The sequence below is a fragment of the Hymenobacter canadensis genome (assembly GCF_027359925.1).
Lineage (GTDB): Bacteria > Bacteroidota > Bacteroidia > Cytophagales > Hymenobacteraceae > Hymenobacter > Hymenobacter canadensis.
This window is the reverse complement of sequence record NZ_CP114768.1, coordinates 115,344-226,387: the sequence shown is the minus strand read 5'-3', so window position 1 is coordinate 226,387 and position 111,044 is coordinate 115,344. Positions and strand designations below refer to the sequence as shown.

Here is a 111,044-nt window from a genome sequence, read left to right as displayed (position 1 = left end):
CTTTCCTGTTCATCGGCATCCACCAACAGCACGTCATGGCCTTGGCGGGAAAGCCAGACAGCAAGGTTAGTGGAAATGGTAGACTTACCAGTACCTCCTTTTATTCCTCCTACAGTGATTACCATGCAATTACAAGAGTTTTTTAGGTGTTAAAAAGGGTGCGATAACAGGTGCTATTGCTTGTAAGAACAACACCTTACTTCAGGTGCAATAACACACCTGAAATAAGGTGTTATTGTTTGTAAGAACAACACCTTGCTTCAGGTGTATTATTGCACCTGAAATAAGGTGTTATTGTTTGTAAGAACAACACCTTGCTTCAGGTGTATTATTGCACCTGAAATAAGGTGTTATTGCTTGTAAGATTAACACCTTGCTTCAGGTGCATTATTGCACCTGAAATTACACCTCTTTGATAACTCAAAAATGGGTGCAAAATTCCTGGTATCCTAGAGTGCAAAACAAACCTTTTTTAAGGTGTGATAACAGGTGTGCTTTACAATGAGCTTACAGGTGCTTTTCGGGCAGCAAAACCGAAACGCTTTGCCTGATCTATGAGGATTAAACAAGGTTCAGAACAGGGTGTAGAAAAAGGTTGAAAACAAGGTGCAATAACACACCTTTTTTCGCACTCATAGCAAGGTGCGTGTAAGGACCATATTTGCTGAATAGAATCGGTTTCTGACGGTCAGTCAGTAGGGGAGGTGGCACCGAGGGGTGCAAGCTATGACGGCCGCGCTGCGGCTCAGCCAAGCTTTGTCCAGGCCTGTGCATTGTTATCCTGCGCGTTCGAATCCCAGGCGCAACTCCGGCTGACTTCGAAGCGGACACTGCCTCCCTCGCAGCCAACAACGAAGCCCAGGACCCGCAGGCAGCAGTGCAGGTGGCAGTACCCAACCGGGAGGGGAGGGGAGGGGAGGGGAGGGGAGGGGAGGGGAGGGGCTGACGAGTCACCTGTTTCAGGTCCCACTGTCGGCAATGGCCCGTGTGGAGGCCGGGCGGGTGCAGCACTCCGGCACGTATGCCGGCCGCAGCTGTCCGGCTGGCTCATGAGGATTGAATCTGCTCAACGGCCGTGTGCACCAACACCAGCATTTCTTCGGCTCCACAGGCACCGACCTGCCCGTGGATGAGCCCCGCAGCCCAGGCCCGGCGCTATTCCCCATGCTACTTCGGGCCCCGCTGTTACCTGCCGAAAACTACGCATTGGCACCGAGGAAGAAGTGATGCTTTGGCAGCTGACTTTGCGGTAGCATCTGCTGCTATCCTTGATTGAGCAGCGCCGGGCAATCCTCAAGCCCGGGCCCGGCCCGCCACTACGGCCACCATGGCGCCCCTATGGCAGGCCTGCGAGCTGCTGCTGGCCGATACTGCCGGCACCGTGGCGGCCGGGGGAGATGAGCGGGCCCCAGCCCGTACGAAGCTCAGAACGGAGGCGCCAGCGGCCCTATGTGGTTGGCAGGCGGCGCTGAAAGTGCAGCTGCAGAATCTGGTCGATTTTCTCCTGGGTGAGGGGCTTGCTGACCAGGCCGGCAATGTTGAGCTCTTCGAGGCGGCTCAGGTCGCTGGCGTCCATGGTGGTGGTGAGCATGATGATGACCGTAGCCCCACGCTGCGCAGCTGGCAGCTGGCGGTAAGCTTCGAGAAAGGCAATGCCCCCCATACCGGGCATATTCACGTCGAGCAGGATGAGGGCAGGCTCGTCGGAGCCGGCCGTGCGGGCGATGATTTCTAGGGCTTTGGCCCCGTCCTCGGCCGTAAGCAGGTGGTCGGTCACATCGAGCTGTTTGAAGAGCAGCTCGTTTAGGAAATTATTGATCGAATCGTCGTCGACCAGCAGCACGCTGGAAAGCTTTTCCATGAAATGGATAATGGTGAAGCCGGCCTAAGCGGGCAGTGAAACCGTGAACGTGGAGCCAACCCCAGGCTGGCTTTCCACAATGATGGTGCCGCCGGCATTGTCGACCAGGCGCTTGACGGTAAACAGGCCCACGCCCGAGCCATCGACGTGGGTGTGCAGGCGGCGGAACATGCCGAACAGCTCGCCCTGCTGCGCCTCGGTGAGGCCCAGGCCGTTGTCCTGCACGGCCAGCACGAGGTGGCCGGGAGTGCAGTGGGCACGCAGCTGCACCTGGGCTGGGCGGTCATAGTCGCGGTACTTGACGGCGTTGCTAAGCAGGTTGTACACCACCGAGCGCAGGGTTTTGGGGGCCACGCGCACGGCGCGGCAGCCATCCACATCCACGGCGAGAACAACGGGGGCAGTGTCGAGAAGCGGAGCCAGGTCGAGGCGCACCCCGTTGATGAGGACGGGCAGGTCAACGGTTTCGGGGTCTTCGGTCTGTTGCAGCTGAGAGATGTCGGTGAGGTGGCCGATGGTCTGCTGGAAGCGCGCTACCGAGTCCTCCATCATCTCAAGCAGCCGCGGCACCAGATCGGCTTGCAGGGTTGCGGGGGGCAGCTGCTGGCGCAGCGCCAGCAGCAGGCCTTCGATGTTGGAAATCGGGGCTTTGAGGTCGTGCGAGGCCGTGTAAACGAAGGTATCGAGGTCGGTGTTGGTGCGGGTGAGGCGGCGGTTGGTGTCAGCCAGCTCCAGGTTGGTGGCCTGCATCTCCTCGTTCAGAATTTGCACCTGCTGGCGGGCCAGCACCTGGTCGGTGACTTCGATGCCAATGGCAATCACCCCGGACACGCGCGCCTGTTCATCGTAGAGGGGCTGAAACTCAAAATTGACGTAGCCCAGCGCGGGCCGGCCGGTATCAGCACGGTCCAGCGTTAGCGGCGTTTCGGTGACGGTAAAGCCTTCCCCCGTTTGCAGCACCCTCGCCAGAATGGCCTCAAAACCCTGGCCGGCGGAATCGGGCAAGGCCTCGAAATAGGGTCGGCCCAGCACCTGCGCGGGGTGCCGGCCCCAGATGTCACCCACGGCCGCATTAGCCAGCTCGATAACCAGGTCGGGGCCGCGCAGGATGGCAATAGCCACCGGAGCCTGCTCGAAAATCCGCTGCAATTCCTGCTGCCGGGCCTCGCGCTCCTGGCGGGCCAGCACCTGCTCGCTCACGTCGTACACGAAGGCGGCCACACCCACGATGCGGTCGTCCTCGCGGTAGGCCTGGTAGGCAAAAGTGACGTAGCGCGGGCTGCCGGGCTGCAGCTCGGCCAGCGCCATTTCGAGGACCACCTGCGGCTCGCCGGTTTCAAACACGCGGTCAATCAGGTTTACCAGCCCGGCCATTTTAAGGCGCGGGTACACTTCGGCCAGGGTGCGGCCGTGCAGCGAGCCGGTCCACTCCTCGGGCGGAAACAGCTCTTCAAAGGCGGGATTGAAGTAGTCGATGCGGTGGTCGGGCTCACGCAGCAGCACAATGGCGGCCGGCGTCTGCTCAAATATCTGGTAGAGGTCCTGCCGCTGCCGGGCCTGGCGCTGCATGGCGGCCAGCAGGCCGGCCTGCAGGGTTTCGGCCTGTTTGCGGGCCAGCACCTGCTCGGTTACATCCACGGCGAAGGCCAGCAGCCCCTGGCACTGGCCCTGCGCATCGTTAAGCGGCTGGTAGGTGAAGTTGAGGTATTGCTGGATGGCGGAGCCGGTGGGCTGCGCCAGCATAATGGCAATTTCAGTGCCGTGGTACGGCTGCCCGGTGGCATACACCTGGTCGAGCAGGGCCACATACCCTTGTTCAATCGTTTCGGGCAGCACTTCGCCCAGGGATTTGCCCAGCACCGCCCGGCCGCCGACAAGCTGCTGATAGGCGGTATTGAAAAAGGAAAGCCGGTGCGCTGGCCCGCTGAAGGTGGCAATGCAGGCCGGCACCTGGCCCAGAATCTGGCCCAGCAGGGCTTGCTGCGCCCACAGCTGTTCGCGCTGGCTTTCGGCATCGTGCAGGGCGGCCCGGGCTTCGGCCGAGCGGGCCGTGACCCGCATTTCCAACTCTTCGTTGAGCTGCTGCACCTGCTGGCGGGCCAGCACCTGCTCCGTCACTTCGTTGGCCACCACCATCGCACCCGTAATGCGACCGTCGGCCTCGCGCATGGGCACATACACGAAATCCCAGTACACGGTTTCGCGGCTGCCGTTGCGGTCGTGCTGGGCCGCCATGGCCTGGGCCACATGGGGCACGCCGGTGGCCATCACGCCATCGAGCAGCTCCTCATAGCCCATGCCGGCCACTTCGGGCAGCGCCTCAAACAGGCCTTTGCCGACGATTTGCTCCGGCGTGCGGCCCCACAGCCGGCACACGGTGGAGTTGGCCAGCTCAATGACGTAGTTCGGTCCCCGGTATACGGCAATGGCCAAAGGAGCCTGCTCGAATACGCGCTCCAGCTCGCCGCGCTGCCGCTCGGCCTCGGTGCGGGCAACCTGCTCCCGGGCCTGGCTCGCGCGCAGGGCTTCTTCTACCGTCGTGCGAGGCAGATTATCGTCGCTGGTGAAGCTCACCAGCAGGCCGTCGTCCAGCCGGGTGGCCTGAATGCTGATCAGGATGTCGTACTCATCGGCCTGGTAAAACTGGTCGCGCTGGGCTGGTACACCGGCCAGATACGTGTCTCGATGGAAGGCAAACACGCCGCTTTCCACGGTGTCCGGCCACTGCTGCAGGTAGCTGGCAATAGGCCGGGCGGGCAGAGCCAGCAGCCGCTGGGCGGCGGCATTGAGGTAGGCAAACTGAAAATCAACAACCTCGCCGGCCTTATTGAGCACCGGAGTGTAGTACAAGATGCCGTTGGGCAGCAGGTCCAGCAAAACCGGGAGCGTGGTGGCGGGCAGGCCCGGAATCGAAGCGAGGGTCATAGGGGGGATAGAAGCAGCTAAAGGTACTTTGCGCATACCCCCGTACGCAAATCAGCATCATCCGGGACATAATGTCCAACAATCAGCGTGGCAGCGGCTCCGGCCCGGCCTCTTACTCAGGCTGGAGGAAGGGGCCGGGCCGGAGCAGCGCGCAGGAAACTGCCTACCTGATCAGCAACCAAAACAACGACGGCATACCGTTCTGCCATCAGCGGCCGTTACCGAACATCAAACCCGCTACGCCCTTGCTCAACCGCCGCTGGCGGATGACGGGAGCCACGGCGGATATTGCGGGCCGGCAGCCCGGTTACCGGCAGGCGCCGCCGCGCACCGGCCTGCGGATCATTCAACCAACGTATCGCCAAACAAGATGAGAAATGTATCCCGGCGTGGGTTCGTCGAGCAGCTCGGGGTAGGGCTGGGGGTCTCGCTGCTGTTGCCCTCCTTTGCCGCACCTGCGCAGCCGCAAAACCCGAGATATGCCGGCAAAAAGCTTCAGGTGGCGCTTTGCGGCCTGGGCCGGTATGCCAATCTGGTCCGCGAGGGCCTGGCCGAATCGCAGTATTGCCAGTTGGCGGGCATCGTAACCGGTACGCCGGCCAAGGCCGCCCGGTGGAAAGCTGATTACCACATCCCCGAAAAGAACTGCTACTCTTACCAGGATTTCGATAAGATCCTCACCAACAAGAGCATCGATCTGGTGTACATCACCCTGCCCAACGGCCTGCACAAGGAGTTTACGCTGCGGGCGGCCAAAGCCGGCAAGCACGTGATTGTGGAGAAGCCCATGGCCCTGACGGAGCAGGATTGCCAGGAAATGATAGCGGCCTGCCGGCAGGCCGGCGTGCAGCTGGCCGTGGGCTACCGGCTGCACTACGAGCCGCACCACCTCGAGCTTCAGCGGCTGGGCCAGCAAAAAGTGTTCGGGCAGGTGCGCCTGATTGAGGCTTCGCTCGGCTACCGGCTGGCCGACATCGACCCCCAGGACTGGCACCTGAGCAAGGCGCTGGCCGGGGGCGGGCCGCTGATGAATCTGGGCGTGTACTGCATCCAGAGCGGCCGCTACGTGCTGGGCGAAGAGCCGGTGGCCGTGACGGCCCAGTTCGGCCCCGTCACCATGCCCGGCCTGTTCACAGAGGTGGAAGAGTCCGTCAGCTGGCAGCTGCATTTTCCCAGTGGCGCCGTGTGCACCTCCACTGCCACCGCTTCCTGCAACATCGACCGGTTCTTCGCCTCGGCCGACTCGGGCTCGTTCGAGCTCAGCCCGGGCCTGAGCTACGGGCCGTTCAGGGGCAAAAGCAGCCGGGGCGCATTCAACTTCCCGGTCATCAACCAGCAGGCTGCTCAGCTCGACGGCATTGCGCCTTACATTCTGGACAGCAAACCGCTGCCCGCCCATATTTCCGGGGAAGAAGGCCGCAAGGATCTGCGGGTGCTGGTCGGCATTTACAAGGCGGCAAAAACCGGGAAGCGAGTAGCGCTACGCAGCAACTGAGCACTGCTTGCCGCCGGCTCTTTCGCACCAATAACCATTTGCAAACCAAGTTTTAGGCCATACGGCGCCACCGCTGGGCCAGCACTACTTGAGGGTGGCGTACAGGCCGGTGAACTCCGACTTCAGCAGGTTGACAGTGGCGCCGCCCAGGTTGTCAAAGACCTTGTTGCCCGCCTCAAAGTCACGGAGCAAAGGATGGGTGGCCTTCATCAGCTTGGCCATCAGGTTTTCATCATCGCCGATGAAGCCCATTACGTGCTGAATCTGGGGGCCGGTGAGTTTAAGCTTTTGCAGGCGCGTGACGATGCGCTGCTGCAGTGTGGGCAGCTCCGCATCCAGCGAGAGGCTCATCTGCTCCTGAGGGGCCCTGGAACGCGCGACAGGGCCGGCCTTGGCCGGGGGCAGGCCTTCCTTCGTGAGCTTGGTCAGCGCCTGCGGGATGGTGAAGCGGATGGCCTGCACCTTTTTTCCCTCCTTAACCGGCTCATACACCACAATCCAGCCCAGCGAGTGCAGCTCACGCAGGGCCGGCTCCAGCACGTAGCGCTTGAAGTCGTAGAAGAGCGTGTAGGTCACGTCGTTGTCGTCGCCGAGCACCTGCTTGCGCAGCACATCAAACTCCACCTCCCAGATGCCCACGTCGTCCCAGGACTTGAGCAGCCAGAACAGCCGGTGCGCGTGGGCTGATTTCAGCGTCAGCAGGCTTTCAATTTCCACGTGGGTGTACTGCTCGGCCAGCTGCAGCAGAAACGGCTTGATTTCCGGGGCAAAATTGCCGGTCAGAAAGCCGGTTCCCTCGTTCAGGTCGATGTAGCTGATGATGGAGTAGGCCGTGAAGCGCTTCTTGTTACCCGTCTGGGTTTCAATGCTTACCACCTTCGACATCAGACTCCGGCAGGCGTCGCGAATGGTTTCGTAGACGCTTCCGCCTTTTTTCTGGGTCATCACGCGGCCCAGCGGAATGCTAATTCCCGGCAGCTCCGTCTGGTCCTGGTGAATGCAGCTCAGGGCCAGCGCAAAGATGCGCGCCTCAATGTGCGTCAGCTTGAGCGGGGCCCTGACCAGCGCATTGGCCTGGTAGGCCCGGGGATACTGGGGCGGAACGGGAATAGCAGGCAGCATAGGCGATAGGACGCATAAGGCAAATACGTCACGAATATAGCCGGATCTGCGTGAAAACCTACCGCGGTTCACGCAAGGAATTCAGAGTGCCATTTTTCACGTAGATGCGTTCTGCTTGCCGGTCACACTGTAGCGGTGCCATTTTTCACGTAGATGCCCGGGGCTGGTTAGCAGCTCAGTCCACGAAAGGGGCCGAGTGCCATTTTTCACGTAGATGGTGCCATTTTTCACGCAGCAGAGTGCCGTTTTTCACGTAGATGGTGCCATTTTTCACGTAGATGGTGCCATTTTTCACGCAGCAGAGTGCCGTTTTTCACGTAGATAATCGTTGTAATAAATTATCAATCAATGTGTTACGCCTCCCTGAATATAGAATAGTATTAGAATAGCTTAGAATACAGAAGAGGGCTCTGCTTTTTTTTTTGAAAAAATGAGTTTTCCCGGTACCTCAAAAAAGGCCGTTGGAAGGGCTGATTCAGGCCTTTTAGGGGTGTTCTGCCGGTCACGGCAGGAATCAGGCGAGGCGTACGGCGCTGATTGTATGATCTCTCCGGGCAACTACGTGAAAAATGGCACCCTGCATTCCTTCGCTCCCAAAACAGCCCGTGGGGAAGACAGAATTCTTCTGCGTGAAAAATGGCACTTCCGGCCCGGCTCATCGGCCGCCAGGGTGGTCCGGATGCCGGATGTGCGAACCGGCAGACATTTCCTCTCTGCTCCGGCCCCTACCCCTAAGCCTTCACCGACGCCACACAAGCCGCCCAACCGGAGGGCAATACTGGCTTCCGGTGGCACGGCCTCGGCAGCAGTGGCGGTGGGTGTCTCCGGTACGGGTTTGTTGGTGCTGGCCATCGTCGGTATCACCGTATCAGACGCAAAGGCCGGTGGGGCAGGAGGGAGCCCAGGCTCAGGTTGTTTCGTGGCGATACGCGGTGAATGCCGTTGTAAATCAATACCTGCTTTTACACGCGCATTTAGGTGTAAAAACAGGTGCGTATCTAGTTGTTAATGCGGGTGGGTTTATTGTGGTTTTATGCCTTATTAACAGCTGATTAATCTTAGTAGACGACTGTCAGGAATTGTCATGACTTCCAACTGTAACGGTCCGTAAGCTGCCAGCAGATACCTCGTAGCAGTGCCGAGGCGGAGCTGTGGCACTGCTACGAGGTATCTGCTGGCAGCTTACGGGCACTCTATCATCTGCGGCACAGCATTGCTACAAGCAGGCGGCACGGGCGTAGTTTGTCAGGCGGCCAGGAAGGTAGTCAGGGCTCCGGAATACGTCAGCGTGAGCTGGTGCATGGCCCGGGTGCAGGCCACGTAAAGCATGCTTCTGTCAACCTCCGTTTTGTACGAATGCGCGGAGGCAAACGGCACAATCACCGCATCGAACTCCAGGCCCTTCGCCAAGTGGGCCGTGGTGATGATAATGCCTTCCTTGAACTTCGTCGACTCATCCGTGAGCAAGTAGATGCCCGGGGCCTGCAGGGCCTCATACGCCTGCTCTGCCTGCCGCAGGGTTTTGCAGATGAGGCCCAGCGAGTGGCTGCCAGAGCTTTTAAAGTTCAGGAGCATTTGCCGGATGGCATCCAGCTCCTCGGCTTGGCTGCCGAAGGGCACTACGGTGGGCTCCGGCCCGTGCCGTTCCAGCGGAATGATGTTAGGATTGGGCATGAGCCGCTGCGCGAAGGCCGTAATCTCGACGGTGGAGCGGTAGCTGCGCTGCAGCCTGACCACGTCGGCCTGCGGGAAAACCCGTTCGATGGCTTCGGCGGAAGAAGCGCTGTACGGATTCACCGTCTGGCTTACATCGCCCAGAATGGTCTTGCGGCACGGAAACAGCCTAGACAACACGGCGTATTGCACCGGAGTATAATCCTGCATTTCGTCCACCAGCAGGTGCTTGACCTGGTCGTAGGCCGTGGCGCCTTCCAGCCGGATGCGCAGATAGATCAGGGCAAACACGTCGGCGTATTCCAGCCGCAGGGAGTGGCCCACCTGCAGCAGCTCGGGCCGGCCGATCCAGCGGTAAAAATCCCGGTACAGGTCCAGCACGTTGTGGAACCTGAACAGCCGGGCCGTGGCCTCGCCAATGGCGCCCTTCTCCTGCCCGGTCAGCTTGCGGCCGGTGGCGTCGCGCACGTAGGTCCGGATGTCGTTGGCGACCAGCGCAAACCGCTTCAGAAGCGGCACCCGATGATAGGCCCGGAACTTCTGTTGCACGAACGCCACCGGCACTACGGTCCGGCCGACCCGCAGCTCAGTCCAGGTGATGTAGTTGTTCTCGATGTGGAGCAGGTACTGGTTCAGCCGGCTAAGAAATTCAAACGAGGACTTGAACCGGATGCGCTCGATGAACGCCGGGTTGTGCTGCTCCAGCAGGGCCGACACCTGCTCAAAGAAGGTCTGGAACGGGTAGCGGTTTTCGAGCAGGTCGGCGGCCAGCTCGTCCATCCCCAGCTCGGGAATGTGCTCCTCCCCCAGCTCGGGCAGCACGTTGGAGATGTAGTCAGCAAAGACCTTGTTGGGCGAGATAATGAGGATATCCTTGGCCGAGATAGTTTCCCGGTAGCGATACAGCAGGAAGGCAATGCGGTGCAGGGCAATGGAGGTTTTGCCCGAGCCGGCCACCCCCTGGATAATCATCACCGGGGCGGTTTCGTTGCGGATTACGGCATTCTGGTCGCGCTGAATCGTGGCGACGATGTTCTTCATCTTATCGTCGGAAGACTTGGCCAGCTCCTGCTGCAGCACGTCGTCGTGGATGTTCACGTCGCTGTCGAGCATGAATTCCAGGCGGCCGTCGCGGATCTTGTACTGCCGTTTTAGCTCGATTGTGCCGCGCACTGTGCCGGAGGGCGTGGCGTAGGAGGCCGGCCCCAGCTCGAAATCGTAGAACAAAGAGGAGATGGGCGCGCGCCAGTCGTAGATCAGATTCCGGCGCTGCTGCTCATCAAAGAAGGAATACACGCCAATGTAAACCGGCGCGCTGGCCTGGTTGGGGGCGGCAAAATCGATGCGGCCGAAGTACGGGGATTGGCCCAGCTTGAGCAAACGGCGCTTGCGCCCCACGGCCCCTTCGCCCGTCAGGGCCATGCGGTTGATGGACTGGTCGGCCGCCACCATGTCGGCTTCGTCCATACCGGACTGGTGCTCATGGATATACTGCTTTTTCTGCCGCAGCTCCTCGGAAGACTGCCTGACGGCCTCATCAACCCGCCGCACGGCCAGCGTCAGCTGCTCTTTGATTACTTCCAGGTATTCTTTCTCTTCCTGCTGCGTGGCGTTCATGGCGGGCTGTACTTGACAATCGGGCCGCAAAGGTCAGCTTAACTACTGGCCTGCCGAAGCGTTTCACGGAATTTCTGCTCAAGGGCTTTACGCGTGAGGTACCAGGCAGGCAGATGCGGAGACTACAGCCTTGCATTCATCAGCTGCCCAACTGGCACACTTTCACCTGGCAACCGGGAGGGGGCATTAGGAACGGCCTTCTTAGCTGCATAGTCCCAGATTGATCTGGCCGGGTTGCTGAACCAGGCAGATTGCCGCCGGCCGGCCCGGAACGGCAGAGCGCCGCATCGACGCCACCGGCGCCCGCCGCATTACCGTATGCGGCAAAGGCTACACGTATAGTGTGCTGCTGTTATTTATTTTATACAATTTTTTAAGAATGCATTTTCTTCCTGACCGGATTCGATAGAGTGTCCTGCCTTTATCCAGTAAAAACGTGTGCTTATCTGGTTGAGGGCGGTTTTCAGCGAAAGCTAGGAACTTCCGTAGCTTGCTTTGTTTAAGTTTGTATTACAAAAACATGAACAAAAATATGCGAATTTACTTTACCCTGTTACGCTGGCTACTGGGTATTGTACTAGGTGGTAGTTTCAGCGGCTGTTCTACTTCTTCACCGAATTTGGGTAAGCCGGTTAATCACGAACGCCTCCGGGAGTTGGGGAAAACGTTGTTTTTTGAGCCGGCGCTTGCCATTAATGGCAAGCGCAGCTGTGCTTCCTGCCACCGGCCCGAGAAGGCCTTCACAGACCACCGCATTACGTCCCGGGCGCTTCGTTTTACTGCCAACCTCACCCATAACGCGCCAACGCTGCTCAATGCCGCCGGCCAGCGGCACTATTTCCACGACGGACGGGCAGCCACCATGGGCGAAGTTATCGGGCAGGTCATCACCAGCCCGGCGGAAATGGGTAGCAGCTACGCCTTGATTACCGATCGGCTGAACCAGAGTGAAGTGTACCGCCGCTGGTTTGATCAGGCACTGCAGGCGCCCATTGGCGAGGCCTCCATCAACGCGGCCCTCACGGCGTATGTTGAAAGCCTGCGCAGCCGCAATGCGCCCTACGATGTGGCGCGGCGCGGCGCCGGCAGGTTGCCCGGCCCGGCCTTAGCCGGCCAGCGGCTGTTTGCCCGCGCTCAGCTGGGCTGCGCCAGCTGCCACAGCGGCCCGGTCTTCCGCGACGGGCAGCGCCATGAAATTCAACCCGGAGAATGGGTAAAAACGCCCACCCTGCGCAATGTGGCCCTCACGCCTCCCTACGGCTCCACTGGCCAGGCGGCCACGCTGGCCCAGGCCCTGAACACGCCATTTCATCAGCGGCAACTTGTCCGGCCTCTGACTGAGCAGCAGCAGGAGCACCTGGTTGCCTTCCTGCAGACCCTCACCGACACGACCTCTTACGAGCACCGACCACCCACCTCTTTGCCGGACCTGCCCAGCCAGCCGGAACGCCGCGTGGGAGGATTGTACTGACTTTTTCGCCCTTTACCACCACACCTTTTTGCCGCTTTTAGTATGTCCCTCACCTTTTACCCTTCCCTGCTGCGCACCGCCCTGGGCGTAGCCCTTTGCTGCAGCACCGGCGCTTACGCCCAGACGACGGCACCGGCTTCCGCGACCAGCACCTGGCTGCAGGCCGACATCAAGACCAAGGCTGCCCTGTTAGGCGTTGATTACAGCCCCGATGGCAAGCGCCTGGTCACCTGTGGCCTGGGCCGCGACATTGTTGTCTACGACGTGGCTACCCGGCAGCCGGTCCTGACGCTGAAAGGCCACACGGACGACGTGGTAAGCGTCAAGTTCAGCCCCAACGGGCGCTACATTGCTTCCGGTGGCGTCGACCATGCCCTGATCTTATGGGATGCCATCACGGGAGAGCTTATCCGCAAAAACACGGACCACACCGATTACGTGCGTGATGTGGCCTTCAGCCCTGATAGCAAGCGGCTGGCCAGCGCCGGCTGGGATGGCCAGGCCTTGGTTTTCGAAACCTTCAGCGGCCAGCGCCTGGCCTCTCTGAAAGGCCCCGCACCAGCGGATGCGCCCCCCGTACCGGCCGCCTACGACCGGGCCAAAACCACGAAGGGACGTATGGGCAATGTCACGTCGGTCGCGTTCAGCCCCGACGGCACGGAGATTCTCACGGCCAGCGGCGACCATGCCCTGCGCATCTGGGATACGACTACCTGGGAACCGAAAATGGTTCTGGCGGGCCATACCGACGAGGTGTGGGATGCCCGCTACGCCCCCAATGGCAAGTATGTGGTGAGTGGCGCCTGGGATAATACAGCCCGGATCTGGGATGTGAAGACGCAGCGGACCGTACGCGTTTTGCCCGCGCACGTATCCGACGTGTGGGCGACCTCCTTCAGCCCCGACGGGCAGTTGGTTGCCACGGGCGGCGGCGACCGAAAAGTGCGGATCTGGGACATGGTCACCGGAATGCTGGTGCAGGACCTGTCGGGCGAGCTGCACACAGCCGAAGTGGAAAACCTGGTCTTCAGCCCCGATGGCAGCAGCCTGGCCAGTGTCAGCCGCGACGGGACGCTGAAGATCTGGCAGGTACCGGGCACCGCCATCCGGATTGGGGCGTATGCCCAATACAACTTCGACAAATGGAGCCGCAAGGGCGAATTTGAGAAGACCGTTGATTTCGACGCCCGCATGGCTCGTAAAGCCGATCAGCTCAAGGCATTCCAACAGGAGGGGCTAACCCTGCTTCTGAAAGGATACAGCAACGCGGCCGACTGGTCGAATTTTACGCTGAAAGAGTATAATGCAGACACGGAATACTATGCGCTGGGCTCGGCCCTGTTCCCGACCATCAGCTACCGCATCAAGGTAGCGCCGCGCGATGCCGAACAGTTCCGCAACAGCTTCATGCGGGTGACGTACGGAGTACCAGCCTTTGAGTACACGGGCTCAACCATCCAGCTCGACAACGTCAACGCCACGGTGGTCGGCAGCACCGGGCCCGCCCGGCAGTACACGATTGTGCATTAGCAGTAGCTGATGCGCGCCGGGGCATGGTGTCCCGGCAAGCGCCGGCAGATTTACGGCCCCACATTTTTTGTGCCCTCCACAGTGGCGGGCTACAAAAAGTGTGGGGCCGTCGGGTTTTGCGGTTGGTTTGGATGCAGGCGCGGGGCCCGGCCTGCGGCCCTGCACACCCGGAAACGACGGCCAGGGGCAGGGGGGCAGTTGCTGCAGACCCCTTGCGCAGCCCACTCAAACTAGCCGGCATTGGTCGGGGCGTGCTGAGTGGTCCACTGCAGCGTATCGGCCAGCCACTCGGCGTAGAACCGGGCGCTTCCCTGATCCAGGTTTCCGGGCAGCTCCTGCAGGGCCAGGTGCGCCTTGGCACGCGCCAGGGGGGCGTCGCCGGCCAGCCGGGCCAGGGCGGCATCTACCCGGGCCGGCACATCTGCCTGGATATGAGAGCTGAGTTGGGCCTGCGCCTGAAACGCCCGGGCGGCAGTCAGGTCGTGCTGAAAAGCCGCCGCAAAAAAGGCCGATTCCAGCCAGACGTTGCCTTGTAGCGCCGCCGGCATCAGCGCCAACCGCTCCCGATACGCGCGCAGGTGCTGGTCGGCCACCGAAACCTGCCCGGCGTCAAGCGCTATGAGGTAGAGATAGTGAAACACGTACAGCTTGAACGGCAGCTCCTCCGGCAGCCCGGCAGCCCGGCAGCCCGGTCCAGTAGCTGCCGGCTCAGCTCGCGCGGCCGCGTGCTGGCCATCAACGGGACCATGGCCGACAGCACTGCCACTTCCAGCTGCCCGGCGGGCCCATTGCGCCAGAGGTTGCGCACCCGGGCCCCGTCGCTGTAGAAGCCGCCGACGTGCATGGGCAGCAGGGTGACGAGGGCGAGCAGCCCGGATATGCCCCCGCTCATGAGCATGGCCGCCCGCCCTACCTGGCCACCAGCCGACGTAGCGCCGGGCACCAGCGCATACAGCCCCAGGGCCACGCCGCAAAACAGCACACTAGCCAAGGGCCCACGGCCTTCTTATAGCCGCGGGGGGGATAAAATTACGCTAAGCCCTTTGGGCAGTCGTATTATCGGCCTTGGTTAAAAATTTAGTCCAAAGGTCAATCGATGAACGTGTTAGCCACCTCTTTTTACATCAACGTAGACACTAACCGTGCGTTCTTATCGCAGGGAATATGTATTAAGCGCATTCAGGGCACTATTTACGAGGGCGAGTGCCGTTTTCCCATCGCGCGGACAAGATTATTTGTACTTTGTTTGCTGAATAACTCATCTGTACCAAATGGTCCTGTTTTCCGGCCGACTTACCAGATGCTGAGCTCTCGGCCAAGTTGTACATTTATAAAGAGCTTACTTAAACAAACAGCCTTTAAAACCGCTGAACGCGGAATTTAAGTGTGTAAGACTCCTATGTGGAAGCGATATACTTAACTTCTTTGCCAAGCTTTCAACTAAGGCCAAGATTCAGGGGGGGCTCAAAGAAGTGCCTGCGTACGTCCACTACGAGTACGGGCAAGCCTGAACCTCTGAAACACGGTTTCGCTGGCTTCTGGTCGCGCCGCATTAGTGGGGAGCACTGGCTGATTTACCGCTTTGAGGCCGATTTAGTGTAGGTGTTGCAATACCGCTTCCATCATATCGCTAGACAGAGCTGCTAGAGACTAAAAATGTATTCTAAAGTATGCGCCCAATTCTACCCGCTATCCTGCTGCTGTTCGCACTTAGTGCCAGCACCCTGTTGACCAACTGTTCCCAGCAGCCAATCCCTGCCCCCAAGTTAGACTATGATCAGGCGAGTCGGGAACTGATGCAAACAGTCGCCCCGCAACTCGTCGGGACTTGGACGTTACGTCAGGTGCAGGTCTCCTTTCAGCCTTACAACGCTTACCAGGCTATGCTCCCTTTGCGGGGCGATACCCTGTTCCAGAACCTAGCTACGCTCACGCTGGCAGCCGCGAAAACACCGCGCAGTGCCCGGGCGGATGCGCGCTATCCCGAATTTGAGGGACATCTGCATTTTCGGGGGCAGGACTATCCCATCTACCTGCAACTGCTGGCCCAGCCCGAGCAGGTAATTAACCACCAGGGCCCCCAGGCCTCCTTCCTATTCGAAACCAATTATCCCGTCGGCACCCGGCAGCGCGACGCGGGCGAAGAATGGCTATTCAATCTGGGGTTACTGGGTGACAACTATACGCTAGAGCTAGTGGCGGGGCAGCCGCTGATGCGCTGGCGCGGCCTTAACCGCGGTGTGAGCCGCATCGACTTGGTGAAATAAGGTATAAGAATAAGATTTATGAAGCAGTAGGAAGGGCATTATTTCCCCGTTTTGTTCTGGCTTCTGTCCCCCAGTATAATGGTGCTTATAAACCCGTCCCCTTTAAAAAGGGGGGCGAGGTAACCAGTCTAGTTGATAAGGCTGGTGTAGTATTTTTATAATAAGCCTGCATGAAAACCTTTACGTTTAGCGCCCTTCCCCCCATACAGGATTTTCAATTTCTAACGGATTCTTCCGGCTATATATTAACTAAGACAGGGCAGTTATATCGTTTCACTGGGCAGCATACCGCGCTCGTCGCTACCCCTTCGGAATTTACCATTTCGCACTTCTACTTCCGTGACCAGAACCATGGCGCCCTGGTGGGGATTTCGAGGGTAGCAGAACTGCCCGTCCAAAAAGGGGCCATGGGGGCGGCGTTTATTCCGTTGGTTTTACTCCTATGGCTGATTGGCAAGGGCCACCAACAAGGCGGTATTCGGCTGGCTTCCTGTTTAGGGGGACTACTCCTCGCCAGTGGGCTACTACTCTCTTGTAGTTCGGCCTGGCAGTGCTACCGTACCCCGGACCCTGCCTCGCCCTATGGCCATGTGCTGACCCATACACCCCTGATTCGCGCTGGTTCTCACCAGTATTTTGCCAATAAAGGGCAAAAATCCTTCCTTGCGCTCACTACCAATCAAGGCAACAGCTGGGAGACGCATTCTTTACTAACGAACTTCTTTCCGACTGCGCTGGCTGCTGTAGGCCGCAATTTTGTGGTCGGTACGTATGCCCGTCAGGAGGCGGGCACTGTGCCATTGCACGGAGACGGCGACCTGTGGCTGTATGGAACCGATGCAACACGCACCCCCCAGCTTGCCACGAACTCCACCCAACACCCTTATTGCATTAAATTGAGCCGGGGGGTGACCGGCTTGCTGGTTTCTGCTTCAGATACCGCCCTTTACGTGTTTGGCAGTGACCGTATGCCTACGCTCCCGAGTACGGTGATGAGTGCTACTGCGGGCAATATTTATATCCTGCCGGGTAGCTTACAATCCCCTACCCGGCTGCTCGACACCCCGGATACCGTCGATGTGCAGTCCCTTTCGCTCGCGCAGACGGGCGAGCTGTGGGTGACGATGGCCGGCCGCAAACCGCACCTGAACCACGGCAACTTAGGCTACGCGGCACTACCTGCGAAACGATTGCTACGCTTCACAGCCGGGCAATGGCAACCGGTCGTCATCCCTTCCTTCACCAGCTTCAACCAGATTGCGTTTGTGCCCGGCACGTCGGCTGGTTATCTGCTGACCGCAACCGGCGAAGTGCTGGAAACCCGCACCAACGGCGAAACGTGGCATCCGCTGGCCAGGCCGGTGGTGCACAAATTGCACCCTGTACCGCAGGGCATCACGTGGCTGCAGGGAGAAAACCAACTGGTCTTTTATCCAGCACCCGGAAAACAGTAAGGTGCCTTCTTACAGCAGCAGGGAGATTAAATTTCTCAAGCCTACTGCCTGTTGAAATAGGTGTCAACCAATCTTGGTCCTCACACTACTGAGTACTAGTCGCCAGGTTCAGAAACTGCGTTCGTAGCTGAGGGCTGGCAGGATGGGAAACAAACTCAGCTGATAAAGCCGCCGCTGCCCCTTCGTGAAGTAGCTGTCGTTCTCGCCCGAGCTGTAATAGATATAGTATGGATTGTGGCGGCTGTAGGCATTGTAGGCCCCCACCCGCCAGGTTCGCTCCCCGTGCTTGACGGACTTGGTGAAGGTGGCGCCCAGGTCCAGGCGGTGGTAGGCGCGCAGCCGGTAGCTGTTTTTGTCGCCGTACACTTCGGCTTCAGGGTAGAGGTAACGGTCCGATGGGGCTCCGGCGATGAGGCCGTAGCTCTGGTCGATGACCTGGTAGTTGCCCTGGGCCAGGGTCAGGGCATTGCCGGTGCCATAGGTCCACGTTGCCGAGAGCGTGATATGGGGCCGCACCTGGTAGATGACCACCACGGACGCGTCGTGGCGGCGGTCGTACTTGTAAGGGTACCACCGGCCCTGATTGAGCTGGTCGAACTGCCGCTCGTTGCGGGCCAGCGTGTAGCCCACCCAGCCGGTGAAGCGGCCCGTCTTGCGCTGCACCAGCACTTCCAGCCCCCGCACCTGGCCCCGGCCCCCGGTCACAACTTTGTCCTGCCAGTTCTGGGAGCTGTTGTAGAAGGTCGCGCCCTCCCGAAACTCGATCAGCTCGCGCATTGACTTCTGGAAGGCTTCCACGCTGACTTCCAGCCCCCACTCGGGGAGCGTATGGGCCACGCCCAGCGCCAGCTGCTGCGCCCGCTGCGGCGCCACGCGCCGGGTGGCGGGCACCCACAAGTCCGTCGGCAGGCCCGCCCCGTTGTTGGAGAGCAGGTGCAGGTACTGCTGCATGCTGGCGTAGGAGGCCTTCACGGCGGTGTGCTCGCCCACCAGGTACGTGGCCAGCACCCGGGGCTGCACCCCGCCGAGCCCCTGCCCCTGCACCCAGTAGCGGACGACCCGCAAACCCAGGTTGGCCGACAGGCGGGCGGTCAGCCGGATTTCATCTTCGCCGTAGAGGGCCACTTCCCGGGCTCCCACGCGCTGGGACCCGAACGTCGTATCGAGCGCCGCCACCGGGGTGCGGCTCGTGAAGAAGTTGCTGCCGGGGGTGAAGGCGTGCTGCACGGCAGTCGCTCCGAACCGTATCTGATGGGCGGGGCTGGGGTAATACTCAAAGTCCGCCTTTACCAGCACGTCCTGCACGCCGGAGCTGAAACTTGCCCGGCTGTCCTCACTCAGCTTGCCGGCCGGCGAGCGGTCCTCCAGCTCGAAGGTCTGCTCGTTGGCGTAGCGAAAACGGGTGGCGGCCAGCGTCGCGTTGCCGAACAGCTGAGGGGTCAGGGTTCGGTTCCAGCGCAGCGAAGCCAGGGCGTTGCCGTAGCGCAGGTTGCTGGCGTTCTGGTAGCGCAGCTCGCCCTGCGGGCCGGCGATGGTTTGGGGCTTTTGCGTCACAAACAGCCGGTCGCCGCCCAGGTAAACGGCGGCAAAGAGCTGGTCGCGGGGCGTGAGCTGGTGGCTGAGCTTGGCACTGGCATCGTAGAAAGAGTAGCCGACGACGCTGTTGCCGCCGGAGGAGAGCCGGCTGGCCACCCGGGAAAACAGGTCCAGGTTGCCCCGCCGGGCCGAGACGAGGAAGGTGGTTTTGCCATTCTTCAGCGGCCCTTCCAGTGAGAAATGAGTGGCCAGCACGCCCACGCCCGCGTTGCCGCTCAGCTTTTCTTTGTTGCCTTCCTTCAGGCGCACGTCCAGCACCGACGAGAGCCGCCCCCCGTAGCGGGCCGGGAAGCCGCCCTTGAGCAGGCGCACGTCGCTGATGGCGTTGGCATCGAACACGGACAGAAAGCCGCCGACGTGGCTCACGTAGTAGATGGGCACGTCGTCGAGCAGGGTCAGGTTTTGGTCCGGGGAGCCCCCGCGCACGTAGAGCGCGCCGCTGCCCTCGCGGCCGGCCTGCACGCCGGGCATGAGCTGGAAGGCGCGCAGCACGTCGGGCTCGCCCAGCAACGCCGGCAGTTTGCGCAGCTGCGCGACCGGAATCTGGAGGGTGCTCATCTCCACGCGGCGCTCCAGCGGCACATCGGATGCGCCACTTACCCGCACCTCGCCCAGCTCGTTGCGGGTGACCAGGGAAAAACCGTGGGTCGTCGTCTGCCGGCCGGCCAGCACCACGGTGACGCGCCCGTAGCCCAGGTAGCCGGCCGTCAGGCGCACCGAGTCCTGCGCCGGCAGGGTCAGCGAGTAAAAGCCGGCGGCATTGGTCGTCGTGCCGACCTGGCCCCCGGCCGTGTACACGGCGGCTCCCGGCAGCTTCTCGCCGGTGCGGGCGTCCCGCACGGTGCCGCTAAACGTGACGCGGCCACTGGGGGCCTGGGCTTGAACCGTTGGCGGGCCCGCCAGCCACAGCAACGCCACGGCGCCAAAAAACGCCGGGTAAATACGCGTATAAATCATCTGTATATCTCGGTAAATCAGCGAACCGGCAATACTCTCACCTCCTGCGCGCGGCCCACCACCACGCCGTACCCTGGATTCACGTTGGAGTACATCCGGGTGGGGTCGCCGAGGAACAGCAGCTGGTTCAGGTCGCCGCCCGGACCTTTGGTGCCCTGGTTATAGAAGTGCCGGGTCCAGCTCTTGCGGTACTGGTAGTAGGCGCGGCTTACGGAGCGCAGCACCACGTACACGTCGCCCGATACTCGGGGCCCTACGTACTGCCCGTTGATGGTGCCCCCCCCCATACGGCCAAACGGCGCAAACGAGGCCCGCAGCTCAAATGCCTGGCCGTTGAAGAGCCGGTCCGAGAAGACCAGCGACCCGGGGTCAAACTCCGCGTCGCCTTCGGCGGCCAGCGCGGCGTTCCCGCGCGCATCCAGCACAAAGTCCTGACTCCGGTTATACCCTGGGCTTTGCCCCCGGGACTGTTGCTGGTACGCGGTGATTTCGTAGAAATTAGCGATCTGCGCAGGGTCATCGAAACGCACGACGATGGTGCCCAGCAGCTCATTGTCCCGGTTCGTACCCGTGGGGTACGAATGCCACCCCTCCCGAATCGGCACTGCGGCGGGCACCGTGTCCGTGGCGCTGGCGTCCGGGTAGCCGTCGGCTTCGGCCCGCAGGGTGTAGGGCACCCCACTGGTGGGTCTGTTGGCGCTGGCATAAAGACCCCGCCCCTGATTGCGCAGCAACTCTTCCCCCCGGCCGGGAGTCAGCAGGTACACCCGGGCCGAGGACAACAGGCGCGAAGACGAGTCCACCGTACTGGTGACACGGCTGACCTGCACCCGGAACACGCTGTCCGGTGTGAGAATGGAATTCACCACCAGCACGTTGGGGGGAGCGGGCAAATCAGCACTAATCTCGTCAACACAGCTGGGCAAAACGAGGGCTAAGCTGGCAAGAACCGATAAACGAACGGTCGTATAGCGTACGGGCATAAGGTGGGATAACTAGTGCAGCAGCAAACGACGGCCAAACGGCAATCGTATGACGCCCCCTCGTGATAAGCTGCTTTTCACAAAGGGCTCGGTGGCAAACCACCAGTTCATCGATAGGTTAGCGCAGCACAACCTGCGAGAGCCACCGGAAGCAGCCCCGATTGGCACTTAGAGTAATTTTAGCCCCTCGCTGCTGTGAGAAGGCCAGTTCGTGCTAAGTGTATACGGTTTAGCGACGAGTCACCAAATAGGTGAGTTGAAACTGGAAGGCACTGTTATGCGAGCGTGTAAGCGGCACTGTAACCGATTCTTGAAGTATCCGGGTGAAACCACCATTGTAGCGAACGCCGATTCCCAGACCGTTTTTGAGTTCGTAGCCGATACCTGCAACATACCCTAACTCCCACCGCCGGTACGGAGCGAGGCGATTGGGGCGATTGTCAGGACTAGGATCGACGGTAGGATTGCGGTCTTTGACGTCGAGCAGGTATCCGACTTGCGGGCCGGCCTCGGCGAGCCAGCCGCCGACCTTTACTTTGGCCAGCAACGGGGCGTTGAGATAATGTAAGAAGAGTCGTGCCCCTGAGGAAATCCCAGGAGCGGCCAGCCTGTTATAACCTTTGCGCGCATAGCCTACTTCCGGCTGAAAAGAGAAAAAACCATCAGAGGTAAGAGGAATATTCACCACGAGCCCCCCGGCTGGGCCCCATAAACCTTCTAGATTCTTAGTGTCTGATCCCGTTGCCGTAGAGTAATTAGCGCCAGCACGCAGACCAACCCGAATGCCTTGTGCTTGTGCACCCCACAGGCTGCCAACGATGAACACACTAGTACAGAAAAGCTGTTTCATACGTAATAGAAAAGGAGTTATATAGAAGATTTTCAATAGGAAAAACGAGTGTGTAGCCTGAAATTGTATACAGGCTTGATAAGAATTACAAAGGCCTCTTAGTACTTAAAAGTACCACGCCGGGCGCAGCGGCCAGCAAAGGCCGAAACCTACCACTATTCCGAGGTGGAGGCTATACCGTATGTTATGTAAAGAAACAAAACCGCGACAGGGGAGGGGAGGAGCGAGCGGGCCCAGGCCCGGAAAAGTCTTGTTTTCTCCCAGTCACCGGCCTTTACTCCAACCGTTTTCTTGAACGAAATACCTAGTGCTTTGCCCGCATAGTTTTTAGCCGGTCTGGAGTGGCGGTTCGGGCTTGTTGACCGGGTTGACTTTTTCGTACCAGTGCTGCAGTTTGTCTTCGGCTTTGGCAACGGTAAAGCTCCAGTTGACCTTAACGGCCCGCCGGTTGCGCTCCGTGGCCCAGGCCTGTACCTGCTGCGTCAGCTCGTACAAGGAGGCGATGCGCCGGTCGAGGCACTGGCGGGCCAGGGCCGAAAACTCCAGCTCGGCCATGTTCAGCCACGAGCCGTGCTTGGGCGTGAAATGAAAACCCACCTGCCGGCTCAGCGCCCGCGCCTGCGCCGCCGGCAGGTGCGCATAAAACGAGCCGTAGGCGTGCGTATTCAAATTATCCTGCACCAGGTCCACCCGCGGCACGTCGGCGTAGTGCGTGGTGAGCACGTGGTGCACAAAGTCGGCGTAATCAGCCTTGGTGCGCCGGGCGCGTACCTGCGCGTAGCGCTGGCCCGTGTCCAGGTCGTAGGCCAGCAGCACCACGGCCGTGCCGTGGCGCACGTACTCGTGGTCCTGCTTGGCCACCTGCCCCGGCCGGGCGGGCAAGGCGGCGAGCTTGTCGCCCAGCAGCTGGCAGGGCCGCTCATCGAAGCACAAACGTGCCCGCCCCGGGTGGGCCGGTTGCGCGTACAGCTCGAGCACGTCTTCCAACTTGGCCAGGTACTCACCGTCGAGCTGGCTCAGGCACCACTGCTTTTTCAGCCAGGGTTTGAGCTGGCTTTTTTTAAAACCTGCCGCACCGATTCCTCGCCCACGGCCACGCCCAGCTCGATCAGGCGTCCGCGCAGCAACCGAATGCTCCAGCGCGAGGCGCCGTCCGGGGCATCGGTGCAGGCCAGCGACGTGATGGTGGCCTCGACGGCGGGCGTCACCTTGCGGGGCTGGCCGCTGCGGGGCTTCTCGTGCAGGGCCGCGGCCAGCCCCTGCTGGCGGTAGCGGCGGCGTATGTTGTACACCGTGGCCCGGCTCACGCCCAGCAAGATGACAATGGCATCGGGCGCGTGTCCCTGGTGGCTGAATTGCAGGATGCGTGCCCGGTTCAGTTGCCGGGCCGGGGCCGTGCCTTTGCGCACCAGCCGCTGCAGCTGCGCTTGCTCGGTGACTGACAGTTCGATAGCAGGGGAAGTGCTCATGCCCCTCTATACGAAACTGTTCTAAAAACTATACGGGTAAAGCACTAGTGCTATCGACTCCACAGCCCGACGATTTGCGGTTATCATTGCCGCATGAGAATACAGGAACTTGTTAGGGCCGCATGGTGGAGCGTCTCACTACTACTGCCGGCTTGCAAAAGCGCGAGCCCAGCCGATCAGGTTGGGCTGGAGCATACGCTAGCCACCCCCAGGGAGAAGCCCTCGATTCTGGGTGTGTGGTATTTGCAAACTGTTTATATCGAAGGCCAGCTCAGCAATGACAGCACGCCCTTTAGCAACGTCGTAGAGGTAAAGCCAGGGGCTAACGGCCATATGTATACGAAGGACCATAAAGCGTTCCATCTCATCTATGGGAACATACTCGACGAAAATTCTTACCGGGCATTCGGAGATAGTTTGATCGTCTTCGATAGCGCCAATGTCTACCGCGAACGCATACTGGATCTCACGCCGACGCGCTTAGTCAAGGTCCTGGTCACGGATAAACCCGAAGGCCACTTCAAAACCACCACCACGTTTAAACGAACTTCTTTAAAAGAGTTAAAAAACTTAAGGCAGCAATTTCTAAGCAGCGAGTAGTAATCGCGTCCAGACGTTGAGTTTGAAAAAGTAGCTCCACTACTCGAATCACCGTTTCGCTGAACTGAAAGGTGGAGTAGGCGGCTACTTTTACCAGCTTGGAAGCATTTAAAATCGCCTTGTTTGAACAGGAGCACGCCGGCACCTTTCCTGCGTATCGCTCCTTGCCACCCGCAGAGAGCCGGGCGCTACAGGCCTGCCTAGCCAGACAATTTGGGCTGACGGCCTCAGGGACGGCCGATGAGTTCGAACGCGCCCTTGCCTCGCGCCAGACCTACTACCAGGAGGCAAACGCCGAGCAGGACTTTGCTCTGCTGCCGACGCTTACCGCCCTGGGCATTGTGCCCCTGCCCGAACTCTTCGTCAATTGGGCCCGATTCGAGGAAGTGGACGCTTTTCAAACTGCCGACGTGGCCCGCTACTTCGATGCCCTTTGGTACCCGGTCGCCGATGACATTGATTTGTTCGATGCCAGCTTCAACTGGCTCGTTTCCATTCGGCACGACGGGGTAGTAAGTGTTATCCACTAAACGCTCCTATTTTTGAACGAGCCGTGTTCACCGACCCACTGTCTAGTTGAACGAGGCACTTCTTGCGTAGGTGCGCGGGAGCTGAGGTCCAAAAGCAGGAACCAGTCGCTACTGCCATTGCTGTCCGGTACAGGGGATGGTCTTGAGAGACCGTTACAGCGGTAGCCTGTTCTTACGCAGCCTAAGCAACGCTCCATCCGGCTGGTGATTATAACGGCAGCAGTGCCTTCCACGCTTGCGGAACGGACAGGTGACCACATGTATCGCTATCCATTCGACTGCAGAAGCGGGACGAGTTGAGCGGCCGCAAACTGCTGGAACGTCGTGGGCGTGTAGGCCTCGGCCGTGCGCGGGGTTGCATACGCCCCATCCGGGTCCCCCAAAGCTTGAAACAAGGCCATCATTTCGCGTTGGGCGGGCGGCATCAAACCCCACCCCACCAGACTCTGATGCAACTCCGCGGCGGATTGGCGGCGGTAGCGCACGGGGTGGCCCCAGGTCTGGGCCAGCAGCGCGGCGCAGGCGGGCAGGGTCAGGTTGGCCGGCCCCATGAGGTTGCGTGTCCATTGGCCCGCCCACTGCGGGTGCAGCAGGTAATCGGCCGCGACGGCCGCAATGTCCACGACGCTGACGAAGGGGATGTCGTGGTCCTCGGCGTAAGGGTAGGTGAGGGTCCCCTGCGTGCGAATGATGGGGGCCTGGGCCAGGAAGTTTTCCAGGAAGTAGCCCGGCCGTAAGGCCACGACGTTCGCCCCGGTGGCGTTCAGCTGCCGCTCTAATTCGCCCGCGTAGGTAATCGTGCCCAAGCCGGGTGCCATGCCCGCGCCCAAGCTGGACACCAGCACAGCATGCGGAATCCCGTGCGCCCGCACCGCGGCCGCTCCGGCCGCCCCCACGGCCCGGTACCACCCGGCCCAGTCGGACACCTGGGCGGAGGCGGGCGGCACCAACCAGCACAAGCCGTCGGCGCCCTGGGCGGCGGCCGTAACGGCGGCCTCGTCGCTTAAATCGAGGGTGACCACCCGGGCCTGGGCGTGCGTGGCCAGTTGAGCCGGCAGCGAGGCGGGGTTGCGAACGAGCAGGACGGCTTCGTGGCCTGCGCGGAGCACGTGCTCCGCTACCCGGCGGCCGATATTGCCGGCCGCCGCACCAATGACAATGCGCATAATCAAGGACGGTTAAGAAGCGGTGGGAGTTGTCTCGTCCGGCTATAGCTATACATCCTCCAACTGATGTATGACTGCACTCGAACAAGCCCCACGTAGGGGCAAAAATGATCATTATGCCATTTCTGTTCGCCAAGAAGCCGTCCGGTTGGTCGAGTCGGGTTTGTCGCAACAGGCTGTCCGGCAGCAGTTCGGTGTGGGCCACATGACGCTGCTGGCGTGGCTCAAGCGCTACGGCACCGCCGTATACGCGCAGATGCGCCGTAAACAATTCACCGCCGCCCAGAAGCAGCAGATTGCCCGGGAGTTACTCGATGGCCGCCTGAGCGAAGACGAGGCTCTGCTCAAATACGAGTTGCACCTAAAAAAGACCTTGCGCCAGTGGGTAGCTGCTTACCGAGCCAGCGAGTCGGGGCGACTCACGACTGAGCCAGATCCGCCTGCCGACGCCGGCACCCCACTGGCGGCACAGCTGCGGCAGGCGCAGTGGCAAATCGAAGCCCTGCACACGCTCATCGACCAAGCAGAGGCAACTTATAAGATTGACATCCGAAAAAAGGCTGGTGCCAAGCCGTCGAAATAATGCGCCGGAAGTACCCGCACGTAGGCGTGGGTACGCTCTGTGGGCTGTTTGGCAAGACGCGAAACGCATTCTACGACCACCAACGCCGGGCTACGGCGCAGGCCTTGCTCGACGGCTTGGTGCTGGCCCTGGTGGCCGACATCCGCACGGACCTACCCCGGTTGGGCACACGCAAGCTCCAGTTCCTGCTGCAGCCGCGGCTAGGTGAGCACGCGCCCCGCGTGGGCCGGGACTACCTGTTTGCCTTGCTGGCCGGCCACGGCCTGCTCATCCGCCGCCGCAAGCGGCGCGTGGTGACCACGCAAACCTGCTTGCCCTTGTTTCGGCGGCCAAATCTGATTGAAAACCTGACGGTGCACCACGCCGAACAGGTCTGGGTCAGCGACATCACTTACGTGCGCCTGCTCAGCGGCTGGAGCTACCTGAGCCTGATTACCGACTTGTATTCGCACAAAATCGTAGGCGCCTGCCTGCACCCCGATCTGTCGGTGCGCGGTACTCTTGCCGCGCTGCAGCAGGCCCTGGCGACCCGCGTGCAGCCGCACCGCCCGCTGATTCACCACTCCGACCGGGGCTTACAGTATGCGGCGCGCGAGTACGTGGGCCTGCTGGAAAGTCACGGCGTGGCCCTAAGCATGACCCAGCACGGGGACCCGTACGAAAACGCCGTGGCCGAACGGGTCAACGGCATCCTGAAGGACGAATTCGGCCTGGGCAACACGCTGCCCGGTTTTGCCCAGGCCGATGCGCTGGTGGCACAGGCGGTGCGAACCTACAACGAGCTGCGCCCACACGGCAGCTGCGACTTCCTGACCCCAAATCAAGCCCATGAGCAGGAAGGACTGCTCGTGCGGCGCTGGAAAAATTACTATCAGGCGGCGGCTATCGCAGCCCCAACGTGATACCCGACCTAAGCGGTGGCAAAAAACGGCTGACTATCTTGTCTACCTGTAAAGTTCAATCCGGATTACCAGCCCAGCCTGTAAAGCGCAGGACGGATTATCAATTTCATCTGTATAGCTATAGCCGGACGAGACAAGTGGCGGTAAATAGCTGACGGGCTGCGGCTTCGCCGCCGAAGGCCTCGCGGGCCGCGAGTTGGTTCCAGTACTCGCGGTAATGCAGGAATTGCTCGCCGCGCAGCTCAAAGCGCATCACGTAATCCTGCCGGTACGTGCGGTCGGTGCCCGCAACCGGGGCTTCGCAGTGAACCTCCGCCCAGTGCACGCCCAGTGCCAGGTCGTGGTTAAGACGCAGCTGACTGAACACGAGCGGGGGCATTCCCTGCAAAGCATGGCGCAGGTACTGGCCAATGGCCGCCTGGCCCTCGAGCCGGACGGCGGTGCCCATTTGTGGCGCGTAGGGATACTCAATAACGGCATCCTCGGCAAAGCAGCCGAGGACGGTTGGCAGGTCAGCTGTCTGAAAGCCGTGCAATAGTTGTTGCAATACCCGTTGCGCCGTTTGCGCCGCAGGCGACGTGGGTGCTGGGGTAACCGGCGTCAGCCGGGAAGTTGGAGTTGTCATGCCACAAAATTGCGGCCTATACTACCGAAAAGAAAGTAGGCACCATAAAGTATGGTAGTTACCTTGCGGTAACAAATGAGTCCAATGAGCGCAAACAAAGAAAAAAAAGTAGAAGCCCAGCAAAAATTGCGGGATTGGCTCGAAGCCAAGTCCAATCTGGATGCGAGCTGCGTGGTCCATCAGGCCCTGAACCTGCTGGCCAGCAAATGGCTGCTGCTGATCTTGCTGGCTTTGATGCAGCGCCCAAAGCGCAACAGCGAGCTGCAGCGCCAAATCAGCGGGGTATCGCCCAAGATGCTGGCCCAGAGCCTGCGGCAGCTCGAAGCCAACGGGCTGGTGCACCGGCAGGTCTTTGCCGAAGTACCGCCCCGGGTGGAGTACTCGCTGACGACCTTTGGCGAGAGCGTTGCGCCGCTCCTGGCCGAGCTTTGCGAATGGTCGGTGACGTGGGAAGCACGGGTCAATACGTTTCAAGCACCCGCCTAACGACCGTGGCTGTTGCAGAACTCGGGTTAAGCGATTCCGTTTCTGCTTCGCACCTGGGCGATTGCCAGAGTTGGCGCTCCGGCGCTCCGACTTAGCCACACAGCGCGCTTAGTAGGGGGCGCACTATACTAGGAACGGAAAACAACGCTAAAGAATGCTGAGCTAGCGGTTTATCTCAGAAAGTGTAGTTTTGCCGACACCGGAAGAAGAATGCGCCGGTCTTGACTAACCACTTTATGCTCTGCACATTGCGCCCCCTTCTGGCCCTGAGTTGTACGCTGGCGGCCCTGACGGCGGCGGGCCAGTCGGCCCCCCTGCCTGCGCCCCCGGAGTCGCTCCGGTCTTCGCCCGCGAACTGGACGTGCCGAGGCCGGGTGCTGGACGCCGCCCGCCGGCCCCTGGCCGGCGCGAGCGTCTGGGCTAAGGGAACCCCATTCGCCGCGACGACCAACTCCGAAGGACTCTTCCGCCTGGAGCTGCCCACCGGAAGCTACCTGCTGCTGGTCGACTACCCGGGGCATCTGGCGCGCCCTACCCCCGTCAGCCCGGCAGACTCCGTGTTCACGATCCGGGTGTACTCCACCCAGCCACGGGCTACGCGGCGGTAGCTTCATGCGCTGGCAGCTGCTGCCCCCCCCCTTAACAGTCCCGCCCCAACTTGCAGATTGGGGCGGGGCACATAACCGGTAAATGTATAAACTGACGGGACACGCGGCTCACCTCATCCTATAACAACTAGTGCCCGCCTGAGCTGGCTCACCAGGATCAAGCGGGGCTTAGTAGCATTTGCGACTCAAAAGTACAGCCCCTGGTTGCTCCCTGGAAGCGGAATAGGCAACCGTAATGGAATAGTAACCGTGGCCGGGTGTGCACCGCAGCATTCGCCGGCCAAGGCCATGGTATATTCTGAAAATCTGTTATTCAATATCCTGGCCACCTTCACGGCTGGCAACGCCACCGCCGAATACCGCTACGTGGCCGGCCTGGAAACGGAAAACCCCGTTACCACCACGGGCCGCACGGTGGTGGAAGCGTAGCCGGAACGCCGCCTTCAGCCCGCCGGCCTCCCGGCTAGGCAGCGTGGGTGAACCAGGCCACCGGCCGGCGCAAGGATACGGGCGCGGGGTACGCTTTCAGGTAGCCGATGCGGAGCAAGAACTGCACTTCCCCGGGCAGGCCCAGCGTCTGGCGCAAGGCCCGGCGGGTGGCCGGCTCTTCCAGCACCTGGGTCATGGGATGAACCGCGAGGCCCCGCCGGCGGATCTGCAGCAGCAGGTGTTGCAGGCGCTGCCCGGTATCGAGCAGGGAGGCTACGGTGGTGTCGCGGCTGGTGAGCAGCAGCCAGCCGGCCGACTGCCCTACCTGCGCCCGCACCTGATCCAGGGTTTGCTGGCCGAAACCGGCGCTGAGCACCCGGGCCCGGGCGTAGAAATTGCGCACCACCCAGCCTGACACACCCGTAATCTCCATCCCGGCCGTCGTCAGCCCGTCACGGTGCGCCGCCACGTCGCGATTGGAAAACCGTATCCAGTCGGCCAGCTCCTGCCGGGCCACCGGGCGGGCGGCCTGCAGGCGGTTCGCTTCGATGGTTTGCTCGTTGAGTTGGTGCCATTCCGGCGCCGTGTTGGGAATATAGTGAAACCCCTCAGCGGTGGCCGGGAACAGGGCAGCCTGGTCTGCCTGCCGGAGGGCCGTGGTCAGCAAACCGGAGCGCACGGTGCGGCGGTCCCGGATGTGCTGCACATCGAAGGCAGACACGGCGGCCGCCTTACTACACACCACGGCCACCACCGCTTCGTCCTGGTTGGTCTGGGCCAGCTGGGTGAACTGGCAGCGGTAGCCGAGGCTGTTGGCCGCGTACTCTAGATTATGCAGAAACGCCCCAATGGAAAGCAGCTTCTCCCGTTGCGTGGGATCCACGCCGGGCAGCCAGCGGGTCGGGTCGTTGCACACCACCCAGCGGTAGGGCGCCACGTACCGCACGGCCCAGGGCTGGGTGTTGTGGCCGCTCGGGGCCAGCGCCGCCAGCTCAAGAATCAGCTGCTCATCGGGCTGCCACTTGATGAGGCCCGCCCAGCCCGAAGCCGCGGCGGTGGGCCGTAGGTCGGCCCGCGAGAAGCTGCTTCGGTCGCTGAGCAGGTAGGCCCCGGTGCCGGCCAGGGCAACGGAACCGCCGGCCAGGCCGATAAAATGACGTCTGTTCAAACAGGGTGGGGCGGCGAGCCGCTGAAAAAACGAAGTGTTCCGGGGTGGCTGGCCTTGCGCAGCAAGAGCCTCAGCCGAAGTGGCCCCGCAGGTAGTGTTGGGTCTGCTCCTGCTGCGGCTGCTCGAACAGGGCCGGCGTGTCGCCGTATTCGATCAGCCGGCCGAAGTTGAAGAAGGCGGTTTTGTCGCTCACGCGCCGGGCCTGCTGCATGTTGTGGGTCACGATGAGGATGGTGTAGTCCTGTTTCAGCTCCTGCACCAGCTCCTCGATTTTGGCCGTGGCAATGGGGTCGAGGGCGGAGGCGGGCTCATCCATGAGCAGGGTATGGGGCGAGATGGCCAGGGCGCGGGCAATGCACAGGCGCTGCTGCTGCCCGCCCGAGAGGGCCAGCGCCGACTTACGCAGGTGGTCCTTCACCTCATCCCAGAGCGCGGCCTGGCGCAGGGCCTTTTCCACGGCCGCGTCAAGCACGGCTTTCGCGCGCTGCCCCTGCAGCACCAGCCCGTACGTCACGTTGTCGTACACGCTTTTCGGAAACGGGTTGGGCTGCTGAAACACCATGCCCACCTGCTTGCGCAGCTCCTCCACATCGGTGTGGGGGGCGTAGATGTTCTGGTCGTGCAGCCGGATTTCGCCCTCCAGGCGGAAGTCGGGGAGGAAATCGTTCATGCGGTTGAAGAGCCGCAGAAACGTGGACTTGCCGCAGCCCGACGGCCCGATAAAGGCGGTAACCGTGTGCTCGGCAACGGTCAGGGAAACATCTTCCAGCACGCGGTTTGTGCCGTAGTACACCGTTGCGTGCCGGGCCTCTAGTTCAGGCATGATATAGGGAAGAAGTGAAAGCGCAGCTATCGCCCGTGCCGCCGCCAGCGGTTGCGCAGGTAGATGGCTCCGCCATTGAGGGCGAAGGTGATGCCCAGCAGCACGAGGATCGCCGCCGCCGCGTTGGGGCCGAAGGCTTTTTGCGGGCGGTCTATCCAGTTGAAAATCTGCACCGGCAGGGCCGAAAACTCGTCGAGCGGGCCCGCCGGGGTGAAGGGCACGTAGGCCAGCACCCCAATGACGACCAGCGGCGCGGTTTCACCCACCGCCCGCGCCAGGGCCAGGATCAGGCCCGTGAGGATGCCGCCGGCCGCGGCGGGCAGCACCTGGTGCCAGGTGGTTTGCCAGCGCGTGGCCCCGAGGGCGTAGGAGGCTTCGCGCAGGGGGCGGGGCACGGCCCGCAGCGCCTCGCGGGTGGTGACGATGAGCAGGGGCAGAATCAGCAAAGCCAGGGTGCAGCCGGCGGCCAGCACGCTGGGTCCCAGGTGCGCAAACCGCACGAATACCTCCAGCCCCAGCAGGCCGTAGATGATGGAGGGCACCCCGGCCAGGTTGGTGATGTTGATTTCGATCAGCGCCGCCCAGCGGCTTTTGGCCCCGTACTCTTCCAGGTACACGCCCGCCGCAATGCCCACCGGCACGGCCACCAGCGCGGTGATGGCCCCAATCCAGACCGTGCCCAGCAGGGCGGTGTAGATCCCGGCCCGCGCCGGGAAGCGCGAGGGCAGCCCGCCCAGAAACGCCCAGCTGAGCCGGCCCAGCCCCGCGTGCAGAATATCGACCAGGAACCCGGCCAGCAGCAGCAGGCTAACCAGCGTGGCCAGCAGCCCCAGCACCCGAAAGGCGCGGTCGAAGAGGCGGTTGCGGGCCGCGCTACTCATGCTGCTGCTGGTGACGGCGCCGGAACCAGTAGCCGAGGTTGTTGAGCAGCAAGGTGAGCACGAACAGGGTGCTGCCGGCCGCGAAAATGGTGTTGTATTCCAGCGTGCCGTAGGCCACGTCGCCGGAGCTGACCTGCACGATGTAGGTGGTCAGCGTCTCGATAGGCACCAGCGGGTTGGCCGTCAGGCGGGGCTCCTGGCCGGCCGCAATGGCCACAATCATCGTCTCGCCCACGGCTCGCGACACGGCCAGAATGACGGCCACCGTGATGCCCGAGGCCGCCGCCGGCACCAGCACCCGGAAGGCGGTCTGCAGGCGCGTCGCGCCCAGGGCGTAGGAGGCTTCGCGCAGGCGTTGGGGCACGGCCGCCAGCGCGTCCTGGCTAAGCGAGGAGATGATGGGCAGAATCATCACGCCCATCACCAGGCCCGCCGAGAGGGCACTGAAGCCCGCCAGCCCCGGAATAAGGGCCTGCAGCCCGGGCGTAACCACCGTCAGGGCAAAGAAGCCATACACCACCGTGGGCACGGAGGCCAGGATTTCCAGCAGCGGCTGCACGGCGCGGCGGAACCGGCCGGAGGCATACTCGGTGAAGTACACCGCAATGGTCAGGCCCAGCGGCAGCGCCAGGGCCACGGCCACGGCCGTAGTGAGCAGCGTGCCCGCCACCAGCGGCCAGATGCCAAAGTGCTTTTCGGCAAACAGCGGCGTCCACTGCGTATCGGTCAGAAAAGCCCGTAGCGGCACCTGCCCGAAGAAATGACCGGTTTCCAGGGCCAGAATCCACAGGATGCCGCCGGTGGTGAGTACCGTGAGGCCGGCGCTCAGGGCCAGCAGGACTTCGATGAGTCGTTCGCGCGGCTTTTTCATGGCGTGGGCGGCGTAGTGGCTGCCGCTGGCGCCGGCAGCCCTGCCAGGGCCACGAACTGCGCCAGCCGCCGCTGCTGGCGGCGGACCTCGGCGGCCGGCAGCGGAAAATAGCCCACCTCGCGAGCCAGGCGGGGGGCCTGCGCCAGGTAGAAGCGTAGGAAGGCCTGCACCACCGGCCGGCGGGCCGCCGGGCCGCTCACGTACAGCAACAGGGGCCGCGACAGTGGGGCGTAGGTTTTGTTTTCGACCGTGGCCAGGGACGGCGCCACCGGCCCGGCCCCGTTGTCGGCCCGCTCGTCGTCGATGGCTACCAGGCGCAGGGCAGCCCGATTGGCCGCGTAGTAGGCAAAGCCGAAAAAGCCCAGCGCCAGGCGGTCGGTGGCAACGCCCTGCACCAGCACGTTGTCGTCCTCGCTGGCGGTATAGTCGCCCCGGCTGGCATGGGCGGTACCCACGATGGCCTGGGTGAAGTAGTCGTAGGTGCCGGAGGCCGTACCTGCCCCAAAGAGGTGGATTTCGGCGTCGGGCCATTCCGGCCGCACCTGGTTCCAGCGGGTGAGCCGGTGCTGGGCCGCCGGCTCCCAGATCCGTTTCAGCTCGGCTACGGTCAGGGTGCGCGCCCAGGTGTTAGCCGGGTTGACCACCACTGCCAGCCCATCGTAGGCCACCACCAGCCCGGCGTAGCGGGCCTGCCGGCAGGCCCGCTGCTCCGAAGCCGAGATAGGGCGGGAGGCATTGGCCAGGTCGATTTCCTGCCGGCTGAACTTCTGGAAGCCGCCGCCCGTGCCCGATACGCCCACCGTGATGCGGGCTGCGGGCTGCACGCGGGCATACTCTTCCACCACGGCTTCGGTGATGGGATACACCGTGCTGGAGCCGTCCAGCCGAATACGCATGGAGTCGGCCCGCTGGCCGCAGCCGGCCAGCAGCGCCAGCCCGACCAGTCCGCCAAACCACGTTTGTCCGACCCGGCACTTTGCGTTGCTCACGGGCATACAGGCGGCAGGTAGAGAAACGGGAGCCTGTTTCGGTGGCGGCCGGCAACTGCCAGCTACCGGGTTGTACGGGACGGGCAAGGCATTCATTCACAAGGCGTTATTATCATACTGTTAAGCCTGGCCGGCGCGGCGGTTGCGGGCGCCGGCCCTGCGTACTACCGGCTGTCGCTCATCGTCTCTGGTGCCCGCCGTCCCTGTCCCATGACTGAGCCTGTCACTGCCGTTTCTTTTGCCTGCCGGCACGCTGCCGAGCTCTCCGCGCTGCTGGCCGAACTTACCGCCCTGCGCACCGGGATGCTGGCCCGGGCCGACCAGGCGGCGGGCCAGCTGCGGGACGTACACCCCGGCTTCCAAGTCAGCGCCCACAACCTGCTGCACTACCTGGCCCTGCGCCAGCACGACCGCCGCGACCTGCAGCTGCGCTTGGCAGCACTGGGGCTCTCGTCGCTGGGCCGGGCCGAGGCGCATGCGCTGGCCACCGTCGAATCGGTGCGGGCCGTGCTGCACGCCTTGTTGAACCCCGATGCTCCCGGCCCGCAGCCCAACCCGGCCATCGCCCCGGATTTCGAAAGCGGTCCGGGCCTGCTTGCCGAGCACAGCACCACCTGCCTCGGCCCGGCCCCGGCGGCGCACGGCGTGCGCATTATGGTGACCATGCCCGGCGAGGCCGCCACCCGCTACGAGCTGGTGCGCGACCTGCTGCGGGCAGGCATGGACTGCATGCGCATCAACTGCGCCCACGACGACGCGGCCGCCTGGGGCCGGATGATTGCCCACCTGCGGCGCGCCGAGCAGGAATTAGGCCTGGCCTGCCGGGTGAGCATGGATGTGGCCGGCCCCAAGCTGCGCACCCACGGCCTGCCGCCCGCGCCGGCTGTGCTGCACCTCAAGCCCACCCGCGACGCCAGCGGCCGGGTGCTGAGCCCCGCCCGGCTCTGGCTCACCTCCCGGGAGCAGCCCCACCCGGCCCCGGCCGTGGCGGCCGCCATCCTCCTCTTCCCCGCTGAGTGGCTGCACGGCCTGCGCCCCGGCAAGGACGTGTCGTTCAGCGATGCGCGCGGCGCCCGGCGGAAGCTGCGCGTGGTCAGCACCGGGGCGGAAGGCAGCTGGGCGGAGCTGCACAAAACGGCCTATCTCACGCCCCTTACCCGCTTTCGGGGGCCAGGCGGCGCGGAAGCAACCCTGCCGGAGCTGCCCACCGGCTCCTCGTCGCTGCGGCTGCGCCCCGGCGACACGCTGCACCTCACGCGCCAGCCCCTGCCCCCCTTGTCAGCCGGTCCCGAAGCCAGTCCTGAAGCCGGGCCGGCGCTCATCGGCTGCACCCTGCCCGAAGTTCTCGACCGCGTTAAAGCGGGGGAGCACATCTGGTTTGACGACGGCAAAATCGGCGGCGTGGTCGAGCACGTAGCCGACGGTACCGTGCAGGTGCGCATCACTCGGGCCCGCGCCGAAGGGGAGAAGCTGCGCAACGACAAAGGCATCAACCTGCCCGATACCGAGCTGGCGCTGCCGGCCCTGACGGACAAGGACCTGCAGGACCTGGTGTTTATCGCCCAGTACGCGGATATGGTGGAGCTCTCCTTCGTGAACAGCCCGGCAGATATCACGCGGCTGCAAGAGCATTTGCGCCAGCTCACGGACCGGCCGCTGCCCATCGTGCTCAAGATTGAAACCCGGCGGGGGTTCGAGCAGCTGCCGGACCTGCTGCTGCGGGCCATGCAGGCCGGGAGCTGCGGCGTAATGATTGCCCGTGGCGATTTGGCCGTGGAATGCGGCTTCGAGCGCCTGGCAGAGGTGCAGGAAGAAGTGCTCTGGCTTTGCGAGGCCGCGCACGTGCCCGTCATCTGGGCCACTCAGGTGCTGGAAAGCCTGGCCAGCGGCGGCGTGCCGTCGCGGGCCGAGATTACGGACGCCGCCATGGGCAGCCGGGCCGAGTGCGTGATGCTCAACAAAGGCCCCCACATCGTGGAGGCCGTGCAGAGCCTGGGCAACATCCTCTCCCGCATGCAGGACCATCAGACCAAGAAAAGCGCTCAGCTGCGCAGTCTGCACGTTGCCGGGCAGTGGCAACCCGCAGAAGGCGGGAGCTGAAGTGTTGCGTGGCTGCTCAGCAGCCCGCCACTACCCGGCAGGCAGCTACAGGCAGCGCACCTGCCAAGTATAGTACTTCCTCGCGGTAGTTGAACTTTGGCAATGGCCGGCTGATGCGCGAAACGCCTATCTTTGCCGTCATCCCCCCATTCCGCCCAATTATATGCACCAGCTAGTTGTCCTGGGTACGCAGCCTGCCCTGCGCAGCTATGCGGTTTCCCTGGCGGAAACCCTCGCGGCAAGGGTGAAGCAGGTGCCTTTCGACGACTCCACGGCATCGGCCGACAACATCGGGGAGTTAGTGCACCAGCACCGCGCCACCCTGCTGCTGGCTACCGCGCCTACGCTCTCGTCGCTCTACGAAAGCGTCTGGGTGCGGGCGCTGTGGCAGGCGCCCTGTCCCATCCTATTCCTGCCGGCCACCTACACCATGGGGCCGCCCCCGGCCCGGTGCTGCGTCCTTTCCGACGGGGAGCCGCTGCGGCCCGGCTGGGCGGCTGCGGCCGCCCGCTCACTCTTCCAGCACTGGCAGCTACAGAGCACCCTGCTGATGATAGGCGCCACCGAGTTCGAGATGCGCCACAGTCGGCAAGCCGTGCTCACCCAATGGGCTTCGCTGGTGCCGAACCCCTACGTGGCGGTGGAAGCGTTGGTAGCTGAGCCGTTTTCCGCCCTCCACGATGTCGAAAACTGGTTGGCGCATCAGCCCCCTCACATCGTAGTCTGCGTGGCCCGTCGGCTCAACCTGCCCCACGTGAGCTGGACACGGCGGGCCCTGCTGCTGTTTCTGGCCCAGGCTGCCGGTCCGGTCCTGGTGGTGCCGGAATAGGCTCCAGGCGCGTTTTCACTTATCTGGGGCCACAAAAAAGTGCGCCGGGACCCTTGGGTCCCGGCGCGCTGACAGGCGGATGGCCGTAGGGGTTAACCGGCCGCCACTGGCTCCGTTGCCGGCGCGGCAGCCGCTACCGGCCGGCGCTTGGTGGCAGCACTGGCCCGTACGGTGCGCTTGGGCGGGGATACCGCTGCGGGCTTGCTGCCCTTGGCGGCCGGGGTGCTCTTGGGCTTGGCTGATTTAGGAGTTGCGGCTTTCGCGGCTTTTGGGGCTTTCTGCGCTTTGCTCTGTTGCTTGCGCTGCTGATCGAGCAGCTGCTCGGCCAGTTGCTGCACTGTTTTCGTCAGCGACCGGGACGGTGCGGCTTCTGCCGCGGCCGTGCTGCCTAAATGAGGCGCCAGCGTCTGCAGCAGTTGGGCTGTCAGCGCTTGCCGTGCGGCTTTGGTCGCGGCTTTTTCCGCCTTTTTTGCGTCCTGTCGCTGCTGCTTCACTACCTGCTTGGCCAGCTTATCCAGCGTGCTGGTCATACTCTTCGACGGCTGCTCGCCGGGGACGTGCGGCTGCAGGCTTTCGGTCAGGGCAGCGGCTACTTCTTTGCGGTGGGTTTTGCTTTTCATAAGGCGGATCGGACAGGCGGGCAAATCAACCGACAACTCAAATGAATGCCGCGTCCCGTTCCGCAAGAATACGCAAAATGCACTATATGAGCCGATGCATCAGGCTAGGTAGCCATCAGATGCAACACCTCCCCCAAAGTACCCTGCCCGTTACAAGCCCTGCGGCGGGCATCAGGTGCCGAGCGGGGCTTCCAGCGTTGGTAAAATAGCCTGCAGGGTGGTCCTGCCCGTAACGTAGCGGGCCAGCAGGATCAGGCGGGCCGCGTCCGGGGTCGGCGCGCCACTAAGCTGTAGCGCCAGGCGAATGCTGAACAATCGGCGGGCCATAGTAGCCGAGTCCATGTTGCTGGCAAGAGAAGGTGAGGGGTACATTGCAGAAGAGTAGTGAATACATCAAAGTAATAAACTATGGCATAAGAGGCAGTCTGTCAGACGTTACGATTTAGTTACATCCTGGTATTCTAAGTGCAGCGTAACTTTGACGGCCGCACCTTCACTATAGTCATCACCCACGTCGAAACCGGCCTCACCGTCAAAATCCGCCCGGATTTGCTCGTAGTAACGCCCCGACTTGGCCGCAAGGTGCTGGTCGATTTCAAAACCACCAGCTGCCGCAACTATGCCCAATTCGTGGCCACCATCGAGCAGTACGATTACGACCGTCAGGCCGCCTTCTACACCGACGTGCTGCAGGCCGACCGCTTCCTGATCATCGGCGTGCAGAAGAAAGCCCCGCACGGTACGGGGGGACTGCCTATTTTTGGCGCGATGGGGCAGGCGCAGATAACGCTGTGCTGTTGGAAACGCCGCCCGAAGCCGACAAAAGCACCCGTTCCGCCGGGTCAACGTGCTCCCTTAACCGCCTTCCCATAGCTTGTTACCTAGCCACGATGCCAGCTTCTCTTTTTCGCGTGGATTTAGCCACCGCCGCCGACATTCCCACCCTGTTGCCCCTGATGGAGGGATTGGCCGACTTTGAGCACTACCGCGACACGTTCGCCGTCACCGCCGACGTGCTTTACCGGCAGGGTTTTGCCCAGCAGCCGCCCGATTTCTATTGCCTGGTGGCCCGGCACGCCGAGGGACACCTGGGGGGCCTGCTGGTGTATTACTTCCTCCCGTTCACTGCCAGCGCTACGCCAACGCTCTTCATCAAAGAACTGTTCGTAACCGAAGCCTACCGGGGGCATCACCTGGGCGAGGCGTTGATGCGCGCCGCGGCGCAGGCCGCGGTGGCCCACGGTTGCGGCGCGGTGCGCTGGGCAGTGGCCGATTGGAACACAGCCGGCCGCCGCTTCTACGAGCGCCTGGGCGCGCAGGCGAACCCCGTTTGGGTGGATTATAGTCTGAGTGGGCCGGCCCTGCTGGCCCTCGCCGACACGCCCGCGCCTATTAGCCAAAAACGCAACGAGTTGCAATGAGTCGTTGCCGCTGGCCTTTTCGACGCGCTTTCTAAACAGGCGGGTTAGGCGAACCGATTCCGGGAAGGGCTCCAGTAGGCGAGAGCTTCGCGTCATTTTTCGCCCTATTGGATACTGTTGGCGAATTGATTTTGGGATAAAAAGGCTATTTTCGGAGGCACCTGAACCGCCTTTGCTCATGAGCCTGCACATCCAACCCAGCACGCCTGTTGTCAGTGCAGATGTCATCGACGCGTTGGGCCGACCATTGCGGGCGCTGGCCGCAGCGCAGGTGCAGGGCGCGGGGCTGCACACGCTAGCTGTGCCTACGGTGGGCTTGCTCGCGGGCCTTCATACGGTACGTCTATTGCATGACGGGGCAACGGCCTACCGTAAGCTGCTGGTGGAGTAACGGCTCGTTTTGGCGAATCCGACCGTTTGGGTGAACGTCTTGGCTATAGTTGGGAGGCTTAAAACTTGACAACACCCTATACACCCTTGCCAGTATGTTGCAAGAACAGCGCATTAACCGAACCTTACGCAGAACTGCCCTCTTGCTGGCCATATTGCTTGTACTGCTTGCGGGGAGCATATTCTTAACGGACGGATCACCTCACTCCAATACGGAAAGCATACTGAGTTATTATAGTCCGATTCTGGTCGCAATTGCCATTGCTTCTTTAATGTGGATAATCCCCTGTGTCGCTGCCTTTTTTCTGTTCCTGTTACTCGTAAAGGGATACTATTTACTTCAAAACCGCAATAATTAGTATGAATCAAGCAACGACTGGGTACTAACAAGCAAATGCTCGTTTTGGCGAATCAGACCGTTTTCTTGGACCACATCGTCCTAAGCATGGCATGCCGCCCGGTTATGGATCGGGCCCGAGCAAAAACGAATAGCTTTGCCAGCGTACCCTTTACCGCTTCCCCGATGGACCAGTCAGATGAGTTGTTGTGGGCGCAGCAGCAATGGCAACAAGGCGGCACCATTGCCTTACAAACGGCTTCCGAAGCCGAATTGACTCGTTTTGCCCAGAGGTACCACGTCCAGCTGCCCGCGGAGTTGGTCCGCTACTTCACCTTGGTCAACGGCACCGCACATGCGTACGATGAGCGCTTCTTTCGCTTTTACTCGCTGGCCGAAGTTCAGTCGGTGGCCGAGCGGTTTGACGACTACCATGGGCTGCCCAAGTACAGCGACTTGATGCGCACGTGGCCCGAGCACAAGCAGTTCTATGTAGTTGCCGACTACATGATTCACCTCTTGGCCTATGCCATTCGGCTAGACGCGCAGGCCTTTTCGGCTAATCCTGTGTTCGTACTCTGTGGTGACAAGTATCAGCAAGTAGCCACTAGTTTCACCGAATTCTTAACGCTTTACAAAAGGGATGCTGCCGAGCTATATATGAGCGAGGAGGAAGTGGTCGAGTAGTTCTGTTAACTGCTTTCTCCCCACAGAACGCGTTTACGGCAGTACCCTTTCACTGAACACTCCGATTTCCTGCTGTTCTTGTTGCCATGCCGCCTTGCCTGGACATTTACGTCGCCACCGCCGACCGCAGCACCGCGTGCCTTGAGCGGTTCCTGGCGCACTACGCCGACCTTTCCACCGACCGACTGCGGCAGGACTACGAAGTGTTTGTCACGGACGTGGGCGACACGGTGGCCACCGGGAGCTTGTCCGCCACGCTGGTCTATGGGCTGGCGGACCCGAATCGAAACTTTGCGCTGTACTTTACCAGCCAGCAACCCCTCTACACCCACGTGATGGTGTATTTCGGCCACCAAGGACGCCTTTTGCTCGGCTTGTCCGTTGAGGACGAAACAGCGGCTGGCAAATCCAATCAAGCCCTAGCCGAAGCCGTGATGGACCGCCTCTGCGCGGAGTACCATACCGAAATGGGCGTCTACGGCTTTGAATTGGCCCCCGCCGACGCCGAGGAACGCCTGTATCCGCTGCTGCAATAATCCCTCCTAATTTTGAACGGGCTGCGTTTAGCTTGCCACCTTATCTGAAGACGATAGTTACTTTAATCGCCCTCTACCAGAATAAGCCGTGAGCCTGGCTACATTGGGTGTATTCGCTCATTGCCTACTGTAGCTTTATCGCTCATCCACAACCTACTTCAGTCAAGTTAGCATGCCCCTCAGCACTTTACTGCTCGATCCCGACTACTCTGGCTTCTTTCAATTTATTGTTATCGCCCCCTGCCTTGTCCTAGCGGCCCTTGAACTGTTGTTTACCCTGCTCTATTTCAACAAAAGGAAGCCCGTATTTTTATTCCTGTTCCTGCTCCCCACGGCGGCTACCGTTCTGCTTTCCTTCATGCTGTTCGAGTCACATGAAGCGTACGACCACTCCGTGGGTGTTTGCTCGTTCGTTTTCGCATTGCTACTGCTGGCGGCCAATGTGAGAGAAATGTTCAGAAAGTAGGCTCCTTTCCCTGAACCACCGTTTTCTTGTACTTGACCTTCGCGTAAACACGCTGTCCTAGCTTTGATTCATGAACCAGCGAACCACGGGCCTGCTGTTGCTTTTCTTGCTCCTGCCCACATGGGCCTTTGCGCACGGGGAAGAAGTGCTGACAACCGTCTTTCTCCTGGCAGGGTCGCTGTTACTCTTCTTGGTGGGGGTGCTGGCTGTGCCGGTGCCGTATGCCGAAAAGGCGGTCTTGGTGGCCGTTTACCTGGTTACCTTGGCGGTGGCCACTTACTGGGCGAATGGGTTGCCTTATCGCATGAACATGGTCTTGGTAAATTGGGTCATCGGGCTAGCACCCTTCTTAACTACGGTTTCCGCCGCGCTCCTCATGTGGGCTAGACGAAAGAAACCAAACGTTTAAGAGTGACCTCCTTACTTTGAACGTAGCGCGTCTACCTTGGCCCCCTTTGGCTGAATAGCTAATCAAGCTCGTTCAGGGTTCTTATGAGATACATTTCATTCACCTGGTTCACGCTAACGCTGCTGCTTACTGGGCTCACATATATATTTTTAGGTCACAACCACGAGCAGTCCATCCATCGGGCAGCAGTAGTTTTTTTTACTTCCGTGGCAGCTTTTGCTGTTGTTATTCTGATCTACTGGCATTTGAAGCGAAAGAGAAGCATTTAACCCTTGGTTTCGCTTTTTGGACCGTTTGAGTGAACTCCTGAACTCCAAGTAGTTCAACGTTACGGTGCCGCAGGCATGACCGGGCGGGGCATCTGACGAAAAAAGCCCTACACCATTTCAGCTTTACGCCCTATTGCTTAGCTCCTGTGCCTGTTGCGCTGTTGATTTTGCTGGCTCAATCAATATAAACGGGCACGGTAAACTCGACGCTCACAGGCTGCCCACTCTGCTTGCCGGGAACGAGGCGGGGGAGTTGCCGCGCCGCCGCGAGCACGGCCGAATCGGTTGCGGCGTCCAAGCTCTTTTTGATGCGCAGGTGGCGTACGTCCCCCGCTTTGCCCACCACCAAATGCAGCTGCACGACCCCTTTTTTGGCCTCGCGGGGCAGCACCAGCCGACGCCCAATGGCGGGGCCGAGCGTTGCAGGGCCTGCTTGCCTGCTTTCGCCCCCACGCTCGCCCGGGAGAACCGGCATTTCTTCCACGTAGGTGTAGGACTTGTCTTCCACGTAAGCGTAGGTCTCGTCTTCTACTGGCGGGGCCTCGGGAGACGTTGCCTGCGGAGTGGAAGGCTGGTTCAAAGCGCTTACATCCAACATATTGTGGTGATTAATGTCTCCCTCCAATTGTAACGTCCCGACATTAATGACCAGAGGTGGGGCTTCAAAGGGGCGGCGGTCTTCGCAGGTGTTGCGGATAAGTACCCGTTGCGTGCCCTGCCACTCCGCGGCTAAGTGGAGGTCGTGAAAAAACGGCTCAGTAGCCCTTATGGTATAGCGCCCAATCAGTTGACAGTTATCTCCGGAAAATAGCCCCTGGGGAGAACAATAGGTGACATCGATTTGCTGCGTCGGCCTCGTCCACCCGACGTTCCGTAGTTCTAAATCAATATAAGCCCCTGATGATTCCCCAGGCACGTACGTCCGGAATGTCGGCGAGGAGTTGCAGGAAACGATTCCTGGAAACACAACTATCATGAATACCAAGCGCTCCCATCTCTTCATTGCTGCTGCCATCATTAGACGTATCCCATTAACGAAAATATAAGCCATGTAGTGGATAGTAGATCCCTCCTTACTTCAAACAAAGCTCGTTCAGGCCAGTACCGTTTTGCTGAACGGGACATGTAGCACCGTCTCTATTTTTCCCAGCCCACGATGAGCCAACTCAACATACAGACGTTGGGGAGTGAATTGCACACAATCCTGCCCGAGTTCACCGCGTACAGCGCAGAGTTCCGCGACTACTTAGCCGACCCCGTCGACCATTCCTTGTATGGCGTGTTTAACGAGTTTGCCTATCGGATACGGAAACTGATGGACGAGGGCAACCAAGACGAACTGACCCGGTACTTTTCATTTGTCAACTGGCTCATTGAGTCTCCTGACGAATACCTCGAGCAGGTAACGTACGATTGCATCATCGAGTCCTTGGCCCACAACGGCAAGTACTATTACCGGGAGGCAACCAAATACCTAAGCCCAGCAGGTATTGAAACGCTTAACTGGTGCAAAAACAATCCTCCCTTAGGGCTAGCTACTCCCCCTTATTGACAGCCCCCCCCAGTCCCGGAACCTGGCTGACCAATTCAACTATTTTAACGCTCTATTTGCCATTAGGACCGTTTCTGTATATTAAGTAACAAGACCAACTTATCTTATCAATACACGCCTAATGATTCATACAGCAGGATTTCGATGGTTACTCTTTCTAAGCATTCTGATGGGGGCCACTAGTTGTAAAAAAAACACGGCTGTGACCGAGTGCCCCCAACTCACTCAAGCTCCCCCTGCCTTTCTCGACTATTGGTATTTTCCACAGGGCAGCCAGTGGGTGTACCGATTACGCGGGTCTTCGCCTCTCGTCTATGATACGGTGCGGGTCACGTTAGCTGAAGAAGGCCACGTAACCCAAAGTCAAGCAGGAGATCCCCGCGCAGCGTGCGTACAGGGGTATTCCGCCACCTTAACGCATTCCAACCGGATCTACTTTCCAGGAACGGGTCAGCCAGGCACAAATCCGTTTGGCAATGAGTTCTTGTCTTCCCATCCTGCATTTTATCGGGAGGACTGGGTACTTAGTCAAACAGACGATATCCGCACGATTTACCCACTAGAGGTCGGATTTGGCTATCCTATTCGGGTGGGGCAAAAGTTGCTGAATGTCCTTCAGGTTGTGGATACGGTTGCCGTTACAACGCCGGCCGGCACCTTCCGGCAGTCAGTCCACCTGGTGCCCGATTATGGCCCCCGCGTCGATTCCACCCAATTCAACTGGGTACGCCACGTCTACCGTAGCCGCCGAATCGGCCTCACCAAGATTGTGTATACCAACAACCAGACGTGGGAGCTGATACAATTCGCTATTAACCGCTGAGGTAGTTAAACAACGCTGTCGTACACCCAGAACGCTCCTTTCCCTGAACACCTAGCAGCAGGCCAGCACCAGGTGCCAGCATGCCGCTGCAGTGCCTGGTGAGTTTAAGAAACTCGTCTACGATTCAAAGTTTACGAAATGCCCTGAAGAGATGAGTTTCGTAAACTCGAAACAGACGCCTTTCCCGGGCCTAAGCAAACAGAGCTTTCCTGCAGCTAGGCAGCTCTAGAAAGTCCGCTCTTTACCTGGCTTTTGTTCCTTTACATAAGTCTATTTATACACACTACCTCAGAATAGTGGTAGTTTCCGGCTGGTTGCGCTGCGTCGCCCAGCGCGGTACTTTTCCGCACTTGTGGACACGTAGTGGCCTTTATTCAATCTATCGATGCGCGTGACTTTTCTCTCTACCCAAAAGATTCGCGGGGCTTTTTGCGGGGCAGCCCTTGGGCTCGCCGCTTGCCAATCGCCTGCTCTGCCCACCTCCCCGCCGGAGAAAATCTTCCGCAAAGGCCGCCAACTAACCTATACAGTCGCGCATGACGTCCATCAGACGGGCGGCTTGGATAGTCTTATGCTGACGAGCTTTGGCGATTTCAAACCGGGGGAATATGACCCCGTTACTACGCAAATCAAGATTGGGTTTAGCTACGATGGGCATTCGGTCCCAGGCAACTTTGCCGGCGTCATTGAGAATGACACCATGCTCTGGGCTCACCCGCCCCGCGAGGGTTCGTACGCGATCTTGCAACTCAGCCCCTATCCTTACATCAAATTGCCGGTGACAGAAGGGCAGAGGTGGACGTGGAATCTAACGGTGGGCAGTCAGTGGGGCCATCCGAACTGGGGCACATGGCCAGGTGACATCGTCGTGCAAAGCTACTACCACGTGGTAGGGCAGCAAACCGTTCATACCCCAATGGGCCAGCTACGCTGCTGGCTTGTGCGGGCTCAAGCGCATTCGGCGGCCGGTAGCTCTAACGTAGATTTCTTGTATCATCCTACTTATGGCTTTGTTGAGTTGAACTACCACACCATCGATGGGCACCACACGAACTTGAGCTTAGCCAAGGTGAGCATGCAGTACAAAATGGACTATTTAGGCGCCTCGTCATATCAAGTACTCGTTCCCTAATAGGGTTGAGTACTGTTGAATTCCAGCTTGTAAAGCAGCCATTCACCCGCTTATAGTATTCCTATAGAAGAGGTAACAGAACTCCGTAGCATTACTTGAACGGTCGAGAGGTAAACGAGCGTTTAGGCGTTGGATGGCGAAGGGATGCCGTTTTCTATCAGGTTGCGAAACACACGCAAAATGACTTCCAGCTTTGCCGGGTCGCCGGAGCCGACAAACAAGGCGTCTTCCAGGAAGTAGCCGTACCAATCACTCTCCGACCGGTCGAACTTAGTCAAGGGAAGGTATGCGTCCTCTAAAGGGGTATCCGACACGTTGATTTCCACGCTCCAGCCCGGGTTGCTCGTGGAAAGCAGCTTGATGCCTTCACGGAATTCCCATTCCCCATCGCACCGGGCCCGGTACCAGTCTTGCAGCCAAGTCAGCGTTTCCATCCTTGCCGGAGTATGGGGTAAGCAAAGCGGGGTATTCCGCTTATTTGTGCGAGCAAGCTACGAAATAGACCAATCCAAGCACTAGTGATGTGTTCACGGAAACGGTCGGATTCGCCAAAACGAGCCTATTTTGTGGCCCCTTACATGATTTGAATGGACGACCTGCGCCCCTTACTCTTGCCGTTACCCCTCACGCACCAGGCGGTGTTCGCTGCCTTGACCTGTGCGCGCTTGCTCCCGTCGGTAGAGCGGTTTGACCAAGCGGAAACGGAGAAAGGAGCGCCCATCTTTCGCACGGTCATCGCGGCCCTGTGCGCGTTTGGGGTGCAGCAAGCCATTGCGCCGGACCAATGGGCGTACTTGCAGGCGCAGTTGGAGGTGTTTTGGCCGGATTTGGACGAGAGCACCAACCCGTTTGCCTCCTATGCCTTTGACGCCTGCGTGGCCTTGGGCGAAGCCTTGGCGCTGGTGCAGGATGGAGAGGCAGAACACGCCTTGCAGTGCGCCACAGCGGCCCGGGACACAGTGGATATGTACGTGCAGGACGTAACGGGCGTGGAACTACCCTTGGAAGCATTGAATGCCTTTGTTGGCGCCACGCCAGAAATGCAACGCGAAGTCGCGCGGCAGCTCGCCCTAGCCCAGGCCTTGGCGACAGAGCGCCCGCTAACGGCCGCCGCGGTCGAGCAGCTGCGTGCCCAAGGTGGGAACGAGCCGTTAATAGACTTGACTCTACTATAGCCTAATCGTCTACAAAAACGGTGATTATTTCCACTTGATTATCCTGCTGGAGCAAGAGGAGACGTTCTATGTGATGAACTAATTTCTAGAAACCGTAATTACATATTTCAGGATAAAATTATCAATTCCGGAATTCTACTTCGTACCTTTGGGTATGGTCATCATTTCCCAGAAGCCGCTACGGGAGTTTTGGGAAAAGCACCCCGATGCGAAGGAAGCGCTGAGTGCTTGGTACGCCTTCGTGCAGGAAAGCGACTGGGCCCGGCACGCGGACGTGATCCGGGACTACAACACGGCCGAGTACACCCGCGACGGGCGCTACGTGTTCAACATCCGGGGTAACCGCTACCGCCTGGTGGCCCGGCTACACTTCGCCACCCGCACCGTGTTCGTCCGCTTTGTGGGCACGCACCAGCAGTACGACAACATCGACGCCGACACCGTTTGAGCACCCGCGTTGAGCACCCGTTGTTTCTCTTCCATTTTATACGCATCTAACTCATGGACATTCGCACCGAAGCCGACTACCAACAGGCCCTGGACCAGTTCACAGCCTGGATGGACCACGAACCCGCAGACCTGGCTCCCATGCGGGCGCTGCGCGACGCCATCAGTGCCTACGAAAAGGAGCAGGGCTACGAATTGCCCGAGCCCCGGACGCTGGTGGGCCGGCTGGAGCTGGAGATGTACCGGCGCAAGCTCAACAAGAAAAACCTGGCCGCGCTGCTGGGCATCCCGGCCTCGCGCCTGAGCGACGTGCTGCAGGGCCGCCGCATCAACCTGGACCTGGCCAAGCGCCTCTACCAGCGCCTGGGCATTCCCGCCGACTTCATTTTAGAGGCCGCTTAACGGGCCTGATCAGGCACAGGGCGCGTTCAATTAAAGGAGCGAATTGCTGACCTTCGCGGGCATGAAGCTTACTCGCTACTTGTTAATGTTGCCGCTGCTTGCCTGTACAGCCACCGACACCTGGCAGTCCTTCGCAGTAGATAAACGACTCACCGTAGAGCTACCCGCTCAGGCCACAGCGCTAAATTTGGCCCAGGTGCTGCCCGCTGGCCAAGTTCCCACACGCACCCAGACATGGGTGGCGCGGGCGTCGGAAGGACTATGCGTAGTAATGCGAATTCCTTTCGTGAATGCCGAAGTAATTAGACAAGGGGACACAACGCAGCATCGGCTTTTTTATGATAGTGTAGTCAAGGGGACATTGGCAGATGAAAACCAGACTCACCTACTCAAGCGCACTTCCTTCCAAATAGCTGGTGGCATTGGCATCGAGATTAAGTATACAGCATTAGATGCGCGCACAGGCCATCGTAGAGTGCGTTACATGCGCAGTCTGATTTTAGATTCGATCGGCTATAATCTTATTTTCCGGCCTGCTAACCTCTCCGACAGTTTAGGCTTAGTTGACCACGCCCAGCGCCGACGCTTCTTCAATTCCATTACGATAAATCCATAGCCTTTTTACTCGCTCCTCTGTTGATGCGGAAGTGAGAATGGCCCTTAATAGACCTGACCGTACACCCTAACAAACGTTCAGTGAAAGGGTCTGAGTAGCACAACGAGGGTTTGCTAAAGCTACTTTTACGCGGACCACGCAGGCAGTCGAGTCCGCTGCCATGACGGCTCTTTTCTTTTACCCCTGTCCCCTTCCGACCGTGTTCCCACCTGTTGTGACTCGCTGTGCCGTGCTCCTGGCCTTCCTGACCGGTTGCCAGGCGGCTCAACCCCCGGGGGTAGCTGTTGCCCGAGTCGACGAGCGGCACTACGTCGTGACCCGAACCGTCGTTCCGGCGCAGCGGTCGAAAGCCGACCTCTTGGCCCACAAGCCGCCGCACCTGCCGGCGCACGCGCACCTGTGGGAAAGCAACCAGGACCATTTTATGCTCTACGGGTGGGTGGACTACGACGGACCCGTGGATGGGGCCTCGAACGTGCACCACCTGCGGGTGTTCGACGCGGACGGGGCCCTGATGTCGCCAGGCCATTACGTCGTCGTGCCCGCGCAGACCCCGCTGGTGGTAGACTTCGCCGATTACCGGGTGGAGTACCCGCTGGGCAAGATCGTGGGGCTCGTCACGGGCGGGGTGCAGCGCAAGCTGCTGCACTTCAACTACAACGACCGCGAGTACGCGCCCATGTTCCGGCCAACGCAGAACGCGGGGCCGCGGCCCCAGCTCGTGACCGGCTACACCGTGGCCACCGGCAGCCCCGAAGCGGACGTGTACGTGGCGCTGGTCCCGGGCCCAGCCGGCGCGCAGGTCACGGTCGAAGACGAGTTCCACGACGTGCACACGGCGGCTTACACCTGGCAGCCCTTGACGGCCCACGCCGGCCCGCCTCCGACCCCGCCCTTTCGCTTCAAGTACTATGACCCTACTGCCCACGCCCTGTACCTAGTGGACCCCCACTGGGCTTTGGTGGAGCAGCGGCCGGGCCAAAAGAATACGCCGCAATAGACGGGCGGAGTATCGTTCAGCGAAACGGTCGGAATCGCCAAAACGAGCGTTACTTTAAAACCATGAGCAATGATGGTCAAATACTCGTTCGAGATTATTTAGACGCTGCCTTGGCATTTCGGGCCGCTCACGATTTGATGTGGGAGCCTGCTATTTTCGTGGATGCCGCCATGCTAGACCCATCGCGACCGTTAAAAGCGGGCTGGGGAGGCGACTGGGCGTCCTGGAAGCCCATTGCCAGTACTGTCACCGAGGCAGATATCCACGAGTTGGAAGCTGCCATCGGCCACTCTTTCCCGGCGCTGTATGTCAAATTTCTACGCTACCGCCACTTCTTAGACTTGGATGACGTCGCGGGCGTCTCGTTTATCCTGCACGACCCCAAAGAGTGGAAGGCCGGCTTACTGGACCATTACTTCTTTTTACAGGAACCAGGCACCCTCCGGCAGCAGGGCTATATTCAATTCGCGTACGACCTCAAATTGAAGCCGATTTGCTTTGATTTTAACCACTGCACCCCGGACGGGCAGGATTGCGCCGTGGTTCGCGTATTAGATGTGTATCAAGACCCGGCACCTACGGAGTTGCTATATGGCTCTTTTTTAGACCTTATGCTGGCCTTGCGCGCCGCACAAGAGCAACGTGACGCACTCGCTGGTTAAGCCAATCCATTAACAAAGTGAGTTTACGAAAAGGGTCTGATTCGCCAAAACGAGCCGATTAGTGCTACGGTATTGACGCTTATCATTCCCACTTTCCGGAGCCCGCAACTTCAAAATGATAAATGGTAGTCATTTTAACCGCAACCGATTTACCGGCCCTTTGAGCAGGCACAACGCGCGGAATGGCCTTCATAAGGCGTAGGAGTTCCTGTTTACATAACGAACAAACCTGTGGATGCTCAAGGACGCGCAGGTTCGTTACCTGCCCCTTGGCGCCAACTACATAAGAGAACACTATTTTTTCCCCTTCGTCCATGCCTCGTTTCCAGTGAAAAGCCGTGCGGAGGTAGGCATTGATGCTCAACACTTTCTTTTCATAGATAACCTGGGGCAGTCGCTCTACTTCGGTTATCAGGTATACGCGCTTTTCGTCTTGCCGCTCGACGTGTGGCAAGAACATAGTGGCCAGTAAGAAGCTGAAAATGCCTTTCATATTTACTGCTTAGGGTGTCCAGCGAAACGGTCGGCGAGTGAACGCAGGAAAACCCATTCTCAATCGATGAGCAAGCGCCCCGTGACGCCCGCCACGCGCACCACGTACGCCCCGGGGAGCAACCCGGCCGTGTGCAGAACCAGCGCCTGACTCCCGGCCGGGAGCGTCTGCCGGCGCACCACCTGCCCCAGGCCGTTTAGCACTTCGACCTCCTGGGGCGTGCGCCGCGGGGGGGCCAGCAGCTGCGGGGCATCCTCGCCTCGGGCCGGATTGGGGTACACGCCGAGCACCGCCGTGCGCGCCAGGCCGTCTGCTGTGCGCGTGGCCAAGACACTGCCCAGCCGGGCCACGAAGGCATCGCCGTCCCCCCGCCCGACAAACGCTTGGCCCGCCAGCGAACTGCGCTGAAAATAAAAATCCCCCGCCACGAACGGCTCGCCGGTCCCGCGTACGGCCAGCGAGCGGCAATACTCCGCTTCCGGTCCGCCGTCGCGCAGGGCCCACTGCGGGGTGCCTTGCGGGGTGAACTTGGCCACAAACACATCCGAAGAGCCCGCCGTGGGGAGGGCCGTGCCGCCGAAGACCAACGTGCCCCTAAAATCGCCGCTGACGTAGGGGTTGCCCCCCGCGTCGAGCGCCACGGCGCCGCTCACGTCGTGGTATTCACTCCCCACGCTGCGCGCCCACAGCACCGCCCCGAGCGGGTCGTATTTCACCAGGAAGGTGTCCTGGTCGTTCCCGCCGCCCTGGCTGGCGAGGCCCACCCCGCCAAACGTGGCTTGGGCGAGGAAATAACCGGCCAGATAGGCGTTGCCGCTCGCGTCCACGGCGAGGCTGCCGGCCCCGTCGCGGCCCGGGCCGCCCCCGGACCGCGCCCACACCAGGGCCCCGAGCGGGGAGTACTTGTGCAGGAACACGTCCGTGGCCCGGTTCCCCGCGACGAAGACGTTGCCCGTGGCGTCCAGGGCCACGGCGGTGGTCGCGCGGACTTCGGAATTGCCCGCGGCGGTTTGACGCCACACCAGCCCGCCCTGTGCATCGTATTGGTGCACAAAGACCGCGGCCCCGGCCGGGGAAGCGGCAAAGACGCCCGCCACGCACACGTCCCCGGTGGGGCTGACCGCCACCCCCTCACCGATGCCCCCTGGGCGGTCCGCCTGCTGCAGCCATTGGGCCGTGCCCTGGTTGTCGAACTTGACCAGGAAGGCATCGCTGCCGTTCGCCGACTGGCGGGTACTCAACAAGCCGAACGCCAGGGGCCCGGTAAAGCGGCCCGTCACGTAAACATTGCCGGCCCCGTCGACCGCAACGCTGCCGCCACCACTCGAACTCAACCCGTTGCCGAGGGCTTGCCGCGCCCAGACCAACGCGCCCTGGGCATCAAACTTGGCCACGTAGGCATTGTCGTACGGGCCGCCCGGACTGGACAGCGTAACCGAGCCAATTTGCGCCGTGTACTGCAAGCTGCCCGTCACGTAGACATTGCCCGCGTCATCGACCGCCACGTCGGCACCCAAATCGCTGCCGCTGCCGCCGAGCTGTTGCGCCCAGCGGCCACTGGGCATCTGGGCGTACCCCGGCAAGCTAACCAGCAAGCAGAAGGCCAGGAAGCGCGTGAAAACCAGATGAAAGATTCGGGGCATAAGCAGCGTACAGCAGGTGGGAGCGGCCACAAACCTACTAGAATCCTACGCAACGGAGAGCTAACTCCGGGGTAACCTCAAACCTGTAGCGAGAGGCCAACCAAGTTCAATCAAAGGGTTATTCAGGTAACCAGTCTTCGGTGTGGCGGTGTTGGCGTAGACCTACCGCCTCAAAGGCGTCCTGGTGCCCCCGTGTGGTTACGGCGCCTAGTTGTGCGAGTAGGGCATTAATGGCGCCCTGGCTTGGCCCCCATACCTGCCGCTGCCCATTCTGCCAGCACAGCGCCGCTTGCTGGCCGTGGCCACCGAAATAGTCGGCTTCGACATAGAGCCTGTTATGGACTAGTGGCGCGAAAAACGCCTTTTGCCAGCAAGAGTGTCGCGAAGGCCAGGAAATGAAACTGTTGCATGGTCAGGGCCAGGCGTTCGTAGTCGCGGGCCAAGCGTCGGAAGCGAGCGGCCCAGCCGAAGCTGCGCTCGACGACCCAGCGGCGGGGCAACAGCACAAAGCCGGTTTGTCCGGCTGGCTTGGCAATAACCCGTAAGTCAATATCGTGCACGGCAGCGGCGTATTCGGCTGCCTCGCCCGTGTAGCCCTGATCCACATACGCCACCTGTACCTTTTGGCCCGTGACCTGCTGCACTCGCTGGCAGAGCGCCTCCACCTGCCCGCGGTCGGATTCGTTGGCCGGCGTGACGACGGCGGCCAGCAGGTGGCCCAGCGTGTCGACGGCCACGTGCACCTTGCTGCCCTTGCGCCGCTTGGCCCCGTCGTAACCGGCGCGGGCCCCGCTTTCGGGTGTGCTCTGCACCGTGCGCGAGTCCAGAATCACGGCCGTGGGCTCGGCCTCGCGGCCGGCCAGCACCCGTGCCAGTTCGCGCAAATCGGCCATCATGTGCTCAAAACAGCGGTTATCCCGCCATCGGGCCCATTGTTGATACACGGCGGCCCAGGGCGGCAAGTCGTGGGGCAGGTAACGCCAGCCGCAGCCAGTTTTGACCAGGTAACGCAGGGCGTTGAACACATCGCGCAGCGCATGCTCGCGTTGCGGCGCCTCTTCCCGCACCAGGGCCAAATAGGGTGCTACAAACATCCATTCTGTATCCGATACGTCGCTGGGGTATCCGCTTTGCTGTGCCATACCCCAAATTACGCTACCAGTGCATAACAGGCTCTAGCCGACGGCCGCGAGACCGATGTGCGAGCGCACCTGCTGCTCCAGCTGTGTAGGCATGAAGGAGAAGGGCGCGATGTGTGCCGAACTCACCCCGTTCACGATGCCATCGTAGAGCTCGCCCGTAAGCGGAATCAGGCAAAGACCCTGGGTGAGCGGCACGCGCACCGCTTCTGGGTAAGCAGCGGCCAACGGGAGTAAGGCATCGGTTGAACCAATGAAGGCGCGCAGACTATAGCCCATAGAATAGTATAAAAAAAACGGTGATTCGGCGAAACGAGGGTAATTACTTGGCAGGAGTAAGAGGGAAGACAGTGAATACCGCCAACGTAGAATCTACGCGGCCCATTGGCCCGACCTGCCAAATCCCTTGTCCTGTTTCGGTGAAGGGGGAAAGGCGAACCAGCAGCGTGTTGCGTTTCAACATTCCGGTTTTCGGCAGCCGATCTAATCGGATGAGACTGTCGATTCGCGTATAGCGACCGGTGACTACGTCTGACCCGCCAAAACCCAAGTTCTCGTACTGAAAGGTGCTATCAAGCCGGAACTTCAGCAGCGTGCCGTTGACGCCGGACTCATACGAAGCAAATAAGAGTACGGGGCTGGCAGGCGCTTCGGGCACTGGGTAGCGGAAGAGGGCGTAGCCGAACAACGCCAGCGCAGCCACGCCAATCAGCAGCACGGAAACCAAGAAGAACTTGTTCATGACGTGAAATAGGGCAGCAAGGAGCGCAGATTAGACTCAGTAGCGAGAGCGGTTTAGCCAAACGGTCGGAATCGCTTAAACGAGGCTTATCGGATACGCGATGCTGGTATTCGTACAGCAGGCAATAGAAGCGCAGAAGCGGACGTTCAGGCCGCGCAAACCTACACCAATCAGTTTTTTATGCACCGTATTTTCCTCTCCATCCTCCTCACAACGACTGCTTCCGTAGCCGCAGCCCAAACGGTACGTTTTGGCGTTAAAGCGGGTCCTTCCTACACCAAATTCAGGGGAGTGGACCCCGCACAGCTTAGCTCCGCGAGCAATGCTTACCGCTTGGGTTTTCATGCCGGCGTGCTGGCCGAGGTGAAAGTGACCGATAAGTTCTCCGTGCAGCCGGAATTGTTGTATTCGCAGAAAGGGGCCAAGAATAAGTTGGTGAACGAGATATATACTGTATTCTCCTACCTGGATTTGCCTATTATGGTCAAAGCGCGGCTGGGCGAAACCGGGGTTTTCCTCGAAGGCGGTCCTCAGTTTGGCTATTTGTTCCGGGCTACCTCCACCTTTATGGATAACTCCTATAAGGTGCGTGACAGCTACGAAAAAGTTGATGTGGGGTACGCCGCCGGCCTGGGCTATCAGTTGGCCAGTGGCCCACTCCTCGGCTTTCGCTTCAATGGCGGCCTTACTCGCCTCAATCAACCAATTATTTCCGGTGGCCAAATAAGGGCCACGGAAAACATGTGGAACAATGCGTTTCAACTGTATGCTGGCTACATGTTGGGAAGCAAGTAGGGTACGCTAGCCTACTGGATGGTCTTCCACCGGTTGCTGCAGAAACCTACAGCGGAGCACTAGACAGGGTATCAAAGAAAGACTTTCTGCTAGCTTCTGTGTTTACGCAAACGGTCGGATTCGCCAAAACGAGCGTTCAAATTCAACACATATTATGTGCGAAGTAGCCATTAACATTAGCACGCAGCAAGAGTACTCCGAAATCGATATTTCGGGCAACGAAGCTGATTTTGCCAGTGCTGCGAAGCAGTTGGCTGAACGTTCAATAGGCATATTCGCCCTCAAGCTCAAGCCCAATATTCATTTCCCATTGCCAATGAGGCATTTGTCAATGGAGACGGTAAGCCACTCGAGTGGAGTAATCACGGCCCTGATACAGGGTGCCGAGTTCAAGCTCGTTGGAGACTCACAAGCGTTCCGAAAGTTGACTGATTTCGTGGAAAGCCTAGGCAATGTGCCCCCTGGTGGGCATTTTCATCTGGATTGGTTTGCCAATGCAGACTTGCTAGCACCAGCCACGGCTAATATGTCCTTCATATTTTCCATAAAAACATAAGCTTGATTAAGCTTTGCTAATGGATAAGTAGCGTCTACTCGTTCACTTTAACGGTGATTCGGCGAAACGAGGGTTACATTCGTGTAGCATTATGCCTTCTACTTACAGATGAATATACTCACCCCGGGTCTTATACTTCTGCTTATCGCGAGGGGATTAGAGTGTCGGACAGCACCACTAGCCTCAGCGTACTCAATACAAGATGACTGTCGGCGAGAATGGGTTTATCGTGCCTTCAGCACCCCCGTCAGGGGGCAGGTAATATTCCATGCGCAAACCGATGACCTATGCGGACTTGTCGCTAATGCTTCTGCGACGTTGGTGAAGACTAGCACACAAGACACTATCCGAGTGCTAAACCTGTGTTACTTCGGAAAGCCTTTCCCGATAGGAGTCACCGTAACGGTTCAGCCCGTCAAGGCTCCAGAATTTGAGGTGACCGTCCCCAAGGACCCTTTCGGCTGTTCCCTCAAGTCAACTTGCTTTGGAACAGTGAATACAACCCCATAGCGAGGATAAGTTTGGTACAATGAGCAAATCCTACCCTCCTGCTTCGCCCCGCTTATCCCCGGAAGTCCTTCCCGCCATTCATCGGCAGGGTTACCCGGCGCTGAAGCAGCACGTGACGGCGGCCACGGTCAACTTGCCGGACAGCAGCGGCCGGACCGTGCTTTCGTTAGTGGTGAACTATGGTGACGCGACGATGCTGCAGTGGGTGCTATCCAAAGGGCCTGCTCTGGACCAGCCAGACCGTAACGGCTGGACGGCGCTGCACTTTGCTGCCCAAGCCCATGCCGTGGAAATGGCGGCGTTGCTGCTCGCGGCCGGGGCCACGGTGGACGCGCCGGATGCCTACGGGAACACCCCGTTGTGGCGTGCCGCGTTTGAATCGCGCGGGCGGGGCGCCATGCTGCAGCTCCTACTCGCGCACGGAGCGAACCCAGACCAGGCCAACGACAGCGGCGTAAGCCCGGGCAAACTGGCCGAAACCATTGCCAATTTCAACGTCAAGCAGTTCTTTACAGCGTAGTCTACAACTGCACTGGCGTTCAGCGAAAGGGTCGAAATCGCTTAAACGAGGGTTCCCCTTCTATTCCACTTCAAACTTTTGCTTCAAGGACGCCGCTTCCTGCTGTAGCATCGCTTTGTAGTCCTTGGTCTTAACGCCGTCGATGGCATCAAAGCCATGGGACAAGCAATCGAAGTACAGCCCAACCCGGTCAAAGAGTGGGATTTCGTCGCAGTGGGCTTCGATGAAGGTCTCCAGGGCTTGGTACAGCTGTTCATCACCGACGTAAAAAAATTCTGGTCCTTTCACCGAAAAGACCTCCCACTCGTGGTCGTGCCGCAGCGCTTCCGCTAAAGCCGGTAGGTAGTAGGCAAAAAACGTACGGTGGTCCATCGGCTCAAAAATACAGGGCAAACCAGTCCAGCGGACGTTTACTGAAACGGTCCGAATCGCACAAGAAGCATTTTGATGAGGCGCGTCTGGTTCAGCATCCCCACGGGGTTTAGTTGCACCAGTTAATATCAAAATCCGAGAGGAACGCTTTCTCCCTTTCTGTGGCCCTGATGGTGTTTTGTGGGTAGATACTCGCCCCCATGTACACGTTGTAATGGAGCACATATTCCCCGCCTTTGTAGAAAAACGGCCAGTACAGGGTATCAAGATCACCTACCCGTTCCAAAAAGAAAACTTTAAACTCGTTGTGGAGCTGCTCGGCTATTCGGTAAAAGGCGGCAAAGTCACAGTCCTCCCGGATAACCCATTCGACAGACCCGTTTTCATTAATTTTCTTCATCGTTTTGGAGTAAAACGTTCCGCCGAAACGGTCAAGAAGTAAACGAGCGTTAAATGCCCTCGCCTTATCCGATTAAGCGGTTACATCGCGAGCAAAATTAGTCCATACAATTTCCCGCTTGACCATGGTGAATCGCAGAAAATGATTGTAGACGGTCTCCACGTCGAACTCTGGCTCCAGCACTAACCACCACGAAGTGTTGTCGCTTTTGAGCGTAACGGATGACAAGAAGTACATCGCCCTGATGTCAGCCAGCGGTTTTGCCCACTGCGTGCCCTGGTACTTGTGGTAGGCCAACTGATGGAGTTGCTCCAGGACGTCATCGAGGTCGGCAGCTAGTTCGCGCACCAGCGTCAGTTTGGTGGCAAGCCCTTCTGGGGCTTGGTCTCCCTCCACGGTTAATTCTACCCCGCGACCTGGATAAAGGTCGTTCACTAGACCGAACCACTGGTGGTCTTTGGAATGATACCGAAGGTCTTCGACTCGCATGGTTTACAGTTCAAAAAACCGGTTCGATTAGCGAAAGGAACGGTACTTTGCTCATCTGATGAAAAAACTATTCATTGGTTTCCTTCTGCTGGCTGCGCTCGGGTACGGGCTGTATACGTTGGTCTTCGATCGAGCCAACCACATATACTCCAAACTTCCCCAGATCAAGGTGGGCATGTCACGCGTCGAAGTAACCGCACTGCTTGGGGTGCCGGACACGACCTATGCTTGGCCGGAGGCGCCTTATCCACCAGTACTGCATTACGAGATGGGGCTGGGTGCTCCCGATGCTCTGCGCGTGTTTCTGGACCACGACACCGTCACCGCGTGGAGCTACAATCAGTAGAAAGCCTTCACCTTGTCGTTTAGCGAAACGGTCCTGGCTTGAACGCGGCAATTCAGTTTAAGGAGCGTCTTAGCCGCCTCCGCTTTGAACTTTCTTGCTGAGGTTCGGCGGGTGACCTCCATGCCAGCCCGCTCCTGCGGCGCCTGCAAGCCGGGAAAAATAAAGTACGGTAATTAATTACAAATACTTCGGTGTGATATTCGTATGCCTAATTTTTAGTTGCTTTTGCTCTTTGTCAAGATCAATCAGCAGATAATTGTATCTGGCGTCAGGGATAATATGAAGCAGCCCATACCCGTCAATTTTTACTTCTATTGCGGTTATTCCTTTTTTTGCTAAGGTCACGGTAGTAGCCAAACTCACGGCCTCATCCGTGGTAGCCAGAAAAACGTGTTTTTTCTTCTCGTTGGCAAATACCGCAATAGCATCTTCTTTGAAACCCTGCCGGAAGTGAAGTGCATAGTAGGGATCGGCTATTTTGTTTACAATGTCTTTGGATACTAGATGCTTGTCATAGATCTCTAGTACCGTCAAAGAGTGGTTGCCTTGCTGTTGACAAGACAGGAGTACTGCCCAACAAGCGCTGGCAATTAGTTTCCGTATACACATAAGGCTTATAGAAAGGAACTACCGATAAGGGAAAGGGGAGCAAGCTAAGCAAAAGTCAACTTTACCACTTTTACCAGTCGCTTCAGCGCTATACCCATCACTCTAAGTTGCTGCTAGGATTCTGCGAGGTTAGAAGTGAGGTGGTCTAGCTGAAACGGACAGTTTATTGTTGTTGATTCGCTGGCACCCCATCGCCTTGAATACGGTCCCGACTCACAGCCATAGCCTTTAATAGCGTCGAGTTGAAGATGCAGTTATTGATCTTGGGTGGAAACCCGGGCGTACCCTCGGATCATCAGAAAAGTCTACGAAATGACGTGAAATCAAAGATCCTGAACCATTGATAAATGGTGCAGTTTTCTTAGAAAGTTATCCCGTCAGTTTTCTAGTTTCCCATTGAGTTTCGGCTGGTCCGTCTTTGTCTATAGAAATGGTCGGGACAGTAGAAGGGCGCTACAACTCTGGAAGCGGGATCTGCGGATCAGTTGGGTAGCTCCCGTTCAGCAGAAAGTAGCAGTAGCGGCGCAGGTCCGCCTCGGCATCTCCCCGCAGGTAATCCCCGTACCGCTGCACTTGCCCGTCGTTCATCGCCGCCACGCCCTCGTCGGCCAGGTGGCGCAGCAACGTGTCGCGGTTGGCCCACCACGCGCGGCACGCCGCATAGGTCCAGCGCTCGTGCCCATTGGAAGAATAACTATCGAACACCTCCACGGCCGCGGCGTTGAGCACGGCGTCGAGCTCGTGGAAGGTGACGGGCTGCCGGAACACAAATTCGCAGCAGTCCGCGTCGTTCATCACGTTGGCCGGGGCCTCGCCCACCCCCGTGCCGCACGTGTCGGAAGAGCCCGTGTAAAAAGGCCCCGGGAAATTGAAGGGGTGAATTTCCGGCCAATGATCCTCGTCCAGAAAGCCGAGGTGGACACTATCGGGCTCGCGGAAGGGCAGCACCTGCGTGCGCAAAAACCGGTCGAAGTCCGGGCGGTAGAGGAAGGCCGCGAAGTCGCCGTAGTGCGCCGCGAGCTGCAGTCCGTCCGCAGCCGCGGCAAAGGGAGTTGCCGGCGCAGACACCGACGCGTGGCCGGTAATAAACGCCGTAACCCATTGCAGAAACCCCATGCCTTAAAGGTAATGGCATAACCCAATAATAGGCCCTTCGTGTAGTTGAAAGAGCGTATGGGTATTATTTGGGCGCGTTGGTGCCAAAAGCCGTGTAGCGTCGAGTGGACAAATTGAGTTGGACCCGGTAGAAACAGTCCCCGCCCCCCTTGGCAGCGACGGTACGTGTAGTCCACGACGCAGACGGCGCGCACATCCCCTGTACCCACACATGCGTGACCCCGCGGCCGTCCACTGCCGGCAGGTACTGGTAGCGGTATCGGTAGTAGGCCGGGAGCTGCTGGGCCCGTTCCACCGCCTGCACCAAGCTGTCGGTGAGCCGCCGCTCGTTCGGCGAGAGCGTGGCTGGACCGACCGGGCTGAGCAAGCGCGGCGCGAAGGCGAGCGTGTCGTCGGGGTGAAAAGGGAAGACCACGACGGTGCTGTCGGACCGCTGGGCGTCAGGCCGCACACCGCCGAAGCGCGCGTAGCTTGCCTCTGCTGCGGCCGATAAAGGAGCCTGCGGATAGGCCGACGGGCGAACGCACCCGCTTGCCCCCAGCAAGGCCAAATACACGAGACGGGTCATGCCCAAAAGTAGGGTGGATTAGTTGCAAGCATTGCGTTCAAGAAAACGGTGGTAGTTTAAATGCGCTCAGTTCAAAGTAAAGAGCATTTCTTTGCTTCTTCACTACTTCCTCCACCAGCTATGGCACCTGGCGTCTTACTTGGCCCTACCCACCTACAAGAGCGTACGGTTCCCCTTGAAGCGCCTCAGGGCGTAGAGCCGTTCGAATGGCGCAGGAAGCTCCAAGGGGTGACGGGCAACCGCTGGTTTCGCATCCGGTATGCCGGCCAGCGACACCAGGAGCACGGCGCGCTTATCGTGGGCGTCAACGGCAGCCCGGCTATTGTGGTGGCGGTGGATGCCGAAACACAGGAAGAAATTGTCTTGTTCGACGGCAGCCAGCACGGGTACGACGCCTTGTTTGGGGACGCCGGCACCAGTGCCCAGCGGCCGGCTCTTGGGGCGTGGGACTACTACCAAGACCAGGACGGGGAAGATACCTTCGGCGTAGGCTTGTCGGCCTATTACCAGATTGATTACGAGGACGAGGAAGAAGGCTACTTGGACGAAGTAGACGAGCAGGGGGGCATTACCCTGCCCAATGGGCGGCAGATGCCGTTTGCAGAGGCGCAGCAGAACGGGTTTGACTGCTTCCAGATTGCTATTACCAACCAACGGGGCCGTACCACCGAAATCGTTTCGGAGGAACTGGCTTGAGTTTAAAAAAAGGGTCCGAATCGCTTAAAAGAGCGTTATTCTGCCTCAAGCAGCACGGCAAGTAGCAGCCCGTGCCCGACGATGCGCCCGGGGTGCCCAAAGGAAAAAGCGCGGCCCACCAGGTCTTTCGACACCCGACCCGCCGGGTCGAGGGCCAGCACGCGCACCTCGACCCGGGCTGGCCCGTCCGTGACTTGTTGAAACTCGCACGGCATACAGTAGGCGGGGACGTCCTCCTCGGCCCACACCGACATGCGGAGCCCGGGGCGAAGTGTAACTTCTGGCAAGAGCGAGGTGTACGCAAACACCAACTCTTTCGTGTCGGGGTCGTTCATGGCACAAGCAGGGAGCAGGGAAAGTCAACAAAGGAACTACGGGCCGCGCATGCGCAGTGCTAGTTTAAGCAAAGGGTCGGAAAGGCAAGACGAGGGTAGCTGCAGACCCTGGTGACCTGCGTCGAAACTCAGAAAAACCTCAGCTGCTGGGCCTAGAAGAATCCAGGGTTTCGGGTGATTACTTTCTTCAACTTAACGTGGTAGAGCTTGGTACGAGTAGAATCGAATCGTACCCTTGCCCCTAAATAGTTTCTTCCATAACTCTCCTTCCAATACCTAGCCCAAATGTTATGGGCCAAGCCAACCTCCCGTTTGGGCAGCAACAACTGAAAATGGCCCCGGGCATCCGTACTATCGCCACTGCCCCTCATGTTCACCCACGCGCCGGCTCTGGGGATACCTAACCAGTTCGTTACCACCCCCTGAACAAGAAACAAGCTGTCGGGAATGGTCGCGTGTGTGGGCTTGGTCGCCGTCGCCCTTGACTTCGCCCCTTGGGCCCGCGCCTTCAGCCCACACACCGACCACAGGAGCAACACGATCGTCACCGCCCACCGCCGCCACCCGATCAGGGGCTGCGCCGCCGCTAGGAGGGACCGGTCCACTTGATCTTCCCGAAACAGGCCGCATCTGCGTTCAGGGTGATACTGACTCAAGAAGGCGACTACTTCCCCATCACTCATCTGGGTAAAGTCGACGACCTGCGTTTGGCAGCTGGCGCAATGCCGGCCCACGTTGGTGGGGGCCATGGCATCCCAGCTTTCGGCGCAGGTGACAGGCTGATGGATGGTGGTAGAGCGCATCGCATAAAGGTATCGGGCGGCGCCCTAAACTCTCCTTTATGGGGTTCTTGTTGGAAAATAGATTTTCCCGGCACTACTTCCCATTCACGAAAACGGTCCGACGGTAATCATGCTCCATTTAGCAAAAGGAGTCTTTCCTTGGGGCAGCCTTGGCTGGAGCGCTGCTGCTTTTCGCACTTACCGACGACTTTTCCGGAATGCCTGTTGGAGGCTGTCGAGGCGGTCGGTCGAAACCTCTTTGAAGTGCTCCAACTCGTTGTATGTGCCCACGGATAGCTCCAGGAACACTCTGCGGCGGGAATCCTGTGCATCGCCAAATGTCCCCATGGTCCCCGGATTAAAGACCGCCAGGCTGTCCCGGGGCGGCTCGTTGGCGTTCTTGACCGTGGTCCACTCCTCGTTAAAACTTCTCGTGTTCAACACCCCCAACCGCTGACGCTGCCCCGTGGGGGTGCGATAGTAGTATTGCTGGTCTATAAACCCTTGTTCATCGGCGAACTGGGTGAAGAGTACGCCCGACGAGGGGATGTGGTAAATCCTGCGGCCCCGTTCCAATTCGGGCTTTTGGCCGTCCAGCTGATTGAAAATCACGAGCACCCGTCCGCGGTAGCCGGACGGAATCAAGTACGTTTCGGGGGTAGTAAACGAACGGGTCCAAGAATAGCCCACAAACGCGAGCAGAATGCCCACGACCACTATTTTAAACGGCCAGCGTCGATTTGTCGCTAAGACTAGGACTGAGCCGAGCAATAAGGACGCAAACCCGTACATGAAAAAGTAAAACGTCAGATACAAAAAGACGCCAACGACTACCAGCACGAGGCCTATTGCTAAGAATATGGGAGAGCGTTGAAGCCGCATGGAACGCGTTGGGTTTTCGAAAGCTGAGGCCTTCGAGGCACAAGTTTGTCAAGTTTAAGAGAAGGGTACTAAGCTAGAATTGCTTTGATGGATTCCATTTGCTGTCGGTGCGTTCGCGACGCGGCAGTGGCCAGTTCATCGGCTAGCCACTGCCGGGCTTGCTCCTTGTAGCCACACGCAAACACCGTGGAAATTGCTTGCGCGGAAGCCGGTTGACGTTTCGCCAACAGGTGTTGAATGATGGCATCGGCCGAAACCATCCGGTCCAAGTAGGGCAGCACATACGTCACCACGTCCCGTTCTACCTGCTGGTAGAGTACTTCGGGCACGGTCTGTTCCGTGAACTCGTACCACACGTCTTGGCCGGAACCGCTTAGTTGGCCGACCCGGGCGCGAATCAAACAATCGGGTTCCAGGAACCGGTCGGCGGCGATGCGACCAGTCCACTGGCGGTCGGCTTCCGCTAAATATAGCCCCGTGTTCACCGTAAAACGGATGTCGTGCCGGTCCCCAAACGCACTCTTCTGAATATTGACAATCTTGCCCCAGCCCAGCGGGTCGTAGTAGCGGAAGTTGTTGCCCGTCTTTTTGTAGCCCCGGGCCTTGAAAACGGGCCACAGCACCTTCGTCACGAGTTGGTCAAAGCGAAGCTGAACGTCTGTTTTGAGCATAGTTTACTGAAACGGTCGTGGCTGTTGCAGAAGTGCTAGCCGGCAAGTTGCTGAATTCGTAGCAAGAGGATGCAAGGCAGGAAAGATTTCACCGACAAGGTCGTGACTCGTTTTCGGCTCTCCGAACGGGTTCCGACTCATAACCTGTACCGGCGGCTGGCCGAGCTGGTCGACTGGCGTTTTCTTTACGAAGAGACCAAAGCGCTCTACAGTCACACGGGCCAGCCCTCGCTCGACCCGGTGGTGTTTTTCAAGCTCGTGCTCGTGGGCCGGCTGGAAAACCTGATCAGTGACCGGCGCTTGGTCGAGCACTGTGCCCTGCGGCTCGATATCCTCTTTTTCCTGGGCTACGAAGTGGATGAGGAGTTGCCTTGGCACTCGACCGTGAGCCGCACCCGCCAGCTATTTCCAGCCGCCGTATTTGAGCGCCTGTTTGACCACGTCTTTGCCCAGTGCGTAGCCCAGGGGCTAGTGGCCGGCGACACGCAAGCCGTCGACTCCGCCCCGGTCAAGGCCAATGCCTCGCTGGAAGCGGTGCTGGAAAAGGGGCAGGTGAGCGCCCGCGGCCCGTTGCTGGTCACAGGTGAGCTGGTGGCCACGGCGCCTGCGGCTCACCTGGTAACGGCCCCGGCGCACCAGCTGCGGAATCTGGCCACGGCCCAGGCTCGGCGACAGGGCACGCAATCGGGCGCCTTGGGCGCACAGCATGACAAAGCCCGATTGCTGAGCAACAAGACCCATTATAGCCCCACCGACCCGGATGCGCGCATTTCCATTAAGCCCGGCAAAGCCCGGGCGCTCAATTACCTCTGCAGCCTAGCCGTGGACACGGCCCACGGCGTGATCAGCCACGTGCAGGCTGATTTCGCCGATAGCCGCGATAGCCTGCACTTACCCCGCCTGCTCACTGGGCTGCAGCAGCGGTTACGAGCGCAGCAGCTGCGCATGCATGAGCTGCTGGCCGACGCGGGCTACGCCAACGGCTTGAATTACGCCCTGCTCGAAGCCCAGCAGGTCACGGCCTGGATTCCGGTCTTTGGCCAATACAAGGCCACTATCGAAGGCTTTACCTACGATGCTGAGCAGGACGTTTACCACTGCCGGGCGGGCAAGGCGCTGCCGTTTCGCAAGTGCGATATGACGGCCGACGGCACCGGGCTAAAAATCTACTGGGCCACCTGCTCGGACTGCCAGCAGTGCCCGCTCAAGTCTACCTGCATACCCGGGGCCAAGCGCAAGCAGCTCACCCGCACGCTCTACGACGCACCCTACCGCCGGGCTTGGCAGCGCCAGCAAAGCCGACAGGGACAGCGCATGCGCCGGGTGCGCCAAGGCACCGTCGAGCCCGTCTTCGGCAATCTGATCCAGCACTACGGCCTGCGCCGGATGAACGTGCGTGGCCAGGCCGGGGCCCACAAAACCATGCTGCTCACAGCCGTGGCCTACAACCTGAAAAAGCTGCTCAAGCACCGTGTCAACCGGCAAGTGAGCCTGGCCATGGCCCTGCCACAGCCGATATTAGCCCTTATTAGGCGCTCGCAGGGCCCAACTGGCCGACCTTGACGCACAGATGAGACCTCGGACAGCAGCTGGCAGGAAAAAGAGGGTAACGAAACGAGTTCTGCAACAGCCACGGTCGAAAATCGAAACGAAGATTTTGGTGTGTCTTAGGGTTGCAGATAGTAGTATACCCCAGCCCCGACGGTTGCGACGACGAGCAACGCCACCAACCACGCCGGCCCTTCGGGGGCGTCGACATTCATCTCAAACCGCGTCGGTTGGGCCGGGTCGTAACAGACCACTACAGCCTGCCCCACCAAAAAAGCGGCCGGATACTGCCCTATATCATAGCGTACCACCAGGGTGGGATGGTCTAGGGGCTGGAATTGCACCACTGGAAACAAGGCGGCAGACTCGTAATCGTTAGGGTCCGTTTCGAGTCGCAAGATGCGGCCGGGGGTGCGCACGCCGTGTTGCTGCAGCCATTGTCGCTTGCGGAAGTGGGCCACGAGTGCGGCCACAACCAAGCCTGCCATAGCAAGAGAAACCACGGTGATAATGGCTTCAGCAGTCGAAGCAAGGGTAGCAGCCATTGGACAACAGGTTATCGCTGCAAAATTACAGTTAGCAAGGGAGACGCCTTCTATTCGAGGCTACTAGTTCAGTAAAACGGTCCTGCCCTAAACTTAGGCCCGTTCAAAGTAAGGAGGGTCAGGTTACTATTGGGGAAAAGCTACGGTTATGTCCCATACGGCGGTTACCGGCTTGCGCTCCCGGTTTAGAGCGGGAGAAGAAAATGGTGGCAAGCGCCGAATGACCCGTACGGCCTCCTCGTCATACCCTGGCCCTAAACCTTCCACCACATGGGGGAGGAGAATCTTGCCGGTGGTATCGACAATGAATTTTACTCTGACGTAGCTCTTCACGGGGGGGCGGGGCGCCGAGCGGCGCAGGAGTTCCGCCCTCATCTCGTGCTCCAACATGGCCTCTCCGCCGGGAAACTGTGGCCTGGTGACCGAGTAATCGTCCACGATAGGGTAGCCCTGTGATTGTACTCGAAACGAGTCCGCCGCAGCGCGTTGCCAGCCCGTATTCCGATTCATTTCGGCCGCTACGCGCATTTGCTGCACTTGATAAGCCGGATACTCCGTCTGGTACCATTGCACGCCTAGCCCGCACATAACCAGAAAGACCCCTGTCGCGAAGCACATACCCGCTAGGCGCTGGGCGGGCCTCCGCACCAAAAGAAACGTGACAACGGCGCCAGCAAGCAGCATGACCATCGTGGAGTGCTCGGAGCCCCATCGCCACGCGCTCCGCCCAGAGGTTTTGAACGTGGGTATCGGAGTGGAGTAGAGTACAACGAAACAGTAAAAGCCAAAGGCGATTCCACTGGCCATCAGGACTAACCAGCCTAGCCGCGCCGTCCGTGCCCGCCCCGTTAATCCTTCCAAGTCGCTCAATTTGTAGAAGCGCCTACTCAGGAGAATTAAGGGCAGCCCCAGAACAAAAAAGAGTAAACCAAAAATAATCACGGGTATAAACTAGTGGTGAACCGGGTATAAACTAGTGGTGAACGAAGATTACACCGATTACCCACAGCGTAAGGAATGGTATGCTAAAACGGTCGGAAGGCAAACGCGCCGTTCAGCAAAAGAAGCCTGTTTGGATTACTTCTTCTTTTGTGATCCCCAAGCGAAAAAATACGTGAACCCTGCAATTACCAACGGGGCACAAAGCATAGGGGTAAATATGTAAAATATTGGGTTATGTGTATAATATTCATTTGACTCTGGCCAATTGTATATTCCAATTATAGCCAGTAAGAAAGCTAAGACTGCCCCAACTGGCTTGAAGCGGGACGCAGGGCGTTTTGAAAACAGAATATTTAGGCAGCATACGTAAGCTATGATGACAGGTACACCTATTAAAACTACCGGTATGACCGCAAAAGGGCCCGCCCCAAGAAACAAGGTTACATACATTGCAGTAGGATAACAGGAGTAAAAAGAGATAGGGTCAAAGTATGTCGGGTGGAGAGCGCAGAGGCCGCGGAAGGTTTAGCAAAACGGTAGTGACGCAAACGCGCGCTGTTCAAAGTAAGGAGCGTTAAACCTGTTTTTGCTACCGTGTAACCCCTACTTTTGCTGCTGATGCCCCCGCTAACCTTACCCATAGACGTCCTTCCACTCTTTTCCGTGCTGGACCACAAGCTGCAGAACTTACTGCGTTCGCTCTCGCCCGATGACTGGCAGCACCCCACGTTGGCCCGGCAATGGACGGTAAAAGATGTGGCCGCGCACCTGCTTGCTGGCAACCTGCAAACCCTCTCCATGTTGCGCGACGGCTACTTCGGTGAAGCGCCCGATGTTCCGAGCTATGCCGGCATTGTGGCCTACCTCAACCGGCTGAATGCGGACTGGGTGCGCGCGGCGCGCCGGCTGAGCCCAGCGGTGCTCGTCGAGTTATTGGTCCAGTCGGGCGCCGAGTACACGGCCTACCTCCACACGCTGGACCCGTGGGCGCCGGCGGTGTTTTCGGTGGCGTGGGCGGGCGAAGCCGAGTCAAAGAACTGGTTTCATGTTGCCCGCGACTACACCGAGAAATGGCACCACCAGCAGCAAATACGGGAGGCCGTCGGCCAAACCACCGAGCTACTGACCCCTGCCCTCTACCGGCCGTTCCTGGACACGTTGCTGTGTGGCTTACCCCATGCGTTGCGGGACGTGCCAGCGCCGGCCGGGGCGGTGGTACAAGTATGCGTTACCTCGGCTAGTGGCGGCGTTTGGGAGACAGAAAAAACTGCCGAAGGGTGGCAGTTGCGTGCCACGCCGGTGCCCGGCACCCGGCCCACGGCGGAAGTGGAGTTGGCCCCCGAAATGGCTTGGAAGGTGTTCACCAAAGGGATAAACCCCGCCGATGCCGCCGCGCAGATGCGCGGCGATACGGACTTGAGCGCGGCCGTGCTCCGGTTGGTAGCCGTCATGGCCTAAACTACCCTTGTTAGTTGGCCCCGCGCAACCGATGCAAGCTCAGCAAACAACATGCAGCCGAGCGTTCACGAAAACGGTCCGAAGCTAAACGCGCTTTGTTAAGAATTACGAACGTAATTATGCTCTTTCACTAATTTCCTTCCGATGAGCTACGCCTTGCCGGTGTTGTTCCTTTGTTTTGACGATGATGACCTTTGCTGACGTGGTGAGCAACAGCAGTGATTCCGTGCTGGAGTCCTATACCTACGCCGAGGGCCGCCTGCAACTGGTGCTCGTCCTGGGCGAAAACGACCAGAAAGTCGCCGTGTCCCTGCTCACGGACTGCCTCGCCTTTGCCGGCTCCGTCCTAGCCAGTAGTGAGCGTGCCTACCGTACCTGCTTTCTTGCCCTTGAAGACTTATCGCAGGTACTTGCCGTGGAAAACGGGGTTTATGTGCCCGCTCCCGACTTTGGCAAGCTCATGCAGCAGGCCCGGGCCAACTATCACCTGGCGTATGGTAAGAAGGCAGCCGAATGGACGCATCTCCTTTCCTTGGTCGGGTATAGCCGTTTGGCATCTTGCTTAGTGGCTGATGTAGGGGCAATCTCTGTCACGGAAATAGCAGCTTAAGCACCCCTATAGTTCACGCCGCTAAGTTCAGCGAAACGGTCGGAATCTCTAAAACGAGCGTTACTTGAACGCGTTTTCAACGCGTTCGCATCAGGATGGAGGACCTTCATTTTCGTTTGCTTTTGCTTACCTACATCCAGGAACACGATGGGGAGTGGTACTGGTACCAATTGGACCGCGCGGTGAGCACCACGGAAGGCTTGAACGGTCGGTCTTTGCGGCGAGAACTCGACGCGTTACACACTGCGGGATTGATGGGGAGCCAGGAAGTAGAGGGTCGACTACGTTACTTTATTACCGACAACGGCAGACAGTTTGTGGCGACAGGTGGCAACAGCCAGCAGCTGTAATAAGGGCGCTTTAATGTCTACTCAAACGGTGCTGCCGTGAACAAGAGGCTAGTAAGTAGACCATCTTGCTGGCCATTTGACATCAATAATGAGTTTTTTCGATTTCTTTAAATCCCCTCCGCTCTTGGAAGACCCTTTCTTTGGCCCGCTGCGGTTTATGAAAGGCACCACGGCCAACTACTACTATGAGGGATCGGGAGTGTTTGCCCCCACGGGCCAGACCATTGAGTATTTTATCGACTCGGATGAGAATGGCCCCTCTGAGGCGCAACGCGAATTCTACCGCCACCTTCAGATGGAGTTCAACACTTATGTTACGCAGATCAAGCCCCTGATCATCGACGAGTTTCGCAACTGACGACCGGACTTTGCCATCCAGGATTTTGGGCAAGAGTTCACCCTGTTGTGCGTCACGATTCCACAGCTTGATACCGCTCCGGTAGAATGGAATTTGTCCTTCAGCACCATCCATGACCTAGATCATGACATCACTATTTCCTTCCAGGATGAGCACGCGGTCCACATCCTAATTGATGGGTAAAGGCTAGTTCAAGAAAAGGGTCCGAAGGTAAACGCGTTCTGTGGGGAGAAAGCAGTTAACAGAACTACTCGACCACTTCCTCCTCGCTCATATATAGCTCGGCAGCATCCCTTTTGTAAAGCGTTAAGAATTCGGTGAAACTAGTGGCTACTTGCTGATACTTGTCACCACAGAGTACGAACACAGGATTAGCCGAAAAGGCCTGCGCGTCTAGCCGAATGGCATAGGCCAAGAGGTGAATCATGTAGTCGGCAACTACATAGAACTGCTTGTGCTCGGGCCACGTGCGCATCAAGTCGCTGTACTTGGGCAGCCCATGGTAGTCGTCAAACCGCTCGGCCACCGACTGAACTTCGGCCAGCGAGTAAAAGCGAAAGAAGCGCTCATCGTACGCATGTGCGGTGCCGTTGACCAAGGTGAAGTAGCGGACCAACTCCGCGGGCAGCTGGACGTGGTACCTCTGGGCAAAACGAGTCAATTCGGCTTCGGAAGCCGTTTGTAAGGCAATGGTGCCGCCTTGTTGCCATTGCTGCTGCGCCCACAACAACTCATCTGACTGGTCCATCGGGGAAGCGGTAAAGGGTACGCTGGCAAAGCTATTCGTTTTTGCTCGGGCCCGATCCATAACCGGGCGGCATGCCATGCTTAGGACGATGTGGTCCAAAAAAACGGTCCGAATAGCGGAATGAAGAGTGTGTAGACTGGATTTAAGACCGAAGTGGCATGCTTGCTTCATCACTAATCAGGGAGTGGTCAATGGCAGATTTTACATCTGGTATACTGCCCCTTACCGAAAGGGAGAAAAACGCACTACCGAACAACGCACAAAGTACTTGCGAGAAAAGGGCCCGTTTAAATACCTCTTCAGATTCCGACCAATACTTTTGCTTCCGCCAAACCTGAAGCAGGATACTAGGCACCGTGATGCTTAAGGCGACCAGCCCGCCCAGCATCGCAAAACCTAGAAATCGCTTTAAAAACAGCACCAACAATCCGTGCTCTTCAATCTGCCGGAAAACGGTATCCTCCGACCCGAGAAAGAAGACACTGGCCCAGAACAAGGTGAAGAGCCCACTTGCTGCGTAGAGAATAAGGTAGAGGAACTGAGTAAGGAATCCTTGCTTACGCATGCTTCAGGATTGTCAGAAAAAAGAAAGGTGAACAGTCAAACGGTAGAACGCTGCACGCGCGCTGCTCAAAGTAATGAGCGTTACGGTCTACGAACACAATTATTGCCTCAGGAGTACTTCCTCATACACCCGCACCCGGTATTCTGCTGAATCCAGCAGTTGTGAGGTCATACTGCCGCTCTTTTGCAGCCAAGCGCGGATAATAGAGGCCTCGTCCGCACACTCATCGACAGGGGCCGCAAATGGCAAGGCGTTGTGTAGCGCGCTGATGAAGTTGAACCGCAGCTGCCCCGCTTGCGGGTCGTGCCAGAGGTAGTAGCGCAACCCACCGTGCCACCCGCACTGGGCGAGTTGCTCACGGCGGTTGCGCTTGACGCGCTGCAAAAAGGCCTGCACCTCTTCGGGCGCAATCGCCCCGGCTAGTTCCTCGCTCACGCCAAGGGACCACATGTTTTCGGCGGTCTCTTTCTCCAGTTCCTGCCGCGATGCAGTCAAGTAAACGGGTTCGGTCACGATGGACTCTAAGTCTTGGAAATAGGCTTCTTTATGGCTCATGGGCAGCGGCAAACCTTCTACTACTGGAAGCTCTTGGTCGAAAGGTATCGCCTCTTTTCGTTTGGCGAAACGGTGGCAAGATAAACCCGCTTCGTTTGGTGAAAGGAGGGAATAAAATGCGCGCAGGCTTTGAAACAGCCGTGCAGTATATTTAATTTCTACTAGCTTATTCACTCGTACACGCCGCATGAAAAATCTACTGTTGCTCGTGGTGGTCTTGCTGGCGGGAGGCTTCTCTGCCCCTCCTCCCCCAATCTCCTTGAAAGGCCACTTCTTGTGTGCCGGAGCCGTGATTGACGGAACCGACAAGGGGCTTACTTGCTATGCGCTTACCCAAAGCAGCTGCCGAAACGGCACGGCCGTGTTGGCCTATGAACAACTAGCCAATAAGGAAAAGGGGCAGCCCGCCAATCGGATTGTCGACACCGTCCGCGTGAAGGTGAACAGCGCCAAGCAGGCCCTCTCGATTACGACGTGTACCGACCCCAGCGGCAAACGCAGAAGCTATTTCGTCCTCATTTCGCTTAAGCAGCCGGGGGAACACTTGAGTGGCATCCAACGGGCTTGGACATACAACGCCAAGGACGAGTTGGTGGAAGTGCCGTTGAAAATGGTCAAATGCCTCAACGGCGATTACGGAGCGGAGTAGCTGGGATGACGCACGCCGTTCGATTGGCAAATCTCCTGTTTTTCGGTTGCCGAATCTGCGTTTGCGAAAACGGTGGCCAGGTAAACAGGGCAGCTCAGTTTAAGGAGGGTTACTTTACGTGGACACTGAATACAGCTCTAGGTCGCCCCTTGATGGTTCTCTTCCGATTTACGTTGACGTTTTATGGGCAGGCGTTTGCGCCCGAACCTTTCGTGGCAGGATTGAAAGCCATGGGTGCCGTGGTTGAATGGGGCGCGGATAACAACGAGCATGCGACGCCCTACCTGGAGGTGTTACCCGCCCAACCCTTCTCAACGAATCCCAACGCGGACAACCACCTACAGTGGTTCATTGCTGTGTTGGACGCCCATTACCCTGCCCTTCGGGCCGCGGGAGTGGAACAGAGCGTGCTGTTTACGCACGTGTACTACGAAGGGGGCCAATGCAATATGGAACTGTTCAATCCGAACTTTTATGCTTGTGCTTCCCGCTGTGAACTGGCCACTCCGCTCAGCGCGTACAAAATCTCACAGAAGGAATGGAACAAGCTGGAGCGGGAATGCCGAGACGCATACGCCGAGCCAAACGAAACAACACCCTAAAACAGCATTGCGCAGTTCAAGAAAACGGTCGTGCCTTAAACGGATGCCTGTTTAAAAATAGGGGCATTGCTTGAGCCGTTCGCAACTCGCGGTGCGAAGCGCGGGTCGGGCGGCCTTTTCGGACGCCGCAACGTGGCAGATGCCCCGCGGCGCCTTACCTTGCCCTATCCCTCGCGTTTGCTGTCTTTTGCTGTCTTATGAAAACAAGCCTGTTTCTGCTGTTCTCGGTGTGCCTGGGCTTGCCGGCTACGGCCCAAAGCGTTTCGGCCCGAGTGGACAGCGTGGTGGTGTTGGTGCACGCCGGCTCCGATAACCCTGAGTTGCACCAACTGATGAGCCAGGCGTTGCACGTGGAGAAGTGGCACGTCGAAGCGGTACAAGCGCAGCTGGCAGGCAAGCTCTTTCACCTCACTTACCAAGAGTACCGAAACGGCGTGGCAGAGGCCGAAAAGGAATTGGTCGGTAACCCGGCGCGGCTGCTGCGCTGCGACCCGCAGGGGCACTTTGCGATGGACGTTTTCGCGCGGCAGGCCACCGACACCCGGCTGGAAAACCAGTTCCTGTTCGCCGCCGGCGCCACCGTCAAGTCGTTTGTTGCCCTGCCGGGTCAGGGCGACCGCTACAGCCTGCGCACCGACCTCTGGCCTTACAAGGTACGCCCCGCGTTGGTGCGCACGCCGGGGCAGCAGGTCACGGCCGACCGAAAGTTTCCCGTGGGCCAGAAGGTGCCGTTTTTGGTGTACACGCTGCCCTACGAATCGGACGGGTACCTGCTGTACTGCGCGCTGGCCCAGAGCAACGTGCCGGTAAAAGACTGGTACGCCAAATATAAGATTGCGCACTTTGTCGTCTACAACCTCCGCATCGAGTAAGCGCCGGGAAGGCCCTCCACCCGTACAAACGACGGTCCCGAGTGAGTGCGGCAATCACGCGTCAACCGTGCCACCAGAAAGCGCCTGAACAGTTAAACGGTCCCAAGGACATCCGGCCGTGAAGGGGCGCTCGAAATTAAGCGGGCTTACTTACGTTCTCCCGCTGGGGCAGCTGCTTTCGGGTTGGGGCCATAAGCATTGTCCCCGCTATCCCCCGCCGCAAAAAGCATCCAGAACACGTAAAAAGGGATGAATTGGTACCAGCCGCTATTGCCGCGGTCGTGGCACCGCTTGGCCCCCTGGGCCACGAGGAACCACAAGCACAGCAGAAAGGACGCCAGGTAGAAGAGGGCTAGTAAAAGGTTGTCGTTCTCGTTGGGACCAAACACGAGTTGGAGGACGACCAAAACGATTAGGTAAGCGAAGTAGCTCAGGCCGTACTCTAAGCGCCCAATTCGGCCTTTAGGGGAAGAAACGTCTCGAAACACCAGGCAGAGCTATAAGGGGGAGCAGACTTTTGCTGGCAAAATTACTCAAAGAGTTTATCAGAACGGTACTGGCCTGAACGAGCTCTGTTCGAAATAAGGAGCAATTTGATCCAGTGCTGGGAGTTCTGCGACAGCTATGGTCGTCACGTTTCGGTCAGTCTAAAAACCGTCGGAATGGCAACGAAGCATCAGGTAAGTGCTCACCACTCGGTGGAACGGACTACATAGCTGATGCTCGGGTACGTATTGCCCGGGGAGACAACGCCCGTCACGCCGATATTGCGCCGCACCTTTCCGTCAACCCAGATTTGAACCCGAAAATTGGCGTCATAAGGATACGGCAACCCAGCTGTCCCCAGAGTCCGGTAGGATGCAGTAACGGTAAAATCCCGCCCCTCGACCACGTTGGCGGTGTAAGAGCCAACCCGATTGCCGGAGATGGCCGTCACTTCGTGGATATTATCGGGTTGAGTGCCATCGGGCAGCGTGCTACGACTGCTCACCGTAGCGCCGAGGCTGCTGGGCACTTGATCAGCGAAATACTCCACGAGCACGGTGTGGGTTACGGGCGCCGGGTCCTGCTCTTTTTGTTCCCCGCCGCAGCTCACCGTTAGGGAGGTGAACACAGCAAATAGCAAGGACCGGAAAAAGTAGGCGTGGAACATGAGTGACAGCGAGGGATTAGACCCTTGATTGGGCCGAATGAACAAAGCAATTGGGAAAGGGCCGAATATAAAGATACAGCAGCAAATTTGATATAACCTCAGTGCAAAGGGTTAATTTATAACTATCCTTAGTTGGCATAGCCAATTTTCACCCACACTGAATTCAGCAAAACGATCCAAAGGTGAACGAGCGTTCTACTTTTAGCACATGAGAGTTTCCATGCTAGTCCTGTCAGCGACCCTGCTACTCAATGGCTGCGAAAGCAGAACGCTGCGGTATTCAGCCTTCGAAGACCTAGTTGTTGGCTCGTATACCGTTCGCCTCTTCACCAATGGGGAGTGTGAAGTGGAAATGGGCCTGGGCTACCACGACGGGCGTTACACCATACAGGGCGATACCATCCGCCTCACATACCTGGACGGCGCGCTTCAGGGAATGCCCACCCGCTTGCTGCTCACGCCCGCTCACCTCGTTACCCTGCCTTCGCCGGAATATCCCAGCTCGACCAGGATACGCCGGCAATAGGTGACAGACGTTTAGGAAAACGGTGGCTCGGGCATCCTTTAAACGAGAGTCGTTAACGGTACAATCCTACTCTTTTAGGGTCCAAAGCTCGCTGCCCCCAGTGGGAATATAGAGCTGGCCGTTGGCTACGAGTAGATCAGAGATGCCGTAGTTAAACGACTCCTTGAACACCGCTTTGCCCGTCTTACTATCCACGCAATACAGGTTGCGAGCGGTGGTCCCAAAATAAATGCCCTGCTTAAGGCGGCAGAATTGACTAGCGACCTGCTCTTCGGGGCCTAATTGGGTGCTCCACAGCACTTCGCCCGTAAGGATGCTGAGACAGACAACCCGAGCGTCATAGGTGGCCACGATCACTTGGTTGCCCTGCACCAGCGGTGGATACAACGCCTGGCACTTCAAGTCGGTACTCCACAATTCGGTGCCGTCTGCATACCGGAGTAACTTGACTTTACCCCCCTGATAGTATTTGTCGTTGCATACCAAAAGCCCGTGGGGTGTGGCGACCGGGTCTGAACTGGCGTAGCCGGGAAAACGCGTCGCCCAGTCTATTTTCCCACTCGTGGCATCCACCGCGATTAGGCTGTCAGAAAGGCCCCACATGCCGACGTAGAGCTTATTCCCACGTAGCAGGGGCTGATTCGTAGAGCGGCTGCCGGCCCCAGCTGCTAAGTGTCAAAAGGCTGCGCCATCATGCGTTTTGACGGCCCACAATCCATCCCCTCGTACGGGGATAAAGAGCAAGCTATCGCGCGCCAGCAGTCCGTTCTTGACGCGATTACCCGTGTTTCGCTTCCATACTAAATTGCCTGCTGACCCTAAGCAATAGACCTGGAGATCAAAGCTGGAGAAGTAAATTTTATCCTCGACAACGGTGGGGGGGTAGTAGGGAGTGTCCCCGGTTTGGTAGGCGAATTTGACGTGGCCAGTGGCCAGATCCACGGCGTAAAAGGCGTGGTGGAAGCTGCCGAAATAGAGCAGACTATCGCGTATGAGCAGCGAGTTGCTGATCCAGTCATAGGTCTTGTTGCGCCATAGCAGCTGGACATGCTGGCGGTTGTCATCGACGGTCTGAGAAGTGGGAGAGCAGGCGGCCAACCAACACCAGCATAAGAGGCCACTCAGCGTTTGGAAAAATCTCATGCCTAAGTGCCCCTTGATGGAAAGCTCGTGATCGTGAGTAGCAGTCGCGTCAAAGCGAGCCGTAAGCACAAAGGAAGTTAATGGGTTTAAGTAAACGGTGATTCAAGCAAATGGAACGTCATTTTAGAATGCCTTTTTCGTAGCAGAGCCGCTGTAGGCTGAGGGGCAGTTTGGCATGGTGAGCCCTCAGGAACGCCCGTTTGAAGGGGGAATCAGTATGGAACTGCAGCAGCCGGGCTTCACGGCGGTTCATGGGCACCCAATCGCCCTTCTCATTAACCTTCCGTCCGACGCCCGTAAAGCGCACGTTGTGGATGGTTAAGACGGAGTCAATCAGTCCGTCACGCTGGTTGACCCACACCGCCACCAAGGGTTGGAAGCCTCTTCCGGGCGGGCCGTAGCGCATGCAATTTCCCCATAGTCGCAATCGCGAGCCCCCTGGCCGCTCGACGAGTTCAAACTCGAAGCGCGTCGAACCGGCCCCGCGTTCGAACGCGACCAAACGCTGCTCGAGGCTTACCAGCCCTTCGAGTGTGCGCCACACCGAGTCCCCAGGGGGCTGCCAAAACACGGTGCTATCCAAGAAACTGGTGGACACGCTCCACAGAGCCGTTTGGTAGCGTTGTGCTTCACCCGCCTGCACCACGGCGGGGGGATAAGAAATGGGCGGGGTGTGCTCAGTACACCCCGCCATGCACAGGCTGGCTCCCACGAATACCAGTAGATTTCGACAGGTCATAAGGGAGCTCATTAGAAGACAAGGCCGATCAAAATAAAAGGTAGTGAGACGTTCGCGCAAACGGTTCGATTAGCGAATCGAGCGGTACTTTGCTCATCTGATGAAAAAACTATTCATTGGTTTCCTTCTGCTGGCTGCGCTCGGGTACGGGCTGTATGCGTTGGTCTTCGACCGAGCCAATCACATATACTCCAAACTTCCCCAGGTCAAGGCGGGCATGTCACGCGTCGAAGTAACCGCACTGCTTGGTGTGCCGGACACGACCTATGCCTGGCCGGAGGCGCCTTATCCACCAGTACTGCATTACGAGATGGGGCTGGGTGCTCCCGATGACCTGCGCGTGTTTCTGGACCACGACAGCGTCACCGCGTGGAGCTACAATCAGTAGAAAGCTCTTCCCCTTGTCGTTTAGCCAAAGGGTTCGAAAAGCGAAACGAGCTTTTGCCTGCTATGTGCGTCAGATCATGGAACGCTGGGTAATTTAATGCGCTGTTTGACCGTGAAAAAAACGTTGTCCGGCGATATCGCTGACAGATGAAAATACTCGTTGTATTTGGCACTTACAATGCCGGTTCCAGGCTCGTACGCGACTTCAGTAGCCCCGTAGTAAGTGAGCGACGCATCGACAATGGGCGGCGCAAACGACCAAAACTCATAACGGGCGGCTGTCCGTTTGCCGAGTAACAGCTTGGAGGAGAGCACTAAGCCCAACTCAGGAGCCTCTTCGCCCCCGGCCGTCTGGGCCGCCTGCATGTCCCGCTGAATGTCGGCGCGCGTGAACACCCGGGCCTGCGGGTTGAGGGTCACGTTATCGGCCTCAGTGGGGTACCAGGTTCGCCGGGAATGCACTACGTACACTTCCGTCAGCACATCATCGGGCGTCGTCCAATACTGGCCATCTCGGTATACGACGGGTTTGACGTCGTCGCGCCGGGTTTCGTAATTCATGTAGGGGTTGCCGGCGCGGCGGTAGGCGATTAGTTTCTCATAGCCCTCAGCGACCAGCGCCCGCATAGACAACTTGCAGGTTGGGTCCAGAGTATCCAAACGGATACGGACCCACTGCACGCGGCCGGATTGTAGCTCGGGTAACACGGCCATGGTAATCAGTAATTCGTCTTCTCGTGCCAGTCGCACCCGAAGGTCGCCCCGGTCGTGTTGGGTTAGATAGCGAATGCGGAACTCGGGCACCAGAATGTTGACGATGTCCAACGCCTGATGAGCGCCCCGTACCCGCCGTTCTGTTTGAACCCACGTGGCGTGGAACGAGGAATCCTGCAGCAGCACATATCGAACGGGTAGCGGGGGGGCACCGGCGGCACCTGCTCTCGCGATGCCGGAAATTAAAGAAAGGAACAGTAGGGTGCAGAACACGGCCCACAGTTTCAAGTACCACATACGCGATGAGAATAGGGGTAACCAGTACCACGATGATTGCCTCCGCCCCGATACCAATCAAGGGTGAGGTTGCAGTAGTAGCCTTTGGTCAAAGAACGGTGTCCTCTTCGAGAGTTTAAGAAACCGGTGGTTCAGAGGCCGAGAAGGAGCATTGTTTGCTGCCTTTATCATAACTGGACTTATGGGACAAAAAGACTCATTGCTCAGGTTTGGTTTATAGGAGGGAGGTAAAGGGGCCCCACGGGATTTCATAACTGCGAAAATCTACCTCCTGAGACTCGTCTTTCCAGTAGGTTAACACCCGATGCTTCTGTGTTCTCCTACCTCTTTCAACAAGGTGCCTTTACCTGCTGGCTTAGATAAAAAAAGGGCGGGATTGGTGACGTTATAATGGTTTGATTTATTGATTATCACATCAGGTATGCTGTCTCCATCGAGGTCTCCCACAAAGAGAATATCGATCATTTCATCGTCGAAGGCAGGGTGAGTGACTAGAAGCTGGCGTGTTTCCGTTCCCCCTACCCTGGCTGAGAAGAACAGGCTATAGTCTTGGACAGCTGTTCCCTCAGCTTCCGTTTCCCCTTTTTTCATCCGGCCTGTCGCTCGCAAGCTGGGGTGGTCCAGTAAAAACGGACAGTGAGTTAAGGTAGGTTGATTTTCAGGTCCTGTTCAAATTGATGAGGCGAGCGGTAGCCGAGGGCGGAGTGGCGGCGGTCGAGGTTGAAGTAGGTGTCGAGGTAGTGGGCCACTTCCAAACGGGCTTCTTCGAGGGAGGCGAAAACGGAGCCTGGCGGCAATAACTCGGTTTTGAGTGTACTCCAGCCGGCTTCGGCCTGGGCGTTATCGTACGGGTTGCCCGGCCGGCTGAAGCTAGCCAGAGCGCCAGCTTGCGCGATGCGGGCGCGATAGGCCGCGCTGGTGTACTGGCTGCCGCGGTCGGCGTGGATGATGAGCCCCGGCGCGGGCTGGCGCAGCGTCAGGGCCTGTTCCAAGGCGTGGAGCACCAACTCGGTCGGCATCTGGGCGGCCAAGTGCCAGCCCACTACGCGCCGTGAGCAGGCATCACGCCAGGTGGCCAGGTAGCACCAGCGCCCGCCCGTCAGGGGCAGGTACGTGATGTCGCCGACCCAGACCTGGTTCGGGGCGGTGGGGGCCGACTGACCCAGCAAGCGGTTTTCGGCCACCACGGCCGCTGGGTCGGCCACCGTCGTGCGCGGCCGGTGCGGGCGGGTGCTCAAGGCCCGCAGCCCGTGTTGGCGCAGCCAGGTGCGCAATGCATAGCGGCCCACAGTGTGGCCTTCAGCGTGCAATTCGGCCCGCAGCCGCCGAGTGCCGTAGCGTCGGGCGTGGCGCGTAAAGGCCGCTTGCGCCGCCACTTGCCACGGCGTCGGCGTGCCGGCCGGCCGGTTCCGCCACTGATAATACCCGGCTGGGCTCACGGCCAGCACCTGGCAGAGCAACTGCACGGGCCACGGCTCGGTGCAGGCGGCGATAAAGGCGTAGCGGCTCATGACTGAGGCGGTTGCGCAAAGATGGTCACGACTTTTTTTAAAATATCGCGCTCCATTTCCACGCGCTTGAGCGTGGCCCGCAGCTGCTTGATTTCGTCGCGCTCGGCGCTGCTGGGCACGGCGGCTTCCAGAGCCTGGCGTTGCCAGCGACCCAGCAAGGCCGGCGAAATACCCTGGGCACGAGCCACGTCGCTCTGCCGGGAACCGGCGGCCACTTGGCGGACGCACTCAGCCTTGAAAGCCGGCGTGTATTTCTTACGGGTGGCAGCCAAGCCGCCAGGGTGCGATTTTTCAGTCATGGGCAGCGGAAGTTAAGACTTCTCGCTGTCCGGCCTAGCTAGACCACCTCAAGCAATATAACCCGCCATGGTAGGCAAAGTCCATTCTCTCTCCTGGCAACAAGATAGGCTTCTGTAAAGCTACTGGCACGAGGGGGCGGTCTCGCAGGTAGGATAGCCCGGTCATTAACAGCAGCGTCGAGTCGGGATTTGTAGTGGTCACTGCCCAGCCACTTTCCTCCCCTTCCTCGCCGTCCATCATCTCATCACGCACCTTCACTACCTGAATGGTAGTGTGCTGCAGATATGGCCCTTCTTTGCCCAGAAACAAGCCGACCCACGGCCTGTTTGCCGATCCAGCTGAAACTTCGTCGGCATGGAACAATCCAACTGTTAACACGGCCACGCTCTGAGCGGGCTGGATAGAATCCGCCAGAGTGTTCTGTTTGACCTGAGTAGTGTACGTAGGTGCAGAAGCAGGTTTGGCAACTGCAGCCACTGGGTTAGCGCGGTTATTCTCCCCGGTTGGGCTGGTGCATGAGGCGCAGACTAGGGAGCCGAGGAAGACCAATTGATCCGCTCGTTTGCTCGTTTTCATGGGTTTCTGGTCTTTATATATTTCTGCGAGGGTTAGCAGGTTGGTAGAGGCCTTCTATGCACATGTACAAAGAAGATAAAAGAAAGAACAGGTAGTGGTATATGGCTTATTCTATTTCTTATTTTTATCTCTTAACATAATAGATGTTAGCGGAGCGGTCTTGGAATAAGTGTGATTTTAACATCCTGGCGCGACCTAGTGCCGGCGTGGTACTTTGCTACTATTGTGAAGCTTCCGACCTGTTCCTAATTTTGCTTAGCAGGCCAGAAAAAGGCCCTATTGATAGCTGAACAAGTGCGTTAGTTTGACCTCGCCTTTTCCATTCTGGTAGACGGTCTTTGTAAGCTGGTGCTGGGCATTGTAATACCACTGGGTGCGGCTGACCAGAATGCCTTTTTCTGAGGACGTTTCCTCCAATTTAACTTGGCGGTTATCGTCATAGTGGTACGTAGTGGAGTACTGGGGCCAGTAGCCTTTACTCGCGGGCTTGAGATGGTTTGGACTGCCATCCGCATCGTACCAGGTACGAGTGAAGCGGTGACCGCCTGGAAAGTAGGTAAACTCCTCTACCCAAATCAAGCGCTGCCGGTCATAGGAGAAATGCTGACTGATGCGCCCCAGGCTATCATAGGCCCAGGTGTAGCGGTTTTGGGAAGAGTAGTGCAACTTGGGGGCATCATAGCTTACCAGCCGGCCCTGCGCATCATAGGTGTAGTTAATGACGCTGGTCTTCTCCCAGGTGCGACGCTTTCGGAAATCAGAATCTACCAGAATGCAGCCGCCGGGCCTTCCATTCCCTTTATCAACGTTTTTCTTCTGGCGCCGCTCAGAAGTAAGACGCTCCTCCCGCGTTAGTCGGTTAAGATGGTCGTGGAAATAGCGAGTCTTGATTTGGTCGCCTCGTTCGTTGGTTTCAAGGCGCTCAACTAGCATCGTATCCCGATAACGGGATTGCTCCGTGCCCGTGCTCGCCATGTATTCATGCGATAGCCGGTACTTGCTGTATTGTTCCTCCAATACCCGACCATTTGGGTGATAGGTGCGGGTAAGAACCAGTTGCCGGGCCGTACTATCCACTCTCAGATACTGATACACCTGGCATTTCGCAGGCCTGGCCACCTCACGGCCCGCAATCGTTGGGCTGTCGTTCTGGTTGGTGCTTCCGGAACCTGATACCCCAACAGCCTGTGTGATCAGCATTATCAGATTTAGAGAATTCACCATTGTAAGTACAGCAGGGTGTAAAATATTCGATAAGCTAAGGTAGAATAGGTTTGCCTTACGTGCTGAAAATCACTGTTCCCGAGGGCTTCCGCAGGCGGCGCAGACCATTGGGTTGTATTTCAACTCGGTTGGGGAAGGTGTACTTGCCCAAGCGGTTGATGTGCTCGTAGCGAGCTGGTGAGAGGAGAACCAGGTCCTCGTCGCGCCCCATCCGTAGTGTTTGCGCCCACATCGGCCGGCCCAAGAGACTCGATGCCGAGAACCTGGCCAACGTGCGAAAAGCGTTAGAAAAAGGGCTCTCCGTAGTCGAAACCATCGAACTGACTGGTATGAGCCTCTCCAGCGTCAAATGCTTACGCAAGCAGATGCAGGCAATGGTGAAATCGAGAAAAGTCCTTCGGTGGCCTCTGAAATCATTTTTTTTCGGTGGGAAGCAGCACTTGATAGGTATTCCAGAAATCAGCCCGGTAAGGCACCTTCGCGTCTACTTCTAACAGCGAAGTCTGCAGCACCTGCGGCCTGGTCAGTTCCAGGCTGGTGGTGAGTAGCTCGTGCACATCCTGCCAGTGATGCTTCTCCTGGCTATCGCGCAACACGAAGTCAGTGGTTGACTCCCGCCGGGCATATTTGAGGAAATAGGCACCGTGTGCCTCCTCGTACTGATATACGTCGTGGTGCTTCTGGTACGAGGTAAATGGCTGCGTAAAGCCGTAGCGCTTAACGTATTTGGGCTTGGCTATCTCACTGGGACTACGCGTGGTAAAGGCTTCGTATTTCACGACCGCGAAGTTCTCGGCATCCACGTACACCGTGCCCGCGTAGGCCTCGGCCGCGGGGTAGCCGTAGGGCGTGGTGAAGGCGTTGGGGCGTTTACACTCGAAGGCGACTTCGTAGACCCAGCGGCTTTTGTACTGCGTCTGGCCTTTTAGGGTGAGGGTGTATTTTGGCATCGCGCCGGCTTCCAGCGGGTTGCGGGTCGTGAGGACTGGGTCGTCGCTCCACATCAGCCAGAACACGGGCTGCTCCTGGTATTCCATCATGTGCGGGTCGCCGGACTTACGCACCTGCCGCAGCTGCATAAAGCGGTGGCGGCGGACGTGCTCCCAGCTGCCCCGGCGGTAGCCTTCCTGGTCATAGAAGTCCAGGGCGCCTTCCTGTTGGACCCGCAAGGAGTCGTCGCGCCGGTACTGGGCCCGCGAATAGAGCTGCATGCTGTGCGCCTGCTGGGGATAGTTGGTTGCGATGTGCTCGCGGGCGTTGGTTAAAATGGCCGCGGCACTAAGCGGCGCCCGCACCAGCACATTGCCCAGCATGTGCTCCTGCGGAGTCAGCCGAACAGCCAGTAGCGGCTCCACGGGCTGCGCGGCCAGCACCCGCCGCACCGTGGCGTAACCGATACAGGAAATCTGCATGGTGTCGCGCGCGTGGGCCGTAGGCACAAATAGGGCAAACGCACCGTCAAGGTTCGATACCGTGCCGATGCCAGTGCCCTGGATGCCGATGCTGGCAAAGGCGATGGGCATGCCGGTTTTCGTATCCCGTACCTGGCCCCGCACCTGGTGGCCCGTCACCGGTACGGCCGCCACGGCCCCAGCGGCCAAGCGATTGGTCGGCCGCATAGTCTGGGTGTAGAAGAGGCCATCGAACACGTCCGCCCACGGCGCCCGCATCGGCAGGTAGCCCAGCGGGGAAGCGTAGTAGCTGCCCGCGGGCGTGTGGCGCAGGTTAACGAACCCCACCGCGCTGCCCTGCTGCCGAAATGCCTGCTCGACACTGCCGGGCGGCGGGGTGGGCACCGGGTAGAGCCGGGTGGAGTCGCCGACCCGGCCATAGGTGCCCTCGTAGGCCACGAAGCCCAGCGCGTACACCTGGTCACCCAGCTTCTGCTTCACGAGCCGTCCCATCGGCACGACCCCGCCCAGCAGCCGGCGCAGGGAGGCCGGCTCGTCGTCGTCGGGCTCCCGGTGCTGTTGCACCGCCAGCTGCTTCAGGTAGGTGGCCGTTGTCGCATCGTCCAGGTCAATGCGCTCCATCCGGTTGGCAATGTGGTAAGAGGCTGCCCACACGATAATCTTTGGATGCTCGGGCTGCCGGGCCAGAAACAACAGGTTGTCGGCCATCTGCGCGTCGCGGTCGTTCTGATTGGGTGGGGCCACCTGCCGACGGGCTTGCGCCTTCGCGTCCTGGTGCGACCGGGCCGCCATTCGGAGCCATTGCTGCCAGAAGGCGGCCCGCCCGGCTTGGTCGGGAAGGTGGGCCGCGATGGTAACCAGGGATTGCTGCGCCCGGGCAAACCACCGGGCCAGCGCCACGGTGTCGGCGGGGTGCAGCAGTTGCTGTTTGAAGTCGCCACCAGATAGCTCGGCCAGCAACTCCTGCGCGGGATAAAAGTCGCTCTCACGCCACTTCGTGCGCCGGTCCTGGGCGACGAACTCCCGCAACTCCGGCAACAACAGCTCGTGCGTGTACTCCCCGGATAGCTGGCAGTCAAACCCGGCCACTTGTAGCTTGGGGTGCGTACCCAGATAGTTGGCCAGGGCCTGAAATTCCTGCGTGCCCGACCAGATACCTTCGTAAACCGAGTTTTGCAGCGCGGGCAGCACGGCCTTCCCCGCCGCTATTTCCCGGCGGGCTTTGTCCAGGGCGTACATGTCCCCCTCAAAGGCAAGGGTAGTAAAACCCAGTGAGTCGTGCAGATAGCGAATTAGGTCGATTTTCGCTTCGAATGTCGTCGCATCATCGTGCGTCTGTTCGCCTAGCATCACGATCCGCGCCGCGCCGATGGCCTGCCGCAGGCAGGTATAATTGCGCGGCTCGCCGGAGGCCAGGCGTTCCAGTGGTAGGGAAGCCGCGAGCTCACGCGGTGGGTGGGACTGGCCCCAGGTTGGCAACGGCCCCGCTCCAGTCACTACAAGCACCAGCGCTAGCCGGAGCAATAGATAAGTATAACACTCTCTCATGTGCACTTACGATATATCGGTCCACTTATATCAGCAAATCTAGCCGGCTTTGGCAAAGTGCTTTCCTAAAGTAGCGTCATGGTTTGCTGCACGAGGAAACAAGATGGCTCACACGCTAGTGTGAAACGTGTTACGCGTCCTGTAGCGCATGCTCACCACCGCTGGAACGCTTAGCGTCATTTTATCCACCCGTTGCTACAAGAAGGCCACCGCCAGCGGCGAAGGCTATGAAGCGCCGTCGCAAATCTTGAGTTTCCGGGGGCACACAGAGGGCCATGCCCCCGGCCGTATTCAGGTCTTTGTTCCACTGGAAACGCACCCGGCCAGCTTGCTTTTTTCACATGAAAGGCCCCACGGCCAGCCAACGAAAGCGGAAGCCGTTTAGCTGGCCCAGCAACACATGGCCCAGCTCGTGCGCCAGCACCGCCAGCAGCCAGACCGCCGGCAACAGCAGCAGAGCGAGTTTCTGGCCACCGCTCCAGGGCACGCCCTGGGCCACGTGCATTCCATAGCGGGCTCCCAGCCCACCAGCCAGTCCGCCAATCAGCAAGGACCCTATTATGCGTAACGTTTTCATCAGCTAAGCGGTGGCTTGAGTGGCGGGTAGCACAGTCGGCCGGCCGTCGGCAATGGCTGCACCACGCGCGTCATTGCCGACGGCCGGCCTGCCCCACCGGATGCCCCAGCCTCGGCCGCCTGTGGGGCAGAGGGTTGGCCGGTCCTTGAATGGTGGCCGGCCATCTGACCCGGCGCCGCAGGGGCCGCTTGGCCGCTGTGTAGGCCAGGGTAAAACGCACAGACCAGAATGTGAATCGCAGATCGTCCTGCGGTTTCAGCTCGAAAGACTCCCAGGGGCTGAAGCAGCCGGGGCTGCTGGCGTCACGCCCAGAACCCGTTCATCCAGCGCGTCGAGCACGGCGGCATCGTGGCGGGGGTCGAACTTGCGGGCCCAGAGGCGGTCGGTGGCCAGCAGCGCCGGCAGGTCGGCCAGGGTGAAGGTGCGCGGACTGGCCCCGCCTCCGCTCCAGTCGATGTAGCGCAGGTTGTTGTTGACGATGAGGGCCCGCAGCGGCGAGTTGAGCAGAATGGTGTGTAGCAGAAACTCGTCGGAGCCCCAGGTGAGGCGGGCGAAGCGGCGCAGGGCCGGGCGGGCGGCCACAAAATCGACCACGTAGCGGGCGCACTCGTGGCTGAGCGTGTACCAGCCGCCCATGCGGCCGCCGTAGAGCTCGTAGCCGGGCAGCGGAAACCGGCGGCGCGGCAGCACCGCGTTCAGTAGCCGCTGCACACCGTAGCGGCCGGGAAACGAATATTCGGTGAGGTGGTACTGCTCGGCGCGGCTGCGATTGGCCTGCCACCAGGGCGAGTCCGGCGCATCATACTCCATGAACGAGATGCCCGGGTGCTGCTCGAAAAACCGGTGGATGTCGGCGGCCGGGCGCAGCGGGTAGTCCTGGCCGCTGAGCACGTTGAAGTAGGTGAAGGCCGGGCCGGGGTGGGCCAGCATCTCGGCCAGTCCTGCCAGGGCGGCCTCCGTGAGCGAGTAGCCGCCCCAGCGTACGCTGAGCCGCGCCCGGGTGAACATCACGCCCGGCTGCCCGGCCAGGTGGGCGAAGTCGGCGAAATCGGCCTTGGCATCGAGGTGCACGAAGCAGGTAGCCTGCGGATGAGCCAGCCGCTGCAGCAGCCGCGCCAGCTGCGCGGGGCCCTGATGAACCAGAATGAGATGGGCAATACGCATAGTCAGTCACTAAACATAGTCAATAGGGGGAACTTGCCGCCAGTTGCGGGGCCGTCGATGCGGAAGCATCTGGGTCCGATGAAAGCCGTAGCAGGCGGCGACCCTCGGCCCAGCGGGCGGGCAGCTCGCGCTGCAATAAGCTAAATCCGAACACAAATCCAGCCAGAATAGTGGGCAAGCAGGCCAGAGCCACGCCGTAGATGCCGTGGGTGAAGTGGATGGCTACCACGTCGCCGGTCACGTTCACGGCCAGCATCAGCAGCACTTTCAGCCGGTTGAGATGGGGGCGGCCAGCACGCGGCGCAACATGGCCAGCTCGGCTGCCACGGTAGCCTTCACCGCCGGCAGCAGGGCCTGGGCCGTAGCCTCGTCGAGGGTGCGCTCGAAAGCGCTGGCCGCCGGGTTGGTGTATGCGGGCTGCCCGTCGGCGGTCAGGCGCAGAATAAGATTGGGGCTACGCTCGGTGGCTTCAACGGCGGCGGCGGCCGGCATGAGGGAAGGAGTTGGTCAGCAGAAAGCCCGCGAAAACAAGGAAAACCACCAGATTACTCGCCGGTCCATGCTCCTGCGCCAACAGGGCAACACCCTTCAGCAGATTGCCCGGGAGCTTACCAGCGGCGACTACCGTACCCATCGCGGCAAAAAGTTCGAGGCCACGGCTGCCCGCAGCCTCCAGAACCGGCAGATCTTCTTATCCGGGGCTTTGTAAACCGCCGCCTGGCAGTAGCGCTTCTCTGCCGTAGCGGCAGGGGCATAAAGCGGAGGAAACCGGATCAGGCAGTCATGAGCAGAGGGTAGTCCGGGCAATTGTTCGCATCGGTGTGCCTGAACTGGCCGGAGAATGAAAGGGGCTGTCTTTTTTCCACACTATCCCATATATACTATTGTGTAGAATTGCTGGTATCTGGTGTTAACTTTAGCTGCTTAGCCATTCTGGTCTCTCCCCTACGGAGTTGCTTCCGGCGCCGTCTATTCCCTGGCACGTGTGAAGTTGAATTTACAGCTGATCATTATCTCAGATCATGATGACATCCTTCGTCGTTTTTACTGCAGGAAACGCTCCTTGGCGTGGGCAGTTGCTGAATGGTGACCATTCGCTGAACCCCGTTGCCGGAGTGCCCCGGACTGCCTCGACAGGATGCCCCCGGGCCCGGTATGAGTGGCCGCGGCCAGCTACTTCGCGGACGAGCTTTGCCGCGAGTACGGCACGCCCCCGGTGGCGCGGGTACTGGCGGGCCTTCGCTACTTAGCCTGATAACTCACCCCAGGTGGTCCAATCCACTATTTGCTAAATGATTCCGAACGGTGAGAACGGAAGTTGCTCCTGTTCCCGACCTTATTGCTACCCCTGCTTATGCTTGCTTCTGCTACTCCCGCCGCGCTCAAACAAGCCCTGCACCAGCGCGATACTGAGATTGAATCGTTACGGGCCGAGCTGGCCGCAATAAAAGCCATGCTGCCGCCCGGCATCCGGGACAACGCCGCATTTTTGAAGCAGGCGCAGCACATCTTCGACGGGATGCTGCATACCGACCACCAGGGCCGTATTGTCTGGGCCAACGAGGCCTTTCTGGAGCGCTTCCGTTGTACGCTGCCCCAGGTGCTGGGCCGCTCCGTTGCGCACCTGCCGCCCGACCTGCAGCCGGATGCAGCCATTGAGGCAACAGTGAACGGGTGCATTGCCCGGGGCAAGGAATTTCAGGTGGAGGTACCCGACCCGCGGCCCCAGGATGAACGTAACTGGCTACGGCTCAAAATGCTGCCCATCATCAGTGAAACCCAGACCGTGGAGCTGTTTGTGGGCCTGCTGCAGGATATTTCGCTGAAGCGCCGGGCACAGCTGGCCCTGGTCGAAAGCGAAGAACGGTTTCATGTCCTGGCCCAATATGCGCCGTGCGTGCTCTACCGGGTGCGCCATCCGCACGCGTCGGCGGGCCCACGTGAGGTGCTGTATTGCAGCCCGCAGCTCCACGACCGGTTCGGTATTGAAAACCTGGAAGACCTGCGCACCTACATTCATCCCGATGACAAATCACGCTTTCTTACCACTCTCGATGCAGGCGTAGCCAGCCATGCGCCGGTGAGCGTGGAATTCCGGCTACTAGTACCGGGCCAGCCAATGCGCTGGTGCCAGACCAGTTCGCTAATGTCAGGCTGCGACGAGCAGGGTATCGTGCGTAGCGGTAGCCTGGAAGACGTGACCCTGCGCCGCGACGCCGAGCGCGAGGCCCGCCAAAGCTCCCTGCGCGCCCAAATGGCAATAGAAGGCCTGGGCGTTGGCACTTGGGAATATCACTATAAAACCGACTACGTCAGCTTTTCGCCCGAGGGCAGGCTGATGCTGGGCTATTCGGGCCACGCCCCCGGCCAGGAATGCCGCACCTTGGCCGAGCTTGTGCACTCCGACGATGCTCCCGCCGTGCATGCCGCCTGGAAGGCCTACCACCGCGGCGACAGCGAGTTCTTCAGCTGCGAGCACCGCATCCGCTGCGCCGATGGCGACTACAAGTGGGTGCTGAACCGGGGCATTATCACCAAGCGGGACAACGAGGGGGACAAGCTGATTTTCACGGGCATATTTGCCGATATCTCGGCGCGCAGGAAGAGTGAGGCTGCCCTCGCGACGACGGCCCTGCGCCTGACCACCACCATCAGAAAGCTGAAGCGCGGCGTGCTGCTGGTGGATGAAAACCGCAAGGTGGTGCTGACCAATGAGGCCTTCTGCCGGATGTTTGGGTTGGGGCAGTCCCCCGAAGAGCTCATTGGCGCAGATTACGGCCCGATTGAGGCACAGGTGAGGGCTGCGGTGCAGGGTCCGCTGGAGGAAGGGCCCCTGGCCGACATGCCCGAGCTGGTGGCCGACCGCCACGAGGTACGCCACAACCTGCTGCGCCTGCGCAACGGCCGGCTGGTGGAGCGCGACTTTGTGCCGGTAGAGGAAAACGGCACCGATATCGGTTTTCTGTGGAAATTCGAGGACATCACCGATAGCTACCTGGCCGAAACCAACCTGCGCCTGCGCGAAGAAAAGTACCGTACCATCATCGACAACATGGAGCTGGGCCTGGTGGAAATGGACCTGGACCAGCGCGTGCTCTACGTTAACTCCACCTACTGCGCTATTATCGGCTATTCCAAGGAGGAGCTGATTGGCCAGACCCTGCCCCCGAAGCTAGTACCGCCCGAGAGTGTGTCCTATCTGGACCAGCAGCTCAGCATGCGCCGCCAGGGCCTCAGCAACTCCTACCAGATACCGCTGGTCACCAAATCGGGGGAAACCAAGTGGGTGTTTGCCGGAGCCGCCCCGCTCTACGACCAGGAGCACCGCGTGGCCGGCACCATTGCCGTGGGCCTCGACATCACCGCTCATAAGCAGATGGAGCAGAGTCTGCGCGAAGCCATGCAGCAGGCCGAGCAGTCGGCCCGGGTCAAAGAGCAGTTTCTGGCCAACATGAGCCATGAAATCCGCACGCCCATGAACGCCATTCTGGGCATGAGCCAGCTGCTGGCCAAAACCTCCCTGGCCCCCCGCCAGAGCAACTACCTGCACGCCATCAGCACCTCAGCCGAAAACCTGCTGGTCATCATCAACGATATTCTGGACCTGTCCAAGCTCGACTCGGGCAAGATGACCCTGGAGCACGTCGGCTTCAACGTGAACCGCCTCTGCGAGCAGGTGAAGAAAACGCTGCTCTACAAAGCCGAGGAAAAGGGTCTGTCGCTGAAGGTCAAGGTAAGCTCGCTGGTGCCCGACGTGGTGCTCGGCGACCCGCACCGCATCACCCAGATTCTGCTGAACCTGGCCAGCAACGCCGTAAAGTTCACCGAAAAGGGTGAAGTCAGCATTGAGTGCAAAGTGGTGGATTTCCAGGAAGGCACCGTGAAGCTGGGCTTTGCGGTGCGCGACACGGGCATCGGCATTGCCCCCGAGTACCTGCAGCATATCTTTCAGGAGTTCAGCCAGGAAGACCCCTCCATCACCCGGCAGTTTGGGGGCACGGGCCTGGGCCTGAACATCTGCCGCAGCCTGGCCCGGCTGATGAGCAGCGAAGTCGTTATTGAGAGCGTGAAAAACCAGGGTACCGATACGTTCTTCGTGCTGACCCTGCTCATGGGCACCATCGACGACCTGCCGCACCGGGGCCTGGTGGTCGGCACCAACCTGCAGGAGCTGCGCGGCAAGAAAATCCTGCTCGTGGAAGACAACGAGTACAACCGGCTGATGGCCAAAACCTTCCTGCTGAACGCTCACATGAAGGTGACCGAAGCCGAAAACGGGCAGGTGGCTCTCGACTGCGTGGCGCGGAATTCTTTCGACCTTATCCTGATGGACATGCAGATGCCCGTGATGGATGGCTTCGAGGCCACCCGGCGCCTGCGCCACGACCTGGGCCTGACCCTTCCGATTATTGCCCTCACGGCCTCGGCCGTAAGCGGCGAGAAAGAGCGCTGCCTGGCCGCCGGCATGGACGATTACCTCACCAAACCCTTCTACGAGAACGAGCTGCTGCAGCTGCTCTGCGACTGGCTGCTGCAGCCGGCGGCAGTCCCCGGTTCCCCGAACGAGGTTGCCCAGCCCGCCCTGCCCGCGGCGCTCGCAGCGCCGTCGATGATCTACAACCTGGAGATACTGCAAAACATGTCGCAGGGCGACCAGAAGTTCGTGTCGTCGATGATCCAGACATTTATAGACAGCACCCAACGCACGCTGCAGGGCTTGCACGCGGCCCTGGCCGTGGGCAACCTGACCGGCCTGCAGGCGGCGGCCCACATGCTGCGCCCCAGCCTGCGCCACCTCCAGATTCATACGGCCCTCAAGCTGATGGACCAGCTCGAGAACTGGGCCGGGCCATTTTCCTACGACGACCTGCAGCCGCTGGTGGAGGCCGCCGACCGGATTCTGCGCCAGGTGCTGGTGGAGATGACGGCCGAGCAGCAAACGCGCCGCGCGGCCGGCCTCTAGGCATCCCGGGCGTGTTTCGGAGTCGACGCATTCCGGGGGCGGGGGCAAAGATGCCTCGCAACGGTGCGTTGGAAACCAGGCCGCGGGGCCGCGGGAGCGGGGGGGCATCGACACTGCTGTGCCAGGCGCCTTAAGGTTTCCTTAAAATCCAGCCACGGACTCTGTTTCTGCGTTTAAGCCGACTAACACTGAATGAGCGGCGTGCTACCGACGGCTTACCCAAATTCGACGATCTTAGAGCAAACCATCATGAACGACATGAAAGACATGCACAACTTGAGTAACGACAAGACCAACACCAAAACTTTCGAAATGCCCGGTAAGTGTCCCTTCGGTGGCGACCGGATCGGCGGCGTGGAAGGCACACCGCCCACGCTCTCCGACTGGTATCCTAACCGCCTGAAGGTGGAGCTTCTGCACCAGAACGGCCCGCAGGCCAACCCCCTGGGCGACGACTTCAACTACGCCGAAGCCTTCAACTCCATCAACCTGGAGGAGCTGAAAAACGAAATCAAGGGCTTCCTGACGACTTCAGTGGACTGGTGGCCCTCCGACTACAATAACTACGGTCCGCAGATGATTCGCATGGCCTGGCACTCGGCCGGTACCTACCGCATTGCCGACGGCCGCGGCGGCGCCGGCGAGGCCCTGCAGCGCTTCGCCCCCATTAACAGCTGGTGGGACAACGGCAACACCGACAAGTCGCGCCGCCTCATCTGGCCCATCAAGCAGAAGTACGGCAGCTCCCTCTCCTGGGCCGACCTGATTGTGTTGACCGGTAACTGCGCCCTCGAAATCATGGGCTTCCCGACCTACGGCTTCGCCGGCGGCCGCCAGGATGCCTGGGAGGCCGACAACGCTACCTACTGGGGCCCCGAAGTAGTGCACGATATGTCCAAGGCAAAGTCGCCCGACGAGATGGTGAGCCGCGACAAGCGCTGGCGCGGCCGCAACGGCGACGCCGACTACGATCTGGAAAACCCGCTGGCCGCCTCGCACCAGGCCCTTATTTACGTGAACCCCGAAGGCCCCTACGGCAAGGGCGACCCGGCCGCCTCCGCCAACGACATCCGCGTAACCTTCACGCGCATGGCCATGAACAACGAGGAAACCGTGGCCCTGATTGCCGGCGGCCATGCCTTCGGTAAGAGCCACGGCATGGTGCCGTCTGACAAAATTGGCGTGGCGCCCGAAATCGCGCCCATGGAGGCTATGGGCCTGGGCTGGCACAACCCCCAGGGCAAAGGCAACGCCGAAGACACGATGACCAACGGCATCGAAGGCAGCTGGACCCCCAACCCCACGCAGTGGGACAACGACTACCTCATCAACCTGTTCAAGTTTGAGTGGGAGCAGACCCGCAGCCCGGCTGGCGCGCTGCAGTGGACCCCGGTGGACAAAAGCGCCCCCAAAACGCCCGACGCGCACATCGAAGGCCAAATGAACGACCTGATGATGATGACCACGGACATTGCCCTCAAGGTGGACCCCGAGTACCGCGCCGTCTGCGAGAAGTTCCTCAACGACTTCGATGCCTTCACTCAGGCTTTCTCGAAAGCCTGGTACAAGCTTACCCACCGCGACATGGGCCCCCGGGAGCGGTACCTCGGCCCCGAGAAGGTCAACGAAAACGACCTGCTCTGGCAGGATCCCATCCCGCTGGCCGACTACACCATCATCGACGCGGCGGATGTTGCAGACCTGAAGAAGTCCATCCTGGCTACCGGCATTTCTGTGTCGGACCTTGTGTTCACGGCCTTCTCGTCGGCCGTGACGCACCGCCACAGCGACAAGCGCGGCGGCGCCAACGGGGGCCGTCTGGCCCTGGCCCCGCAGAAAGACTGGGAAATCAACCGCCGCACGGTGCCCGTAGTGGCGGCCCTGCAGAAGGTAATGGCCGATTTCAACGGCACCGATAAGGACAGCAAAGGCGGCAAGCAGGTTTCGCTGGCCGACCTCATCGTGCTGGGCGGCTGCGCAGCCCTCGAAAAAGCCGCCGCCGACGCGGGCGTGCCCACCGAAGTACCCTTCACCCCGGGCCGCCGCGACACCACCCAGGAGCTCACCGACATCGAGATGTTCACCTGGCTGAAGCCGGTAGCCGACGGTTTCCGCAACTTCCTCGATAGTGACTTCAACCAGATTGCCAAGCACGTGGCCCCCGAGGAGATGTTCCTCGACAAGGCCCAGCTGCTCTCGCTGACCTCGCCTGAGTGGGTGGCCCTTACGGGCGGCCTGCGCGCCATGAACGCCAACTACGACGGCTCGAAGCACGGCATTTTCACCGACCGTGAAGGCGTGCTCACCAACGACTTCTTCAACGTGCTCACCAGCACGGACTACGACTGGAAGAAGTCGGACTCGCGCGGCATGACCTTCTGGCTGAAGGACCGCACCTCGGGCGAAAACCGCTACTCGGCCACCCGCGCCGACCTGCTGTTCGGCTCGAACAGCCAGCTGCGCGCCGTGGCGGAAGTGTACGCCGGCAACGACGGCCATAAACGCTTCGTGAAGGCGTTTGTGAAGGCCTGGGACAAGGTGATGATGCTTGACCGCTACGACGTGAAAGCATAGCACCGTTAACCGCTTGTGCCGGCCGCAAGGCTGATATGAGAATTCATAGGGGAAAAGCTCCACGCCGGGGTTTTTCCCCTATTTGTTTGTGGGCGCAGCATGGCTGTCTGTCGTTCGCCTTGATGAACTGATTCAGGCAAAACCCAAACCAGCCGGGCCAAGGCCCCGTCTAAGCCCATGCGTGTTGCCGTCATGCCCACCCTTGTGGCAAAGGCCGGCGCTGCGCGCAAAATATCAAACCCTTAAGTAACTGACTGAAACTGATGAAATCATCCCTGCTCACGGCCGCTTTGGCCGTTTTAGCCCTCCAGGCCCCCGCCCAGACTGCCCCGGCCGCCGCGCCCCGCGCGACTCCCGACCAGATTGCCACCAAAAAAGGCCCGCTCACAGTGCAGCCCATCACCCACGCCAGCCTGGTGCTGACCTGGAACGGCAAAACCATCTACGTGGACCCCTCCGGCGGGGCCGAAGCCTACGCCGGCCTGGCAGCACCCGATGTAGTCCTCATCACTGACATCCACGGCGACCACATGGATGCCAAAACCCTGGCCGCCCTGCCCATCGGCAAGGCGCTGCTGCTGGCCCCCAAAGCCGTAGCCGAACAGCTGCCGGCCGAGTACCGGGCGCAGGTCCGCATCCTCAGTAATGGCCAGCGCCTCGACACGTTGGGCATGACGGTTTCGGCCATTCCGATGTACAACCTGCCCGAAACGGCCGACTCCCGTCACCCCAAGGGCCGCGGCAACGGCTACCTCCTAAGCCTGGGCGGCAAAACCGTGTACCTATCCGGCGACACCGAAGACGTTGCCGAAATGCGCGCCCTCAAAAACATCGACGTGGCCTTCGTGTGCATGAACCTGCCCTACACCATGGACGTTAATCAGGCCGCGCAGGGCGTTTTGGCGTTCAAGCCCGGCATCGTGTATCCCTACCACTACCGCGGCCAGAACGGCCTGAGCGACGTGGCCACCTTTCAGAAGCAGGTGCAGGCCAAGAACAAGAAAATCGACGTGCGTCTGCGCAACTGGTACCCGGCGGCGAAGTAAGCCCGCCGCTGCCGATGGGCACGAGGGGATTTCAGGCCCGCGTATCGACCTTTTCCTGGTCAGCTTCCGCACTCTCAGCGAGTTTTGGCTCCGGGCCCGAACTATGCCCGCCGGCTGGTTTAAAGAAGCGCCCGCCCTGCCTGTCAGACCCGCAGGACGGGCGCTTCTTAAGCCCGCCGGAGTAGCTGCGCCACGGATTGCAATAACAATGCTACCGGGTCATCGTTGAGAGAAGGGCCTATAGGGGCAGCTTATCGCGCAGGGCGCTGTAGGTCCAGGTGCCGGCCAAAGCGGCCAGGATCAGCACCGCCGCCGCGCCCACGCCGCTGCCCAGCTGGGCGAACATGGGCCCGGGGCAGGCCCCCGTGAGGGCCCAACCCAGCCCGAAAATGGTGCCCCCGATCCAGGTGCCGTGGCTGTACTTTTTGTCGGCGATGGTTATGGGCTCGCCGTTGAGGGTCTTCAGGTGGTTGCGCTTGATGAGCTGGATGGAAATCATCCCTACGACAATGGCCGAGCCGATAACGCCATACATGTGGAAGCTCTGGAAGCGGAACATCTCCTGAATGCGCCACCAGCTCACCACTTCGCTTTTGGTCAGAATGATGCCAAATAACACGCCCAGCACCAGGTATTTGAGATTTTTCATGTCAGGTAATAGTTGAATGAGTTAGGGGCGGGCAGCCAGCAGGCGCACCACCCGGGCCGGGCCGGCATGAAAGGTGCCTTCGCGGAGCACCACGCCCCGCTCCTGATTTTCCAGCAGCTGCCGGCGCAAGTAGGTATTGAAAGCCGTGCCGTAGGCGTATTGTGCGCTTGCGTAACGGGTATTCCAGCACTCGGCGGCGTCAGGCAGGGAAGCAGTGCTCATGCCAGCTTGGGTTAAAACATGAGCGGGTAAATGACCCAGGTCATCAGCAGGCCACCCGCGAAGAAGCCGATAACGGCCACCAGCGACACCCACTGCAGGTTCGAGAGGCCCGAAATGGCGTGGCCCGAGGTGCAGCCGCCGGCGTAGCGCGTGCCGAAACCGACCAGAAAGCCCCCGAGTACCAGAAATACCCAGCCCTTCCAGTTGGCCAGATTCTCCAGCGCAAACAACTCCCGGGGCAGCAGGCCGGAGAAGTCTGTGAGGCCCATCTGGGTGTGGAGGTCGCGCACGGTTGCGGCGGAGATGCCCACGGTGGTGGGGTGGCCCAGCACCTGGTAGCCCAGAAAGCCGCCCAGGGCAATGCCGAGCACGAACCACAGGTTCCAGCTTTCCTTGCGCCAGTCGTAGGTGAGGAAGGGGATGCCGGCCGGCACGCAGGCCGCGCACACGTGGCGCAGGGAGCTGCTGATGCCCAGGGCTTTGTTGCCGATGAGCAGCAGGGCCGGCACAGTCAGCCCGATCAGGGGCCCGGCCACGTACCAGGGCCAGGATTGTTGCAACAGGTCAATCATGAATCGAAGGAAAAAAGGTTTCCGGAAAGCCGCCTGTTCAGGCTGCTTTCCAGAAGTGGCGTGCGTTAATGGTGGGCTTCGGCCGTTTGGAACGATTTCACGGCCTCGCCCAGGTCGTACACGGTAGTGCCAGGCAGGGTGGGAGCCACGATGCTGCTGCCCGCGGCCGAGCGGTAGCCGCCGGCGCAATGCACCACCACGGGCTTGCCGGTCGGGATTTCCGCGGCCCGCTCGCGCAGCTCGGGTAGCGGAATATTGAGCGCGCCGGCAAACAGCGGCTCAGCTTTGGCCTCCGCGGCGTTGCGGATATCCACGATGGTGTACTGCTCCGGATGCTCCCGGAAGCGCTCCACATCGAGCTGGGGCAGGGTGGCGTCGGCGGCCGGCGTGCCGATCAGGGCGCCGGCAATCAGGGGCTCGTAGCCGATTCTAGCGGCTTTCTGAATCAGGGATTCGCGCTGAACCTCGTCGGCGGCTACCAGGTAGAATCGCTCCTCGGGGCTCACAATCGAGCCCAGCCAGGTTTCAAACTTGCCGCCCTGCTGAATATTGAGCGCTCCTCCAACGTGACCCTGCTTGAAGGTGGCTTCGTCGCGGGCATCCACCACCAGCACGCCCGGTTCCAGGGCACTGTTGGCGGCCAGCCGGGCTACGTTACGCACGCTGGACGCATAAGCGGGGGCGCCGGCTTTGTTGAGGGCCACATCGTAGCCGAAGTATTTGGGAATGAAGGGCTGGTCGGCCAGCAGCTCGGCCACGAAGGCCTCCTCGCTCAGGGGGCGTAGCGCGTAGTTGCCGTTCTTCTCGGCCCCGATGGTGCTGCTGTTGGCCCCGCTCAGGGCTTTGCCGCAGAGGCTGCCCGCGCCGTGGGCGGGGTACACCAGCACGTCGTCGGCCAGGGGCATTAGCTTCCCGCGCAGCGAGTGGTACATCTGCCGGGCCAGCTCCTCACGTTTGGCGGTCAGGTTGCCGGCCTTTTCGCGCAGGTCGGGCCGTCCCACGTCCCCGACAAACAGGGTGTCGCCGGTGAACACGGCCACGTCCTGGCCCGCGCGGCTGAGCACGATGCTGATGGAGTCGGGCGAGTGGCCGGGCGTGTTCAATGCCCGGAACGTGAGCTGGCCCACCGCAAAGTCGTCGCCCTCGTCGAAGCTCTCGTGGGCGTAGTCGGCCCCCAGCAGCTGGCTGACCCGAATCACGGCCCCGGTGGCCCGGGCAATTTCCAGGTGCGACGACACGAAGTCGGCGTGGGGGTGGGTTTCGATGATGCTGGTGATGCGCGCGTCGTGGGCCCGGGCGAAGTCGTAGTAGGGCTGCGGGTCGCGGGCGGGGTCGATGAGCACGATTTCGCGGGCGCACTCGCTCAGGATGGCGTAGGAGAAATGGGCCAGCCCTTTGTCTTCAAACTGTTCAATTTTCATGACGGCAAGCGGGTTGAAAAAAGGAGAGGTAGGAAAAGACGATGAATGAGAAGCCTACGCGTGGCTGAACACCAGCTCACGCAGCAGAATGAAGGTGCCCATGGCCAGGGTGAACCAGCCGAAAGCGGGCTTGAGCTTAGCGCCGGGAATGAAGCGGGCCAGATAGGTGCCCAGCACGATGCCCACCAGGGCAAAAGCCAGGAACCCAAGCAGGAACGGCCAGGCAATGGGCGTGCCCGCGCTCAGGTCGCCGCTGAAGCCGATGAGCGAGTTCAAGGCGATGATGGCCAGCGAGGTGCCCACGGCCAGCTTCATGGGCAGGCGGGCGCCCAGCACCAGGGCCGGAATAATCAGGAAGCCGCCGCCGGCCCCCACGAAGCCCGTGAGCAGGCCCACCACCAGCCCAATGGCGAGAATGAGCGGGTAGTTGAAGGCGTGCCGGGCGCGCAGTTCCTCGTCCAGCACTTCTTCGGCCTGCCGGCTGCGAATCATGGAGGTGGCGGCAACCACCATCAGCACCGCAAAGGCGACCAGCACCAGCAGGTCTTTCGTGAAGACGATGCCGCCCAGCGTGAACAGCACGTGCGGGATGGCCGGCATGAGCACCTTGCGCACCAGAAACACCGCCGCCAGCGAAGGAATCAGGAACACAATAGCCGTTTTCAGCGACACCAGCCCCTTGCGGAAGTAGCCTGAGGCCCCCACCACCGAAGTGCTGCCCACCACAAACAGGGAGTAGGCCGTGCTCAGCACCGGGCTCACCCCCATCAGGTACACCAGCACCGGCACCGTGAGAATGGAGCCCCCGCCCCCCATGATGCCCAGGGAAAGGCCGATGAAAATGGCGGCGAAGTAGCCAAAGTAGTGGAGCATACCTGGGTGGATGAACGTATGTATTTATGAATGATTGTTCATGTGTTGAGCCAAAAAAAGCGGCCTTCCATCACAGGAAAGTACAGCCGGCCAGGCATTGAATCACGTCGACTACTTCGCGCATTTTCAGCGAGTAGAGCACGTTTTTGCCGTCGCGGTGGGAGCTCAGGATGCCCTTGAGCTTCATGCCCGTCAGGTGATGCGAGGTCAGGCTTTGCTCGGAACCCACCCGCTCGCAGATATCGGTTACCGACAGGCTTTCCTGGTTGGCCAGCAGCTGCACAATGGCAATGCGGGTAGGGTGAGCCGTGGTCTTGAGGATAAAAGCCACCTTTTCCATCTTCTCGGTGGTCAGGTTCAGATCGGTGGGGGCGGTAGCTGGGGTCATATGCTGATGCAAATGTATGTTCATTTGTTCATGTATACAAGTGTTCCTTTGCCATTGGTTCCAACAGCAGTCAATGGCGAAGGAATGACCCTCAACAAGCGCCCCGGTGCCTACTTCCGGCATTGGGTCTGGTGGCCCGCTGAGTGGCGGCTTCGGGTAGCGGCACATTTACCGCCGGCTCAGCGCACAAGCGGCTCTCAGGCTGCAGAAAAAGCTTCCGGCAAGGCTGATTTGCCCTTGGCGCCGCCGCCGCCGGGTAGGTGACGGCCCGCTCAGGATAATCCGTTGGCTGTGTTGCGGGAAAGCAGCCGGGGCCACCCATTTCCCGGCAGGGCCCCCAACTATCCCACCGCAAACAGCGTCTAGGCAACTACACCTGCTCCCATTTCCTTGATGGAACTATACAACACCCTGGCCCTGCTCATCGTGGTGGCCGCCGTTTTCGGCTATATCAACTACCGTTTTCTGAAGCTGCCGGGCGTTATTGGCCTGATGATTCTGGCCCTTGTCTCGTCCCTGCTGGCCATCGGGCTGGGCAAGCTGGGCGTGGATTGGGTGCTGAAAGCCGGTGAGCTGGTGCGCGGCATCGACTTTCACACCGTGCTCATGGACGTGATGCTGAGCTTCCTGCTCTTTGCCGGCGCCCTGCACGTGGATGTGGGCGCCCTGGGCCGGCAGGGCGTGGCCATCGGCACGATGGCCACGGTCGGCATTCTGCTGTCGACTTTCCTGATCGGTACGGCCTTCTACTACCTGCTGCCCCTGTTTGGGCAACCCATCGACTACATCTACTGCCTGCTGTTTGGCGTGCTTATTTCCCCCACCGACCCGATTGCCGTGCTGGGCATTCTCAAGGAGGCCCGCATCGATAAGTCGCTGGAAATCCGCATTGTGGGTGAGTCGCTCTTCAACGACGGCATTGCCGTGGTGGTGTTCATCAGCCTGTTTCAGATTGCGCAGTTCGGGGCCGAGCGGGCTACGCCCGAGGTAATCGGGCGCCTGTTTCTGGTGGAGGCGGTGGGCGGCATCGTGCTGGGCGCGCTGCTGGGCTACGTAACCTACTGGGCCCTGCGCACCATCGATAACTACCAGGTGGAAGTGATGATTACGCTGGCCCTGGTGATGGGCGGCACGGCCTTGGCCACTGCCCTGCACACCTCGGGGCCGCTGGCCATTGTGGTAGCGGGCCTGATTGTGGGCAGCAAGGGCCGGCAGCAGGGTATGTCGGACATCACCCGCGAGTATCTCGACAAGTTCTGGGAAATCCTGGACGAGATTCTCAACGCCGTGCTGTTCGTGCTCATCGGCCTGGAAATGCTCATTCTCGATATCAGCCGCACCACGCTGCTGGTAGGAGTGGTATCCATTGGGCTGGTGCTGGTAGCGCGCTGGGTGTCGGTGGGGGTGCCGCTGGTGCTGCTCAAGCGCTTCTACCCCTTCGACCGCCAGACGCTGCGCGTGCTAACCTGGGGCGGGCTGCGGGGCGGCATTTCGGTGGCCCTGGCCCTGTCGTTGCCCGAGTCCATGCCCCGCGATTTGCTGGTGGGCGTTACTTATGTGGTGGTGATTTTCAGCATCATCGTGCAAGGGCTCAGCATCGGGCCGCTGGTGAAACGGCTGGGGCTGAGCACGGCCCCGCCCACCGACGGCAGCACCGGCAGCTCCTCCCACTAGCCTCCCCCCGCGCCCTCTGGTAGAGGGCCATTGCTGATGCAACCCCCCCCCTGAAAATTGGGCACAAGCCGGCCCGCAATCCAACCGCTGACGGCACCTGGGCCGGGAGTGGGTTACTCCTGCCGGACGTGGGTGGGTTCGGGGTGCAGCAGCTGCTGGGCCGCCCATAGGCCTGCTTCCACGGCCCCGTCCAGCCGGCCCCATTCGCTGGCGGAGGTTTCGGCCCCGGCCCAGCGCAGCGTGCCGTTCCAGCACGACTGCCGCAACAGAGCTGGCCCCTGCAAAGGCACCTGCGTGGGCGCGGCCGCATCTTCGGGCACGCTGGTAAAGGGCTGCCGGGCCCAGTCCAGCTCGTGGTAGGCGAGGGGAGTGCGGGCGGGCGCCCCAAACAGGCGGCCCAGCTGCTGCACCACGGCCGCCTGCCGCTCCGGGGCCGGGGCCGCCCGCAGCGGGTGAGGCGTGGCGAAAAAGCCGAACAGCGCACCCACTCCCCCGGTGGCGGGCGAGGCATCATGGATTTCCGCCAGCGGCCCCGCCTGACTGACCGCAAACCCCGACCAGCCCGCCCCGCGCCAGAACGGCTCGGCGTACACGGCCACTACTTTCATGGAGTGCGCCATCCAGGTGGGTACGGCCCGCAGGGTTTGCTGCAGCAGCGCGGGCAGCGGCGGACTGAACTGCAGGCTGTGGGCGGCCAGCCGCGGCGGCAGGGCCACCAGCACCGCCGCCGCCAGGTAGGTGCGCGGCTCTCCGTTGTGCACGGCCGTTACCGCCACGCGGTCCGGCGCGGGCAGGTAGTGCAGGGCGGTAACGCTAGTGTTGAGGTGCAGACTGGCAGCGGGCAGCTCCCGGGCCAGCGCGCGGCAGAGCGCCGCCGCCCCGCCGGGCAGGCGCAGATAGCCCGCCGAGCCGGCCCGCTGGGGCAGCCGGTGCACGTCGGTCGGCGTTTCGTAGGTGGTGGCGCCGGTGCTGGGCTGTTCGAAAAACGGCAGGCCCAGCTCGGCGGCCAGCGCCAGCAGGTGGGGGTGATGCGCCCAGCCCCAGGTGGCCCCCAGATCCAGCCACTCGGCCTCGGGGTGGCCCGGCAGGGCGGGCACGGCCAGCGTACGGCCGCCCACCCGGTCGCGGGCTTCCAGCACCAGCACCGGCCGGCCGGCTGCGTGCAGCTGTCGGGCGGCAGTGAGCCCGGAAAGTCCCGCCCCGATGATCAGGACGGGCAGGGTGGCAGAGGAGTCAGCAGCACTAATGGCCATGGCGGGGGGGAAGGAGAGAGAATGCGGCCGCGCGGGCCCGTTGATAAAGCACCTAACTGGATTGTTCGGGCAGAAGTTTGGGCCGCCGGGCTGGCCGGACGGGGCGAACCACTTCCAGCCCGCCCTGGTACTGCAGCCCGGGGCAGCTATTGCGCAGCAGGTGGTGGTAGGCGCCAGCCCTACGATAATTGGTGGCCTGCCACCGATTATCGCAGGGCTGGTTGAGCAGCCCGTGGGGCTTCGTACCTCAACTGTGTAGGAGCCGGGGCCTGCGCTGCGTAGGTAGCCGTGGAGCCCTCAAGCCAGCGGCGGATAGGTAGTGACGGGCGGCTGTGCCCCGACCCGCACCCACCGGCCAGAAAGGTAGAGAGGCAGTGCTGGCCTCCTGCGCCGGCTTCTTGACAAAAGTCATGGCGGGAGCTTGACTTTGCGCATACCGTTTCTCGCCCGCCGTCCGGTCATTTGCCAGTGATTCTGCGCCAGTGCCAGTCTTCCTGCCGTTGCCTGAAGCAGTCCGCAGCGCACCTTCCGCCTCCACCACATGAACCAGGACCTACAGCAAAGTCTGGACGAAAACGCGAAGCAGTGGCAAGCCTTGTCCCTGACGATTTCGACCTCGGAAAAGGTGGCGTTTGATGCCCAGCACGACCACCTGTTTACCACGCACGGCTCCAGCTTCATGGCCCATGTGTACCGCACGGCCTTCGAGCAGGTGCTGCAGCACACTCCGGATGACGAGCGGCGCAAGCTGCTGGGCGCGTTTCAGCAGGCCATGGAAGGGGCCATTGCGGCGCGCTATTCCACGCATCCTTCGGCGGCGGAGTGCCATGCGTGCCACTCCCGGATGCTGCTGCTTTAACCGAACCGCACGCTTCGATAACGCCTGCTACTGCCCTGGCGAAAGCTTCTTTGCCCTCCATGAACTGCGCTTGCTGAACGACGATATGCCAGGCAGAACCTACCGCACTGCCGTGTTGCAGCAGGCGGTGGCAGCAAAGTCCTGATGCGGCTCCCGGGGCCGTACGGGGCTCATCCGGTTTGTAAGCCTCTTCTTTTCACCCTGCTAAAATTCCCGCTCCATGACCAAGTCCCAACAACAGCTGCAGGTAACGCTGGCCGAATGTCTCCAGGTTAATCTGGGTGGCCTGAATACCAGGCACGCGAAAAAGCTGCAAAAAACGATTGCCAACGCCTCGAAGAAGCTGGCCCGAAAATATGCCCGGTTCGAGGCCAAAGAGCAAAAAGGCGCTAAAAAGGCCAAGCCGTTGGCTGCCCTGCCGGCACCCAAGAAACAAGTGCTGCGGGTGATAAAAACCGTTCCCCAGCCTACTGCCAAACGTGCTGCTCCGGTAGCGCGCGGGGCGCAGAAAAAGAGCCTGCCCGGCAAAGTGGCTGCGCAGGCTTAGCAGCCCCTGCCTCCCGAACCCCCCAGCAGTGCGTTTGCCGCTACGGCCGGCGCGTGCCCAAAACCTGGGAAGGGTTTCGGCCGCCGCCGCAAGCGGCTGAACAACGGCCCTACGCCCGCGCCCCAGGGCGCTGAGCAATTCCCATCCAGCGCTTACCTATGGAGTATTACCTGACTTCCGTGGCCGACGTGGCCGCCGGGCTGACTACCTCGCCGGCCGGCCTTGACGCGGCCACGGCCCGGCAGCGCCTGGCCGAGCACGGCCCCAACCAGCTGGACGATACGCAGCAGAAAACCATCTGGCAGCTGGTGCTCCACCAGCTGGCCGACGTCATGATTCTGGTGCTGCTGGCCGCCGCCGGGGTGTCGGTGCTCATCGGGGAGGCCAAATCGGCCTACGTCATTCTGGCTATCGTGGGGCTGAATGCCGTCATCGGGTTCGTGCAGGAATACCGGGCCGACAAGGCAATGGAAGCCCTGCAGAAGATGGCGGCCAGCCACACCCAGGTGCTGCGCGACGGCCAGCCCACGCATGTCCTCACGGCCGAGCTGGTCCCCGGCGACGTGGTGCTGCTCGAAGCCGGCCAGGTAATTCCGGCCGACGTACGCTTTCTGGCAGCTTTCACCCTGAAAGTAGACGAGTCCTCGCTGACCGGCGAATCTGATAACGTGGAGAAAACCGTGGACACGCTGCCGCCCGGTGAGTATCCGCTCGGCGACCGGCTCAACCTGGGCTACCGCGGTACGGCCGTCACCAACGGCCGGGCCACGGCCTACGTGGTGGCCACCGGCATGGCCACCGAGCTCGGCAAGATTGCGGCCCTCATTCAGACCGACGAAGTGGTGACGCCGCTGCAGAAGCGGCTGGGCACGCTGAGCAAGCGCCTCTCGGTGGTGGCGCTGGTGGTGGGAGCCTTGTTTTTCGGGCTGGGCTGGCTGCGGGGCGAGCCCTGGGAAAACCTGCTGCTGGTGTCCATCTCGCTGGCCATTGCGGCCCTGCCCGAGGCCCTGCCGGCGCTGGTGACCGTGTCGCTGGCGCTGGGCGCGGGCCGGCTCATGAAAAGCCAGGCCCTGATGCGCAAGCTGCCGGCCGTGGAAACCCTGGGCTCGGTCACCTACATCTGCACCGACAAAACCGGCACCCTCACCCTCAACCAGATGACGGTGCAGGAACTCTACGAAGTGCCGGCCGTGACGCTTGATGGGCTGGCCGACCGCAACGCCCTGCTCACGGCCCTGGCCCTGAACACCGACGCCAGCCACGACCCGGAAAACCACTGGCTCGGCGACTCCACCGAAGTGGCCCTGGCCCGCTACGCCGAGGAAAAGGAATACGCCCGCCCCGCCCTGGAGGCGCAGTTTCCGCGTCTGGCCGAGCTGCCCTTCGACTCGGAGCGCAAGTGCATGAGTACCCTGCACCAAACCCCGGCGGGCGTGCTGGTGCTCACCAAAGGCGCCGCCGGCTCACTGTACAAGCAGCTCACCGACAGCCAGCAGGCCAGTATCGCTGACCTCACGCGGCGCGTGGATGCCCAGGCTGCGCAGGGCTACCGGGTGCTGGCCTACGGGGCCAAGCTGCTGCCCGAGCTGCCCGCCGACCTCACCCCGGCCGCCGTCGAAACGGGCCTTACCTTCCTGGGCTTCGCCAGCCTGGTGGATCCGCCCCGCGCGGAAGCCCGCCAGGCGGTGGCCGAGTGCAAGGCCGCCGGCATTATCCCCGTCATGATTACCGGCGACCACAAGCTCACGGCCAAAGCCATTGCTGAGAAGCTGGGCATCATTTCCTCCCAGGAAGAGCTGGTGCTCACCGGCTCCGAGCTGGCCGAGCTGGACGAGCCGGCCTTTGCCGCCGTGGTGGAAAAAGTGCGGGTGTACGCCCGCGTCGACCCGGCCCAGAAGCTGCGCATCATCAGCGCCCTGCAGGCCCGGCACCAGTTCGTGGCCATGACCGGCGACGGCGTGAACGATGCCCCGGCCCTCAAAAACGCCGATATCGGCATTGCCATGGGCATCAACGGGACGGAGGTAGCCAAGGAGGCGGCGGCCATGATTCTGCTCGATGACGACTTCGCCACCATCGTGGAGGCCGTGCGCCACGGCCGCCGGATTTACGACAACATCCTCAAGTTCATCCGCTACATCCTGGCTGGTAGCGTGGGCGAAATCACTACCTTATTTTTTGCCCCGCTGCTGGGCTTGCCCATCACGCTGCTGGCCATCCATATCCTGTGGATCAACCTGATAACCGACGGGCTGCCCGGCCTGGCCCTGGCCTACGAGCCGTCGGAGAAGAACAGCATGCAGCGCCCGCCCATCGACCCGCGCCAGACCATCTTTGCCGACGGCCTGGGCTGGTTTATCCTTTGTGTGGGGCTGCTGGTGGGCGGCATCACCATTGCCATGCAGGCCTGGTCTATCCGGCAGGGCCTGCCGCACTGGCAGACGATGGCCTTCACGGTGCTTTGCTTCAGTCAACTGGGCCTGGCGCTGGCCATTCGCTCGCGCCGCGAGTCGATTTTCAGCCTCGGGCTGCTCTCCAACAAGCCGATGCTGGGAGCCATTGCCCTGACAATCGGCCTGCACCTGATGATTCTGTACGTGCCGTTCTTCAATCAGCTGTTCAGCACCCAGCCGCTCACGGGGGCCGAGCTGGGCATGACGCTGGCGATTTCCAGCGTCGTGTTCTGGGTGGTGGAAATCCAGAAGCTGATTGTGCGGCGGCGGGCGGTGGCCGGGGTGCCGCAACCGTTGGTGCAGGCGCCCCGCCCAGCTGCGCCTTCCCGGCCCGCTTACCAGGGGTAAATACTCCGCTTTATTCTGCCGGCGGTTTGCCGGCTTTAATCCCTTTTGAAATGCGCCACCGCCTGTTATATCAATCTGCTGCGCTTGTGCTCGACTATGACATGGTTGATGATTTCCTGCACGCCCGCTGGGGTCCCGACCAAACCCTGACTACCACCAAGCTCGGCTACGAGCAGATTATCACCGCAGTCCAGCCCATGCACTGCCACTGCCTGCTCGATGACCGCCGCGAGTCCCACCTGATGTGGGACGAGCTGGCCGAGTGGATGGCCACCGATTGGTACCCGCGCGCCTGCCAGGCCGGTTTGACCCGCCACGCGGTGGTGTTTGCCACCGATTTCTTCGGGCATCTGGCCACCGAAAAGGTGCTGGCCCGCCTGGGCAAAAGCTCCATGACGGGCTACGACTCGGAGCTGGCAGCGCGCCGGGCGCTGCTGGCCAGGTAAGCGCCCCGGCCTCCGCTGGCCCGCCCTGGGGGGCTTTCTGAACTGCCCGACTGATACGCCCTTCTTAGCCGTTAGCGGCCACGACGGGAGCACCCTGCGGCAGGCTCCGGGGGCCACAAGCTGTGCCCGCTGCAGGTTGCCTGAACCTGATGGCCGGTTTCGAAATTCGCTATGGAACGCCCATCACTGCATCTTCTAAAGCTTCTTGTAAGTCGGGCCTGGCGGCTGCTGCGGGTTCCGCTGCTGGGCTTGCTGGGTTTGCTGCTGCCCTGGATGCTGTTCATGCAGCTGGCCCACGAGGTGTGGGAAGGCGAAGGGCTGCCGGGCGACCAGCAGATCCTGCTGCTGCTGCGCGCACATAGCAGCCCGGCGCTGAACATTGCCGCCGCCTGGCTGGCGCGGGCCGGTGGGCCGCTGGGGGCGCCGATGCTGGCCGGGGCCGGGGCGCTGAGCCTGTGGGCGGCGCGGCGGCGCGCTTTGCCCTTCTTCGTTCTGGCCGTGGCGGGGGCCGCCGTGCTCAGCCTGGCCGCGAAATTCCTGCTGGTCCGGCCACGCCCGGCGCTGTGGGTGGTGCTGCACCCGGAGCTGTCCTACAGCTTTCCCAGCGGCCATGCCATGGCCGCGGCCGCGCTGGCTACCGCCTTCGGGTTTCTGCTGTGGCCCACGCGCTGGCGCTAGGTAGCGGTGGTAGCGGGGAGCGTCTGGGCGCTGGGCATGGGCTGGTCGCGCATGTACCTGGGCGTGCATTATCCGTCCGACGTGCTGGCCGGCTGGCTGGGCTCGGTGGGGTGGGTGAGCGGCCTGCACGTGGTTTTTGCGCAGGAGCTGCGGGCGGTAAGCGCTGAAGTGGCCCGCGTGGTTGCGCCGGTACGGCAGTGGTACCAGAGCCGTAAGCGGCCGGCCGCCTGAGCGCAGGCTCGCACACTTCGCAGCCGGCAAACTTGCCCGCATAAACGGCACCTGCCAGCGCCCCCCCACCTAGGGCCGGCGGGCGCGCGGCACTTTCAGCCCGTTGGCGGTCAGAATGATGGTGCTGCTGATGGCACTTTCGCAGGTAGCCATTTCGTAGGTGATACCGCCGGTGCGGGCATTGGTGACTTCGGTGGCCTGGCAGATGGTGCGGCTTGGGTAGTGGGTGGTAAGCGTGCGCCGAATGGGCAGCGGCAGCGCGCCAACCGCCGTATTGGTGCCGGTTGCTTCCACGTCGCCGTTGGCGCTGAAGCGCACCAGCCGGCGGGTCTGGCTTTGCATGTAGCTGGCCTGATACCCGGTCCGCACCTTTCTCCATTTCACGTTGCGGGCCTGCGGATACAGCTGCTGCAGGGCCACGAAAGCCAGCGGCGGCACTTGGGCATCGGGGAGGGCCTGCGCGTGCAATGCCGGGGCCCACAACAGGGCCGCAAACAGCAAAAGGCTGATTTTCATGGCAGAACCGGCGCAATCCACCCACCAGGGCAGGGCCACCGGGCCAAATGTAGCGCCCCGGTTAGCGCCCAAACCGGCAAAAACTCATCCGGCAGGCATGAGCTTTGTCAACTGCCGCTTAGGCCGTGGTGCCCCGCATCCGCCGGGCGCAGCCGGCCTACCAGTGCGCCCGGCGCAGCTTCTCGGGCTCCAGCACCCGGATGGTGTTGGGCGTGAGGGCCACCAGGCCGGCCTGCTTGAACTCGTTGAGCGTGCGGCTCAGTGACTCTGGCGCCGTGCCCACCATGGCGGCCATATCGTCGCGGGTGAGCTGGATACCCGCGTCGGCGGCCCCGGTGCCCGTTTGCTGCTCGTGGAGCTGTACCAGCGTGTCGGCCACGCGGCGCCGAATGGAGCTGTAGGCCATGGCCAGCAGCAGCTCGGCCTGCCCGCTCACCTTGCCCGCCAGCAAAGCCACAAACTGCTGGCCCACGGCGGAGTTGCGCAGCAGCAGCTCCATGAAATCGTCTTTGGGAATGTAGAGCAGCTCCGATTCGTCCACGGCAATGGCCGAGTCGCAGTGGGGCGTGTGCTGCAGCAGCGGCAGGTAGCCGAAGAACTCGCTGGGGCCATACAGGCCCACAATCAATTCCTTGCCGCTGTCGGTGGTTTTCACGGTTTTCACCCGGCCACTCTGCACAAAGTACAGCCGGCTCGATTCGTCGCCTTCCAGATAAATATCCTGTTTTCGGCGAATCAGATGGGGTTTGCGGTCCAGCGAGAGGCTGGCTAGGTCGCCGGTCTGCTGCGCTTCGTCCAGAAACGTCTGCAGCTGCTCTCCGCTCAGGCCGGGCTCGGGCTTCAGGTGCTGAAAGCGGCTGAGCCGTCCGCTGACGGCGCTGAGCAAATCGGCTTTTTCGAAGGGCTTGCTCAGGTAGTCGTCGGCCCCCAGGGCCATGCCGCGGCGGCGGTCAGCCTGGTCGGTTTTGGCGGTGAGGAAGATGAAGGGCACGCCCGTGAGCTGCGGGTGCTGGTTGAAAATCTGGAGCACCCCGTAGCCGTCGAGCACCGGCATCATAATGTCGCAGACTACCAGGTCGGGCCGGGTGGCCAGGGCCAGCTGCACGCCCTGCTCGCCGTTTTCGGCCATCAGCACGGCGTAGCCGGCCAGCTCCAGTAGCTGGGCGGTGTTTTCCCGGATAATCTGGTGGTCTTCAATGAGCAGGATGGTGGCCATGGCAGGAGAGAGGCGTTGAGAAGGGGAGGCGTTGAAAAACCGTCATGCTGAGCGCAGCCGAAGCATCTCTACCGCTTCGTTGCAAGGGCATTGATTACCTGCGCGGTAGAGATGCTTCGACAAGCGGACGCCAGATCAAGCATGACGTTCTGTTTCACTGCTCACCGCCCTCAATCGGGCGTGGTGAGGGGCAGGGTGATGGTGACAGTGGTGCCCTGGCCGGGGGTGCTTTGCAGGTCGATGGTGCCGCCCATCAGCTCCAGGTATTTGGTGATGATGTACAGCCCCAGGCCGGTGCCGGGCTCGGTGATGACGCTGGGGGCGCGGAAAAACTGCTCGAACAGATGGGCCTGGTCTTCCCGGGAAATGCCCACGCCCTGGTCCTGCACGGTTACCGTCAGCTCCCGGGGCTGGCAGCCAGCCCGCACCGTGACGACCGAATTTTGGCCGGAGTATTTGAGGGCGTTGGAGAGCAGGTTCATCAGAATTTTGCGCAGCAGCGACGCATCCAGCCGCACCGGAGTGGGGCACTCCACCTGCCAGTCGATAGTTTGGCCGGCTTTGAGCAGGCTTTGCATGTCGGCCACCGTGTCACGCACCAGGTGGTCGAGGTTGAGGTTGGCCGGGTGGGTTTCCATCTTGCCTTCCTCCAGGCGGCCCACCGACAGGAATTCTTCCAGGATGTTGTTGAGGTGCTGCACCGAGGTGCGGATGTGGGCCACGTACTTCAGGCGCTGCACCTGCTGGTGGCCGCCGGGAAACTCCTCAATCAAATCGGCGGAGGTGAGCACGGCCGTGAGGGGCGTGCGGAACTCGTGCGAGGCCATGCTCACGAAGCGCGACTTCAGCTCGCCTAGCTCCTGCTCGGCCTGCAGGGCCAGGGCCAGCTCGTCGCCGCGCTTTTCCAGCTGCTCCAGGGTGAGCAGCAGGGCGTTGGTGCGGTCGATGACCTTCTGCTCCAGCTCGGCGTTGAGCAGGGCTACGCGCTGGTGCTGGGTGCGCAGCTCCTGCTCGGCGGCCTGCTTGGCGCTCAGGTCCAGGATGTAGGCCACCACGTACAGCTCCTCATCGAGGTAGAAATAGCTCAGGCTGGCTTCCACCGGAAACACGGTGCCATCCTGGCGCTTGCCGGCCAGCGGACGGTTGTGGCCCATGTTGCGCACCTGCGGGTCGGCGTTGTAGGAGGCGCGCAACAGGGCGTGGTGCCGGCCGGCGGCATCGGGCACCAGCACCTCCATGGGCTGGCCCAGCAGCTCGGCCGGAGCGTAGCCGAACAACTGCCCGGCCCGCGCATTCACCGACACCATGTGGCCCGGCTGGTCGCAGACGATGATGCCCAGCGTGGCGTTGGTGAACACGGCTTCGAAGCGGCGCACGCTGTGGGCCAGCTCCCGCTCGGCCTGCTGCAGGCGGCTGTACTCGGTGAGGTTGATCAGCAGCAGGGGCCGGCCCTCAATTTCGCAATACGTCAGCTTGACGTAGGCCCGAAACGGCTCGCCCGCATGGCGGCGAATGTCGGCTTCCAGCTCGTGGTGGCCCTCGCGGCGGGTGAGGTCGCAGAGGTCGAGCCACT

The 111,044-nt window shown here is 60.3% G+C and carries 119 protein-coding genes and 1 pseudogene (2 of these 120 cut by a window edge); 54 read left to right on the top strand and 66 right to left on the bottom strand.

All coding sequences use genetic code 11. The annotated features are described in order from the left end of the window. From O3303_RS20465 to O3303_RS20455, 3 genes are all read right to left on the bottom strand, one after another. Positions 1-125 carry the start of a nucleotide-binding protein gene (locus O3303_RS20465; RefSeq protein ID WP_269561977.1) on the bottom strand. It extends 517 nt beyond the left edge of the window, so the window shows 125 of its 642 coding nt (coding positions 1-125); it begins with the start codon at positions 123-125; the stop codon falls past the left edge of the window. Positions 126-1,447: 1,322 nt separating this feature from the next. After that, entirely contained in the window at positions 1,448-1,861 is a 414-nt protein-coding gene (locus tag O3303_RS20460) for a response regulator (protein WP_269561976.1), read from the bottom strand. Between the two features lie 24 nt (positions 1,862-1,885). Then, positions 1,886-4,786, bottom strand: coding sequence for a PAS domain-containing sensor histidine kinase (locus tag O3303_RS20455; RefSeq protein WP_269561975.1), 2,901 nt, complete (start codon positions 4,784-4,786; stop codon positions 1,886-1,888). A gap of 370 nt (positions 4,787-5,156) precedes the next feature. Here O3303_RS20455 and O3303_RS20450 point away from each other — a divergent pair, with 370 nt between their 5' ends. Then, complete coding sequence (locus O3303_RS20450) at positions 5,157-6,281, top strand: Gfo/Idh/MocA family protein (RefSeq protein ID WP_269561974.1); 1,125 nt, start codon at positions 5,157-5,159, stop codon at positions 6,279-6,281. An 84-nt stretch (positions 6,282-6,365) separates the two neighbouring features. Here O3303_RS20450 and O3303_RS20445 read toward each other — a convergent pair whose 3' ends face one another. Then, positions 6,366-7,403, bottom strand: coding sequence for a replication initiation protein (locus O3303_RS20445; protein WP_269561973.1), 1,038 nt, complete (start codon positions 7,401-7,403; stop codon positions 6,366-6,368). 1,245 nt (positions 7,404-8,648) lie between these two features. Further along, entirely contained in the window at positions 8,649-10,694 is a 2,046-nt protein-coding gene (locus O3303_RS20440; RefSeq protein ID WP_269561972.1) for a HelD family protein, read from the bottom strand. A 655-nt stretch (positions 10,695-11,349) separates the two neighbouring features. On the opposite strand from O3303_RS20440, the gene O3303_RS20435 reads away from it, so the two are divergent. Both O3303_RS20435 and O3303_RS20430 read left to right on the top strand, forming a co-directional pair. Then, complete coding sequence (locus O3303_RS20435) at positions 11,350-12,165, top strand: cytochrome-c peroxidase (protein ID WP_269561971.1); 816 nt, start codon at positions 11,350-11,352, stop codon at positions 12,163-12,165. A gap of 42 nt (positions 12,166-12,207) precedes the next feature. Beyond that, complete coding sequence (locus O3303_RS20430) at positions 12,208-13,695, top strand: WD40 repeat domain-containing protein (RefSeq protein WP_269561970.1); 1,488 nt, start codon at positions 12,208-12,210, stop codon at positions 13,693-13,695. Between the two features lie 230 nt (positions 13,696-13,925). Here the strand turns inward: O3303_RS20430 and O3303_RS20425 are convergent, their stop codons facing one another. Together O3303_RS20425 and O3303_RS20420 are read right to left on the bottom strand one after the other, a co-directional pair. Beyond that, on the bottom strand, positions 13,926-14,336 hold the full coding sequence (locus tag O3303_RS20425) for a hypothetical protein (protein ID WP_269561969.1): 411 nt from the start codon (positions 14,334-14,336) through the stop codon (positions 13,926-13,928). Beyond that, entirely contained in the window at positions 14,312-14,677 is a 366-nt protein-coding gene (locus O3303_RS20420; protein ID WP_269561968.1) for a hypothetical protein, read from the bottom strand. The genes O3303_RS20425 and O3303_RS20420 overlap by 25 nt, the downstream gene beginning before the upstream one ends. Before the next feature lie 419 nt (positions 14,678-15,096). Here O3303_RS20420 and O3303_RS20415 point away from each other — a divergent pair, with 419 nt between their 5' ends. The 3 genes from O3303_RS20415 (at position 15,097) to O3303_RS20405 (ending at position 17,416) form a co-directional block, all read left to right on the top strand. Then, complete coding sequence (locus O3303_RS20415) at positions 15,097-15,297, top strand: type II toxin-antitoxin system YoeB family toxin (RefSeq protein ID WP_269561967.1); 201 nt, start codon at positions 15,097-15,099, stop codon at positions 15,295-15,297. A 281-nt stretch (positions 15,298-15,578) separates the two neighbouring features. Continuing rightward, a complete protein-coding gene (locus O3303_RS20410) occupies positions 15,579-15,962 on the top strand; it encodes a hypothetical protein (RefSeq protein ID WP_269561966.1) in 384 nt (127 codons plus the stop codon). 170 nt (positions 15,963-16,132) lie between these two features. Next, the gene (locus O3303_RS20405) at positions 16,133-17,416 is read left to right on the top strand and encodes a hypothetical protein (RefSeq protein WP_269561965.1); all 1,284 of its coding nucleotides are present in this window, start codon (positions 16,133-16,135) and stop codon (positions 17,414-17,416) included. Between the two features lie 108 nt (positions 17,417-17,524). On the opposite strand, the gene O3303_RS20400 is transcribed toward O3303_RS20405, so the two are convergent. The 5 genes from O3303_RS20400 to O3303_RS20380 all read right to left on the bottom strand — a co-directional run bounded on the left by O3303_RS20400 (position 17,525) and on the right by O3303_RS20380 (position 23,271). Beyond that, complete coding sequence (locus tag O3303_RS20400) at positions 17,525-19,969, bottom strand: TonB-dependent receptor (RefSeq protein WP_269561964.1); 2,445 nt, start codon at positions 19,967-19,969, stop codon at positions 17,525-17,527. Between the two features lie 17 nt (positions 19,970-19,986). Next, on the bottom strand, positions 19,987-20,952 hold the full coding sequence (locus tag O3303_RS20395) for a DUF4249 domain-containing protein (protein WP_269561963.1): 966 nt from the start codon (positions 20,950-20,952) through the stop codon (positions 19,987-19,989). A gap of 229 nt (positions 20,953-21,181) precedes the next feature. Beyond that, the gene (locus O3303_RS20390) at positions 21,182-21,802 is read right to left on the bottom strand and encodes a porin family protein (RefSeq protein ID WP_269561962.1); all 621 of its coding nucleotides are present in this window, start codon (positions 21,800-21,802) and stop codon (positions 21,182-21,184) included. Between the two features lie 327 nt (positions 21,803-22,129). Beyond that, positions 22,130-22,822 carry an IS630 family transposase gene (locus tag O3303_RS20385; protein WP_269561884.1) on the bottom strand — a complete coding sequence of 231 codons (693 nt, stop codon included), beginning with the start codon at positions 22,820-22,822 and terminating at the stop codon, positions 22,130-22,132. A 14-nt stretch (positions 22,823-22,836) separates the two neighbouring features. Then, complete coding sequence (locus O3303_RS20380) at positions 22,837-23,271, bottom strand: helix-turn-helix domain-containing protein (protein ID WP_269561229.1); 435 nt, start codon at positions 23,269-23,271, stop codon at positions 22,837-22,839. A 93-nt stretch (positions 23,272-23,364) separates the two neighbouring features. On the opposite strand from O3303_RS20380, the gene O3303_RS20375 reads away from it, so the two are divergent. After that, positions 23,365-23,871 (top strand): hypothetical protein, encoded by a 507-nt coding sequence (locus tag O3303_RS20375; protein ID WP_269561961.1) that lies wholly within the window; start codon positions 23,365-23,367, stop codon positions 23,869-23,871. A 164-nt stretch (positions 23,872-24,035) separates the two neighbouring features. Continuing rightward, positions 24,036-24,401 (top strand): hypothetical protein, encoded by a 366-nt coding sequence (locus tag O3303_RS20370; protein ID WP_269561960.1) that lies wholly within the window; start codon positions 24,036-24,038, stop codon positions 24,399-24,401. 266 nt (positions 24,402-24,667) lie between these two features. On the opposite strand, the gene O3303_RS20365 is transcribed toward O3303_RS20370, so the two are convergent. Continuing rightward, positions 24,668-25,567 carry an NAD(P)H-binding protein gene (locus tag O3303_RS20365; RefSeq protein ID WP_269561959.1) on the bottom strand — a complete coding sequence of 300 codons (900 nt, stop codon included), beginning with the start codon at positions 25,565-25,567 and terminating at the stop codon, positions 24,668-24,670. Positions 25,568-25,637: 70 nt separating this feature from the next. Here O3303_RS20365 and O3303_RS20360 point away from each other — a divergent pair, with 70 nt between their 5' ends. Together O3303_RS20360 and O3303_RS20355 are read left to right on the top strand one after the other, a co-directional pair. Beyond that, positions 25,638-26,150: an IS630 transposase-related protein gene (locus tag O3303_RS20360; protein WP_269561958.1), complete on the top strand. Its 513-nt coding sequence runs from the start codon at positions 25,638-25,640 to the stop codon at positions 26,148-26,150. Further along, a complete protein-coding gene (locus O3303_RS20355) occupies positions 26,150-27,052 on the top strand; it encodes an IS3 family transposase (RefSeq protein WP_269561259.1) in 903 nt (300 codons plus the stop codon). The genes O3303_RS20360 and O3303_RS20355 overlap by 1 nt, the downstream gene beginning before the upstream one ends. Positions 27,053-27,170: 118 nt before the next feature. Here the strand turns inward: O3303_RS20355 and O3303_RS20350 are convergent, their stop codons facing one another. After that, the gene (locus tag O3303_RS20350) at positions 27,171-27,677 is read right to left on the bottom strand and encodes a nuclear transport factor 2 family protein (protein WP_269561957.1); all 507 of its coding nucleotides are present in this window, start codon (positions 27,675-27,677) and stop codon (positions 27,171-27,173) included. An 84-nt stretch (positions 27,678-27,761) separates the two neighbouring features. On the opposite strand from O3303_RS20350, the gene O3303_RS20345 reads away from it, so the two are divergent. The 3 genes from O3303_RS20345 (at position 27,762) to O3303_RS20335 (ending at position 29,200) form a co-directional block, all read left to right on the top strand. Then, positions 27,762-28,163: a winged helix-turn-helix transcriptional regulator gene (locus O3303_RS20345; RefSeq protein WP_269561956.1), complete on the top strand. Its 402-nt coding sequence runs from the start codon at positions 27,762-27,764 to the stop codon at positions 28,161-28,163. Between the two features lie 221 nt (positions 28,164-28,384). Next, a complete protein-coding gene (locus O3303_RS20340) occupies positions 28,385-28,771 on the top strand; it encodes a carboxypeptidase-like regulatory domain-containing protein (RefSeq protein ID WP_269561955.1) in 387 nt (128 codons plus the stop codon). Between the two features lie 288 nt (positions 28,772-29,059). Continuing rightward, positions 29,060-29,200, top strand: a complete 141-nt coding sequence (locus tag O3303_RS20335; RefSeq protein ID WP_269561954.1) for a hypothetical protein — start codon at positions 29,060-29,062, stop codon at positions 29,198-29,200. 34 nt (positions 29,201-29,234) lie between these two features. On the opposite strand, the gene O3303_RS20330 is transcribed toward O3303_RS20335, so the two are convergent. The 5 genes from O3303_RS20330 to O3303_RS20310 all read right to left on the bottom strand — a co-directional run bounded on the left by O3303_RS20330 (position 29,235) and on the right by O3303_RS20310 (position 33,938). Further along, entirely contained in the window at positions 29,235-30,368 is a 1,134-nt protein-coding gene (locus tag O3303_RS20330) for an Acg family FMN-binding oxidoreductase (protein ID WP_269561953.1), read from the bottom strand. Between the two features lie 70 nt (positions 30,369-30,438). After that, the gene (gene pstB, locus O3303_RS20325) at positions 30,439-31,191 is read right to left on the bottom strand and encodes a phosphate ABC transporter ATP-binding protein PstB (protein ID WP_269561952.1); all 753 of its coding nucleotides are present in this window, start codon (positions 31,189-31,191) and stop codon (positions 30,439-30,441) included. 26 nt (positions 31,192-31,217) lie between these two features. Continuing rightward, positions 31,218-32,072, bottom strand: coding sequence for a phosphate ABC transporter permease PstA (pstA, locus tag O3303_RS20320; protein ID WP_269561951.1), 855 nt, complete (start codon positions 32,070-32,072; stop codon positions 31,218-31,220). Further along, positions 32,065-32,943, bottom strand: coding sequence for a phosphate ABC transporter permease subunit PstC (gene pstC / locus O3303_RS20315; protein WP_269561950.1), 879 nt, complete (start codon positions 32,941-32,943; stop codon positions 32,065-32,067). Before pstC ends, pstA begins: the two co-directional genes overlap by 8 nt. Beyond that, positions 32,940-33,938, bottom strand: coding sequence for a PstS family phosphate ABC transporter substrate-binding protein (locus O3303_RS20310; RefSeq protein WP_269561949.1), 999 nt, complete (start codon positions 33,936-33,938; stop codon positions 32,940-32,942). The genes pstC and O3303_RS20310 overlap by 4 nt, the downstream gene beginning before the upstream one ends. Before the next feature lie 204 nt (positions 33,939-34,142). On the opposite strand from O3303_RS20310, the gene O3303_RS20305 reads away from it, so the two are divergent. Both O3303_RS20305 and O3303_RS20300 read left to right on the top strand, forming a co-directional pair. Continuing rightward, positions 34,143-36,032, top strand: a complete 1,890-nt coding sequence (locus O3303_RS20305) for a pyruvate kinase (RefSeq protein ID WP_269561948.1) — start codon at positions 34,143-34,145, stop codon at positions 36,030-36,032. A gap of 163 nt (positions 36,033-36,195) precedes the next feature. After that, positions 36,196-36,861, top strand: coding sequence for a hypothetical protein (locus O3303_RS20300; RefSeq protein ID WP_269561947.1), 666 nt, complete (start codon positions 36,196-36,198; stop codon positions 36,859-36,861). Positions 36,862-36,953: 92 nt separating this feature from the next. On the opposite strand, the gene O3303_RS20295 is transcribed toward O3303_RS20300, so the two are convergent. Both O3303_RS20295 and O3303_RS20290 read right to left on the bottom strand, forming a co-directional pair. After that, on the bottom strand, positions 36,954-37,481 hold the full coding sequence (locus O3303_RS20295; protein WP_269561946.1) for a hypothetical protein: 528 nt from the start codon (positions 37,479-37,481) through the stop codon (positions 36,954-36,956). Between the two features lie 171 nt (positions 37,482-37,652). Continuing rightward, positions 37,653-37,808: a hypothetical protein gene (locus O3303_RS20290; RefSeq protein ID WP_269562256.1), complete on the bottom strand. Its 156-nt coding sequence runs from the start codon at positions 37,806-37,808 to the stop codon at positions 37,653-37,655. Positions 37,809-37,946: 138 nt separating this feature from the next. Between O3303_RS20290 and O3303_RS20285 the strand changes: the two genes are divergently transcribed. The 7 genes from O3303_RS20285 to O3303_RS20255 all read left to right on the top strand — a co-directional run bounded on the left by O3303_RS20285 (position 37,947) and on the right by O3303_RS20255 (position 41,727). Next, entirely contained in the window at positions 37,947-38,354 is a 408-nt protein-coding gene (locus tag O3303_RS20285) for a PD-(D/E)XK nuclease-like domain-containing protein (RefSeq protein WP_269562255.1), read from the top strand. A gap of 17 nt (positions 38,355-38,371) precedes the next feature. After that, positions 38,372-38,902: a GNAT family N-acetyltransferase gene (locus O3303_RS20280; protein WP_269562254.1), complete on the top strand. Its 531-nt coding sequence runs from the start codon at positions 38,372-38,374 to the stop codon at positions 38,900-38,902. 178 nt (positions 38,903-39,080) lie between these two features. Continuing rightward, complete coding sequence (locus O3303_RS20275; RefSeq protein WP_269562253.1) at positions 39,081-39,293, top strand: hypothetical protein; 213 nt, start codon at positions 39,081-39,083, stop codon at positions 39,291-39,293. A 462-nt stretch (positions 39,294-39,755) separates the two neighbouring features. Beyond that, positions 39,756-40,316, top strand: coding sequence for an SMI1/KNR4 family protein (locus tag O3303_RS20270; protein WP_269562217.1), 561 nt, complete (start codon positions 39,756-39,758; stop codon positions 40,314-40,316). Between the two features lie 86 nt (positions 40,317-40,402). Next, on the top strand, positions 40,403-40,852 hold the full coding sequence (locus O3303_RS20265) for a hypothetical protein (protein ID WP_269562252.1): 450 nt from the start codon (positions 40,403-40,405) through the stop codon (positions 40,850-40,852). 172 nt (positions 40,853-41,024) lie between these two features. After that, entirely contained in the window at positions 41,025-41,318 is a 294-nt protein-coding gene (locus O3303_RS20260; RefSeq protein WP_269562251.1) for a hypothetical protein, read from the top strand. A 70-nt stretch (positions 41,319-41,388) separates the two neighbouring features. Then, a complete protein-coding gene (locus O3303_RS20255; RefSeq protein WP_269562250.1) occupies positions 41,389-41,727 on the top strand; it encodes a hypothetical protein in 339 nt (112 codons plus the stop codon). Positions 41,728-42,171: 444 nt separating this feature from the next. Here O3303_RS20255 and O3303_RS20250 read toward each other — a convergent pair whose 3' ends face one another. Continuing rightward, positions 42,172-43,047: an energy transducer TonB gene (locus O3303_RS20250; RefSeq protein WP_269562249.1), complete on the bottom strand. Its 876-nt coding sequence runs from the start codon at positions 43,045-43,047 to the stop codon at positions 42,172-42,174. Positions 43,048-43,152: 105 nt separating this feature from the next. On the opposite strand from O3303_RS20250, the gene O3303_RS20245 reads away from it, so the two are divergent. From O3303_RS20245 to O3303_RS20235, 3 genes are all read left to right on the top strand, one after another. Then, positions 43,153-43,548, top strand: coding sequence for a DUF7674 family protein (locus tag O3303_RS20245; protein ID WP_269562248.1), 396 nt, complete (start codon positions 43,153-43,155; stop codon positions 43,546-43,548). A gap of 622 nt (positions 43,549-44,170) precedes the next feature. Continuing rightward, the gene (locus O3303_RS20240; protein WP_269562247.1) at positions 44,171-44,371 is read left to right on the top strand and encodes a hypothetical protein; all 201 of its coding nucleotides are present in this window, start codon (positions 44,171-44,173) and stop codon (positions 44,369-44,371) included. Positions 44,372-44,762: 391 nt separating this feature from the next. Next, positions 44,763-45,503 (top strand): hypothetical protein, encoded by a 741-nt coding sequence (locus O3303_RS20235; RefSeq protein ID WP_269562246.1) that lies wholly within the window; start codon positions 44,763-44,765, stop codon positions 45,501-45,503. 122 nt (positions 45,504-45,625) lie between these two features. On the opposite strand, the gene O3303_RS20230 is transcribed toward O3303_RS20235, so the two are convergent. Further along, a complete protein-coding gene (locus O3303_RS20230) occupies positions 45,626-45,937 on the bottom strand; it encodes an immunity 53 family protein (RefSeq protein WP_269562245.1) in 312 nt (103 codons plus the stop codon). Positions 45,938-46,090: 153 nt separating this feature from the next. Here O3303_RS20230 and O3303_RS20225 point away from each other — a divergent pair, with 153 nt between their 5' ends. From O3303_RS20225 to O3303_RS20200, 6 genes are all read left to right on the top strand, one after another. Beyond that, on the top strand, positions 46,091-46,678 hold the full coding sequence (locus O3303_RS20225) for a DUF416 family protein (protein WP_269562244.1): 588 nt from the start codon (positions 46,091-46,093) through the stop codon (positions 46,676-46,678). Between the two features lie 154 nt (positions 46,679-46,832). Continuing rightward, a complete protein-coding gene (locus tag O3303_RS20220; protein WP_269562243.1) occupies positions 46,833-47,126 on the top strand; it encodes a type II toxin-antitoxin system HigB family toxin in 294 nt (97 codons plus the stop codon). Positions 47,127-47,179: 53 nt separating this feature from the next. Beyond that, a complete protein-coding gene (locus tag O3303_RS20215; protein ID WP_269562242.1) occupies positions 47,180-47,527 on the top strand; it encodes a helix-turn-helix domain-containing protein in 348 nt (115 codons plus the stop codon). 61 nt (positions 47,528-47,588) lie between these two features. Then, positions 47,589-48,143: a hypothetical protein gene (locus O3303_RS20210; RefSeq protein WP_269562241.1), complete on the top strand. Its 555-nt coding sequence runs from the start codon at positions 47,589-47,591 to the stop codon at positions 48,141-48,143. A 214-nt stretch (positions 48,144-48,357) separates the two neighbouring features. Further along, positions 48,358-49,143 carry a hypothetical protein gene (locus O3303_RS20205; RefSeq protein ID WP_269562240.1) on the top strand — a complete coding sequence of 262 codons (786 nt, stop codon included), beginning with the start codon at positions 48,358-48,360 and terminating at the stop codon, positions 49,141-49,143. A 62-nt stretch (positions 49,144-49,205) separates the two neighbouring features. Further along, complete coding sequence (locus tag O3303_RS20200) at positions 49,206-49,805, top strand: SMI1/KNR4 family protein (RefSeq protein WP_269562239.1); 600 nt, start codon at positions 49,206-49,208, stop codon at positions 49,803-49,805. Positions 49,806-49,887: 82 nt separating this feature from the next. Here O3303_RS20200 and O3303_RS20195 read toward each other — a convergent pair whose 3' ends face one another. From O3303_RS20195 to O3303_RS20175, 5 genes are all read right to left on the bottom strand, one after another. Beyond that, complete coding sequence (locus tag O3303_RS20195) at positions 49,888-50,298, bottom strand: hypothetical protein (RefSeq protein WP_269562238.1); 411 nt, start codon at positions 50,296-50,298, stop codon at positions 49,888-49,890. 59 nt (positions 50,299-50,357) lie between these two features. Beyond that, positions 50,358-51,941 (bottom strand): SBBP repeat-containing protein, encoded by a 1,584-nt coding sequence (locus O3303_RS20190; RefSeq protein WP_269562237.1) that lies wholly within the window; start codon positions 51,939-51,941, stop codon positions 50,358-50,360. 335 nt (positions 51,942-52,276) lie between these two features. Then, positions 52,277-53,083 carry an IS5 family transposase gene (locus O3303_RS20185; protein WP_269558484.1) on the bottom strand — a complete coding sequence of 269 codons (807 nt, stop codon included), beginning with the start codon at positions 53,081-53,083 and terminating at the stop codon, positions 52,277-52,279. A 33-nt stretch (positions 53,084-53,116) separates the two neighbouring features. Next, the gene (locus O3303_RS20180; protein WP_269562236.1) at positions 53,117-53,359 is read right to left on the bottom strand and encodes a hypothetical protein; all 243 of its coding nucleotides are present in this window, start codon (positions 53,357-53,359) and stop codon (positions 53,117-53,119) included. Positions 53,360-53,402: 43 nt separating this feature from the next. Beyond that, a complete protein-coding gene (locus O3303_RS20175; RefSeq protein WP_269562235.1) occupies positions 53,403-53,822 on the bottom strand; it encodes a hypothetical protein in 420 nt (139 codons plus the stop codon). A gap of 180 nt (positions 53,823-54,002) precedes the next feature. On the opposite strand from O3303_RS20175, the gene O3303_RS20170 reads away from it, so the two are divergent. The 3 genes from O3303_RS20170 (at position 54,003) to O3303_RS20160 (ending at position 56,203) form a co-directional block, all read left to right on the top strand. Further along, positions 54,003-54,617 (top strand): porin family protein, encoded by a 615-nt coding sequence (locus O3303_RS20170; protein WP_269562234.1) that lies wholly within the window; start codon positions 54,003-54,005, stop codon positions 54,615-54,617. A gap of 154 nt (positions 54,618-54,771) precedes the next feature. Further along, a complete protein-coding gene (locus O3303_RS20165) occupies positions 54,772-55,173 on the top strand; it encodes a hypothetical protein (RefSeq protein ID WP_269562233.1) in 402 nt (133 codons plus the stop codon). Between the two features lie 529 nt (positions 55,174-55,702). After that, on the top strand, positions 55,703-56,203 hold the full coding sequence (locus O3303_RS20160; RefSeq protein ID WP_269562232.1) for an ankyrin repeat domain-containing protein: 501 nt from the start codon (positions 55,703-55,705) through the stop codon (positions 56,201-56,203). 60 nt (positions 56,204-56,263) lie between these two features. On the opposite strand, the gene O3303_RS20155 is transcribed toward O3303_RS20160, so the two are convergent. The 3 genes from O3303_RS20155 to O3303_RS20145 form a co-directional block, all read right to left on the bottom strand. Next, positions 56,264-56,575 carry a hypothetical protein gene (locus O3303_RS20155; RefSeq protein ID WP_269562231.1) on the bottom strand — a complete coding sequence of 104 codons (312 nt, stop codon included), beginning with the start codon at positions 56,573-56,575 and terminating at the stop codon, positions 56,264-56,266. 109 nt (positions 56,576-56,684) lie between these two features. Further along, entirely contained in the window at positions 56,685-56,975 is a 291-nt protein-coding gene (locus O3303_RS20150) for a hypothetical protein (RefSeq protein WP_269562230.1), read from the bottom strand. 72 nt (positions 56,976-57,047) lie between these two features. After that, entirely contained in the window at positions 57,048-57,464 is a 417-nt protein-coding gene (locus tag O3303_RS20145; protein WP_269562229.1) for a hypothetical protein, read from the bottom strand. 58 nt (positions 57,465-57,522) lie between these two features. On the opposite strand from O3303_RS20145, the gene O3303_RS20140 reads away from it, so the two are divergent. Further along, positions 57,523-57,810: a hypothetical protein gene (locus O3303_RS20140; RefSeq protein WP_269562228.1), complete on the top strand. Its 288-nt coding sequence runs from the start codon at positions 57,523-57,525 to the stop codon at positions 57,808-57,810. Between the two features lie 177 nt (positions 57,811-57,987). On the opposite strand, the gene O3303_RS20135 is transcribed toward O3303_RS20140, so the two are convergent. The 3 genes from O3303_RS20135 to O3303_RS20125 form a co-directional block, all read right to left on the bottom strand. Then, positions 57,988-58,419: a hypothetical protein gene (locus O3303_RS20135; RefSeq protein WP_269562227.1), complete on the bottom strand. Its 432-nt coding sequence runs from the start codon at positions 58,417-58,419 to the stop codon at positions 57,988-57,990. A gap of 453 nt (positions 58,420-58,872) precedes the next feature. Beyond that, on the bottom strand, positions 58,873-59,535 hold the full coding sequence (locus O3303_RS20130) for a hypothetical protein (protein WP_269562226.1): 663 nt from the start codon (positions 59,533-59,535) through the stop codon (positions 58,873-58,875). Between the two features lie 64 nt (positions 59,536-59,599). After that, positions 59,600-60,103, bottom strand: a complete 504-nt coding sequence (locus tag O3303_RS20125; protein ID WP_269562225.1) for a hypothetical protein — start codon at positions 60,101-60,103, stop codon at positions 59,600-59,602. A 228-nt stretch (positions 60,104-60,331) separates the two neighbouring features. On the opposite strand from O3303_RS20125, the gene O3303_RS20120 reads away from it, so the two are divergent. Beyond that, positions 60,332-60,799, top strand: a complete 468-nt coding sequence (locus tag O3303_RS20120; RefSeq protein WP_269562224.1) for a hypothetical protein — start codon at positions 60,332-60,334, stop codon at positions 60,797-60,799. A 35-nt stretch (positions 60,800-60,834) separates the two neighbouring features. On the opposite strand, the gene O3303_RS20115 is transcribed toward O3303_RS20120, so the two are convergent. From O3303_RS20115 to O3303_RS20105, 3 genes are all read right to left on the bottom strand, one after another. Beyond that, positions 60,835-61,134 (bottom strand): hypothetical protein, encoded by a 300-nt coding sequence (locus tag O3303_RS20115; protein ID WP_269562223.1) that lies wholly within the window; start codon positions 61,132-61,134, stop codon positions 60,835-60,837. 980 nt (positions 61,135-62,114) lie between these two features. Further along, positions 62,115-62,627 carry a DUF6843 domain-containing protein gene (locus O3303_RS20110; protein ID WP_269562222.1) on the bottom strand — a complete coding sequence of 171 codons (513 nt, stop codon included), beginning with the start codon at positions 62,625-62,627 and terminating at the stop codon, positions 62,115-62,117. 239 nt (positions 62,628-62,866) lie between these two features. Further along, positions 62,867-63,469 (bottom strand): DUF4304 domain-containing protein, encoded by a 603-nt coding sequence (locus tag O3303_RS20105; RefSeq protein WP_269562221.1) that lies wholly within the window; start codon positions 63,467-63,469, stop codon positions 62,867-62,869. A gap of 102 nt (positions 63,470-63,571) precedes the next feature. Here O3303_RS20105 and O3303_RS20100 point away from each other — a divergent pair, with 102 nt between their 5' ends. Beyond that, a complete protein-coding gene (locus O3303_RS20100; protein WP_269562018.1) occupies positions 63,572-65,032 on the top strand; it encodes an IS1182 family transposase in 1,461 nt (486 codons plus the stop codon). 104 nt (positions 65,033-65,136) lie between these two features. Here the strand turns inward: O3303_RS20100 and O3303_RS20095 are convergent, their stop codons facing one another. Continuing rightward, the gene (locus O3303_RS20095; protein ID WP_269562220.1) at positions 65,137-65,562 is read right to left on the bottom strand and encodes a DUF3592 domain-containing protein; all 426 of its coding nucleotides are present in this window, start codon (positions 65,560-65,562) and stop codon (positions 65,137-65,139) included. A gap of 1,605 nt (positions 65,563-67,167) precedes the next feature. Here O3303_RS20095 and O3303_RS20090 point away from each other — a divergent pair. The 3 genes from O3303_RS20090 to O3303_RS20080 all read left to right on the top strand — a co-directional run bounded on the left by O3303_RS20090 (position 67,168) and on the right by O3303_RS20080 (position 69,280). Beyond that, positions 67,168-67,962 carry a maleylpyruvate isomerase N-terminal domain-containing protein gene (locus O3303_RS20090; protein WP_269562219.1) on the top strand — a complete coding sequence of 265 codons (795 nt, stop codon included), beginning with the start codon at positions 67,168-67,170 and terminating at the stop codon, positions 67,960-67,962. A 184-nt stretch (positions 67,963-68,146) separates the two neighbouring features. Beyond that, complete coding sequence (locus O3303_RS20085; RefSeq protein ID WP_269562218.1) at positions 68,147-68,572, top strand: hypothetical protein; 426 nt, start codon at positions 68,147-68,149, stop codon at positions 68,570-68,572. A 474-nt stretch (positions 68,573-69,046) separates the two neighbouring features. Beyond that, entirely contained in the window at positions 69,047-69,280 is a 234-nt protein-coding gene (locus tag O3303_RS20080) for a hypothetical protein (RefSeq protein WP_269562016.1), read from the top strand. Positions 69,281-69,527: 247 nt separating this feature from the next. On the opposite strand, the gene O3303_RS20075 is transcribed toward O3303_RS20080, so the two are convergent. From O3303_RS20075 to O3303_RS20065, 3 genes are all read right to left on the bottom strand, one after another. After that, positions 69,528-70,088 (bottom strand): SMI1/KNR4 family protein, encoded by a 561-nt coding sequence (locus O3303_RS20075; RefSeq protein ID WP_269562217.1) that lies wholly within the window; start codon positions 70,086-70,088, stop codon positions 69,528-69,530. Between the two features lie 82 nt (positions 70,089-70,170). Continuing rightward, positions 70,171-70,593, bottom strand: a complete 423-nt coding sequence (locus tag O3303_RS20070) for a hypothetical protein (protein WP_269562216.1) — start codon at positions 70,591-70,593, stop codon at positions 70,171-70,173. A gap of 99 nt (positions 70,594-70,692) precedes the next feature. Continuing rightward, positions 70,693-71,322, bottom strand: a complete 630-nt coding sequence (locus O3303_RS20065; RefSeq protein ID WP_269562215.1) for a hypothetical protein — start codon at positions 71,320-71,322, stop codon at positions 70,693-70,695. Between the two features lie 13 nt (positions 71,323-71,335). On the opposite strand from O3303_RS20065, the gene O3303_RS20060 reads away from it, so the two are divergent. From O3303_RS20060 to O3303_RS20050, 3 genes are all read left to right on the top strand, one after another. Next, a complete protein-coding gene (locus tag O3303_RS20060; RefSeq protein WP_269562214.1) occupies positions 71,336-71,797 on the top strand; it encodes a hypothetical protein in 462 nt (153 codons plus the stop codon). 149 nt (positions 71,798-71,946) lie between these two features. Then, entirely contained in the window at positions 71,947-72,399 is a 453-nt protein-coding gene (locus O3303_RS20055) for a hypothetical protein (protein ID WP_269562213.1), read from the top strand. A 197-nt stretch (positions 72,400-72,596) separates the two neighbouring features. Next, the gene (locus O3303_RS20050; protein ID WP_269562212.1) at positions 72,597-73,271 is read left to right on the top strand and encodes a hypothetical protein; all 675 of its coding nucleotides are present in this window, start codon (positions 72,597-72,599) and stop codon (positions 73,269-73,271) included. Positions 73,272-73,417: 146 nt separating this feature from the next. Here O3303_RS20050 and O3303_RS20045 read toward each other — a convergent pair whose 3' ends face one another. The 5 genes from O3303_RS20045 to O3303_RS20025 form a co-directional block, all read right to left on the bottom strand. Then, positions 73,418-73,759: a DUF805 domain-containing protein gene (locus O3303_RS20045; protein WP_269562211.1), complete on the bottom strand. Its 342-nt coding sequence runs from the start codon at positions 73,757-73,759 to the stop codon at positions 73,418-73,420. A 200-nt stretch (positions 73,760-73,959) separates the two neighbouring features. Then, positions 73,960-74,424 (bottom strand): hypothetical protein, encoded by a 465-nt coding sequence (locus tag O3303_RS20040; protein WP_269562210.1) that lies wholly within the window; start codon positions 74,422-74,424, stop codon positions 73,960-73,962. Between the two features lie 592 nt (positions 74,425-75,016). Continuing rightward, the gene (locus O3303_RS20035) at positions 75,017-75,553 is read right to left on the bottom strand and encodes an outer membrane protein assembly factor BamB family protein (RefSeq protein ID WP_269562209.1); all 537 of its coding nucleotides are present in this window, start codon (positions 75,551-75,553) and stop codon (positions 75,017-75,019) included. Between the two features lie 72 nt (positions 75,554-75,625). After that, positions 75,626-76,048 (bottom strand): PQQ-binding-like beta-propeller repeat protein, encoded by a 423-nt coding sequence (locus tag O3303_RS20030; RefSeq protein WP_269562208.1) that lies wholly within the window; start codon positions 76,046-76,048, stop codon positions 75,626-75,628. A 163-nt stretch (positions 76,049-76,211) separates the two neighbouring features. Continuing rightward, positions 76,212-76,832: a hypothetical protein gene (locus O3303_RS20025; RefSeq protein WP_269562207.1), complete on the bottom strand. Its 621-nt coding sequence runs from the start codon at positions 76,830-76,832 to the stop codon at positions 76,212-76,214. Positions 76,833-76,932: 100 nt separating this feature from the next. On the opposite strand from O3303_RS20025, the gene O3303_RS20020 reads away from it, so the two are divergent. Further along, entirely contained in the window at positions 76,933-77,220 is a 288-nt protein-coding gene (locus tag O3303_RS20020) for a hypothetical protein (RefSeq protein WP_269562206.1), read from the top strand. A 74-nt stretch (positions 77,221-77,294) separates the two neighbouring features. Here the strand turns inward: O3303_RS20020 and O3303_RS20015 are convergent, their stop codons facing one another. From O3303_RS20015 to O3303_RS19970, 10 genes are all read right to left on the bottom strand, one after another. Beyond that, positions 77,295-78,230, bottom strand: a complete 936-nt coding sequence (locus tag O3303_RS20015; protein ID WP_269562205.1) for a hypothetical protein — start codon at positions 78,228-78,230, stop codon at positions 77,295-77,297. Between the two features lie 294 nt (positions 78,231-78,524). Next, positions 78,525-78,821, bottom strand: a complete 297-nt coding sequence (locus O3303_RS20010; protein ID WP_269562204.1) for a hypothetical protein — start codon at positions 78,819-78,821, stop codon at positions 78,525-78,527. A gap of 50 nt (positions 78,822-78,871) precedes the next feature. After that, positions 78,872-79,741: an IS3 family transposase gene (locus tag O3303_RS20005; protein ID WP_269562086.1), complete on the bottom strand. Its 870-nt coding sequence runs from the start codon at positions 79,739-79,741 to the stop codon at positions 78,872-78,874. Continuing rightward, complete coding sequence (locus tag O3303_RS20000) at positions 79,738-80,040, bottom strand: transposase (protein WP_269562085.1); 303 nt, start codon at positions 80,038-80,040, stop codon at positions 79,738-79,740. Before O3303_RS20000 ends, O3303_RS20005 begins: the two co-directional genes overlap by 4 nt. Positions 80,041-80,893: 853 nt before the next feature. Beyond that, complete coding sequence (locus O3303_RS19995) at positions 80,894-81,817, bottom strand: RHS repeat domain-containing protein (protein ID WP_269562203.1); 924 nt, start codon at positions 81,815-81,817, stop codon at positions 80,894-80,896. A gap of 437 nt (positions 81,818-82,254) precedes the next feature. Next, a complete protein-coding gene (locus tag O3303_RS19990; RefSeq protein ID WP_269562202.1) occupies positions 82,255-84,759 on the bottom strand; it encodes an erythromycin esterase family protein in 2,505 nt (834 codons plus the stop codon). Between the two features lie 379 nt (positions 84,760-85,138). After that, on the bottom strand, positions 85,139-85,378 hold the full coding sequence (locus O3303_RS19985) for a hypothetical protein (RefSeq protein WP_269562201.1): 240 nt from the start codon (positions 85,376-85,378) through the stop codon (positions 85,139-85,141). A gap of 255 nt (positions 85,379-85,633) precedes the next feature. Further along, positions 85,634-86,542 (bottom strand): beta-1,6-N-acetylglucosaminyltransferase, encoded by a 909-nt coding sequence (locus O3303_RS19980; protein ID WP_269562200.1) that lies wholly within the window; start codon positions 86,540-86,542, stop codon positions 85,634-85,636. Between the two features lie 19 nt (positions 86,543-86,561). Next, entirely contained in the window at positions 86,562-86,807 is a 246-nt protein-coding gene (locus O3303_RS19975; protein ID WP_269562199.1) for a hypothetical protein, read from the bottom strand. Between the two features lie 2 nt (positions 86,808-86,809). Next, positions 86,810-87,034 (bottom strand): hypothetical protein, encoded by a 225-nt coding sequence (locus O3303_RS19970; RefSeq protein ID WP_269562198.1) that lies wholly within the window; start codon positions 87,032-87,034, stop codon positions 86,810-86,812. A 67-nt stretch (positions 87,035-87,101) separates the two neighbouring features. Here O3303_RS19970 and O3303_RS19965 point away from each other — a divergent pair, with 67 nt between their 5' ends. The 4 genes from O3303_RS19965 to O3303_RS19950 all read left to right on the top strand — a co-directional run bounded on the left by O3303_RS19965 (position 87,102) and on the right by O3303_RS19950 (position 95,125). After that, complete coding sequence (locus tag O3303_RS19965; protein WP_269562197.1) at positions 87,102-87,251, top strand: hypothetical protein; 150 nt, start codon at positions 87,102-87,104, stop codon at positions 87,249-87,251. Positions 87,252-87,896: 645 nt separating this feature from the next. Further along, on the top strand, positions 87,897-91,505 hold the full coding sequence (locus tag O3303_RS19960) for a PAS domain S-box protein (RefSeq protein ID WP_269562196.1): 3,609 nt from the start codon (positions 87,897-87,899) through the stop codon (positions 91,503-91,505). A 258-nt stretch (positions 91,506-91,763) separates the two neighbouring features. After that, positions 91,764-94,079 (top strand): catalase/peroxidase HPI, encoded by a 2,316-nt coding sequence (katG, locus tag O3303_RS19955; RefSeq protein WP_434086424.1) that lies wholly within the window; start codon positions 91,764-91,766, stop codon positions 94,077-94,079. Positions 94,080-94,342: 263 nt separating this feature from the next. Further along, positions 94,343-95,125, top strand: coding sequence for an MBL fold metallo-hydrolase (locus tag O3303_RS19950; protein WP_434086423.1), 783 nt, complete (start codon positions 94,343-94,345; stop codon positions 95,123-95,125). Positions 95,126-95,363: 238 nt separating this feature from the next. Here the strand turns inward: O3303_RS19950 and O3303_RS19945 are convergent, their stop codons facing one another. From O3303_RS19945 to O3303_RS19920, 6 genes are all read right to left on the bottom strand, one after another. Continuing rightward, the gene (locus tag O3303_RS19945) at positions 95,364-95,774 is read right to left on the bottom strand and encodes a DUF6691 family protein (protein ID WP_269562195.1); all 411 of its coding nucleotides are present in this window, start codon (positions 95,772-95,774) and stop codon (positions 95,364-95,366) included. A gap of 21 nt (positions 95,775-95,795) precedes the next feature. Further along, positions 95,796-95,996, bottom strand: coding sequence for a hypothetical protein (locus O3303_RS19940; RefSeq protein WP_269562194.1), 201 nt, complete (start codon positions 95,994-95,996; stop codon positions 95,796-95,798). An 11-nt stretch (positions 95,997-96,007) separates the two neighbouring features. Then, the gene (locus O3303_RS19935) at positions 96,008-96,568 is read right to left on the bottom strand and encodes a YeeE/YedE family protein (RefSeq protein ID WP_269562193.1); all 561 of its coding nucleotides are present in this window, start codon (positions 96,566-96,568) and stop codon (positions 96,008-96,010) included. A 65-nt stretch (positions 96,569-96,633) separates the two neighbouring features. After that, positions 96,634-97,989: an MBL fold metallo-hydrolase gene (locus tag O3303_RS19930; RefSeq protein ID WP_269562192.1), complete on the bottom strand. Its 1,356-nt coding sequence runs from the start codon at positions 97,987-97,989 to the stop codon at positions 96,634-96,636. A gap of 54 nt (positions 97,990-98,043) precedes the next feature. After that, the gene (locus O3303_RS19925) at positions 98,044-98,862 is read right to left on the bottom strand and encodes a sulfite exporter TauE/SafE family protein (RefSeq protein WP_269562191.1); all 819 of its coding nucleotides are present in this window, start codon (positions 98,860-98,862) and stop codon (positions 98,044-98,046) included. A 70-nt stretch (positions 98,863-98,932) separates the two neighbouring features. Continuing rightward, on the bottom strand, positions 98,933-99,250 hold the full coding sequence (locus O3303_RS19920; RefSeq protein WP_269562190.1) for an ArsR/SmtB family transcription factor: 318 nt from the start codon (positions 99,248-99,250) through the stop codon (positions 98,933-98,935). Between the two features lie 393 nt (positions 99,251-99,643). Between O3303_RS19920 and O3303_RS19915 the strand changes: the two genes are divergently transcribed. Next, positions 99,644-100,924: a cation:proton antiporter gene (locus O3303_RS19915; protein WP_269562259.1), complete on the top strand. Its 1,281-nt coding sequence runs from the start codon at positions 99,644-99,646 to the stop codon at positions 100,922-100,924. Between the two features lie 113 nt (positions 100,925-101,037). On the opposite strand, the gene O3303_RS19910 is transcribed toward O3303_RS19915, so the two are convergent. Continuing rightward, positions 101,038-102,177 carry a flavin monoamine oxidase family protein gene (locus O3303_RS19910; protein WP_269562189.1) on the bottom strand — a complete coding sequence of 380 codons (1,140 nt, stop codon included), beginning with the start codon at positions 102,175-102,177 and terminating at the stop codon, positions 101,038-101,040. A gap of 541 nt (positions 102,178-102,718) precedes the next feature. On the opposite strand from O3303_RS19910, the gene O3303_RS19905 reads away from it, so the two are divergent. The 5 genes and pseudogenes from O3303_RS19905 to O3303_RS19885 all read left to right on the top strand — a co-directional run bounded on the left by O3303_RS19905 (position 102,719) and on the right by O3303_RS19885 (position 107,739). Next, positions 102,719-103,036 carry a hypothetical protein gene (locus O3303_RS19905; RefSeq protein ID WP_269562188.1) on the top strand — a complete coding sequence of 106 codons (318 nt, stop codon included), beginning with the start codon at positions 102,719-102,721 and terminating at the stop codon, positions 103,034-103,036. Positions 103,037-103,256: 220 nt separating this feature from the next. After that, positions 103,257-103,583, top strand: coding sequence for a hypothetical protein (locus O3303_RS19900; protein ID WP_269562187.1), 327 nt, complete (start codon positions 103,257-103,259; stop codon positions 103,581-103,583). 158 nt (positions 103,584-103,741) lie between these two features. Further along, positions 103,742-106,384, top strand: a complete 2,643-nt coding sequence (locus O3303_RS19895) for a cation-translocating P-type ATPase (protein ID WP_269562186.1) — start codon at positions 103,742-103,744, stop codon at positions 106,382-106,384. Positions 106,385-106,434: 50 nt separating this feature from the next. Beyond that, entirely contained in the window at positions 106,435-106,830 is a 396-nt protein-coding gene (locus tag O3303_RS19890) for a hypothetical protein (RefSeq protein WP_269562185.1), read from the top strand. Between the two features lie 171 nt (positions 106,831-107,001). After that, positions 107,002-107,739: pseudogene (locus tag O3303_RS19885) on the top strand (phosphatase PAP2 family protein). A 69-nt stretch (positions 107,740-107,808) separates the two neighbouring features. On the opposite strand, the gene O3303_RS19880 reads toward O3303_RS19885, so the two are convergent. The 3 genes from O3303_RS19880 to O3303_RS19870 form a co-directional block, all read right to left on the bottom strand. Beyond that, a complete protein-coding gene (locus O3303_RS19880; protein WP_269562184.1) occupies positions 107,809-108,255 on the bottom strand; it encodes a hypothetical protein in 447 nt (148 codons plus the stop codon). 157 nt (positions 108,256-108,412) lie between these two features. Continuing rightward, positions 108,413-109,471 carry a response regulator gene (locus tag O3303_RS19875; protein WP_269562183.1) on the bottom strand — a complete coding sequence of 353 codons (1,059 nt, stop codon included), beginning with the start codon at positions 109,469-109,471 and terminating at the stop codon, positions 108,413-108,415. 170 nt (positions 109,472-109,641) lie between these two features. After that, positions 109,642-111,044, bottom strand: the 3' portion of a protein-coding gene (locus tag O3303_RS19870; RefSeq protein ID WP_269562182.1) for a sensor histidine kinase. It continues 208 nt past the right edge of the window; 1,403 of the gene's 1,611 nt are visible here — the last part of the coding sequence; its start codon lies beyond the right edge, outside the window; its stop codon occupies positions 109,642-109,644.

Coding starts and splice junctions, on each gene's coding strand:
- O3303_RS20460 (WP_269561976.1), bottom strand. CDS start 1,861: ATGGAAAAGCTTTCCAGCGTGCTGCTGGTCGACGACGATTCGATCAAT.
- O3303_RS20115 (WP_269562223.1), bottom strand. CDS start 61,134: ATGAACGACCCCGACACGAAAGAGTTGGTGTTTGCGTACACCTCGCTC.
- O3303_RS20140 (WP_269562228.1), top strand. CDS start 57,523: ATGAAAAAACTATTCATTGGTTTCCTTCTGCTGGCTGCGCTCGGGTAC.
- O3303_RS19985 (WP_269562201.1), bottom strand. CDS start 85,378: ATGAAAACGTTACGCATAATAGGGTCCTTGCTGATTGGCGGACTGGCT.
- O3303_RS20255 (WP_269562250.1), top strand. CDS start 41,389: ATGAACCAGCGAACCACGGGCCTGCTGTTGCTTTTCTTGCTCCTGCCC.
- O3303_RS19965 (WP_269562197.1), top strand. CDS start 87,102: ATGCTCCTGCGCCAACAGGGCAACACCCTTCAGCAGATTGCCCGGGAG.
- O3303_RS20165 (WP_269562233.1), top strand. CDS start 54,772: ATGTGCGAAGTAGCCATTAACATTAGCACGCAGCAAGAGTACTCCGAA.
- O3303_RS19890 (WP_269562185.1), top strand. CDS start 106,435: ATGCGCCACCGCCTGTTATATCAATCTGCTGCGCTTGTGCTCGACTAT.
- O3303_RS20075 (WP_269562217.1), bottom strand. CDS start 70,088: ATGGATCGGGCCCGAGCAAAAACGAATAGCTTTGCCAGCGTACCCTTT.
- O3303_RS20400 (WP_269561964.1), bottom strand. CDS start 19,969: ATGATTTATACGCGTATTTACCCGGCGTTTTTTGGCGCCGTGGCGTTG.
- O3303_RS20445 (WP_269561973.1), bottom strand. CDS start 7,403: ATGCTGCCTGCTATTCCCGTTCCGCCCCAGTATCCCCGGGCCTACCAG.
- O3303_RS20280 (WP_269562254.1), top strand. CDS start 38,372: ATGCCAGCTTCTCTTTTTCGCGTGGATTTAGCCACCGCCGCCGACATT.
- O3303_RS20215 (WP_269562242.1), top strand. CDS start 47,180: ATGGACATTCGCACCGAAGCCGACTACCAACAGGCCCTGGACCAGTTC.
- O3303_RS20305 (WP_269561948.1), top strand. CDS start 34,143: ATGACTGAGCCTGTCACTGCCGTTTCTTTTGCCTGCCGGCACGCTGCC.
- O3303_RS20395 (WP_269561963.1), bottom strand. CDS start 20,952: ATGCCCGTACGCTATACGACCGTTCGTTTATCGGTTCTTGCCAGCTTA.
- O3303_RS20060 (WP_269562214.1), top strand. CDS start 71,336: ATGAAAAATCTACTGTTGCTCGTGGTGGTCTTGCTGGCGGGAGGCTTC.
- O3303_RS20005 (WP_269562086.1), bottom strand. CDS start 79,741: ATGAGCCGCTACGCCTTTATCGCCGCCTGCACCGAGCCGTGGCCCGTG.
- O3303_RS19930 (WP_269562192.1), bottom strand. CDS start 97,989: ATGAAAATTGAACAGTTTGAAGACAAAGGGCTGGCCCATTTCTCCTAC.
- O3303_RS20295 (WP_269561946.1), bottom strand. CDS start 37,481: ATGAAAAGCAAAACCCACCGCAAAGAAGTAGCCGCTGCCCTGACCGAA.
- pstC (WP_269561950.1), bottom strand. CDS start 32,943: ATGAAAAAGCCGCGCGAACGACTCATCGAAGTCCTGCTGGCCCTGAGC.
- O3303_RS19875 (WP_269562183.1), bottom strand. CDS start 109,471: ATGGCCACCATCCTGCTCATTGAAGACCACCAGATTATCCGGGAAAAC.
- O3303_RS20035 (WP_269562209.1), bottom strand. CDS start 75,553: ATGTGGGGCCTTTCTGACAGCCTAATCGCGGTGGATGCCACGAGTGGG.
- katG (WP_434086424.1), top strand. CDS start 91,764: ATGAAAGACATGCACAACTTGAGTAACGACAAGACCAACACCAAAACT.
- O3303_RS19915 (WP_269562259.1), top strand. CDS start 99,644: ATGGAACTATACAACACCCTGGCCCTGCTCATCGTGGTGGCCGCCGTT.
- O3303_RS20125 (WP_269562225.1), bottom strand. CDS start 60,103: ATGACCCGTCTCGTGTATTTGGCCTTGCTGGGGGCAAGCGGGTGCGTT.
- O3303_RS19970 (WP_269562198.1), bottom strand. CDS start 87,034: ATGCCGGCCGCCGCCGCCGTTGAAGCCACCGAGCGTAGCCCCAATCTT.
- O3303_RS20275 (WP_269562253.1), top strand. CDS start 39,081: ATGAGCCTGCACATCCAACCCAGCACGCCTGTTGTCAGTGCAGATGTC.
- O3303_RS19960 (WP_269562196.1), top strand. CDS start 87,897: ATGCTTGCTTCTGCTACTCCCGCCGCGCTCAAACAAGCCCTGCACCAG.
- O3303_RS20210 (WP_269562241.1), top strand. CDS start 47,589: ATGAAGCTTACTCGCTACTTGTTAATGTTGCCGCTGCTTGCCTGTACA.
- O3303_RS19950 (WP_434086423.1), top strand. CDS start 94,343: ATGAAATCATCCCTGCTCACGGCCGCTTTGGCCGTTTTAGCCCTCCAG.
- O3303_RS20160 (WP_269562232.1), top strand. CDS start 55,703: ATGAGCAAATCCTACCCTCCTGCTTCGCCCCGCTTATCCCCGGAAGTC.
- O3303_RS20450 (WP_269561974.1), top strand. CDS start 5,157: ATGAGAAATGTATCCCGGCGTGGGTTCGTCGAGCAGCTCGGGGTAGGG.
- O3303_RS19940 (WP_269562194.1), bottom strand. CDS start 95,996: ATGAGCACTGCTTCCCTGCCTGACGCCGCCGAGTGCTGGAATACCCGT.
- O3303_RS20310 (WP_269561949.1), bottom strand. CDS start 33,938: ATGCCCGTGAGCAACGCAAAGTGCCGGGTCGGACAAACGTGGTTTGGC.
- O3303_RS20130 (WP_269562226.1), bottom strand. CDS start 59,535: ATGGGGTTTCTGCAATGGGTTACGGCGTTTATTACCGGCCACGCGTCG.
- O3303_RS20220 (WP_269562243.1), top strand. CDS start 46,833: ATGGTCATCATTTCCCAGAAGCCGCTACGGGAGTTTTGGGAAAAGCAC.
- O3303_RS19905 (WP_269562188.1), top strand. CDS start 102,719: ATGAACCAGGACCTACAGCAAAGTCTGGACGAAAACGCGAAGCAGTGG.
- O3303_RS20135 (WP_269562227.1), bottom strand. CDS start 58,419: ATGTGTATACGGAAACTAATTGCCAGCGCTTGTTGGGCAGTACTCCTG.
- O3303_RS20290 (WP_269562256.1), bottom strand. CDS start 37,808: ATGGCCCGCCGATTGTTCAGCATTCGCCTGGCGCTACAGCTTAGTGGC.
- O3303_RS20095 (WP_269562220.1), bottom strand. CDS start 65,562: ATGGCTGCTACCCTTGCTTCGACTGCTGAAGCCATTATCACCGTGGTT.
- O3303_RS19910 (WP_269562189.1), bottom strand. CDS start 102,177: ATGGCCATTAGTGCTGCTGACTCCTCTGCCACCCTGCCCGTCCTGATC.
- O3303_RS20335 (WP_269561954.1), top strand. CDS start 29,060: ATGGTATATTCTGAAAATCTGTTATTCAATATCCTGGCCACCTTCACG.
- O3303_RS20355 (WP_269561259.1), top strand. CDS start 26,150: ATGCGCCGGAAGTACCCGCACGTAGGCGTGGGTACGCTCTGTGGGCTG.
- O3303_RS19980 (WP_269562200.1), bottom strand. CDS start 86,542: ATGCGTATTGCCCATCTCATTCTGGTTCATCAGGGCCCCGCGCAGCTG.
- O3303_RS20070 (WP_269562216.1), bottom strand. CDS start 70,593: ATGCGTAAGCAAGGATTCCTTACTCAGTTCCTCTACCTTATTCTCTAC.
- O3303_RS20105 (WP_269562221.1), bottom strand. CDS start 63,469: ATGCTCAAAACAGACGTTCAGCTTCGCTTTGACCAACTCGTGACGAAG.
- O3303_RS20430 (WP_269561970.1), top strand. CDS start 12,208: ATGTCCCTCACCTTTTACCCTTCCCTGCTGCGCACCGCCCTGGGCGTA.
- O3303_RS20200 (WP_269562239.1), top strand. CDS start 49,206: ATGAGCAATGATGGTCAAATACTCGTTCGAGATTATTTAGACGCTGCC.
- O3303_RS20190 (WP_269562237.1), bottom strand. CDS start 51,941: ATGCCCCGAATCTTTCATCTGGTTTTCACGCGCTTCCTGGCCTTCTGC.
- O3303_RS20300 (WP_269561947.1), top strand. CDS start 36,196: ATGCACCAGCTAGTTGTCCTGGGTACGCAGCCTGCCCTGCGCAGCTAT.
- O3303_RS20085 (WP_269562218.1), top strand. CDS start 68,147: ATGATGACCTTTGCTGACGTGGTGAGCAACAGCAGTGATTCCGTGCTG.
- O3303_RS19925 (WP_269562191.1), bottom strand. CDS start 98,862: ATGCTCCACTACTTTGGCTACTTCGCCGCCATTTTCATCGGCCTTTCC.
- O3303_RS20050 (WP_269562212.1), top strand. CDS start 72,597: ATGAAAACAAGCCTGTTTCTGCTGTTCTCGGTGTGCCTGGGCTTGCCG.
- O3303_RS20250 (WP_269562249.1), bottom strand. CDS start 43,047: ATGGCTTATATTTTCGTTAATGGGATACGTCTAATGATGGCAGCAGCA.
- O3303_RS20195 (WP_269562238.1), bottom strand. CDS start 50,298: ATGAAAGGCATTTTCAGCTTCTTACTGGCCACTATGTTCTTGCCACAC.
- O3303_RS20360 (WP_269561958.1), top strand. CDS start 25,638: ATGACTGCACTCGAACAAGCCCCACGTAGGGGCAAAAATGATCATTAT.
- O3303_RS20185 (WP_269558484.1), bottom strand. CDS start 53,083: ATGGCACAGCAAAGCGGATACCCCAGCGACGTATCGGATACAGAATGG.
- O3303_RS20375 (WP_269561961.1), top strand. CDS start 23,365: ATGAGAATACAGGAACTTGTTAGGGCCGCATGGTGGAGCGTCTCACTA.
- O3303_RS19880 (WP_269562184.1), bottom strand. CDS start 108,255: ATGAAAATCAGCCTTTTGCTGTTTGCGGCCCTGTTGTGGGCCCCGGCA.
- O3303_RS20180 (WP_269562236.1), bottom strand. CDS start 53,359: ATGGGCTATAGTCTGCGCGCCTTCATTGGTTCAACCGATGCCTTACTC.
- pstB (WP_269561952.1), bottom strand. CDS start 31,191: ATGCCTGAACTAGAGGCCCGGCACGCAACGGTGTACTACGGCACAAAC.
- O3303_RS20455 (WP_269561975.1), bottom strand. CDS start 4,786: ATGACCCTCGCTTCGATTCCGGGCCTGCCCGCCACCACGCTCCCGGTT.
- O3303_RS20380 (WP_269561229.1), bottom strand. CDS start 23,271: ATGAGCACTTCCCCTGCTATCGAACTGTCAGTCACCGAGCAAGCGCAG.
- O3303_RS19900 (WP_269562187.1), top strand. CDS start 103,257: ATGACCAAGTCCCAACAACAGCTGCAGGTAACGCTGGCCGAATGTCTC.
- O3303_RS20350 (WP_269561957.1), bottom strand. CDS start 27,677: ATGACAACTCCAACTTCCCGGCTGACGCCGGTTACCCCAGCACCCACG.
- O3303_RS20230 (WP_269562245.1), bottom strand. CDS start 45,937: ATGGAAACGCTGACTTGGCTGCAAGACTGGTACCGGGCCCGGTGCGAT.
- O3303_RS20405 (WP_269561965.1), top strand. CDS start 16,133: ATGAAAACCTTTACGTTTAGCGCCCTTCCCCCCATACAGGATTTTCAA.
- O3303_RS20265 (WP_269562252.1), top strand. CDS start 40,403: ATGCCGCCTTGCCTGGACATTTACGTCGCCACCGCCGACCGCAGCACC.
- pstA (WP_269561951.1), bottom strand. CDS start 32,072: ATGAGTAGCGCGGCCCGCAACCGCCTCTTCGACCGCGCCTTTCGGGTG.
- O3303_RS20170 (WP_269562234.1), top strand. CDS start 54,003: ATGCACCGTATTTTCCTCTCCATCCTCCTCACAACGACTGCTTCCGTA.
- O3303_RS19935 (WP_269562193.1), bottom strand. CDS start 96,568: ATGATTGACCTGTTGCAACAATCCTGGCCCTGGTACGTGGCCGGGCCC.
- O3303_RS19920 (WP_269562190.1), bottom strand. CDS start 99,250: ATGACCCCAGCTACCGCCCCCACCGATCTGAACCTGACCACCGAGAAG.
- O3303_RS20365 (WP_269561959.1), bottom strand. CDS start 25,567: ATGCGCATTGTCATTGGTGCGGCGGCCGGCAATATCGGCCGCCGGGTA.
- O3303_RS20225 (WP_269562244.1), top strand. CDS start 46,091: ATGGACGACCTGCGCCCCTTACTCTTGCCGTTACCCCTCACGCACCAG.
- O3303_RS20260 (WP_269562251.1), top strand. CDS start 41,025: ATGCCCCTCAGCACTTTACTGCTCGATCCCGACTACTCTGGCTTCTTT.
- O3303_RS20150 (WP_269562230.1), bottom strand. CDS start 56,975: ATGAAGAAAATTAATGAAAACGGGTCTGTCGAATGGGTTATCCGGGAG.
- O3303_RS20010 (WP_269562204.1), bottom strand. CDS start 78,821: ATGAAAAAAGGGGAAACGGAAGCTGAGGGAACAGCTGTCCAAGACTAT.
- O3303_RS20175 (WP_269562235.1), bottom strand. CDS start 53,822: ATGAACAAGTTCTTCTTGGTTTCCGTGCTGCTGATTGGCGTGGCTGCG.
- O3303_RS20020 (WP_269562206.1), top strand. CDS start 76,933: ATGAAAAAACTATTCATTGGTTTCCTTCTGCTGGCTGCGCTCGGGTAC.
- O3303_RS20145 (WP_269562229.1), bottom strand. CDS start 57,464: ATGCGAGTCGAAGACCTTCGGTATCATTCCAAAGACCACCAGTGGTTC.
- O3303_RS19895 (WP_269562186.1), top strand. CDS start 103,742: ATGGAGTATTACCTGACTTCCGTGGCCGACGTGGCCGCCGGGCTGACT.
- O3303_RS19945 (WP_269562195.1), bottom strand. CDS start 95,774: ATGAAAAATCTCAAATACCTGGTGCTGGGCGTGTTATTTGGCATCATT.
- O3303_RS20390 (WP_269561962.1), bottom strand. CDS start 21,802: ATGAAACAGCTTTTCTGTACTAGTGTGTTCATCGTTGGCAGCCTGTGG.
- O3303_RS20025 (WP_269562207.1), bottom strand. CDS start 76,832: ATGACCTGTCGAAATCTACTGGTATTCGTGGGAGCCAGCCTGTGCATG.
- O3303_RS19995 (WP_269562203.1), bottom strand. CDS start 81,817: ATGCTGATCACACAGGCTGTTGGGGTATCAGGTTCCGGAAGCACCAAC.
- O3303_RS20015 (WP_269562205.1), bottom strand. CDS start 78,230: ATGTGGTACTTGAAACTGTGGGCCGTGTTCTGCACCCTACTGTTCCTT.
- O3303_RS20245 (WP_269562248.1), top strand. CDS start 43,153: ATGAGCCAACTCAACATACAGACGTTGGGGAGTGAATTGCACACAATC.
- O3303_RS20155 (WP_269562231.1), bottom strand. CDS start 56,575: ATGGACCACCGTACGTTTTTTGCCTACTACCTACCGGCTTTAGCGGAA.
- O3303_RS20000 (WP_269562085.1), bottom strand. CDS start 80,040: ATGACTGAAAAATCGCACCCTGGCGGCTTGGCTGCCACCCGTAAGAAA.
- O3303_RS20270 (WP_269562217.1), top strand. CDS start 39,756: ATGGATCGGGCCCGAGCAAAAACGAATAGCTTTGCCAGCGTACCCTTT.
- O3303_RS20345 (WP_269561956.1), top strand. CDS start 27,762: ATGAGCGCAAACAAAGAAAAAAAAGTAGAAGCCCAGCAAAAATTGCGG.
- O3303_RS20410 (WP_269561966.1), top strand. CDS start 15,579: ATGCTCCCTTTGCGGGGCGATACCCTGTTCCAGAACCTAGCTACGCTC.
- O3303_RS20040 (WP_269562210.1), bottom strand. CDS start 74,424: ATGTTCCACGCCTACTTTTTCCGGTCCTTGCTATTTGCTGTGTTCACC.
- O3303_RS20440 (WP_269561972.1), bottom strand. CDS start 10,694: ATGAACGCCACGCAGCAGGAAGAGAAAGAATACCTGGAAGTAATCAAA.